The organism is Pusillimonas sp. NJUB218, assembly GCF_003788685.1.
Taxonomy (GTDB): domain Bacteria; phylum Pseudomonadota; class Gammaproteobacteria; order Burkholderiales; family Burkholderiaceae_B; genus Neopusillimonas.
Window position 1 is genome coordinate 115,344 of the sequence record NZ_NQMK01000007.1, and the last position, 91,528, is coordinate 206,871.

88 protein-coding genes, 1 tRNA gene and 1 rRNA gene (1 of these 90 running past the window's edge) are annotated in these 91,528 nt (G+C 57.4%); 40 read left to right on the forward strand and 50 right to left on the reverse strand.

Features of this window, described 5'->3' with window-relative positions; genetic code table 11:
• Nucleotides 1–482, forward strand: the 3' portion of a protein-coding gene (locus CHR62_RS10400) for an FAD-dependent monooxygenase (RefSeq protein WP_158609119.1). It extends 1,168 nt beyond the left edge of the window; the window shows 482 of its 1,650 coding nt (coding positions 1,169–1,650); its start codon lies beyond the left edge, outside the window; it ends in the stop codon at nucleotides 480–482.
• Nucleotides 483–592: 110 nt separating this feature from the next.
• On the opposite strand, the gene ilvD is transcribed toward CHR62_RS10400, so the two are convergent.
• Nucleotides 593–2,458 (reverse strand): dihydroxy-acid dehydratase, encoded by a 1,866-nt coding sequence (gene ilvD / locus CHR62_RS10405; protein ID WP_093969469.1) that lies wholly within the window; start codon nucleotides 2,456–2,458, stop codon nucleotides 593–595.
• 221 nt (nucleotides 2,459–2,679) lie between these two features.
• Between ilvD and CHR62_RS10410 the strand changes: the two genes are divergently transcribed.
• The 3 genes from CHR62_RS10410 to CHR62_RS10420 all read left to right on the forward strand — a co-directional run bounded on the left by CHR62_RS10410 (nucleotide 2,680) and on the right by CHR62_RS10420 (nucleotide 6,143).
• Nucleotides 2,680–3,717 carry a zinc-dependent alcohol dehydrogenase family protein gene (locus tag CHR62_RS10410; protein ID WP_123660946.1) on the forward strand — a complete coding sequence of 346 codons (1,038 nt, stop codon included), beginning with the start codon at nucleotides 2,680–2,682 and terminating at the stop codon, nucleotides 3,715–3,717.
• Between the two features lie 141 nt (nucleotides 3,718–3,858).
• On the forward strand, nucleotides 3,859–4,305 hold the full coding sequence (locus tag CHR62_RS10415; protein ID WP_123660889.1) for an OsmC family protein: 447 nt from the start codon (nucleotides 3,859–3,861) through the stop codon (nucleotides 4,303–4,305).
• 14 nt (nucleotides 4,306–4,319) lie between these two features.
• The gene (locus tag CHR62_RS10420) at nucleotides 4,320–6,143 is read left to right on the forward strand and encodes a hypothetical protein (RefSeq protein ID WP_123660890.1); all 1,824 of its coding nucleotides are present in this window, start codon (nucleotides 4,320–4,322) and stop codon (nucleotides 6,141–6,143) included.
• On the opposite strand, the gene CHR62_RS10425 is transcribed toward CHR62_RS10420, so the two are convergent.
• Nucleotides 6,103–7,191 (reverse strand): cupin domain-containing protein, encoded by a 1,089-nt coding sequence (locus tag CHR62_RS10425; RefSeq protein WP_199722927.1) that lies wholly within the window; start codon nucleotides 7,189–7,191, stop codon nucleotides 6,103–6,105. The genes CHR62_RS10420 and CHR62_RS10425 overlap by 41 nt on opposite strands.
• 199 nt (nucleotides 7,192–7,390) lie before the next feature.
• On the opposite strand from CHR62_RS10425, the gene CHR62_RS10430 reads away from it, so the two are divergent.
• Nucleotides 7,391–8,356: a cation diffusion facilitator family transporter gene (locus tag CHR62_RS10430; protein WP_123660891.1), complete on the forward strand. Its 966-nt coding sequence runs from the start codon at nucleotides 7,391–7,393 to the stop codon at nucleotides 8,354–8,356.
• Nucleotides 8,357–8,367: 11 nt separating this feature from the next.
• Here CHR62_RS10430 and catA read toward each other — a convergent pair whose 3' ends face one another.
• The 6 genes from catA to CHR62_RS10460 all read right to left on the reverse strand — a co-directional run bounded on the left by catA (nucleotide 8,368) and on the right by CHR62_RS10460 (nucleotide 12,988).
• On the reverse strand, nucleotides 8,368–9,279 hold the full coding sequence (gene catA, locus CHR62_RS10435; RefSeq protein ID WP_093969473.1) for a catechol 1,2-dioxygenase: 912 nt from the start codon (nucleotides 9,277–9,279) through the stop codon (nucleotides 8,368–8,370).
• Nucleotides 9,280–9,306: 27 nt separating this feature from the next.
• Nucleotides 9,307–9,597 (reverse strand): muconolactone Delta-isomerase, encoded by a 291-nt coding sequence (gene catC, locus CHR62_RS10440; protein WP_123660892.1) that lies wholly within the window; start codon nucleotides 9,595–9,597, stop codon nucleotides 9,307–9,309.
• A 21-nt stretch (nucleotides 9,598–9,618) separates the two neighbouring features.
• Nucleotides 9,619–10,740, reverse strand: a complete 1,122-nt coding sequence (locus tag CHR62_RS10445; RefSeq protein WP_123660893.1) for a muconate/chloromuconate family cycloisomerase — start codon at nucleotides 10,738–10,740, stop codon at nucleotides 9,619–9,621.
• 133 nt (nucleotides 10,741–10,873) lie between these two features.
• Complete coding sequence (locus CHR62_RS10450; protein WP_123660894.1) at nucleotides 10,874–11,764, reverse strand: LysR family transcriptional regulator; 891 nt, start codon at nucleotides 11,762–11,764, stop codon at nucleotides 10,874–10,876.
• 163 nt (nucleotides 11,765–11,927) lie between these two features.
• Nucleotides 11,928–12,004 (reverse strand) — tRNA-Pro (locus CHR62_RS10455).
• 18 nt (nucleotides 12,005–12,022) lie between these two features.
• On the reverse strand, nucleotides 12,023–12,988 hold the full coding sequence (locus CHR62_RS10460; protein ID WP_123660895.1) for a polyprenyl synthetase family protein: 966 nt from the start codon (nucleotides 12,986–12,988) through the stop codon (nucleotides 12,023–12,025).
• A 138-nt stretch (nucleotides 12,989–13,126) separates the two neighbouring features.
• On the opposite strand from CHR62_RS10460, the gene CHR62_RS10465 reads away from it, so the two are divergent.
• Both CHR62_RS10465 and CHR62_RS10470 read left to right on the forward strand, forming a co-directional pair.
• Nucleotides 13,127–13,993 carry an ATP-binding protein gene (locus CHR62_RS10465; RefSeq protein WP_093969585.1) on the forward strand — a complete coding sequence of 289 codons (867 nt, stop codon included), beginning with the start codon at nucleotides 13,127–13,129 and terminating at the stop codon, nucleotides 13,991–13,993.
• Nucleotides 13,986–14,951: a Nudix family hydrolase gene (locus tag CHR62_RS10470; RefSeq protein ID WP_123660896.1), complete on the forward strand. Its 966-nt coding sequence runs from the start codon at nucleotides 13,986–13,988 to the stop codon at nucleotides 14,949–14,951. Before CHR62_RS10465 ends, CHR62_RS10470 begins: the two co-directional genes overlap by 8 nt.
• Nucleotides 14,952–15,009: 58 nt before the next feature.
• On the opposite strand, the gene CHR62_RS10475 is transcribed toward CHR62_RS10470, so the two are convergent.
• The 7 genes from CHR62_RS10475 to CHR62_RS10505 form a co-directional block, all read right to left on the reverse strand.
• Nucleotides 15,010–16,455 carry an efflux transporter outer membrane subunit gene (locus tag CHR62_RS10475; RefSeq protein ID WP_093969479.1) on the reverse strand — a complete coding sequence of 482 codons (1,446 nt, stop codon included), beginning with the start codon at nucleotides 16,453–16,455 and terminating at the stop codon, nucleotides 15,010–15,012.
• 6 nt (nucleotides 16,456–16,461) lie between these two features.
• Nucleotides 16,462–19,563 carry an efflux RND transporter permease subunit gene (locus CHR62_RS10480; RefSeq protein WP_123660897.1) on the reverse strand — a complete coding sequence of 1,034 codons (3,102 nt, stop codon included), beginning with the start codon at nucleotides 19,561–19,563 and terminating at the stop codon, nucleotides 16,462–16,464.
• On the reverse strand, nucleotides 19,560–22,661 hold the full coding sequence (locus CHR62_RS10485; RefSeq protein ID WP_123660898.1) for a multidrug efflux RND transporter permease subunit: 3,102 nt from the start codon (nucleotides 22,659–22,661) through the stop codon (nucleotides 19,560–19,562). Before CHR62_RS10485 ends, CHR62_RS10480 begins: the two co-directional genes overlap by 4 nt.
• A gap of 8 nt (nucleotides 22,662–22,669) precedes the next feature.
• Nucleotides 22,670–23,896 carry an MdtA/MuxA family multidrug efflux RND transporter periplasmic adaptor subunit gene (locus CHR62_RS10490; RefSeq protein ID WP_123660899.1) on the reverse strand — a complete coding sequence of 409 codons (1,227 nt, stop codon included), beginning with the start codon at nucleotides 23,894–23,896 and terminating at the stop codon, nucleotides 22,670–22,672.
• Nucleotides 23,897–24,050: 154 nt separating this feature from the next.
• Complete coding sequence (zapD, locus tag CHR62_RS10495; protein WP_093969483.1) at nucleotides 24,051–24,803, reverse strand: cell division protein ZapD; 753 nt, start codon at nucleotides 24,801–24,803, stop codon at nucleotides 24,051–24,053.
• Between the two features lie 30 nt (nucleotides 24,804–24,833).
• Nucleotides 24,834–25,442, reverse strand: coding sequence for a dephospho-CoA kinase (coaE, locus tag CHR62_RS10500; RefSeq protein WP_093969484.1), 609 nt, complete (start codon nucleotides 25,440–25,442; stop codon nucleotides 24,834–24,836).
• Nucleotides 25,443–25,474: 32 nt separating this feature from the next.
• The gene (locus tag CHR62_RS10505) at nucleotides 25,475–26,257 is read right to left on the reverse strand and encodes an A24 family peptidase (protein WP_158609120.1); all 783 of its coding nucleotides are present in this window, start codon (nucleotides 26,255–26,257) and stop codon (nucleotides 25,475–25,477) included.
• Here CHR62_RS10505 and CHR62_RS10510 point away from each other — a divergent pair.
• Complete coding sequence (locus CHR62_RS10510; RefSeq protein WP_123660901.1) at nucleotides 26,256–26,903, forward strand: copper resistance protein NlpE N-terminal domain-containing protein; 648 nt, start codon at nucleotides 26,256–26,258, stop codon at nucleotides 26,901–26,903. The two genes, CHR62_RS10505 and CHR62_RS10510, sit on opposite strands and share 2 nt — an antisense overlap.
• Before the next feature lie 46 nt (nucleotides 26,904–26,949).
• Here CHR62_RS10510 and CHR62_RS10515 read toward each other — a convergent pair whose 3' ends face one another.
• From CHR62_RS10515 to CHR62_RS10530, 4 genes are all read right to left on the reverse strand, one after another.
• Nucleotides 26,950–27,186, reverse strand: a complete 237-nt coding sequence (locus tag CHR62_RS10515; RefSeq protein WP_093969487.1) for a response regulator transcription factor — start codon at nucleotides 27,184–27,186, stop codon at nucleotides 26,950–26,952.
• A gap of 144 nt (nucleotides 27,187–27,330) precedes the next feature.
• Nucleotides 27,331–28,176, reverse strand: a complete 846-nt coding sequence (gene panC / locus CHR62_RS10520) for a pantoate--beta-alanine ligase (RefSeq protein WP_123660902.1) — start codon at nucleotides 28,174–28,176, stop codon at nucleotides 27,331–27,333.
• A gap of 23 nt (nucleotides 28,177–28,199) precedes the next feature.
• Nucleotides 28,200–29,078, reverse strand: a complete 879-nt coding sequence (locus CHR62_RS10525; RefSeq protein ID WP_093969489.1) for a ScpA family protein — start codon at nucleotides 29,076–29,078, stop codon at nucleotides 28,200–28,202.
• A gap of 5 nt (nucleotides 29,079–29,083) precedes the next feature.
• Nucleotides 29,084–29,272 carry a DUF3460 family protein gene (locus tag CHR62_RS10530; protein WP_093969490.1) on the reverse strand — a complete coding sequence of 63 codons (189 nt, stop codon included), beginning with the start codon at nucleotides 29,270–29,272 and terminating at the stop codon, nucleotides 29,084–29,086.
• Between the two features lie 139 nt (nucleotides 29,273–29,411).
• On the opposite strand from CHR62_RS10530, the gene CHR62_RS10535 reads away from it, so the two are divergent.
• The gene (locus CHR62_RS10535) at nucleotides 29,412–30,785 is read left to right on the forward strand and encodes a DHA2 family efflux MFS transporter permease subunit (protein WP_370318058.1); all 1,374 of its coding nucleotides are present in this window, start codon (nucleotides 29,412–29,414) and stop codon (nucleotides 30,783–30,785) included.
• Between the two features lie 25 nt (nucleotides 30,786–30,810).
• Here CHR62_RS10535 and CHR62_RS10540 read toward each other — a convergent pair whose 3' ends face one another.
• A complete protein-coding gene (locus tag CHR62_RS10540) occupies nucleotides 30,811–31,653 on the reverse strand; it encodes a helix-turn-helix transcriptional regulator (protein ID WP_093969492.1) in 843 nt (280 codons plus the stop codon).
• Between the two features lie 3 nt (nucleotides 31,654–31,656).
• Nucleotides 31,657–35,436, reverse strand: coding sequence for a methionine synthase (metH, locus tag CHR62_RS10545; RefSeq protein ID WP_093969493.1), 3,780 nt, complete (start codon nucleotides 35,434–35,436; stop codon nucleotides 31,657–31,659).
• A 135-nt stretch (nucleotides 35,437–35,571) separates the two neighbouring features.
• Here metH and CHR62_RS10550 point away from each other — a divergent pair, with 135 nt between their 5' ends.
• From CHR62_RS10550 to CHR62_RS10565, 4 genes are all read left to right on the forward strand, one after another.
• Complete coding sequence (locus CHR62_RS10550) at nucleotides 35,572–36,375, forward strand: thiazole synthase (protein ID WP_123660948.1); 804 nt, start codon at nucleotides 35,572–35,574, stop codon at nucleotides 36,373–36,375.
• Nucleotides 36,372–37,181, forward strand: a complete 810-nt coding sequence (thiD, locus tag CHR62_RS10555) for a bifunctional hydroxymethylpyrimidine kinase/phosphomethylpyrimidine kinase (protein ID WP_123660903.1) — start codon at nucleotides 36,372–36,374, stop codon at nucleotides 37,179–37,181. Before CHR62_RS10550 ends, thiD begins: the two co-directional genes overlap by 4 nt.
• Nucleotides 37,182–37,251: 70 nt before the next feature.
• Nucleotides 37,252–37,932 carry a protein-L-isoaspartate O-methyltransferase gene (locus tag CHR62_RS10560; protein WP_123660904.1) on the forward strand — a complete coding sequence of 227 codons (681 nt, stop codon included), beginning with the start codon at nucleotides 37,252–37,254 and terminating at the stop codon, nucleotides 37,930–37,932.
• Nucleotides 37,933–39,270, forward strand: coding sequence for a TolC family outer membrane protein (locus CHR62_RS10565; RefSeq protein WP_123660905.1), 1,338 nt, complete (start codon nucleotides 37,933–37,935; stop codon nucleotides 39,268–39,270).
• A gap of 18 nt (nucleotides 39,271–39,288) precedes the next feature.
• Here CHR62_RS10565 and rfaE2 read toward each other — a convergent pair whose 3' ends face one another.
• From rfaE2 to ubiE, 6 genes are all read right to left on the reverse strand, one after another.
• Nucleotides 39,289–39,774, reverse strand: a complete 486-nt coding sequence (gene rfaE2 / locus CHR62_RS10570) for a D-glycero-beta-D-manno-heptose 1-phosphate adenylyltransferase (RefSeq protein WP_093969497.1) — start codon at nucleotides 39,772–39,774, stop codon at nucleotides 39,289–39,291.
• 16 nt (nucleotides 39,775–39,790) lie between these two features.
• Nucleotides 39,791–40,645: a ferritin gene (locus CHR62_RS10575; RefSeq protein ID WP_093969498.1), complete on the reverse strand. Its 855-nt coding sequence runs from the start codon at nucleotides 40,643–40,645 to the stop codon at nucleotides 39,791–39,793.
• Between the two features lie 120 nt (nucleotides 40,646–40,765).
• On the reverse strand, nucleotides 40,766–42,322 hold the full coding sequence (gene ubiB / locus CHR62_RS10580) for a ubiquinone biosynthesis regulatory protein kinase UbiB (protein WP_093969499.1): 1,557 nt from the start codon (nucleotides 42,320–42,322) through the stop codon (nucleotides 40,766–40,768).
• Nucleotides 42,322–42,957, reverse strand: coding sequence for an SCP2 domain-containing protein (locus CHR62_RS10585; protein ID WP_123660906.1), 636 nt, complete (start codon nucleotides 42,955–42,957; stop codon nucleotides 42,322–42,324). Before CHR62_RS10585 ends, ubiB begins: the two co-directional genes overlap by 1 nt.
• 166 nt (nucleotides 42,958–43,123) lie before the next feature.
• The gene (locus CHR62_RS10590) at nucleotides 43,124–44,092 is read right to left on the reverse strand and encodes a Tim44 domain-containing protein (protein ID WP_093969501.1); all 969 of its coding nucleotides are present in this window, start codon (nucleotides 44,090–44,092) and stop codon (nucleotides 43,124–43,126) included.
• Nucleotides 44,093–44,170: 78 nt separating this feature from the next.
• On the reverse strand, nucleotides 44,171–44,947 hold the full coding sequence (ubiE, locus tag CHR62_RS10595) for a bifunctional demethylmenaquinone methyltransferase/2-methoxy-6-polyprenyl-1,4-benzoquinol methylase UbiE (RefSeq protein WP_093969587.1): 777 nt from the start codon (nucleotides 44,945–44,947) through the stop codon (nucleotides 44,171–44,173).
• Between the two features lie 135 nt (nucleotides 44,948–45,082).
• On the opposite strand from ubiE, the gene phoB reads away from it, so the two are divergent.
• On the forward strand, nucleotides 45,083–45,802 hold the full coding sequence (gene phoB, locus CHR62_RS10600) for a phosphate regulon transcriptional regulator PhoB (RefSeq protein ID WP_093969502.1): 720 nt from the start codon (nucleotides 45,083–45,085) through the stop codon (nucleotides 45,800–45,802).
• 2 nt (nucleotides 45,803–45,804) lie between these two features.
• Nucleotides 45,805–47,109 (forward strand): phosphate regulon sensor histidine kinase PhoR, encoded by a 1,305-nt coding sequence (phoR, locus tag CHR62_RS10605; protein WP_123660907.1) that lies wholly within the window; start codon nucleotides 45,805–45,807, stop codon nucleotides 47,107–47,109.
• Between the two features lie 20 nt (nucleotides 47,110–47,129).
• Here the strand turns inward: phoR and CHR62_RS10610 are convergent, their stop codons facing one another.
• On the reverse strand, nucleotides 47,130–51,074 hold the full coding sequence (locus CHR62_RS10610) for an FAD/FMN-binding oxidoreductase (protein ID WP_123660908.1): 3,945 nt from the start codon (nucleotides 51,072–51,074) through the stop codon (nucleotides 47,130–47,132).
• A gap of 74 nt (nucleotides 51,075–51,148) precedes the next feature.
• Entirely contained in the window at nucleotides 51,149–51,628 is a 480-nt protein-coding gene (locus tag CHR62_RS10615) for a YqaA family protein (RefSeq protein WP_233574961.1), read from the reverse strand.
• 92 nt (nucleotides 51,629–51,720) lie between these two features.
• Here CHR62_RS10615 and ilvA point away from each other — a divergent pair, with 92 nt between their 5' ends.
• On the forward strand, nucleotides 51,721–53,229 hold the full coding sequence (gene ilvA, locus CHR62_RS10620) for a threonine ammonia-lyase, biosynthetic (RefSeq protein ID WP_123660910.1): 1,509 nt from the start codon (nucleotides 51,721–51,723) through the stop codon (nucleotides 53,227–53,229).
• A 99-nt stretch (nucleotides 53,230–53,328) separates the two neighbouring features.
• Here ilvA and CHR62_RS10625 read toward each other — a convergent pair whose 3' ends face one another.
• Nucleotides 53,329–53,865: an adenine phosphoribosyltransferase gene (locus CHR62_RS10625; protein ID WP_093969507.1), complete on the reverse strand. Its 537-nt coding sequence runs from the start codon at nucleotides 53,863–53,865 to the stop codon at nucleotides 53,329–53,331.
• 65 nt (nucleotides 53,866–53,930) lie between these two features.
• On the opposite strand from CHR62_RS10625, the gene CHR62_RS10630 reads away from it, so the two are divergent.
• The 10 genes from CHR62_RS10630 to CHR62_RS10675 all read left to right on the forward strand — a co-directional run bounded on the left by CHR62_RS10630 (nucleotide 53,931) and on the right by CHR62_RS10675 (nucleotide 61,522).
• Nucleotides 53,931–54,917: an SIS domain-containing protein gene (locus CHR62_RS10630; RefSeq protein WP_123660911.1), complete on the forward strand. Its 987-nt coding sequence runs from the start codon at nucleotides 53,931–53,933 to the stop codon at nucleotides 54,915–54,917.
• A gap of 3 nt (nucleotides 54,918–54,920) precedes the next feature.
• Entirely contained in the window at nucleotides 54,921–55,520 is a 600-nt protein-coding gene (locus tag CHR62_RS10635) for an HAD family hydrolase (protein ID WP_123660912.1), read from the forward strand.
• Nucleotides 55,520–56,149, forward strand: coding sequence for an LPS export ABC transporter periplasmic protein LptC (lptC, locus tag CHR62_RS10640; RefSeq protein WP_123660913.1), 630 nt, complete (start codon nucleotides 55,520–55,522; stop codon nucleotides 56,147–56,149). The genes CHR62_RS10635 and lptC overlap by 1 nt, the downstream gene beginning before the upstream one ends.
• On the forward strand, nucleotides 56,146–56,745 hold the full coding sequence (gene lptA / locus CHR62_RS10645) for a lipopolysaccharide transport periplasmic protein LptA (protein ID WP_123660914.1): 600 nt from the start codon (nucleotides 56,146–56,148) through the stop codon (nucleotides 56,743–56,745). The genes lptC and lptA overlap by 4 nt, the downstream gene beginning before the upstream one ends.
• 10 nt (nucleotides 56,746–56,755) lie before the next feature.
• Nucleotides 56,756–57,547 carry an LPS export ABC transporter ATP-binding protein gene (lptB, locus tag CHR62_RS10650; RefSeq protein WP_123660915.1) on the forward strand — a complete coding sequence of 264 codons (792 nt, stop codon included), beginning with the start codon at nucleotides 56,756–56,758 and terminating at the stop codon, nucleotides 57,545–57,547.
• A gap of 185 nt (nucleotides 57,548–57,732) precedes the next feature.
• Nucleotides 57,733–58,059: a ribosome hibernation-promoting factor, HPF/YfiA family gene (hpf, locus tag CHR62_RS10655; protein WP_093969513.1), complete on the forward strand. Its 327-nt coding sequence runs from the start codon at nucleotides 57,733–57,735 to the stop codon at nucleotides 58,057–58,059.
• 157 nt (nucleotides 58,060–58,216) lie between these two features.
• Complete coding sequence (locus CHR62_RS10660; protein WP_199722928.1) at nucleotides 58,217–58,672, forward strand: PTS sugar transporter subunit IIA; 456 nt, start codon at nucleotides 58,217–58,219, stop codon at nucleotides 58,670–58,672.
• Nucleotides 58,673–58,679: 7 nt separating this feature from the next.
• On the forward strand, nucleotides 58,680–59,615 hold the full coding sequence (gene hprK, locus CHR62_RS10665; protein WP_123660917.1) for an HPr(Ser) kinase/phosphatase: 936 nt from the start codon (nucleotides 58,680–58,682) through the stop codon (nucleotides 59,613–59,615).
• Complete coding sequence (rapZ, locus tag CHR62_RS10670; protein ID WP_123660918.1) at nucleotides 59,612–60,475, forward strand: RNase adapter RapZ; 864 nt, start codon at nucleotides 59,612–59,614, stop codon at nucleotides 60,473–60,475. The genes hprK and rapZ overlap by 4 nt, the downstream gene beginning before the upstream one ends.
• 6 nt (nucleotides 60,476–60,481) lie before the next feature.
• Complete coding sequence (locus CHR62_RS10675; RefSeq protein WP_123660919.1) at nucleotides 60,482–61,522, forward strand: septal ring lytic transglycosylase RlpA family protein; 1,041 nt, start codon at nucleotides 60,482–60,484, stop codon at nucleotides 61,520–61,522.
• Here CHR62_RS10675 and rsmI read toward each other — a convergent pair.
• The gene (rsmI, locus tag CHR62_RS10680; RefSeq protein WP_123660920.1) at nucleotides 61,519–62,448 is read right to left on the reverse strand and encodes a 16S rRNA (cytidine(1402)-2'-O)-methyltransferase; all 930 of its coding nucleotides are present in this window, start codon (nucleotides 62,446–62,448) and stop codon (nucleotides 61,519–61,521) included. The genes CHR62_RS10675 and rsmI overlap by 4 nt on opposite strands.
• Before the next feature lie 40 nt (nucleotides 62,449–62,488).
• Between rsmI and CHR62_RS10685 the strand changes: the two genes are divergently transcribed.
• The 6 genes from CHR62_RS10685 (at nucleotide 62,489) to CHR62_RS10710 (ending at nucleotide 66,518) form a co-directional block, all read left to right on the forward strand.
• Nucleotides 62,489–62,974: a YraN family protein gene (locus CHR62_RS10685; protein ID WP_123660921.1), complete on the forward strand. Its 486-nt coding sequence runs from the start codon at nucleotides 62,489–62,491 to the stop codon at nucleotides 62,972–62,974.
• An 81-nt stretch (nucleotides 62,975–63,055) separates the two neighbouring features.
• The gene (locus CHR62_RS10690; RefSeq protein WP_199722929.1) at nucleotides 63,056–63,649 is read left to right on the forward strand and encodes a phosphoheptose isomerase; all 594 of its coding nucleotides are present in this window, start codon (nucleotides 63,056–63,058) and stop codon (nucleotides 63,647–63,649) included.
• 5 nt (nucleotides 63,650–63,654) lie between these two features.
• A complete protein-coding gene (locus tag CHR62_RS10695; RefSeq protein ID WP_093969590.1) occupies nucleotides 63,655–64,362 on the forward strand; it encodes a BON domain-containing protein in 708 nt (235 codons plus the stop codon).
• Nucleotides 64,359–64,853: a TlpA disulfide reductase family protein gene (locus CHR62_RS10700; protein WP_093969519.1), complete on the forward strand. Its 495-nt coding sequence runs from the start codon at nucleotides 64,359–64,361 to the stop codon at nucleotides 64,851–64,853. Before CHR62_RS10695 ends, CHR62_RS10700 begins: the two co-directional genes overlap by 4 nt.
• A 27-nt stretch (nucleotides 64,854–64,880) precedes the next feature.
• A complete protein-coding gene (argB, locus tag CHR62_RS10705; protein ID WP_093969520.1) occupies nucleotides 64,881–65,783 on the forward strand; it encodes an acetylglutamate kinase in 903 nt (300 codons plus the stop codon).
• Nucleotides 65,784–65,786: 3 nt separating this feature from the next.
• Entirely contained in the window at nucleotides 65,787–66,518 is a 732-nt protein-coding gene (locus CHR62_RS10710; protein WP_123660922.1) for a pyrimidine 5'-nucleotidase, read from the forward strand.
• Nucleotides 66,519–66,579: 61 nt separating this feature from the next.
• On the opposite strand, the gene CHR62_RS10715 is transcribed toward CHR62_RS10710, so the two are convergent.
• Genes CHR62_RS10715 through gpmA form a run of 4 tightly spaced genes read right to left on the reverse strand, consistent with a single transcriptional unit; the run spans nucleotide 66,580 to nucleotide 71,106 of the window.
• Nucleotides 66,580–67,332, reverse strand: a complete 753-nt coding sequence (locus CHR62_RS10715) for a molybdopterin-synthase adenylyltransferase MoeB (protein WP_123660923.1) — start codon at nucleotides 67,330–67,332, stop codon at nucleotides 66,580–66,582.
• A complete protein-coding gene (locus CHR62_RS10720) occupies nucleotides 67,332–68,846 on the reverse strand; it encodes a S41 family peptidase (RefSeq protein WP_123660924.1) in 1,515 nt (504 codons plus the stop codon). Before CHR62_RS10720 ends, CHR62_RS10715 begins: the two co-directional genes overlap by 1 nt.
• A 23-nt stretch (nucleotides 68,847–68,869) precedes the next feature.
• Complete coding sequence (locus tag CHR62_RS10725; protein ID WP_123660925.1) at nucleotides 68,870–70,348, reverse strand: murein hydrolase activator EnvC; 1,479 nt, start codon at nucleotides 70,346–70,348, stop codon at nucleotides 68,870–68,872.
• Between the two features lie 5 nt (nucleotides 70,349–70,353).
• Complete coding sequence (gene gpmA / locus CHR62_RS10730) at nucleotides 70,354–71,106, reverse strand: 2,3-diphosphoglycerate-dependent phosphoglycerate mutase (RefSeq protein ID WP_093969525.1); 753 nt, start codon at nucleotides 71,104–71,106, stop codon at nucleotides 70,354–70,356.
• Between the two features lie 89 nt (nucleotides 71,107–71,195).
• Between gpmA and CHR62_RS10735 the strand changes: the two genes are divergently transcribed.
• From CHR62_RS10735 to CHR62_RS10750, 4 genes are read left to right on the forward strand one after another with little or no spacing between them, the layout of a single operon-like run.
• Nucleotides 71,196–71,609 carry a rhodanese-like domain-containing protein gene (locus CHR62_RS10735; protein WP_123660926.1) on the forward strand — a complete coding sequence of 138 codons (414 nt, stop codon included), beginning with the start codon at nucleotides 71,196–71,198 and terminating at the stop codon, nucleotides 71,607–71,609.
• A 29-nt stretch (nucleotides 71,610–71,638) separates the two neighbouring features.
• Entirely contained in the window at nucleotides 71,639–71,896 is a 258-nt protein-coding gene (gene grxC / locus CHR62_RS10740) for a glutaredoxin 3 (protein WP_093969527.1), read from the forward strand.
• Nucleotides 71,897–71,949: 53 nt separating this feature from the next.
• A complete protein-coding gene (gene secB / locus CHR62_RS10745) occupies nucleotides 71,950–72,453 on the forward strand; it encodes a protein-export chaperone SecB (protein WP_123660927.1) in 504 nt (167 codons plus the stop codon).
• A gap of 1 nt (nucleotide 72,454) precedes the next feature.
• Nucleotides 72,455–73,516, forward strand: a complete 1,062-nt coding sequence (locus CHR62_RS10750; RefSeq protein ID WP_123660928.1) for an NAD(P)H-dependent glycerol-3-phosphate dehydrogenase — start codon at nucleotides 72,455–72,457, stop codon at nucleotides 73,514–73,516.
• Here the strand turns inward: CHR62_RS10750 and CHR62_RS10755 are convergent.
• Nucleotides 73,513–73,983: a tRNA (cytidine(34)-2'-O)-methyltransferase gene (locus CHR62_RS10755; protein WP_123660929.1), complete on the reverse strand. Its 471-nt coding sequence runs from the start codon at nucleotides 73,981–73,983 to the stop codon at nucleotides 73,513–73,515. The two genes, CHR62_RS10750 and CHR62_RS10755, sit on opposite strands and share 4 nt — an antisense overlap.
• Before the next feature lie 2 nt (nucleotides 73,984–73,985).
• A complete protein-coding gene (locus CHR62_RS10760) occupies nucleotides 73,986–74,741 on the reverse strand; it encodes a ComF family protein (RefSeq protein WP_123660930.1) in 756 nt (251 codons plus the stop codon).
• A 74-nt stretch (nucleotides 74,742–74,815) separates the two neighbouring features.
• Here CHR62_RS10760 and CHR62_RS10765 point away from each other — a divergent pair, with 74 nt between their 5' ends.
• Nucleotides 74,816–75,724, forward strand: a complete 909-nt coding sequence (locus tag CHR62_RS10765) for a methyltransferase domain-containing protein (RefSeq protein ID WP_123660931.1) — start codon at nucleotides 74,816–74,818, stop codon at nucleotides 75,722–75,724.
• A 20-nt stretch (nucleotides 75,725–75,744) separates the two neighbouring features.
• On the opposite strand, the gene CHR62_RS10770 is transcribed toward CHR62_RS10765, so the two are convergent.
• Genes CHR62_RS10770 through rsmB form a run of 4 tightly spaced genes read right to left on the reverse strand, consistent with a single transcriptional unit; the run spans nucleotide 75,745 to nucleotide 80,786 of the window.
• Entirely contained in the window at nucleotides 75,745–76,455 is a 711-nt protein-coding gene (locus tag CHR62_RS10770; protein WP_123660932.1) for a response regulator, read from the reverse strand.
• Nucleotides 76,456–76,465: 10 nt separating this feature from the next.
• Nucleotides 76,466–78,805, reverse strand: coding sequence for an ATP-binding protein (locus CHR62_RS10775; RefSeq protein ID WP_123660950.1), 2,340 nt, complete (start codon nucleotides 78,803–78,805; stop codon nucleotides 76,466–76,468).
• On the reverse strand, nucleotides 78,802–79,389 hold the full coding sequence (locus tag CHR62_RS10780) for a DUF4390 domain-containing protein (protein ID WP_123660933.1): 588 nt from the start codon (nucleotides 79,387–79,389) through the stop codon (nucleotides 78,802–78,804). Before CHR62_RS10780 ends, CHR62_RS10775 begins: the two co-directional genes overlap by 4 nt.
• Complete coding sequence (rsmB, locus tag CHR62_RS10785; RefSeq protein ID WP_123660934.1) at nucleotides 79,386–80,786, reverse strand: 16S rRNA (cytosine(967)-C(5))-methyltransferase RsmB; 1,401 nt, start codon at nucleotides 80,784–80,786, stop codon at nucleotides 79,386–79,388. Before rsmB ends, CHR62_RS10780 begins: the two co-directional genes overlap by 4 nt.
• 134 nt (nucleotides 80,787–80,920) lie before the next feature.
• Between rsmB and rimO the strand changes: the two genes are divergently transcribed.
• Nucleotides 80,921–82,237 (forward strand): 30S ribosomal protein S12 methylthiotransferase RimO, encoded by a 1,317-nt coding sequence (gene rimO / locus CHR62_RS10790; protein WP_123660935.1) that lies wholly within the window; start codon nucleotides 80,921–80,923, stop codon nucleotides 82,235–82,237.
• Here the strand turns inward: rimO and fmt are convergent.
• Nucleotides 82,219–83,169: a methionyl-tRNA formyltransferase gene (gene fmt / locus CHR62_RS10795; protein ID WP_123660936.1), complete on the reverse strand. Its 951-nt coding sequence runs from the start codon at nucleotides 83,167–83,169 to the stop codon at nucleotides 82,219–82,221. The two genes, rimO and fmt, sit on opposite strands and share 19 nt — an antisense overlap.
• A 6-nt stretch (nucleotides 83,170–83,175) precedes the next feature.
• Entirely contained in the window at nucleotides 83,176–83,688 is a 513-nt protein-coding gene (def, locus tag CHR62_RS10800) for a peptide deformylase (protein WP_093969538.1), read from the reverse strand.
• 121 nt (nucleotides 83,689–83,809) lie between these two features.
• On the opposite strand from def, the gene dprA reads away from it, so the two are divergent.
• Nucleotides 83,810–84,988, forward strand: coding sequence for a DNA-processing protein DprA (dprA, locus tag CHR62_RS10805; protein WP_123660937.1), 1,179 nt, complete (start codon nucleotides 83,810–83,812; stop codon nucleotides 84,986–84,988).
• 28 nt (nucleotides 84,989–85,016) lie between these two features.
• On the forward strand, nucleotides 85,017–85,487 hold the full coding sequence (locus tag CHR62_RS10810) for a hypothetical protein (RefSeq protein WP_093969540.1): 471 nt from the start codon (nucleotides 85,017–85,019) through the stop codon (nucleotides 85,485–85,487).
• 33 nt (nucleotides 85,488–85,520) lie between these two features.
• Here the strand turns inward: CHR62_RS10810 and CHR62_RS10815 are convergent, their stop codons facing one another.
• The 7 genes from CHR62_RS10815 to rrf all read right to left on the reverse strand — a co-directional run bounded on the left by CHR62_RS10815 (nucleotide 85,521) and on the right by rrf (nucleotide 91,515).
• On the reverse strand, nucleotides 85,521–86,537 hold the full coding sequence (locus CHR62_RS10815) for an amino acid ABC transporter substrate-binding protein (protein ID WP_123660938.1): 1,017 nt from the start codon (nucleotides 86,535–86,537) through the stop codon (nucleotides 85,521–85,523).
• A gap of 20 nt (nucleotides 86,538–86,557) precedes the next feature.
• Nucleotides 86,558–87,259 (reverse strand): YggS family pyridoxal phosphate-dependent enzyme, encoded by a 702-nt coding sequence (locus tag CHR62_RS10820; protein ID WP_123660939.1) that lies wholly within the window; start codon nucleotides 87,257–87,259, stop codon nucleotides 86,558–86,560.
• Nucleotides 87,260–87,302: 43 nt separating this feature from the next.
• Entirely contained in the window at nucleotides 87,303–88,601 is a 1,299-nt protein-coding gene (locus tag CHR62_RS10825) for a sulfate adenylyltransferase subunit 1 (protein ID WP_123660940.1), read from the reverse strand.
• Nucleotides 88,601–89,509: a sulfate adenylyltransferase subunit CysD gene (gene cysD, locus CHR62_RS10830; protein WP_123660941.1), complete on the reverse strand. Its 909-nt coding sequence runs from the start codon at nucleotides 89,507–89,509 to the stop codon at nucleotides 88,601–88,603. Before cysD ends, CHR62_RS10825 begins: the two co-directional genes overlap by 1 nt.
• A complete protein-coding gene (locus CHR62_RS10835; RefSeq protein WP_233574962.1) occupies nucleotides 89,506–90,282 on the reverse strand; it encodes a phosphoadenylyl-sulfate reductase in 777 nt (258 codons plus the stop codon). Before CHR62_RS10835 ends, cysD begins: the two co-directional genes overlap by 4 nt.
• An 89-nt stretch (nucleotides 90,283–90,371) precedes the next feature.
• Nucleotides 90,372–91,310 carry a pseudouridine synthase gene (locus CHR62_RS10840; RefSeq protein WP_123660942.1) on the reverse strand — a complete coding sequence of 313 codons (939 nt, stop codon included), beginning with the start codon at nucleotides 91,308–91,310 and terminating at the stop codon, nucleotides 90,372–90,374.
• Nucleotides 91,311–91,402: 92 nt separating this feature from the next.
• Nucleotides 91,403–91,515, reverse strand: a 5S ribosomal RNA gene (gene rrf / locus CHR62_RS10845).
• Nucleotides 91,516–91,528 lie beyond the last annotated feature (13 nt).

Here is a 91,528-nt window from a genome sequence, read left to right on the forward strand (position 1 = left end):
AAATCGGATACTTATACCGCTCGGCCGCCATCGCTCCGCTAAAAGAAGACCACAATCTGGTTTACGAAGACCCGCGCACCGCCACAGGCCGCCCTGGCAGCCGGACGCCGCACTTGCGACTTAACCATAACGGCACACCGTGCGCCGTGCTTGACCTGGCCGCAAAAGACCACCTGTTGCTGTGCGGGGCTGCGGGCCGAAAGTGGGCCGAAGCGGCGGCAGGCGCGGCAAAAATCCTGGGGCTGCCGCTCGCCGTCCATGTCTTGAACGCCGAATCTCCTGCAAATACCGAATCCGTCAGGAACCCGACAGGCTCACTCCAAGACGTCGAGCACCAATTCGAGTCTCGCTATCAGGTCTCGAGCAGCGGCGCCGTGCTGATCCGCCCCGACGGCTTCATTGCATGGAAGGCGCCGTCAGACGAAAACGCACGGCCCGGATACATGGAAGACGTGCTGGCCTGCGCTTTAGGCAGAGGGTAACTGGCAGCGCCAAAAGTGCATTGCAAAAAATAAACCCCGCTGCAAAAAACAGAGGGGTATCAACAATCTGAAACGGGGCCGAAGCCCCGTTTTTTACACCACTTGCCGCTTTACTTGCGCGTCAGCTGGCTGATGTCGCGTACCGCACCGCGGTCGGCCGAGGTGGCCATTGCAGCGTAGGCCAGCAACGCCTGCGACACCACACGCTCGCGGCTTACCGGCTTCCAGGCCTTATCTCCACGCGCTTCCATAGCCGCGCGGCGCTGCTCGAGCTCGGCATCGGAAATCGCCAAATTGATGGTGCGATTCGGGATGTCGATTTCGATGGTGTCGCCATCATTGACCAAACCGATATTGCCGCCTTCGGCCGCTTCGGGTGATGCGTGACCGATAACCAGCCCCGACGACCCGCCGGAAAAACGGCCATCGGTAAGCAATGCCGACGACGCGCCCAGACCCTTGGATTTGAGGTAAGACGTGGGGTACAGCATTTCTTGCATGCCGGGGCCGCCTTTGGGGCCCTCGTAGCGAATAATGACAACGTCGCCTGCCTTGACTTGGTCTTCAAGAATGCCTGCAACGGCGTCTTCCTGGCTTTCGTAGACGCGGGCCTTGCCCGTGAACTTGAGGATGCTGTCATCAACGCCAGCAGTCTTGACAATACAACCGTTAGGCGCCAGGTTGCCGTACAACACCGCCAAGCCGCCATCTTGCGAATAGGCATGTGCCTTGTCACGAATACAGCCGCTCTCGCGATCGAGGTCGAGTGCGTCGTAGTAGCGATCTTGGCTGAACGCGACCTGAGTAGGAATACCGCCTGGCGATGCACGGAAGAACTCGAGCACTTCGGGGTTCACGTCGGGCGACTTGACGTCCCATTGTTTGATGGCATTACCCAGCGTGCCGCTATGTACGTTACCTACGTCAAGATTTAGCAGACCGGCGCGGGCCAGTTCGGCCAAAATACCAATAATGCCGCCGGCGCGATGCACGTCTTCGATGTGGTATTTGTCGGTTGCCGGCGCCACTTTAGACAAACAGGGGACACGACGCGAGATATGGTCGATGTCGGACATCGTGAAATTGACACCGGCCTCTTGGGCGGCGGCCAACAGGTGCAACACCGTATTGGTCGACCCGCCCATAGACACGTCGAGCGTCATGGCGTTTTCGAAGGCTTCGAAGGTGGCAATACTGCGCGGCAATACCGAAACGTCGTCTTGTTCGTAGTAACGCTTGCAGAGGTCGACCACCAGCTTGCCTGCGTTTTCGAACAGCGTTTTACGGCGCGCATGGGTAGCCACAATGGTGCCGTTACCGGGCAACGACAGACCCAGGGCTTCGGTCAGACAGTTCATGGAGTTGGCCGTGAACATGCCCGAACACGAACCACAAGTAGGGCACGCGCTACGTTCGATTTCGGCTACTTCGGCGTCGGACACTTTGTCGTCGGCCGCTTTGACCATGGCGTCTACCAGGTCAAGCTTCATGATGATTTTTTTGCTGGTGGGGTCGATCACCTTACCCGCTTCCATGGGGCCGCCCGACACAAAAACCACTGGAATATTCAGGCGCATCGCGGCCATGAGCATACCGGGGGTGATTTTGTCGCAATTGGAAATGCACACCATAGCGTCGGCACAATGGGCATTGACCATGTACTCGACTGAGTCGGCGATAAGTTCGCGCGAAGGCAGCGAATACAGCATGCCGCCGTGGCCCATGGCAATGCCGTCGTCGACCGCAATAGTGTTGAACTCTTTGGCCACGCCGCCGGCTGCCTCGATTTGGCGGGCAACCAGTTGCCCCATGTCTTTAAGGTGCACGTGACCGGGCACAAACTGGGTGAACGAGTTGACGACAGCAATAATGGGTTTTTCGAAGTCGCCGTCTTTCATGCCGGTGGCACGCCACAGCGCGCGGGCACCGGCCATGTTGCGGCCATGAGTCGAGGTACGGGAACGATATTGGGGCATGGAAATTCTCTGCAAATGTTGCGCTTGAATTCGTCAATGATACCAAGTATGAGGGGCTAGCGTTGATCAAAATCAAACTCTGCAAGGCCCTGATATGCCACGATGAACATATGTTCCAGGCGTGACCTGCAACAGCACTGGCCATAAGCCATACCGCCGTCGGCCCAACCACACCGCCGCTGGCATTACCCAAGGAGCCCGCAATGTCGTTACCCCAAAAGATGAATGCCATGGTTTACCACGGCCCCGGCCAAAAGGCCTGGGAGTCAGTCGACACCCCAAAGGTCCTGCACCCCACTGACGCCATCATCCGTGTAACCAAAACCACTATTTGCGGCACCGACCTGCATATTCTGAAAGGCGACGTGCCTGCGGTGACAGATGGCCGCATTCTGGGGCACGAAGGGGTAGGTGTTGTCGAGGCTGTCGGCGACGCCGTCAGCAACTTCAAACCCGGCGACCGGGTACTGATTTCGTGCATTACCTCTTGCGGCAAATGCGAATACTGCAAAAAGCAAATGTATTCACATTGCGAAGACGGCGGCTGGATTCTGGGCCATTTAATTAATGGCACACAAGCCGAATATGTACGCATCCCCCATGCCGACAACAGCCTGTATCCGATTCCGGCGGGGTCCGACGAAGAAGCCTTGGTCATGTTAAGCGACATTTTGCCCACTGGCTTTGAAATCGGCGTGCTGTATGGTGCTGTCAAGCCAGGTGACACCGTGGCCATTGTCGGGGCCGGCCCTGTAGGCATGGCGTCTTTGCTGACGGCGCAGTTCTATTCGCCCGCACGCCTGATTATGATCGACGTTGACGACGCCCGCCTTGAAATGGCCATGAAGTTCGGTGCCACCGAAGTCATCAACAGCACCAAAGCCGATGTTGCCGCGCATATCAAGGCGACGACCAAAGACGGCGTTGACGTGGCCATAGAAGCCGTGGGTATCCCGCAAACCTTCGACGTCTGCCAGAACATCATCCGCCCCGGGGGGCATTTGGCCAACGTCGGCGTACACGGCACCAGCGTCGACCTGCAAATCCAGAAGCTCTGGATCCAGAACGTAACCATCACCACCGGCCTGGTCAATACCAACACCACCCCCATGCTGCTCAAAAACGTAACATCAGGTCGCCTGCAAGCTGAGGGGTTAATTACGCATCGCTTTAAATTCAACGATTTCCCTCAGGCCTACGAGGTCTTCGGAAATGCCGCCAAAGAAAAAGCGATGAAAGTCATTATCAGCAGCGATTAAACCCGGCTCGTCGGCAAAATAATAGCAACGCAGGGCAGTAAACATGTATCTTGAATGGTGCTCAAATAGAGCGCCATTTTGTATTCAGACTCGAAAGCTAGCAGGTATGATTACCTGACTTTTTATTTTATCGAGACCGCCATGTCCGAAAACGCCATCTCCGTTCATCTACGTCAGCAAAAAGACTTCCAATTCGAAATTTCTTTTGGCGAGGGCATCCCCACCGTACTGGGCGACGAACCGGCACCCATCGGCGAAGGCAAAGGTCCCTCTCCCGCGCAATTTCTGGCGGCTGCCGTCGGCAACTGTTTGTCCGACTCCCTGTTTTTTGCGATTAAAAAGTACAAACAAGATCCGCAACCCATTCAGTGCAAAGTTACTGCCGAAATCGGCCGCAACGAACAAGGGCGCTTGCGCATCACGCACATGCAGGCCACGCTGACACTAGGTGTACCTGCCGCATCACTGCAACATATGGATCGCGTCCTGTCGTCTTTCGAGGCGTTCTGTACGGTCACGCAAAGTGTTGGCCAAGGCATCCCCATCACCATCGAAGTGTTCGACAGCGAAAACCAACGACTTAAATAAAGACGGGGTCGCGCGTGCGTGCCGGTTACCGTTTCGGGTTGTCTCAACACGACCAATCACTCACCCTGCAATTCAAGGCGTTGTCGCCGGCCCTGTCGCTCGAAACTCTCGATGCCCGACTGGCTGCTTTAATAGCGTTTCGGCCGGGCGCGCTTCCGCTTCGCCCCGAATGGGCACCAGACCAAACCCTGGCCATGGCGCTGTCAGCCCGCATTTTGCAAGTCGCCGCCGAGCTTCAACGCTCGGTACACTTGCCTGCGTTTGATGCCGGCAAAGTCTTGACGTGCGACCCTATGCCCGACCAGCCTGGGGGCTGGGTCATGACACTGGCGGTGCCGGCCATCGACTACTTTCCGCCCCCCATACTTCATCAACTGTACTCACGTGTGACGACGCTGGTACTGAACTTGGCGAACCCGGCCCACATCCCCGGCAACATTGAACAGCTCTCTAACGAAGTCGACACTGAAATCCGCCTGCCGGCCAGATCCGCAGTCCCGCTCAGCCAGTCCACGTATCATTTGCTGCGCACGGCTCAGGCAGCAGGGATGCCATGGCGACACACTGGCAATGGTATTTTTCAGATAGGTTGGGGCGAACGTCAGACGCGCGTTCGCAGCAGCCAGCTATGGGGCGATACGGCCTTGGGCTGCGAAACAGCCCAACACAAATACTGGGCGGCGCAATGGCTAAGCCAGGCAGGCCTACCCGCCGCCCAACACGGTGTCGCAAACACCGAAGCTCAGGCGTTTGAACTGGCCCGACAGTTGGGCAACAAAGTTGTCATCAAGCCGGTTGATCGAGATCGGGGCGAAGGCATTACCGTGTTGCCTCAGGGCGAAGAAGCCCTACGCCATGCCTTTCTGGCGGCACAAGAGTATTCGCCCCAGGTTCTGGTCGAAGCCTGGGCGCCCGGCGTGTGCCATCGCGTCCTGGTCGTCAAAGACAAAATGGTTTATGCCGTCAAGCGTTTACCCATTGCTGTCGAGGGCGATGGCGTCAACACAATTGCAGACTTGATACGCAGGGCAAACGAAAGGCGCCAGGGCCTGCCTGTATGGCAACGCAAGCCCCCTTTGCCCGACGACACGCAAACACAGGCCTGCTTACAGCTGTACGGTTTATCTTTAAACGATGTATTGCCGACCGGGCAATGGGCACCGCTACGCGATATTGAATCTACTGCCTGGGGCGGTATCGACCTCGAGATGACGGACCGCATTCATCCCGAGAACATTGTCTTAGCCATCCGTGCCGCCCAAGTGTTCGGGCTGACCGCGGCGGGGGTGGACATCATGAGCACCGACATCACACGCCCTTGGTACGAAAACGGCGCCATCATCAACGAGGTCAACGTAGCCCCCCTCTTGGGCGGCGGACCGGCGTCGTTGCGCACCCTACCGGCCCTTATCGCTCATTTGCTACCCAACGGCGCGCATATCCCCATTGACGTGTATTTAGGTGGCCCAGAAGCCCTGCAGGCCGCACAAGAACGGCACGCAACGCTTTGCCAAAGCGGGGTCAATGCGTTTTTGTGCACGCCAGACCAGACGTGGTCAAGCCATCAGAAACTGCTACCAACCCTGCATCAGAACCTGTTCGACAGATGTCTGATCCAACTGGGCAACCCTCACGCCGGTCATTTGGTCGTCGTCATCCAGAACACCGAGTTCCTGACGACCGGCCTGCCCTTCAATCGCTGCGCCACGTTTACTGTCGTCGACGCCCAGAAATGCCAAAGCGCCCAAACGGGCGCCCTGGCATCAGACGAAGAGGTCAGACAATTGCTGTCTTTATTTAGCCCACCTGCACGCGATCAAAGTTCAAGCGCTCCATAATGGGTGCGTCGGAGAAGTGGAATAAATCGAACTGCGTTTCGGCCTGCAACGACCACTGCACCCAAGACGGCACCACGAACAAATCGCCGACATCAAGTTTGTGTGTTTCGCCGTTAAGTACTACTGCGCCACGCCCTTCGAAAACCTGAAATACACTGGAACCGACTTCGCGGCGTGGCGCGCTTTGCGCACCCGCACGCAGGCGGTGAAACTGGGCGCGAATGGTTGGCATAACGTCGCCCCCGGTGGTGGGGTTAACGTAACGTACAGCGGCGTGACCCGGTTCGAACACGCCAGGATATCCCTCTTCTTCAAGGCGAAGCTGCTCGGCCAGAGCGCGATCGGTATGCTCCCAACGATAGGCCCCGATAGGCGAGCTGATGGTGGCCTGCAAGCCCGACAAGGGACGCAAACCTGGGTGACACCACAAACGTTCGCCACGCGAAAACTCGGGCGTGGTTTCGTCTGACAGTTTCTCTGGGCCGAATTCAAAAAAGCCGACGTCATTCTGGTACGAGAACGGGATGTCGAGGCCGTCGATCCAGGCCATCGGTTTGTCGGTAACGTTCTGGTGACCATGGAAATTCCAGCCCGGCGTCAGCAGGAAGTCGCCCCGGCTCATACGCACAGGGTCACCGCTGACGACTGTCCAGACGCCCTCACCTTCGACCACAAAACGGAACGCATTCTGTGCGTGACGGTGCTCGGGTGCCGTTTCTTTAGGGCCCAAATATTGAATGGCAGCCCATAGCGTGGGGCTGACATATGCGCGCCCACCCAAACCAGGGTTGGCCAAACCCAACGCACGACGCTCGCCGCCGCGCCCAACCGGTACCAGGTCGCCAGAGCGCTTGGCTGCTGGATACAACTTGGACCATTTCCACACATGAGGCACCGCCTGAGGTGCGGGGTGCTGCGGCATCAAGGAACCCGTTTGCGTCCAGAGCGGCATGATATGCAACGATTCGAAATCGGCATACAACTGACGCAATTCCGGGGTATCTTCTGGGGCCATGGCGTTGTGGCCGCCGGCGTTATCGGGTTTCATAGATCATTACCTCCTGGTCGATTGGGCAAAGGGTCAAGCCTTTGATTTTAACTGCCACGAACGTCAGGACGGTTATGCCAGGGCATCATGGGGCTTATACAGTGCATTCATATGCTGAATGTTGCCGCCCAACCCGTGGCCTGCACGGCATGCGTTAGATGTAATAGCGTAACGTGGGGTGGCTTGCCTAGAATAAGTCATGGACCACGACCATCATCACCACAACGACCACACCCATCACCATGGCAACAGCCACGGGCACCATCACGACGTCGCACCCGACCGTCTGGGCATCGCTTTTTTGCTCAATTTTTGCTTCACCATCATCGAGCTGATCGGCGGCTGGCTAACTCAAAGTACCGCCATCATGGCCGACGCCGTGCACGACCTGGGCGACAGCCTGGCATTAGGCAGTGCCTGGCTGCTGCAGCGACTGGGTAAACGCAGCAAGGCCACGCTCACGTTTACCTACGGGCTCAAGCGCGCGTCGCTATTCAGCGCCCTGCTCAATGCCATCATTCTTATCATCGCATCAATCTGGGTGCTTTCCGAAGCCATCCATCGTCTCCAGAACCCCATCATGCCAGTAACTGAAGGCATGTTTGCGCTGGCGCTTTTGGGGATTTCGGTCAACGGTTATGCCGCCTACAAACTGCACGGCGGCGAATCATTAAACGAAAAGGTCATGAATTGGCACCTGCTGGAAGACGTGCTGGGCTGGGTCGCCGTACTTATCGTGTCGGTAGTGCTGTATTTCTTTGACTGGCCCATACTCGACCCGCTACTGTCTATCGCGTTTACCCTGTTCATTTTAATAAACGTAGTGCGCATGCTATGGGCCACCGGGCGGCTGTTTTTTCAAGCGACGCCCAACCGGAAGTTACTGCACGATATACAAACCGCCCTACTTGCCCTGCCTCAAACGCAGGGCTTGCATCACCTGCATTTATGGTCGCTAGATGGCGAACACCACGTACTGACGGCACATGTCGTCGTGGGCAACGACCTGTCCATCGATGACTACCAGGTCGTCAAAACGCAATTACACGCCGCACTTGCGCAATTCCGGTTGGCCCACACCACCATCGAAATCGAACTCGACAATGAAAATTGCCGGGATGACGGACATCATCAAGATACCCGCCATCCCGGCGTCAACAGCTAAGCGGCGGTAAATCAGGCCGCGGCGCGAGCGCGCGTCACCTCGGTGCTGAACAGGCTGTCTGCCGATTTATGCAACGCAAAATTGAATTCAATGCGCGCAAACTCCCCTTCCAGACCGTATTTGCTGCCCTCGGCTGGGTCATTGACCATCACAACGGGCGGGACCAGACCTTCACGGGTAGCAAAGGCGAAGTCGTCCCACAGGTAGGGGTCGCCTTCAATATTGATTTGTGTGGTCAGCTTGCGGTGGCCATCGGCCGTCACAAAGAAATGGATGTGTGCCGGACGATTCCCGTGACGACCGACAGCCTTCAGAATTTTGTCGGTTGCCCCGTTGGGCGGCACGCTATAGCCAATGGGCAACACGCTCTGGAAACAGTAACGGCCGTTTTCATCAGTACGGATGCTACGACGCAAATTGAATGCGGGCTGCGATGGGTCAAAATAAGAGTAATTGCCCAAATGGTTGGCGTGCCATACCTCGACCAGTGCGTTGGCCAGCGGTGTCACGCCGTCTTCCGAGAACACCTGTCCATGCATGACCAGGGGCTCACCCACCTCGTCGTCGCCGCACATGCGGGCAAAGCCTTTAGACTCAGGCGCTCCGGCCACGTACAACGGGCCTTCGATCGTGCGCGGGGTAGCATTGGGTGACAAGCCTGCAGCGGCTTCTGCCTCGTCCATCCGGATATCCAGCAAGCGTTCAAAGCCCAGGCCGGCAGCGATCAGGCCAAACTCTTGCGCCCCTGCCCCCAGAAAATTAAGCGCCGTCCAGAACTCGCTGGGCGTCACGTCGAACTCGTCGATGGTATTGAACAGGTCGTGAACAATACGGTTCACAATGGCTTTAACGCGCTCGTCCGCCACGGCCCCTTCAGTGGCTTCAATTTGTTTGATCAGTGCTTCAACAGCTTGTTTACTCATCTTTATCTCCAGATAGACTTCTTGAATTTATCGGTCATCGTCGCGTATGGACGACGGATGGCGGCACAACGCCTCGACTTTGATTTCCATGAACTTGTATAGCGGCAAACCCAACAGAACATCGTGAAGTTCCTGGGCGTTTTCAACATCAAAAATACTGACGTTCGCGTACTGACCGGCCACACGCCAGATATGACGCCACTTACCAGCCTGCTGCAAAGCCTGCGAGTAGGCCTTTTCTTCGCGCTTGATATCGTCGATGAGCGCGGGGTCAGCATCCAGGGGGATATTGACCTGCATATCTACTTTAAAGAGCATGTCTGTTTACCTTGTTTAGTGTTAGGGCTTGCGGGCGTAAAACGCCAGCTTGTCGTCGTCCAGCGTCACGCCCAGCCCCGGGCCTGCCGGCAACTTAAGCGTGAAATCGCTGTAATCAAGCGGTTCGGTCAAAATGTCATCGGTCAACAACAAAGGGCCGAACATTTCGGTTCCCCACTCAAGGCGAGGCATGGTCGAGAACAAATGAGCGGCGGCAATCGTCGACACGGAGCCTTCGAGCATGGTGCCGCCGTAAAGCGAAATATCGGCGGCCTCGGCAATGGCCATCAGGTCGCGCGCCGGCTGAAGCCCACCAGCCTGCTCAATCTTTATGGCGAACACATTGGCGCAGTGCTTGCCCGCCAGCACAAAACCGTCCTGCGGCCCGCGTAACGACTCGTCGGCCATGATCGGCACCCGACCTAAAGCCGTGAGGCGAGCCATACCGTCCAGATTCTTGAAGTGAATCGGCTGCTCCACGAGTTCAACACCAAGATCTGCCAGCGGCTGCAAATAGCGCACCGCCTGGGTTTCACTCCAACCCTGATTCAGATCAACACGAAGACTGATGTCGTCACCCACGGCCTTGCGGATGCTTTCGATATAACTCAGGTCTTCTTTGGGTTCGCGGCGACCGATTTTCAGCTTGAAAATATTGTGGCGTCGCAGGTCAAGCATCTTTTGAGCTTCGGCCACATCAACCGCCGTCTCACCGCTGGCCAGTGTCCAGGCGACAGAAATAGCATCGTGAATACGGCCGCCGAATAAATCGGCAACCGACACGCCCAGACGCTTGGCACGCGCATCGTACAAAGCCGTCTCGATGGCCGAGCGTGCAAAATGATTGTCTTTGATGTTCTTGGCAATCAAGCGCCGCAGTGCCGCAATCTGATTGGCAGGCTGGCCAATAAGCAACGGTCGAAAATAGGTTTCGATATTGGTCTTAATGCTTTCGGGGCTTTCGCCCCCATAGTTCAGGCCCGCAATGGTTGTGGCCTCACCAATACCTTCAACATCATCTGAAGACATTATCCGCACGATAACCATCGACTGCGAACCCATGCTCGCAACCGACATCTTGTGCGGGCGGATAGTAGGGATATCAACAATCAAGCATTTGATATCTATGATAATTGGCGTCATTGAATACCTGTCTGACTCTAAATGCGTGTCGCAGTTTAGAGTGCTGGTATTAACGTCGTCCAATATCTTTTTAGGCCCAACCTATACCCTAAAGGTATTACAAAACAAAGACCATACCGCCTGTTCTTTGCAATTAGGGCGCTTCTTTGGCGGTTTGTTTTGCCAACGCAACTACCTCGCGCAAGATGGGAGACGCACTATCTTTCAGCCAGCTCATCACTATCGGTGAGGTAAATTCAGGCTCGTTCAGTGGAATGAAGACCACATCATCTCGTTGCATGCGCATCACTGTGCTGGGCACCAAGGTAACCCCCAATCCCGCCGCGACCAGGCCAATCGCCGTTTGCATTTCATTGGCTTCAAAAGCGACAGACACACGGTGGTCGCGCTGCTCGAACAAACCAATGACATGGTCGGCATAACTAGGGCGCGGCTTGGCCGGATACAACACGTAAGACAAGTCTGCAATATCATCCAGCGACGCATCCCGGCGCCCGGCCAGCGCATGTTGCGCAGGCACGGCCAGCACCAAGGGCTCTTGAAGCAAAGTCAGACCGTCAATATCCGGGGCATCCAGGGCAATACGGCCAAAGCCGATGTCAATCTGCCCGGCACGCAGCGCCTTTAACTGCTCAACCGTCGTCATTTCGCTCAAACCGATCTCGGCCTGTACGCCCGAGGCACGCATTTTGCGAAACAAGGTTGGACCGAAGCCATACATAATCGACGGCACAAACCCGATGCCAAACCATTTTTTGCCCGATTCCGCGATGCGACGCGTGGCCACCACAACGCCATCAAGACGCGCGGACAACTGCATGGTTTTGTCGAAGAAGAACTTGCCGGCGTCAGTCAGACGTATAGAGCGCCCAAGGCGCTCGAACAACTGAACGCCCAACTCTTCTTCAAGCTGACGGATCTGACGGCTGAGCGGCGGCTGGGCAATGTGCAGCCGCTGCGACGCCTTGGTAAAGCTAAGCTCTTGGGCCACGCACTGAAAATACCGGATCTGCCGCATTTCCATGGTTGTCTCCACCGGATTATTGATGTGTTTCTTTGATTGTAGCGGCGGGCACATGGCGTCGATCTGGCCACATAAGAAAGATGGCCGGGCGCGTAAAGCAAAAAACAAAAGCGCACGATCTTGTCGTGCGCTTCAGGTGCTGGCTTTTGGGGCGTGCCAATAATGGTCGGGGCGAGAGGATTCGAACCTCCGACTCCTACGTCCCGAACGTAGTACTCTACCAGGCTGAGCTACGCCCCGACTTGGACACGGCATTGATTAGCGGTCGCGATTAACCGCAAAACCGCAAAATTGTAGCAAAGATTCTGTGGCCTCGGACGCCGGGAATGCCTGCAATTGCTCACGGGCCTTTTCGGCTTCGGCAATGGCCACCTGACGCGTGTACTCAAGCGCATCGGTATCGTGAATAGCGCGCGCTACAGCTTCGAAATCGGCGTCTCCGGTCCGAATAGCTTCGCGAATCAATTCACGCTGCGCCGCCGTGCCGACCTCCATGGCACGGATCAGGGGCAGCGTAGGCTTGCCCTCGCGCAAGTCGTCGCCCACGTTTTTACCCAAGGCCTGCGCATCGCCCTCGTAATCGAGCACGTCGTCAATCAGTTGAAACGCCGTCCCGATATGTCGACCGTACGCGGCAGCGGCGGCCTCTTGGGTGGCCGAGGCCCCAGCTACGATGGCACCCACCTGAGTGGAGGCTTCGAACAGCTTGGCCGTTTTGTACTGCACCACCTGCAAATAGCGATCGAAGGAGACGTCGGGGTCGTGCACGTTGAGCAATTGCAGCACCTCGCCTTCGGCAATGATGGTGGTGGCCTGCGAAAACACCTGCATGACGCGCATGGAATCGGCTTCGACCATCATTTCGAAAGAGCGCGAATAAAGATAGTCGCCCACCAGCACGCTGGCGGCATTGCCAAACACGGCATTGGCCGTACTGCGGCCGCGCCGCATGTCTGACTCATCGACGACATCGTCGTGCAACAACGTAGAGGTATGAATGAACTCGACCACCGCAGCAAGCAAATGGTGCAAGGTGCCGTTGTAGCCCAGCGCCCGGGCAACCATAAGCAACATGGCGGGGCGCATACGCTTGCCGCCGGCTTGGATGATGTAATCGCCCACCGTGCGGATAAGCACCACCTCGGAATTAAGCCGCTCGCGGATGACCGCGTCGACCGATTTCATGTCGTTGGCAATGGGCGTAAACAGTTCAGCGATATTCAAGGTGGACTCGTGTTCAGCAGAATCTTGGGGGCAAAGGCCAGCCCCTGATTATACGTTCTGCACGGACCGACCCGCATGAGCCCGCAAAAAATTGGCGATAATGCGCCATGGTTCGCCAACGATTTCCGGAGAAAAACTGTGAGTGCTGTAGATTTGACCACGCTGATCACCCGGGCCGAGCGGGTACTGGCCCAGCTTGAAGCCTGGCTGCCCCCCGCCCCGCCCGCCATCAACTGGGACGCCCGCGCCTACCGCTGGCGACGCCAAGGCGCACAAGGCTGGCTCGAAGCCATCAAGCATGTCTCGCACATCCAGCCCGAAGACCTACAACACATCGAAGAACAAAAAGCCATTATCGAACGCAACACCCAGCATTTCCTGCAGGGCAAGCCGGCAAACAATGTGCTGATGACGGGTGCGCGCGGCACGGGCAAAAGCTCTTTGGTCAAAGCCATGCTGGCCGCCTATAGCGAACAGGGGCTACGGCTCATTGAAGTAGACAAGGCGCACTTGGGCGATCTGGGCGACATCGTCGATCTGGTCAGCGCACGACCCGAAAAATTCATTATCTTCTGCGACGACTTGTCGTTTGAAGAAGGTGAGGGTGGCTACAAAGCACTCAAATCGGTACTCGACGGGTCGATCAGCGCGTCCGGAGACAACGTCCTCATTTACGCCACGTCCAATCGCCGTCACCTGATGCCCGAGTACATGAGCGAAAACCTGACGGCCAAGCATCAGCCCGACGGCGAAGTTCACCCCGGCGAAACCGTCGAGGAAAAGATCTCTTTGTCTGAGCGATTCGGCATCTGGGTCTCGTTCCGGCCATTCCGCCAAGACGATTATCTGGACATTGTTTACTACTGGCTGAAAGAACTGGGTTGCCCACAAGCCGACATCGAAGCCTCACGCACCGAAGCGCTGCAATGGGCGCTGGGCCGCGGGTCACGCTCGGGTCGCGTGGCACGCCAATTTGCGCAAGACTGGGCGGCGCGACATGTCTAAGCCGTTTGTCGATGTCGCCGCGGGGCTAATCCTGAAGCCCGATGGTGCTTTATTGCTGGGCCAACGCCCCGAAGGCAAGCCTTGGTCGGGGTGGTGGGAGCTGCCTGGCGGCAAGATCGAGCCCGGCGAGACGGTGCTACAGGCGCTCGCACGCGAACTGAAAGAAGAACTGGATATTGAAGTCACCCAGGCCACACCCTGGGTCACCTACATCCACGAATACCCTAAAAATATTGTTCGACTGGCCTTTTGCAAAGTCACTGGCTGGGAGGGCTCGCCCCAAGGCATCGAAGGCCAGCAACTGGCCTGGGTCGACCCGCAAGGCCATATCGATGTGGGACCGCTATTGCCAGCCACCGAACCACCCTTGCGCTGGCTGCGGTTGCCGCAACAGTATCTGCTAACGTCCATCGGCAACCCCGAGAACCTCGACGGCTTTCTGGAAAGGCTTGAGCGCAGCCTGAAGACAGGCGTGGGTATGGTGCAGTTTCGTGAACCCGAGTGGGCAGCAAAATCCGCCCTGGCCTCATCGCTGGAGGCCGCGTTCCGCGCCGTGTTGGGAGTATGCCGCCGCTACAACGTGCCCTGCCTGGTTAACAGCGCGCACCCCGCCGACTGGTGGGCCGACGCCGACGGCGTGCAGGTGCGCAGCGCTGACGCAAAAACATTTACCCGGACATTACCTGCCGAAAAATGGGTTGGCGTGTCGGCGCACAGCACAGAAGAGCTTGCCCGTGCGCAACCGATTGGCGCCGACTTTGCCGTGCTGGGCCATGTGTTACCCACCACCTCGCACCCCGGGCAGCCCGCGTTGGGCTGGGAGGCATTCGAAACCATCGCGCAAACAGCCGGCGTACCCGTTTATGCGATTGGGGGGCAATCGCCGGAAACACTGCTCACGGCTCAACAGCACGGCGCCCACGGCATTGCGGCCATTCAGGGTTTGCTGACCACTTAACACCAGGCCAATAAAGCCTTCGCCCCCGATTTCAGGCTCGGACCTGTACGCTGCCCTTTTACCGCGCCGCCGTCTCGGGGGTGATAACTTCGATCGCTGTGTCTTGAGGCGTATCGACCTGCCAGCCCCCTCCCAATGCAGCCATCAGTTGCACACTGGCAATCAGGCGATCAGCCCCCAAAGAAATTGCCTCACGCTCGGCGCTAAGCGCCGAGGTTTCCACCTGCACTACGCTCAAATAATCGATCAGGCCCGCCTCATACTGGTTTCGCGTCAGGCGCAAAGACTCTCGCGCAGCGGCTAACGCACGGCCTTGCGACACCTGCTCGCGCCCTAATCCCGAAATGGCCACCAGATAATCCTCAACCTCCTGCAAGGCGGTCAATACGGTTTGACGATATGCAGCCACGTCCGCGTCGTACTGGGCACGTGCCTGATCGACCCGGGCACTGCGCGTGCCACCGTCGAACAACGTCATGGCCAAGGCCGGCCCCACCGACCAGAAGCTGAACGGTGCCGTCAGCCACTGCGCCCACTGCCCGCTTCTGAAACCACCTTGGGCAGACAGGGTCAAATCGGGGAACCAGGCCGACTGAGCGACCCCGATCTCGGCGTTGGCTGCAGCCACACGCCGCTCCGCCGCAGCCACGTCGGGACGGCGCTCGAGCAATTGCGAAGGCAAGCCCGCAGGCACGCTCGGCACATCGACCAGCACTCGCGCCTCTGCCAACTGAAACGCAGACGGCGCTTTGCCCAGCAGCACCGCCAAGGCGTGCTCTAACTGAGCGCGCTGGCGATCAAGCGCCAAGCGTTGCGTCAGGGCGTTTTCCAGTTGCACCTGCGCGGACGACACATCGAGCTGGGACGCAACGCCTGCATCGTAGCGATTGCGCGTCATTTGCAACGATCGCTCGTACGCGGTAATGGTCTGATCCAGCAAGCGGCGCTCGGCATCGTAGGCGCGAACCCGAAAGTACGTTTGAGCCAGCGTCGACTGCACGCTCAGACGTGTCCCAGCCAGCTCGGCCGATGACGCCTGAACCTGCGCGCGATCTGCTTCGACCGTGCGGCGAATACGCCCCCACAAGTCGGCCTCCCAGGTCACACTTCCGCCCAGGTTGTATTGTCGTGTGGCATCGGCCTGCCCGGTACGCGACCGCGTCACGCCGGCGTCGACACCCAGCACCGGAAAGAACAAGGCGCCGCTGGCACGCAGCAACGCCTGAGCCTGCCGATATTGAGCCTCAACCTGCGCAATAGTCTGGTTAGACACCAAGACGTCCTGCATCAGTTGATCGAGCACCGGATCGTTGAATAGCCGCCACCAGTCGGCCCGCAACGCCTCGTCGGCTGGCCGGACGGGCGTCCAGCCCTCCACCGCACGATACTGGACACCAACATCGACAGCAGGCCGTTGGTAATCGGGGCCCACCGCACAACCCGCCAACGTCAACGCAGACAGCGCCAACCCCAAACTTCGAAGACAACGTTCCGCTCTTGTCATACGGCACTACCCTTGATTATTTTGCCGCAAAGCGCGGCGATTCAGCGACCACCAGCGCAGCCGGTCAAGATATAAGTACACAACAGGCGTTGTATACAAGGTCAAAATCTGGCTCAGGATCAGGCCACCCACAATAGTGATACCCAGGGGTTGGCGCAGCTCTACACCTGCCCCGGTCGCAAACACAAGCGGTACCGCCCCAAACAACGCCGATAACGTCGTCATCATGATTGGCCGAAACCGGATCAAACATGCCTGATAGATAGCTTCACGCGGCGACAAACCTTGCTCGCGCTCGGCGTGCAGCGCAAAATCGACCATCATGATGGCATTCTTCTTGACGATGCCGATCAGGAGAAAAACGCCGATCAGCGCAATCAGCGAAAACTCCATGCCCACCATCATCAACGCCAGTAAGGCACCGATGCCGGCAGAGGGCAAAGTAGACAGGATCGTCAACGGGTGAATGTAGCTCTCGTAAAGCATGCCCAACACAATGTACATGGTGACAAGCGCAGCCAGAATCAGCCAGGGTTGCTGGGCAAGCGATTCCTGCAAGGCTTGGGCATTACCCTGAAACGACGCTTGAATTTCCTGGGTAGGCAAGCCTATGCGCGCAACCGCCGCTTCAATCGCCTGAGTGGCCTGATCAAGCGACACGCCGGGTGCCAGACTGAACGACACCGACTCTTCGGCAAACAATCCGGCATGGCGCACGCTAAGCGGGGCCGTGCCGATCTTGAAGGTTGTAAAGGCCGATAACGGAATTCGATTTCCGTCGGCGGTAACCACCTGAACTCGTTTCAACGACTCTGCATCTTCTGCGTATCTGGGATCAACCGCCATGACGACGCGGTACTGGTTAAGCGGTTCGTAAATCACTGACACCTGACGCTGGCTGAATGAATTGTTCAACGTACTGGCAATCAACGCCATATCCACGCCCAAACGGGTAGCCGCATCGCGATCAATCACTAACTCAACCCGACGGCCCTTGTCTTCAATATCGCTGTCAACGTCGACCAACTCGGGTAAGCCGGCCAGCGCACGCTGCACCTGCGGCAACCAGGTTTTCAGCAGATCAAGGTCACTACCCATCAACGAGTACTCGTAGGACGAGAGCCCCTGGCGCCCCCCAACGCGGATATCTTGTTGCGGCACCAGAAAAAGCCGCGCCCCGGGTTCTCGCATGAAACGCCCCCGAAGTCGGTTGACGACGTCGTTTGCACTCACATTGCGCTGGTCGACTGGCTTGAGTTGAATAAGCAAGAAGCTGGAGTTACTGCCACCACGACCGCCAGCAAACCCGGTCACGCTGTCAACCGCGGGATCTTTTAAAAGCTCGTTGCGAAATTTTTCGAGCTTGGGAAGCAACGACTGAAATGACGTACCCTGGTCGGTTCGGAAAAACCCCAACAGTTGGCCGGTATCTTGCTGCGGGAAGAAACCTTTGGGTACCACGGTGTACAAATAGACGTTAAGGCCCACCGTAGCCACAAGCACCAGCAACATCAATCGACTGTGGGCCAGCGCCCAGTCGAGCGATCGGCGATACCAGCGACCTGAAACGGCGCCGACACAGTCCAAAAATCGCCGGCCAGGCCCATCGGCGGGCTTTGACCCGGGTGCCGCCGGCTTAAGCAAACGCGCGCACATCATGGGCGTGAGAATCAGCGACAACAGCAATGACACCAGAATGGCCGCCGACAAGGTAATGGCAAATTCTCGGAACAAACGACCCACTACGCCCGACATCAGCAAGATAGGGATGAACACCGCTACCAGAGACAGGCTCATCGCGACTACCGTGAATCCGACCTCTTGCACGCCACGTATCGCGGCACGCACCGGGCTGTAACCCCGCTCGATATACCGCATAATATTTTCAAGCACCACAATGGCATCATCGACCACAAAACCGGTCGCTACGATCAGTGCCATCAGCGACATGGTGTTCAACGTAAAGCCAAACGCCCACATCAGGGTAAAGGTGGTCACCAACGACGCCGGCACCACAATACTGGGAATAAGCGCTGCCCGTGCATTACGCAAAAACAGCAATACCACCCACACCACCAATACGATGGCGATAATGAGCGTCAGACGCGCTTCGGCCAGCGACGCACGAATGCTGGGGGTACGGTCCTGGGCCACCGTCACATTGACCTGAGCCGGCACCATGCTTTGAAACGCCGGCATCAAATCATGAATTGCATCTACCGTCTCAATAATGTTGGCGTCGGGTTGCCGGCGAATAATCAACAACACAGCTTTGCTATCGTTGTAAAACCCAACGTTGAAAATTTCTTCCACACCATCTTCAACCGTAGCCACATCCTGAAGCCGAATCGGCGCACCATCACGCCAGGCCACAATCAGCGGCCTGTACTGCTCGGCGCGATCCATTTGCGGGCCCGTACCGATCTGCCAGTGGTAATCATCGTTTTCAATCACCCCGTTCGGGCGTACGACATTGGCATTGGCCAGGGCACTGCGCACCTCGTCAAGAGCTACGCCAGCCGCCACCAAAGCCTGTGGGTTCAAACTGATTTTGACGGCAGGCAACGAACTGCCGCCTACGCTGACCTCCCCCACGCCCGGCACCTGCGCCAATTTTTGGGCCAGCACCGTTGAAGCCAGATCGTAAAGCTGTCCCTGCGTATAGGTGTCTGACGTAAGCGCCAGAACCATAATGGGCGACGACGCGGGGTTGACCTTGTTATAGGTCGGGTTATCGCGCAGGCCCGAGGGCAACGAGCCACGCGCCGCATTGATGGCTGCTTGTACATCACGCGCCGCGCTGTTGATATCGCGATTCAGATCAAAGACCAGTGAAATTCGCGTCGAGCCTTCGGTGCTGCGCGAGGTCATTTCAGTCACGCCGGCAATCGAGCCCAAGGCCTGCTCGAGCGGCATGGCGACACTAGACGCCATGGTCTCGGGGCTGGCTCCCGCCATACGAGCGGTGACGGAAATCATGGGGTAATCGACCTGAGGCAATGGCGCCACCGGCAGCACCCGCAGTGCCAAAGCGCCGGCCAGCACCATCGCCAGACAAACCAGCGTTGTGCCCACAGGGCGGACAATAAAGGCCGCCAGCCACCTCATGCGGAATCTCCGGTTGCCGCGTTTTGTGCGGCACCACGCCAACGTCGTGCCAGGCGGTCAAACATCAAGTAAATGACCGGCGTCGTAAAGAGCGTGAGCAACTGGCTGCAAATCAAGCCGCCCACCATAACCAGCCCCAATGGCTGCCGCAGCTCGGAACCCGCACCCGTCGCCAACATCAGGGGAATTGCACTGAATAATGCCGCCAGCGTCGTCATGAGAATCGGACGAAAACGCAACAGAGCCGCCTCACGGATGGCCTCGACGGGTGAAAGGCCTCGCCCTCGCTCGGCCTCGAGCGCAAAGTCGATCATCATGATGGCGTTCTTTTTGACAATGCCAATCAACAAAATGATGCCGATCACCCCGATCATGTCGAGCGCCTTGCCGGTCAACAATAACGCCAGCAGCGCCCCAACCGTAGCCGACGGCAAGGTCGACAAAATAGTGATGGGATGAATATAGCTTTCATACAAGATGCCCAGCACGATGTACATGGCGACCACCGCGGCCAGCATCAACCAAAGCGTGCTGCTCAACGACGCCTCGAAAGCACGCGCAGCGCCCTGAAAGCGCAATTCGGTCGACGCAGGCACGCCGATACTCTGATAGGTACGCTCGATCGCGGCAACTGCATCCGACAGCGCCACACCCTCGGGCAAATTGAACGACACCGTCACCGCCGGAAACTGGTCAAGACGACCCACCGAAAGCAGGCTGTCGACCTGGCTGACCTTGACCAGCCCCGTTAGCGGCACCGTGCCCCCGGACGTGGTCTGCACATAGATATGATCAAGGGCAGAAGGATCCTGACGATACTGGGGGGCCACTTCCAACACAACGCGATACTGGGCGGACTGCGTAAAAATCGTCGAAATCTGACGCTGCCCGAACGCGTCGTAGAGCGCCTCGCTGATGGCCGATAACGTAACACCGACACGTGCGGCCGCATCGCGATCGACAGTTAGCGTGGTCTGCAAGCCACGGGTTTGCAAGTCGTCGGTAACATCTGCCAGTTCGGGCTGTTCAGCCAAAGCGTCCACAAACTTTGGCACCCAATCGTAAAGCACCGAGGGCTCGGGGTCTGACAATGACAGCTGATACTGGGTACGACTGACACGATCGTCGATGGTCAGGTCTTGAACCGGCTGCATAAACACCTCAAGCCCCGACACCGCTTTCAATTGCTCTTGTAAACGCTGAATAATGGCCTGAGCATTGTCGCTGCGCTCGGCCAAGGGGCGCAGGGCAATCTGCATGCGGCCAGTGTTAAGCGTCACGTTGGTACCGTCTACGCCAATAAACGAAGTCACCTGCTCCACATCCGGGTCTTCGACAATAATTCGCGCGGCCTCTTGCTGAAGACGCGACATCCCGCCAAAAGAAATAGATTGCTCACCCTGACTGATCGCTTGAATCAAACCCGTATCTTGTTGCGGGAAAAACCCCTTGGGCACCCACACATACAACAAGACTGTGACTAGCAAAGTACCCAGCGCGACCCACAGCGTGGTGCGCTGATGCGATAACACCCAAACCAGTCCGCGGTCATAACCCCTTATCAGGCCGTCGATCCATCGCCCAAGACGCTGCTGCAATGGCCCCAAATCGGCTTCAGACTCGGCGCGCAACAGGCGTGCACACATCATGGGCGTGAGGGTTAGCGAAATGACCAGCGACAGCAAAATAGCCACCGCCAACGTAATGGCAAACTCACTGAACAGGCGACCGATGACATCACTCATGAACAGCAGCGGAATCAAGACGGCCACCAACGACAGCGTCAACGACACCAGCGTAAATCCGATCTGCGCCGCCCCCTTCAGAGCCGCTTGAAGCGGCGACAAACCTTCTTCAAGATGACGCGCGATGTTCTCGATCATGACAATGGCATCGTCGACCACAAACCCGGTGGCAATGGTCAGGGCCATCAGGGTCAGATTATTAATACTGAAGCCCACCAAGTACATGATGGCAAACGTACCTACCAACGACAGCGGCACCACGACGCTGGGTATAAAAGTGGCCGTCCAGGTGCGCAAAAAGACGAATGTCACCAACACCACCAGCGTGATCGCCAGCACCATCTCGGTCTGCACATGGCGCACTGCTTCGCGAATGGTCTGGGTACGGTCTGAAGCCACGGCAACATCTACACCTGCCGGCAACCCCTGGCGCAATTCGGGCAATAACGCCTTGACCCGATCTACGACCTGAATCACGTTAGCGCCGGGCTGACGCTGGATATTGAGCAAAATGGCCGGTGTTGTGCCTACCCAGGCCGCCTGTCGGATATTCTCGGCATCACGCACCACTTGCGCCACATCACCCAGTCGCAATGCCCCCTGGTTTTCATACGCCAGAATAAGGGCCTCATAATCTTCCGGAGACCGCAACTGATCGTTTGCATTAATGGTTGTCGAACGCTCGGGGCCATCAAGATTGCCCTTGGGCTGATTCACGTTGGCCGACACAATGGCACTACGCACCGATGACAAGGTCAGACTATGCGACGACAAGGCCTGCGGGTCGACCTGCACCCGTACCGCCGGCCGTTGCCCGCCCGCAATACTAACCAGCCCTACCCCCGAAATTTGCGATAATTTTTGGGCAACACGCAAATCGATCAGGTCGCGCACCTGGTACAAGGGCAGCGTGGGCGAAGTAATGGCCAGACTAATCACGGCCGTGTCTGCCGGATTCACCTTGTTGTATACCGGCGGTGCGGGCAGATCGTTAGGCAGCAAATTTGACGCCGCATTAATGGCCGCCTGCACCTCTTGTTCGGCAACATCCAGCGGCACATCAAGGCCAAACTGCAACGTAATTTGCGATGCCCCGCCGGAACTCGTCGAGGACATTTGGGTTAGCCCCGACATCTGTCCGAACTGCCGCTCGAGCGGCGACGTGACCAACGCAGTCATGACGTCGGGGCTGGCCCCCGGATACAAGGTTGACACTTGAATGGTCGGGTAATCAACCTCTGGCAAGGCCGAAACCGGCAACATGCGGTAGGCCAGGATACCGGCAATCAACAAGGCAACCATGGCCAGTGTTGTGGCCACCGGGCGCAAAATAAATTGGCGTGACAGGTTCACGGCAGCCCTCAGGGTTCAATAACTTGAACACGCGTCCCGTTTCGCAAACGGTCAACGCCATCGGTAACCACCCGCTGGCCGGCCGTCACCCCTTCAACCACGGCAACCCGTCGCCCCTCTATCGTGCCCGTCACAATGGGCTGTACCGTTACGGTATTGTCGTCGGCCACCAAATACACAAATGCGCCGGCTGACCCTTGCTGCACCGCCTGGGTCGGAACAATAACGGCGTCCGGCTGTGTACTCACACGCAAACGCACATTGACAAACTGGTTCGGAAACAGCGTTTCGTCCTGATTTTCGAATGTTGCTTTAAGCCTTACCGTGCCGGTTGCGATATCAATCTGGTTATCTATTGAAGACAATTCGCCCGTGGCCAACAGGCGACGTTCCGCGCTATCAAACAAATCGACCACCAAAGGCTGACCTTGATTGAAACGTTCGAGCACCGCAGGCAACTGAGCCTGGGGCAACGAAAACACCACCGAAATGGGCTGGGTTTGGGTGATAACCACCAAACCCTCGGTGCTGCCGGCCGAAATGAGATTACCCTGATCAATTACTCGCAGGCCCAACCGGCCACTGATCGGGGCCGTAATTTGCGTGAAGTCAAGCTGCAAGCGCGCGCTATCGACATTAGCCTGATCGGTTTTTTGAGCGCCCAAGTACTGCTGAACGAGCGCCTGCTGAGCTTCCAGTTGCTGACGCGCCAGCGAGTTCTGCCGAAACAGCTGCTCATAGCGCTTCAAGTCTTGGCGGGCATTGTTCAGCTGCGCCAGGTTTTGAGCCTGCTGCCCAAGCGCCTGATCAAGCTGTACCTGATATGGACGTGGGTCGATTTGCGCCAACAGGTCGCCGGCCTTTACTTTCTGACCATCGGTGAAGAATATTTTTTGCAGTTCGCCATCGACCCGGCTGCGCACCGTCACAGTATTGAACGCAGTCACCGTACCCAAAGCCGTGAATATGTTCTGTATTGGCCCTTGCTCGACAGTGGCCACCTTGACAGGCACCGCCATTGCCGCCATACCCGGCGGCCCGCCCGGGCGCCCACCGGCAGCCTGAGCGGGCCGCGAACCGACGGGCTGGCCCGGCGATTGGTTTGCGCCTTCGGAGCCCGGAGGCTGACCCGAACCACTCCACAAAAAATAGCCAAGCCCCAATGCGCCCAGTACCACCAGCGCCAGGAGCCCCTTGCGTAACCCATATCGATTTCTTGCTTGCGATTCGGACATGCACCGTCCCCGATTTTTATTGGAGTGAGAATGCTTGCAATTTTCGCCGATAAAAACGAAAACGCGCGACCCGACTGCCGCGTTCTGAAATCGAACGCAACAATTACGTGACAAAAGCTAGGGGAAACTCACGCGCCGGATGGCGACGCGGCGACTAGAAATTACAACGAGACAGTCGGAAGGGAACGCGTTGCGTGACAGAAATGGGCTTGAGCTCATTATCTTGCATTGAGAAACGCACCCAGATAACGTATTTGTTTGCACTCATTTCGGGGAAGACACCCAAAGCCGGGTCAACCCAAACGCGCAGCAGCTGAAACGTTTTGCCTGTCAGCATTTCTTGATACGCCCCTTGCGGCGCCTCGAGCTCGACCGGATTACCTGATTCGCGCAACAGACGCAAAATAAGCGCCAGACCGTTGTAAAGCGGCATGAAAGGATCGACCCATTGCTGCAGGTCGCTCATGCGGACCTGAGTCGGCTTAATTTGCCAGGCGTAATACGAGGGGATGTCGGCAGGCGAAGACCCGCCGGGCACTGTCAAACGGCCACGCAAGCTAGCCAACCATTCGTTGTCGCGCAAAACCTGGCCAATACGCCCTTGCGCGGCAAGTTCAGCACTTGCACGCTCGATGTCGGCCAGCATTTTGTCGACAGTTTCGACATCGACCCCGGGGTGCTGGCGCAAACCGCCCAACGCCGCCCGCTGCCGTTCAAGGTCTTGCAAGACCGAGCCACGCAAGTCGGTGCGTTCGCAAACCTCGAGGAGGTCGAACAAGGTGCTCATGGCCACTTGATGATGGTTGACGTCTTCCTGATTGGCGAAAAAAAACAAACGCCCGAACAAATGCTCGACCCTAAGCAAGGATCGAACGCGTTCGTTACAGGGATATTCGTACAAAATCACTGGACCAGCTACCTTATTGCTTTGTGTATTCTATGAATGAGCACCCAGTACACACCACTTTTCGTGCAACTGCCGTGCGCGGTGCTGCAATTGTTGCGGCGTGGTTTGGCCATCGTTAAGGACGACATCGTGGGCAACGGCCAAACGCGCCTCTCGGGTGGCTTGTGCCAACATAATACGCCTAATGGCCTCAGGCGTCAGCCCGCTACGCGCCTGAACCCGAGCGATCTGGGTTTCCGGGTCGCAATCAACCACGCAAACCCGGTCTACGCGACTAACCCAACGCTTCGACTCGACCAGCAGCGGCACAACGAAGACAAGATAACACCCCGAAGCCACCTCGGCCTGCGCTTGTGTAACTTGGGCTATCAACGGGTGAATAATCGCTTCCAGACGACCTCGTGCCTCGGCATCCTGAAACACAAGCTCACGCATTGCCGCACGATCGAGCGCCGCATCGGGGGTTAACACCCCGCTACCAAAAGCTGCGCGTATGGGTTCGATAGCCTGGCCGCCAGGCGCGGTAAGCTGGTGGGCAATGACATCGGTATCGATCACGGCAGCGCCCCACGCCTGAAACAAGTCAGCCACCCGAGTTTTGCCCGAGCCGATTCCACCGGTGAGTCCGATTTTAAGCATTTGATTGGCCTGTTTAAGTCACAGACCGCATTTTAGGGCGAGACCACCCATAAAAAAACCGCCCCGGCAGCTGACAGGCAAGGCCCGAACGGGAAAACGCCTGTAAACCCTGGCCGGCGGCTGAGGGCAAGCGCGGTAAACACACCCATCGAGCAAGCCAGCAACAACACCCAGGGCAAAGCCGCTAACCCAACCCAGGCCCCCAGTGCAGCAGCAAACTTGAAGTCGCCGCCGCCCATACCTTCTCGCCCCCTGAGCCAACGGTACAGCCAGAAGATTAAAAACAAAAAGACATAGCCCGCCATGGCTCCGCCCAAGGCCTGCACAACCCCAACGCCATAGCCCAGCCACGACCAAACCAAGCCCGCCCACATCAACGGTAACGTCAGTTCGTCGGGCAAAAAGCCGGTGTACCAGTCGGTAAGTGCCAACACCCCCAGTACAAACAAAACAAGAACAAACACAAGCAGACCCGCCGGGCCATCAGACGCGCCCCGCGGGCTGACCGCCAGACCAAGCCCGACCAGCACCCCGAAAAACGCCCAGGGTACAGCGCACGGCCAACGCCATCGCACAGACAATTCGACCGAGTCGGCGAGCGCAAATGCCAGCACAACCCGGCGCGTGTACCGCAAACCTACGCCGTACACCACAAGGCCCACCAGCAGGCCGCCTGCCACATACGACAGCCATAACCCACCCGGCAAGCCGGCAAGATGCGCTAACCCTTCGAACTCGCTGCCCAGGGGATTACCGGCGTGCAGATAGTTGCGTAGAATAAGCGTTGAATCGAATTCTTGATGGAACATCAGCATGCCCGCCCTGAAGAAGCCCACTTTCCGTTTCGGCCTTTTAGCCGTCATTAGCGCCGTTGCCCTTGCCGGTTGCGCCAAGCAGCAATCCCCCGGTTACTACGAAACAGGACCCGAGTCGACACTGTCTGATGCGCAGTCGCAGGCCCAGGGGCGCAATGGCCAACGAGCGCCGTCGCAACTGCAGCTAGGCTTTGGCGACACTGCCGAAAAACCTACCGCGCAGCCAACCGAAAGCGCGCCGCGCGCTGCTGCGGTCAGCATCCGCCCCTTGCTTGAGCCAAAAACCTTTTTAGGCACAACACCTTGCCTACCCGAAGGTCAAGACTGCCCTGCTACGCGCATTACCCTAACCATGGCCCCCGACGGCGAGTGGCGCGCACGCACCGTGCAACTGGGCACAACCAACCCGGTAACTACCTTCGAGCAAGGCTGTTGGGTTGTTGTAGGCACCGCCCCTTGGCGTGTCTTACTCGAAACCGACACCAAAGCCACCAAAGCACGGCTTACCTTTCAAACCGACAACATCTTGCGTATAGATGCCATCAACGACCACCGCCCAACACTCGATTACCACCTGACGCGTCAGGCCGAAGTTGACGGCATCACCGAAATGAACGCCCGCCCCAAGCTGAACTGCCGACCCTGAACGTTCTGAGCATGCAGGCCTAAGGGGCGGCGCACGCCCTTGGGGGCTAATGCGGCTGGGATTCGTGCAACGACATCATGACCTGCCCAGCCAGCTCAACGGCGTTGCGTACTTTCAGCTTCTGAAAAATACGTGCACGGTGGGCTTCTATGGTGCGTTGCGACACCCCCAGCTCTGAAGCAATCACTTTATTGGCCGTACCCCTGACGACATATTGCATGACATCGCGTTCGCGCGGGGTAAGTACAGCCATAGCCTGGTCTTTGGTGTAGGTAAATGCCATATCCGGATGTCTCCTGTGTTGTTATGTCAGCCGATTGTTCCACGTAAAAGAACAGTTGTCTGCTGACAGATCTGACAGGGTAAAAACCGAGGCCCCGAAAAACGGGGCCTCGAATGACATCGGGAAACACACCAAACAAGCGGGTTAAAACACCTCGAGATTGTCGATCAGGCGCGTTGCCCCCAACTTGGCTGCTGACAACACGACTAACGGCTCTCGCGCCTTGATTTCTTCAGCCGATGGGGTGCCCAGATCACGCTGACGGCGCAGTGTGAGGTAATCAACGTCCCAGCCTCGAGTCGTCAACCGGCTTATAGCCGCCTGCGTCAGCTCGGCCGAATCGGTTGCGCCGGCCTGCAACTGATCTTGAATGGCACTCAGACAAGCGTAAAGCTGCGGCGCTTCGGCCCGCTCTTCCGGCGACAGGTAACGATTGCGTGAAGACAATGCCAGGCCATCGGCATCACGCACTGTCTCGTGCGCCAGAATTTTTACGGGTAACTGAAACTGGCGGCACATATGACGAACCACCATAAGCTGCTGGTAATCTTTTTTGCCAAAAACGGCTACACGGGGCTGCACACACGAAAAAAGCTTGAGGACAACAGTACTGACGCCCGTAAAAAAGCCGGGCCTGAACTCGCCTTCGAGGATACCGCCCAGATCGGGGGGAGGCAGAATTTGATAGCTCTGAGGCTCGGGGTACATCTCTTTTTCGTGCGGCGCAAATAACACGTACACGTCGCGTTCGCGCTCGAGCTTTTCGATGTCGGCCTGAAGCGTACGCGGATAACGATCGAAGTCTTCGTTGGGTCCGAATTGAAGCCGATTGACAAAAATACTGGCGACAACAGGATCACCATGCTGACGTGCCAGCTTCATGAGCGACAGGTGGCCCTGATGCAAATTGCCCATAGTGGGCACAAACGACACGCGCAACTGCCCGCGCAGCTGGTCACGCAACTCTTCAATGGTATGAACGACTTTCAAATAGGTCTCCGTATGCGGGCGTATTAATCGACTGCGCGAATATACGCCAAACGCACGTAAATTGGGGCATAGGGCTCGGCCTGCGTAATTTCGAGCAGTGACTCTCGTGCAAGCTCGAGCATGGCCAGAAAATGCACGACAATCACCGGCACGCCCTGCCCGCTACGAACCGCCTCGTCAAACAGCTGAGTAAACTCGAGGAAGCGAACATCGGACAAACGGCGCAAAATTTTAGTCATGTGTTCTCGCACCGACAACTGTTCGCGCGTGATTTTATGATGCGCATTCAGGCTGGCGCGTTTCATGATGTCGGCCCAGGCCTGGCGCAGATCTTCAGGCGAAACATCAGGCAGCATGCGCTCGACCTGAATGTCCATGAAAGCACGCGCACGCTGAAAATCACGGCCCAACACCGGCAGCGCATTCAGTTTTTGCGCGGCAAGTTTCATTTGCTCGTATTCAAGCAAACGGCGCACGAGCTCAGCACGTGGGTCGTCGACCTCTTCACCGGTATCAGTTTTTTTAACCGGCAGCAACATCCGTGACTTGATCTCGATCAGCAACGCAGCCATTAGCAAGTACTCGCCTGCCAATTCGAGGTTATGCGAACGGATCTGCTCGACGTAAGACAAATACTGCTGCGTCACCTCGGCCATGGGGATGTCGAGGACATTAAAATTTTGCTTACGAATCAGGTAAAGCAGCAGATCGAGCGGCCCCTGAAACGTTTCGAGGAACACCTCGAGGGCGTCAGGCGGAATATAAAGGTCTTGCGGCAGCGCAAACAATGGCTCGCCATAAAGTCGCGCCAACGCCACGTGGTCGACAACGTCGGGCGTACTGTCGACACTAGGATCAACCAGCGCAGACAGATCGGGAGATGTTGCGCCCGGACCAGCCATCAGACTTATTTGGTCTGGTAAACGTAAGCCGACTGCACCACACGCCCAGCCTTGAACTGCTCTTGAAGCTCTGGGTCGATATGTTTGTCCCACAGGCGGGCGCGCCCCTCACGCTGACGCTGCTCGGTATCGGGGTGGGTTTGTTTGAACTGCTTGATGAACTGAGTAATTTCAGATTCGTAATTTTTGGCCATGACCTGGGCTCGCTAAAATAACAGACACGCAAAATTGCCTTCAACCCGCAAGTTTACTTCAGCCGGGTAAAGTTAGAATCTAGCCATGAGCAGCACACCATCTCCGCACCTATCAAATCGCGAACGCACGGCGATACGCATGATCCCGTTCATAGTCGGGTGCGCCTTGTTCATGCAAATGCTCGACGCCACCGTCGTGGCCACCGCCATTCCGGCCATGGCGGCAGCGCTTCAAACCACGCCGGTCAAAATGAACGTGGCCATCACCAGCTACTTACTGGCACTGGCTGTGTTTGTGCCCATCAGCGGATGGGCTGCCGAACGCTTCGGCGCCCGCAAAGTGTTCATTGTGGCCATCTTGCTGTTTTCTGCGGCGTCAGTGGCCTGCGCCCTGTCGCAAAGCCTGCCGCAATTGGTCGTCGCCCGGTTGTTTCAGGGGCTGGCCGGCGCCATGATGGTACCCGTCGGCAGGATCATCATGTTGCAACGCACGCCGAAAGAAGATCTGCTCAAGGCCATGTCATTCTTGGCCATGCCCGCGCTTTTAGGCCCGATCATCGGGCCGCCGTTAGGCGGCTTTCTGGTCACATATGCCTCGTGGCACTGGATCTTCCTGATCAATGTCCCTGTCGGCGCACTGGGCATTTATCTCATTCTTAAATATATCCGCCCCGACCTGCCAGCCCACACTCGCCCTCTGGACTGGTTAGGCTTTGCGCTTAGCGGTATTGCACTGGCCACGCTGGTATGGGGGTTTGAATCCATCGGAAACACCGACGCGACGCGCACGCACACCCTGGGGCTGCTCGCCACGGGCACGATCTGCGGCTTGTTTTACGTGTGGCATGCCCGCCATCACCCGCATCCTATCCTTGACCTTAGCCTGCTGCGTATCCCGTCGTTCGCCATTTCGGTACTGGGTGGAAACCTGTGCCGGTTCACGGTGGGTGCCACCCCGTTTTTGCTGGCTATTTTGCTGCAAGTCGCCTTCGACATGTCGGCCTTTGCCGCCGGTCTCATTTCATTTACAGGGGCCGCCGGCGCCTTGCTCATGAAGTTCATCGCAACGCGCGTCATAGAAACTTTTGGGTACAAAAACGTGCTGACCATCAACGCGTTGATTTCCGGCGCCTTCACCGCGGCATGCGCTCTATTCGAGGCCACAACGCCTTTTTGGATCATGGTGACCATTCTGGCCGTGGGTGGCGTATTTAGGTCGCTGCAATTTACGGCGGTGAACACTCTCACCTACGCACAGCTTACGTCGGCACAAATGAGCAAAGCCAGCACATTTGCGGCCATGGCTCAACAGTTAGGGATCAGCCTGGGGGTGGGTTGTGCCGCGCTGATCATGAATGTCAGCATGAACGCCCGAGGCGCCACAACGCTAGCACAAGACGACGTGGCCTGGGCATTTGCGGCCATCGGCGCAATGACTGCGCTGTCGTTCTTTTCGTTTATACGTCTGCCCGCCAATGCCGCAGAACAGCTTCACCAGAAGAAAAGACCATAAGCGGCAAGAAATAACGGTAAGCGCTTTACCGGCCGCCTGGCGTGGGCTCGTCTTCCAACAGCATTACCAGTTTGCAATCGGGGCGGACCGCCAAATTGAACGTCACCTGGCGATAAAACACCTTGCCCAGGTCAGGATGATGAAAGCCGCGCCGCCCGCCCTCGCGCTCCACCACGGTTTGCCGCGTCCACCAGTGTGCAAACGTTGGGCTTGCCTCTAGCAAGGCGTCTATCAGGCGGCTAATCTGCGGCGCTTCTGTATGCGCCACGGTGTCAGCCCGAAACTCGGCCACAACCCGTCGCGCCCGCGTTTCCCAATCAACGACCAAATCGAGCGCTGCCGGGTCAAGAAAGATGTAGCGCAACAGATTGGGAGAGGCCTCGCCGCCAGGCCAACCACCAAAGAGCCGTTCAAGCGGCACATTGCGAGCCAACACATTCCAGGCCCTGTCGATAATATAAGCGGGCACAACAATGCTATCGACGCACGCTTGCAAGCCCTCCGGCAACTCTTCAGGGGTCTCTTTACCGTGATCGGGGTCGGCACACTCGGCCAGCTCGAACAAATAATGGCGCTCAGCCCGCGTCATGTGCAATACATCGGCCAAACGCGCCCATACCTGAGCCGACACCGAAACATCGCGCCCCTGTTCGATCCAGGTATACCAAGTAATGCTGATACCCGCCAGCTGCGCTACTTCTTCGCGACGTAACCCCGGCGTGCGTCGACGGATGCCCGCCGGCAACCCTACGCTTGAGGGCGTTACCCGGGCGCGAACACTGCGCAGGAATTCGCCCAACGCACGGCGCCGGGCTTGTCCGGGTGGATGATCGGACGCCGCTGCCGAAGACCGGGATTCGGCGTCCATGATTTACTTCAACCCAAGAATACTGGACAAGGTGCGACGCACATCGTCCTCCGGGCGACCACTACGCTGAACATAGTCAGCCAACTGATCGGCGCCAATATTGCCTACGTTGAAGTACTGTGACTGCGGGTGACTGAAGTAAAAGCCCGACACGCTGGAGGCCGGATACATGGCATAACTGTCGGTCAGCTGCATCTGAATGTCGTCAGCATCGAGCACACGGAACATCTCTTTTTTGACGATATGTTCGGGACAAGCGGGGTAGCCAGGCGCAGGACGAATTCCCTGATACTTCTCGGCAATCATGGCCTCGTTATCAAGGGCTTCGGCAGGTACATAACCCCATAAATCGGTGCGAACCCGGGCGTGCAGGCACTCGGCAAAAGCCTCGGCGAAACGGTCGGCCAAAGCCTTAAGCATAATGACCGAATAGTCATCATTTTGCCTTTCGAATTCGGCTTCCCATTTTTCGATGCCCAGCCCTCCGGTGACTGCAAACATACCGATGTAATCAGCTACTCCAGACGATTTGGGTGCGATGAAGTCAGCCAGGCATTTGTTGTCGACACCTTCGCGCTTGACGCCTTGCTGGCGTACATTGCGCCAGGTAAACAACACCTCGCTGCGGCTTTCGTCGGTGTAAATTTCGATATCGTCATCGTTGACCGTATTGGCCGGGTAAAAAGCCACGACGCCATTGGCCGTCAGCCAACGGCCGTCGATAATTTTACGCAGCATGGCCTGCCCTTCGGCAAAGACCTTCTGGGCCTGCTCGCCCACCACTTTGTCTTGCAAAATGCCCGGGTACTGCCCAAACAAGCTCCAGGTCTGGAAGAACGGTGTCCAGTCGATGTAACGGGCCAGCTCGGCCAAATCGTAATTTTTGAACGTGCGCCGGCCAATAAATTTGGGGCGTGGCGGCGTATACGCTGCCCAGTCGATCACCGGCTTGTTGGCCCTGGCCTGCTCAATGCTGACCATTGGCGTCTCTTTGCGGTTGGCATGACGCTCGCGAACTTGGTCGTACTCTTTGGCCAGGTCATCAAGATAGACTTGGCTTTGATCCGACATCAGGTTGGTGGCGACGCCTACCGACCGACTGGCATCAGGCACATAAATAACCGGCCCGCTGTAATTGGGCGCAATTTTTACGGCCGTGTGCACCCGACTAGTGGTGGCCCCGCCCACCAGCAAAGGCATTTTGCGGCTACGGAAGTAGTCGTCACGCTCCATTTCAGAAGCCACATAGGCCATTTCTTCAAGACTGGGTGTAATCAAGCCCGACAGGCCGACCATGTCAGCATTCTCTTCTTTGGCTTTAGCCAGAATTTCAGCGCAAGGCACCATCACGCCCATGTTCACAACTTCGAAGTTGTTGCACTGGAGCACGACTGTCACGATGTTTTTGCCGATATCGTGGACATCGCCCTTGACCGTGGCCATGACAATTTTGCCCTTGGCTCGCACATCGCCGCCGGCGGCCGCAATCTGGCGCTTTTCTTCTTCAATGAAAGGCACGAGGTGCGCTACGGCCTGCTTCATGACTCGGGCGGATTTAACCACCTGCGGCAAGAACATTTTCCCCGCACCGAACAGGTCGCCCACCACATTCATGCCGTCCATCAAAGGCCCTTCGATGACCTGAATGGGTCGACCGCCTTGATCGGCAATTTTCTGGCGGACCTCTTCGGTGTCTTCAACGATGAACGTTGTAATACCGTGCACCAGCGCATGAGCAAGCCTTTGCTCAACCGGGTTCTGACGCCACGTCAGGTCTTCTTCTTTTTTGGTACCCGAGCCTTTAACAGTCTCGGCATATTCGACCAGACGTTCGGTCGGCGTACGGGTGTCGGCCTCATCAACCTTGCCCAGCGGCGTCTGGCGGTCGAGCACGACGTCCTCGATCAGGTCGAGCAAACGCTTGTCGATATCTTGATAAACACCAAGCTGCCCGGCATTGACGATCCCCATCGTCATGCCCTCTTGGATGGCGTAATACAGGAAAACGGTATGGATGGCTTCACGAACCGCCTCGTTGCCCCGGAAAGAGAAGCTGACGTTGGACACGCCACCCGACACACGCGCGTGAGGCAAATTCTGGGTAATCCAACGCGTACCTTCGATAAAGTCGACCGCGTAGTGGTTATGCTCTTCGATGCCGGTGGCAATAGCAAAAACGTTGGGGTCAAAAATAATGTCTTCGGGCGGGAAACCGACCTCTTCGACCAGCAATTTATACGCCAGTCCGCAAATATCGATACGGCGCTGGAGTGTGTCGGCCTGACCTTTTTCGTCGAAAGCCATGACGACCGCCGCTGCACCATACTTGCGGCACAGACGGGCATGCGCCAAGAAGGCCTCAACGCCTTCTTTCATGGAAATGGAGTTAACCACCGCCTTGCCCTGCACACACTTCAGGCCAGCCTCGATGACTTCCCATTTCGAGCTGTCGATCATGATGGGCACGCGTGAGATATCGGGCTCGGACGCCACCATATTCAGGAACCGGCTCATGCACGAGACCGAGTCGAGCATGGCTTCGTCCATGTTGATATCGATGATTTGCGCACCGTTCTCGACCTGCTGGCGTGCTACAGCCAGCGCTTCGTCGTACTTTTCTTCGCGAATCAGCCGCAAGAACATTTTGCTGCCGGTCACGTTGGTGCGCTCGCCCACGTTGATGAAAAGCGAGTTTTCGTCGAAATTTAGCGCTTCGAGGCCGGACAACCGCGTCTTAACGGGTATTTCGGGCACCTGCCGAATGGGCAGGTCTTTAACGCGCTCGGCGATGGCGCGAACGTGCTCAGGCGTCGTCCCACAACAACCGCCCACCATGTTGACCAAGCCTGCCGTTGCGAACTCACGCAACAACGACGAGGTGTCTTCGGGGGTTTCATCGAATCCGGTCTCGGCCATGGGGTTGGGCAAGCCGGCATTGGGGTAAACGCAAACGTAGGTGTCGCAAATCTTCGACAGTTCGGCCACGTAGGGGCGCATGAGCGCCGCACCCAACGCACAGTTCAAGCCAATGGTGACCGGACGGGCGTGACGGACGGAGTTCCAGAAGGCCTCGACGGTTTGGCCGGACAAAATACGACCGGATGCATCGGTCACGGTGCCCGAAATCATGACGGGCAAGCGCACGCCGCGCGCCTCGAACACGCTTTCAACGGCAAAAATTGCCGCTTTGGCATTGAGCGTGTCGAAAATAGTTTCGATCAGGACGATGTCAATCCCGCCGTCGAGGAGACCCTCGAGCTGTTCGGTGTAGGCCACACGCAGCTCGTCAAATGTGACATTGCGCGCCGCCGGGTCGTTGACATCGGGCGAAATCGAGGCGGTTTTAGGCTGAGGCCCCAAGGCGCCAGCCACAAAACGGGGCTTGTCGGGCGTGCTGAATTCGTCGCAGGCTTGACGTGCCAGCCGCGCCGACTCAAGATTCAGCTCGTAAGCCAGGCCGGGCAAGCCATAGTCGCCCTGCGCAACTGACGTGGCGCCAAAAGTATTGGTCTCAATGACATCAGAACCCGCCTCAAGGTATTGGCGATGAATATCAAGAATGATGTCGGGCCGCACCAGTGACAACAGTTCGTTATTACCCTTGACGTCGCTGGGATGATCGGCAAAGCGCTCGCCCCGGAAGTCTTGTTCCGACAGCTTGTATCGCTGGATCATTGTCCCCATGGCGCCATCGAGGACCAGAATGCGGGACGCGAGCAAACGAACGAACTCGGCACCATGAGTGTAAGACGACAAAGGGTAGGGCAGCTTGGGATAGGACACGCGTCAAGACCTGTTGAAAAAAAAGACAATTTTGTCCCTTATTGTAGCTTCATGACCCGCGACCCACAGCACGAAAGCAGCGCTGACTCTACAATAAGGCCATTCGAAGGCACTCAGAATCCGCATAAATCAACCATGAACTCCAACGACCTTTTCACCCTGGCTGGTAAAACCTACGCATCCCGTTTGCTGGTTGGCACCGGCAAATACAAAGATTTCCAAGAAACCCGCGAGGCCATCGACGCCAGCGGCGCCGACATTGTCACTGTGGCCATCCGTCGCACCAATATTGGCCAAAACGCCAACGAACCGAACCTGCTCGACTTCCTGCCGCCCTCGCGCTTTACCATTTTGCCCAATACGGCCGGCTGCTTTACTGCCGACGATGCCGTGCGCACCCTGCGACTGGCGCGCGAGCTGCTCGACGGGCATGCACTTGTCAAACTCGAAGTGTTAGGCAGCGCCGACAATCTCTTCCCTAATATGCCCGAAACGCTGAAAGCGGCAAAAACACTGGTCGACGACGGCTTTGACGTCATGGTTTACTGCACCGACGACCCTATTCAGTGTCGTATGCTTGAAGACATCGGCTGTGTCGCCATCATGCCACTGGCATCGCTGATTGGGTCGGGCATGGGCATTCTTAACCCCTGGAATCTGCGCCTGATCATCGACCAGGCCAGCGTCCCCGTGCTGGTAGATGCCGGTGTGGGCACCGCCTCCGACGCTGCAATTGCCATGGAACTGGGCTGCGATGGGGTCTTGATGAATACCGCCATCGCCGGGGCACAAAACCCCGTCCTCATGGCCAGCGCCATGAAAAAAGCCGTCGAAGCCGGCCGCGAGGCTTTCCTGGCCGGCCGCATGCCGCGCAAGTTTTATGCGGCCAGCCCAAGCTCGCCCACCAAAGGTTTAATTCAGTCCAAAACCAAGTCATGACCCCGAATACGCTAACCATCGCAGGCGTCGACCCCTCGGGCGGTGCCGGTATCCTTGCCGACATCAAGGCCATGAGCGCACTGGGCGCCTATGGCACAGCGGTCGTCGCCGCGCTTACCGCGCAAAACACTCAAGGGGTTACCGGCATTGCACCGGTACCGCCCGACTTTGTCGCACTACAAATCGACACCTTGTTCAGCGACGTCAGAATTGATGCCGTAAAAATCGGCATGCTGGGCCAGCAACCGGTAACACGCACCGTGGCCGAACGACTTGCGCACTGGAAGCCCGCGCACATTGTGCTTGACCCGGTCATGATCGCAAAAAGTGGCGATACCCTGCTCGAAAAGCCGGCCATCGCCGAGCTGAGGGAGAGCTTGCTGCCCCTGGCAACAGTCATGACACCTAATTTACCCGAAGCTGGGGTATTGCTCGGGACCAGCGCGGTCGAAAATCTTAAAGAAATGCGTCGCATGGCCGAACGCCTTCGCCGACTCATGAACGACAACGGCCACCGATGGGTATTCCTTAAGGGGGGCCACCTCCCCGGCAACGACACCATCGACGTGCTTTACGATGGCGATAAGCTCATCGAGCTACCGGGTCAGCGCATTGCCACGCGCAACACTCACGGCACCGGCTGCACGCTGTCTGCTGCATTGGCCGCCCTACTGCCACAAACCGACAGTTTCCCCGAAGCTGCGCAGCGTGCGAAAGACTACCTGGTGTCGGCCCTCTTGCGTGCAGACGACCTTGCCGTTGGCCATGGCCACGGTCCGGTTCATCATTTCCACCAATGGTGGTAACGCGCCCCAGACGCCGCCAACGCCCACGAATGGGTACAATACCTTCACCTTTATTTTTGCATCGAATGTTATGAACGCCACCGGTCTCTCCGACATCGAACAAGCCCGTTTCAATATGGTCGAACAACAAATTCGGCCCTGGAACGTCTTCGACAAAAAAGTGCTCCAGGCCCTTTTCGACGTCCCTCGCGAGCGCTTTGTGCCGCAGGGCATGCAGGCCATGGCGTTCTCCGATGTCGAGCTGCCGCTCATCATCAATGCCATCGATTCGCACGAAACCATGCTGACCCCAAAAGTCGAGGCCCGGCTGGCGCAAGATCTCTTGCTCGAACCCACTGACTGTGTCCTCGAAATCGGTACAGGCTCGGGCTACCAGGCCGCATTGCTGGGGCGCCTGGCTCAGCAGGTCACTACCGTCGAAATCGACAGCCGTATCGCCGCCTTTGCTGCCGATCACCTGCAGCGCGAGCACGTCAACAACGTCAACGTCGAAGTGGGTGATGGCCATGCCGGCTGGGGAACCGCCGAATACGACGCGATCTTACTGACTGGCTCGGTGCCCATCATTCCCGATGCGCTCAAGTACCAACTTTGCGTAGGCGGCCGTATGGTGGTTGTCGTAGGCAATCAGCCCGTCATGACGGCCTACCGCATTACACGTACCAGCGCCGCCAGCTTCGAGACACAGTCGCTGTTCGATACGGTCATCAAGCCGCTGCGTGGCACGGCGCAACCTCAGTTCAAATTCTGAATGCGCGGGCGTCGGTGGCATCTCGTTGCAAGCGCCACACTGGCGCTGTGGGCCGGTTCGGCATCGGCCCAAACACAGAACCTGCTCGACATCTGGAGCAAAGCGCTTGAACGCGACCCGGTATTCGCGTCGGCCAAAGCCAACCGCAACGCCATCCTCGAGAAAGTCCCTCAGGCACGCGCCCAACTGCTGCCATTTTTAACTGGCAGCACAGGTGCCGAACTCGACGATGTACGCCGCACAAATTTCGATCGCGACCGCACCGAAAAAAGAGGCACCTGGGCCGTCACCCTAACGCAGCCTATCATCGACATCGCTGCCTGGGAGCAACTCAAGCAATCGCAGCTTGAAGCCGAATCGGCCGACCTGGCCGTGCAACAAGCCTGGCAAGACCTGTTATTGCGCGTTGCCCAGGCCTATTTCGGGGTACTGGCCGCGCAAGACACTCTGGTCACACTCGATGCGCAGAAGCGGGCCATTACCAATCAACTTGAAGCTGCAAAAAAAGGGTTTGAACTAGGCAGCGCCACCATCGCCGACACCTACGAGGCGCAAGCCCGACTCGACCTGATCAACGCCAGCGAAATCGAAGCCCGAAACACGCTGCAGGTCAGTCAAGACCAGCTTCAAAAAATTATCAACGAACGGCCACAAGATTTGGCCGGGTTGTCAGGCAATATCAGCCTGCCACCGCCACAACCCGCACGCATTACCGACTGGACATCGCAAGCCGGGCAAGCCAGCCTGGAAGTTGCACGGGCGTTGCTGTCTACCCGCATTGCCGAAAAACAAATCAACATTGCGAAAAGCGGTCATTACCCAACACTCGACTTTTACGCACAATCGGGCAGCACCTCCGATCGCGGCATCTATGGCCCGCAAGCGGGCCCACGGTCAGTCGACAGTACGGTAGGGGTTCAATTGTCTATCCCTATTTTTGCGGGTGGGGGCATTTCTTCGCGTGTACGCGAACAAACATCAGTGCTGCAACGCACCCGCTACGACCTCGAATCCACTCGTCGCCAGGCGGTACAACTCACACAACAGTATTTTTCGGGTGTCGTATCAGGTCTGGCTCAGGTCAACGCACTGCAAGCCGCCGAGAAATCAAGCAAAGCCTCGCTCGATGCCAACCAGACCGGCTACGAGGTGGGCGTGCGCGTCAATATCGACGTCTTGAATGCGCAGCAACAACTGTACGAAACTCAACGGGCCCTGGCCAATGCGCGGTACAACACACTGCTTAACGGGCTACGCCTGAAAGCCGTTGCCGGCACCCTGACCGAAGACGACCTGCGCGGTGTCAACGCCCTACTGGCAAGCCAGAATAATAAATAAGCCGCCGGCGGCAGCCGGCTATGATTGCCTGACTTTTTTCAGCAACGATGTCGTCGAGCGATTAAACCGAAACGGGATGGCTACGGCATCGCCCCCCCACTGCCTGACCGCAGCGGTTTCGGGCAGCGCCTCCATGTTGTAATCGCCCCCTTTTACAATCAGGTCAGGCTTTAAAGCTTCGATCAGCGCCTGCGGCGTATCTTCGTCAAAAACGGTCACAGCACTCACACACTCGAGGGCAGCCAGCAGGGCCAGGCGATCGTCTTGTGTATTGATGGGCCGGTCGTCGCCCTTGCCCAGCCGTTTGACCGAGGCATCGGTATTAACAGCAACAATAAGGCTGGCGCCAAGTTGCGCAGCCTCGTCAAGATAGCTGACATGCCCACGGTGCAAAATATCGAACACCCCATTAGTGAACACCAAGGGCCGCGGAAAGCGCCCCTCGCTCACCGCAGCCTCGCACTCAGCGCGCGACAGGATTTTTTTTTCGAAACGAACGCCCATAACGCAGCTGCCGGCCTTAAACAGCTGGCGACGTTTCGCGCGTAAGGCTCTTTCGGTACCGATTGAGGTCTTGTACGGTTTTGAAGCTGCTGTCGAGCAGCAGCGACAGGTTGTGCAAAATACGTGAGCTGACCTTGCCTTCCCAGTCTTTATCGAAATGGATTTGCTGATCAAGCCAATTTTCAAGCCAACCGGGCGAAGGCAGCTTGGATTGCACGGTGTCGTCGGGGAACATGTTTTTATTGACGTGCAAATTGGTAGGATGAAGTGCCTGCGGCGTACGATGCGCCGAGGCCATGAGCACGCCAATTTTAGAAAACGCCATACGGGCCTGCTGACCGATAAGGTCGCCGCGCTGGGCCAACGCACGCTTCATGTAGCGCAAATAGGCGCCCGCATGACGAGCTTCATCGTGCGCGATGGTTTGATAAATCGCCTTGATAACGGGCTCGGTGTGCCATTCGGCAGCCCGACGGTACCAGTGATTAAGGCGAATCTCGCCACAAAAATGCAGCATCAGGGTTTCGAGCGCTGGTGCCGGGTCGAACTCGAAGCGCACCTTGTGCAACTCTTCTTCGGTAGGCACCAGTTCGGGACGGAAACGACGCAAGTACTCGATCAAAACCAGGGAATGTTTTTGCTCTTCGAAAAACCAGACTGACATGAAAGCCGAAAAGTCGCTGTCGTCTTGATTGTCTCGAAGAAACATTTCAGTTGCCGGCAACGCCGCCCACTCGGTGATGGCATTCATCTTGATCGTGTAGGCCTGCTCATCGGAGAGTTTGCTGCCATCAAAATCATCCCATGGAATATCAGTCGCCATATTCCAGCGTACTGCCTCCATTGATTTGAACAATTCAGGGTAAAGCATATTAAATCTCTCTTTAAACGACACTTGACGAACAAAAAACCGCATAAACAATAAACATACTACGCGAAGAACATCGCAATAATATGTCAGCGGCCTGACGGACTAACAAGAACACAAATTTCAGCGACCGGCTATGACCCAGATCGCGACACCAATCGCAACTGCAACAACGGCTGCAAACACCATGACCAAACGGTTATTAAACTCTTGTGCCTTGCGCAAACGGTGCAGCTCTTGCTGCATGCCTGGCAAGGCATCGGGACGCGACAAACTGGCGTGCACCAAGCGCGGCAACTGGGGGAGCATCTGCGCCCATTGCCCGGCTTCCTGGTCAAGGCGCTTCTTCAAGCCCTTAAGACCTATCCGCTCATGCATCCAATTTTCTAGATACGGCTTGGCAGTTTTCCATAAATCCAGGTCTGGATCGAGGTCGCGCCCCATACCTTCGACATTAAGTAGCGTTTTTTGCAACAACACCAGTTGAGGCTGAATCTCTACATTAAAACGACGCGACGTCTGAAACAAGCGCAACAGCACCTGCCCCAATGATATTTGCGCCAAAGGCCGATCGAAATAGGGCTCGCACACCGCGCGCACAGCGCCTTCAAGGGCCTCTTCGCGCGTAGAGGGCGGCACCCACCCAGATTCGATATGAAGCTGAGCCACCCGGCGGTAATCTCGGCGGAAAAAAGCCAGAAAATTCTGTGCCAGGTAATTTTTGTCATGTTCGGACAACGACCCCACAATGCCGAAGTCCAGAGCGATATAGCGCCCCAAAGTTTCGGGCGCATCGGACACGTAAATATTACCCGGATGCATGTCGGCATGGAAGAACCCATCGGTAAAGACCTGGGTAAAGAAAATTTCGACCCCCGTGCGCGCAAGGTCTTTAATATTGACACCCGCGTCTTGCAGACGTTCAATCTGGCTTACCGGTATGCCCCGCATGCGCTCCATGGTGAACACTGTGGTCGTGGTGTATTCCCATATTACCTCGGGCACCATCAGCAAATTTTGCCGACCGGTTTCTGGGCCAAAGTTCCGGCGCAACTGACTGCAATTTGCAGCCTCGCGCACCAAGTCAAGCTCGTCGTGCAGGTAAATATCAAACTCGGCCACAACCTCGCGCGGCTTCAGGCGACGGCTGTCGGGCACCAACTTTTCAATGACGCCGGCCAGAATACGCATCAGGGCCAGATCTTTTTCAATGATCGACAGCATGCCGGGCCGCAGCACCTTGACGGCTACATCACGCCCGTCGTGCAAGATTGCAAAGTGCACTTGCGCTATAGACGCCGACGCCACCGGATCTTTGTCGAAATGGCGAAACAGCGTCGAGGGCGGCGCCCCCAAGGCGGCCTCGACACACTGGGCGGCCTTGTCAGACGGAAACGGGGGTACACGGTCTTGCAACTTGGCCAGTTCAAGGGCCAGGTCGGGCGGAATCAGGTCGCGACGCGTTGACAACACTTGCCCGAACTTTACAAATATGGGTCCTAAAGACTCAAGCGCTAACCGCAACCTGACACCGCGATCGTCGCGTGGCGGGCGACCAAAACGAACAATACGCAGCAACGAATACGCCACGGGATGCTTAATGCTGGACAGCACCAGTTCGTCGAGCCGATAACGCAAGGCAATAAATACAATGCCGATCAATCGGAAAAACGTCAGCATCAGCGCCCCCTGCCCGATGCGTTGTGCCGCTCTAGCTGCTCCACACGGCGATCTAATTGATCAAGCTGTTGCAGCAACTGAGCCGTGCGTTCTTGATGAACCGGCAGATGGGCTTTCGCCATAAGTGTTGGGGACTCTTCGGTAAGATATTCGGCGACATTGCCTGCTAAGCGTTGGCCGGCCGCCGCAAAGCTGCGCGAAACGGCACGGGCTCCCGCCATAATACGTGTTGCCGGAATATCACCGACCACGCGCGCCAGGTCATCTTCGACATCCCATCGCAAGTGACGCGCCAGATCAGCCACCACATTGGCCAGCCCGGCATCGCCTTGGATATGCAAGGCATCAACAATTTGCTCTGGGTCTTGATGACGAATAACGTCGAACAAACGACCGGTTTGCTTCTCGGGCAATGTCAGGGTGACATCGGGCACGACGGCAGCATCGGCCGATTGCAATGTGCCTTGACTGCCAATCACCAGCGACACTTCGGCACGCCCAATAATAAACCTGACGGTTTTACCGGCATGACGTGATAACCGTTCGGCCGCCCAGGGCTCGCGGCGTAGCAGCCGGTTCAAGGCGCTAATACCTGCCGAGGCAACAAAAGGTGGCGGTGGAAAAAAAGGCAGCATGAATCACCACGCGCGGGCCGCGCGCACTATGACAGGAAAAATGACAGGCCCAAGTTTAACGGTTTTAGCCGCACAACGGTCTACAGACAAAGGGCCGGTGGCCGCACACAAGTGCGACACCGGCCCAAACCACGCCTAGGGGGGAAGGCGCGGACTCACGGGGACTTTAATTTCCCTCGACAGGAATTTGCTGAATACCAGCCAACAACCAGCCCTGACCATCAGCCTTGTACAGATTCCAGACCTCTTCGAAGCGGAAGGCTTCTGCACCGGGCGCTTCGCGCAGCATGCCCGAGTATCGAACACTGGCCAGATGACCACCGCTGACGGTTTCAATGCCTAAAAGCTCGGCGGTAAGCAACACGATTTCGGTGTGCTCGGCCTTGCCGCCTCGGGCTTCTATTTGAGGCTTGATTTCGGCGATCAGATCGTCGGTGACGTAGTCGGACAACTGAGATACGTCGCCGCTGTCCCAGATGCGCTGAATTTGCGCAAACTGCTTCTTGGCGTTGGCCAGGAAAGCAGCCGTGTCGAAGTCGCCGGGGATGAACCAAGACTCATCAACAGGCGAGGGAGCCGGGGCGGCGTCGGCGGCAACTGATGTACCAGAAGTAGCGGCCGATTGTGCGGGGGCACCCGAAGCAGGTTGCCAGACCTCGGCACTACGCTGCATGCCGCCAGCACCCGCCGCCTGAGTTGCCGTGCGTGCCGCGCCACCGCGCAGACGACGAACAATAAACAGTACGGCGAAGACCAGCAGCCCGATAAGCAAGAGGCTGGACATCATTTCGAGGAAGGCACCAGACAGGCCCATGTGCGACAACAGGGCAGCAATACCCAGACCTGCGGCTATACCTGCGATGGGCCCCAGAAAGCGGGACATGCCGGTTTTGGCCGCTGTGCCGGCGGCGGCAGCGCCTGCCGCGGGCGCGGCCGACGTCGCGCTGCGCTGCGTTGTGGTTGCCGCAGGCGGGGTTGTCGCCTGGCGCTGCTGGGTAACATTACTGGACTGACGGCCAAAACTTGAGCCACCGCCCATGCGGCGCGCTTCGGCGTCGAAAGAGACAGCCACCATACCGACAGTGGAAACTGCCAGTAGTGCTACAGCCAGAAAACGGGAGATGCGTCGAGACATGTGTTGGCTCCGAACCAAAAAAGGCAAAAAACTTGTGAATACACAAGAATCTTACTGGAACCTGAATAATATCTCAAGTTAACCCAAATTGACACCTTCGTGCAGTGCGACGAGGCCTGCCGTAAGGTTGAAATAACGCACGCGATCAAGGCCTGCCTCTTTCATCATGGCGGCCAGGGTGTCCTGATCGGGATGCATGCGAATAGATTCGGCCAAATAACGATAACTTTCTTCGTCGCCCGCTACCTTCTTGCCCAGCCACGGCAAGATATTAAAGGAATACCAGTCGTAAACCGGGGCCAGAGGTTTGGCCACATGCGAAAATTCGAGCACCAGCAATTTGCCACCCGGCTTGAGCACACGTCGCATTTCGGACAAGGCAATGTCTTTGTGCGTCATGTTGCGCAGCCCAAAAGCAACACTGACACGATCAAAGTAGTGGTCGGGGAACGGCAACTTTTCGGCATCGCAAACAGCCGTGGGCACCACGAGACCTTTGTCGATCAGGCGATCACGGCCCACCCGCAACATGGAGTCATTGATATCGGTAAGCCATACCTGCCCACTGGGCCCTGCCTTGCGCGCAAACGCCTTGGCCAGGTCGCCAGTGCCGCCCGCAATATCAAGTACTTTCATGCCAGGGCGAACATCAGCGCGCGCAATGGTAAACGCCTTCCAGGCGCGATGCAGGCCTGCCGACATCAGATCATTCATCAGGTCGTAGCGCTGCGCCACCGAATGAAAAACCTCGGCTACCTTGGCGGCTTTTTCGGCCTCGGCAACGGTTTTATACCCAAAATGTGTGGTTGGCCCGGCGTTTGGTTCGCCCTGCCCCGAAGAGGATGTATTTTGCATAGCGCGTATGGTATCCCAAGTATGGCGGGTTTGCGGCTGTCGAACCGCGCCTGACCCGAACATGACAGTTTTCACAAACCTGAAACATTCAAGCCATAATATTGAAGCTTCTTCGGTTATTTTATCCTGCACACCATGAGCACAACCATACTGGTCATTGAAGACGAACCCGCGATCCAGGAGCTGATTTCAGTCAACCTGTCATTTGCAGGACACAAAGTACTGCGGGCCTTCGACGCCGAACAGGCGCAAACCCTGATCCGCGCCGAACTTCCCGACCTAATCCTGCTTGACTGGATGCTGCCCGGCGCATCGGGCATTACGCTGGCAAAGAAACTGCGCGCCGACGAGCGTACCCGCCAAGTGCCCGTCATTATGCTGACAGCCAAGGGTGCCGAAAGCGACAAGATAGAAGGCCTTGAGGCCGGCGCCGATGACTACATCACCAAACCGTTTTCGCCCAAAGAGCTCATGGCGCGCATCAAGGCCGTACTGCGCCGCCGCGCGCCGCAGCTCACCGACGACCTCATTCAAATTGGCACGTTAAAACTCGACCCGGCCACGCACCGCGTGACAGGCAACGGGCTGTCACTGACAGTCGGCCCCACCGAGTTCCGTCTGCTGCACTTTTTCATGACCCACACCGAACGTGTGTTTTCGCGCGCACAGCTGCTCGACCAGGTGTGGGGCGACCACGTTTTTGTCGAAGAGCGCACAGTAGACGTACATATCCGGCGCCTGCGCAAAGCGCTTGAGCCCAGCGCGCACGAAAATCACATTGAAACCGTACGCGGTGCAGGGTACCGCTTTGCCGTGCAACTGCCGCAAGCGCCGAACAAACCAGCCGGCACCTGATCATGCCCAAGACCCTCGCCTATATTGCCCTCTGGATGATGCTTGCCATGGCGGTAGGCTACTGGACAACGCCCACCGCGGGGTGGGTCTTGCTGACAGCCGGGCTATCGCTCATGGTTCTGGCCAGCGGACGGCAATTAACGCAAATTCGTAAATGGGTCACCGACTTCTCGGCGTCGCCCCCCGCCTCTGTCGGCCCCTGGGACGAAATCATTGCCCCGATATATCGCGAAATTCGCCGAAATAGCGCGCATATCAAAGAGCTTGACCAGCACATCGACAACATTATGCTGGCGGCGGAGGCCTTGCCCGACGGCGCCATTACCCTTGATGCAGACATGATGGTGACGTGGTGCAATAAAACCGCGTGCGCTCACACTGGGCTGGATCTTCAAAAAGACCGCAACTACAGTATTTTCAATATCTTGCGATCGCCCGAATTCAACAAGTACGCGCGGCAATCTACGTGGCCCGAACCCATGCTGCTGCATCACACGGCACACGATCACGTCGAACGAGCCTTACAGCTGCAGCTTACTCGTTATGGCGCCGACCAATACCTGGTTGTCACACGCGACGTCACGCAAGTAGAAAAACTCGAAACCACGCGCAAAGACTTTGTGGCCAATGTGTCCCACGAACTGCGCACCCCGTTGACCGTTCTGTCCGGGTTTCTGGAAACGCTGCACGATATCCCGCGCGAAGAAATTTCAGACGAGCAACGCAAACACTATCTTGACCTGATGATGCAACAGGCCAGCCGCATGCAAGCCATTGTGGCCGACTTGCTGACGCTATCTACACTGGAGTCGTCGCCCACCCAGGCCGGCGAACCGGTTCATATGAAAGAAGTGATCGACCGGGCGCTGGAACAAGCCAAATTGCTGTCGGCCGGACAGCATGTGTTTGTAGAAAACATTGCCGACGACCTGTATATAAAAGGCATTGAAACCGAGCTGGCGTCGGCAGTCAGCAACCTGCTGACCAATGCCATCAGATACACGCCCAAAGACGGCACCATTACCACCAGTTGGTACCTGACCGAATCGGGGCTGGCTTGCTACTCGGTGCAAGACACGGGCATAGGCATTGCGGCGCAAGATATCCCGCGCCTGACCGAACGTTTTTACCGCGTGGACCGCGGGCGCTCACGCGCTACCGGCGGCACCGGCCTTGGCCTGGCCATCACAAAGCATGTCGCCATGCGCCACAACGCCGAATTGCACATACAAAGCCGTATCGGCGCAGGCAGCATATTTTCGCTGGAATTTCCGGCGTCACGCGTGATGACGCCGCCCAGCCCATAAGCCCGGAGCGCGGTAACCTTTTAAACCAGCACCCGCTCGATTCCGCCTGCGTTAGCCGTCTTCACGTAGTCTTCCATCCATGACTCGCCCAATACATGGCGCGCCATCTCAACAACGATGTAGTCTGCCTGCATGCCAGTATCGCCCTCGTACCGCGACAAGCCCTGCAAACATGACGGGCACGAGGTCAGGATCTTGACCTGGCCATCGTAACCATCGGCCCGAACCTGAGCGGTGTTCTTGACCAGTTCTTCTTGCTTGCGGAAACGTACTTGCGTTGAGACGTCGGGACGGCTGACGGCTAACGTACCCGATTCGCCACAGCAGCGGTCTGTTTTGACGGCGCTGTCGCCCACCAGCGCCTTGACCGTTTTCATGGGGTCTTGCAGCTTCATGGGGGTATGGCAAGGGTCGTGATACATGTAGCGGCTACCCGTCACGCCATCAAGTTTCATACCTTTTTCAAGCAGATACTCGTGGATGTCGATGAGACGGCAACCCGGGAAAATTTTCTCAAACTCGTAACCGGCCAACTGGTCGTAACAGGTACCGCAACTGACCACGACGGTTTTGATGTCGAGGTAGTTTAGGGTGTTTGCCACCCGATGGAACAACACCCGGTTATCGGTGATGATTTTTTCGGCCTTGTCGGTCATGCCATTGCCACGTTGCGGGTAGCCACAGCACAAATAGCCCGGCGGCAATACCGTTTGCACCCCGGCATGCCACAACATGGCCTGCGTCGCTAACCCAACCTGGGAGAACAACCGCTCAGACCCGCAACCTGGGAAATAAAAGACAGCCTCGGTGTCGGCCGTAGTTGAAGACGGGTTACGAATAATGGGCACGTAATTGGCGTCTTCGATGTCGAGCAATTTGCGCGCTGTTTGCTTGGGCAAGCCTCCCGGCATTTTTTTATTGATGAAATGCACGACCTGTTCGCGGATAGGTGCCTTACCAATGGTGGCTGGGGGCTGCTCGACCTGCTTGCGCGCAGGCGCCGCCAACAGGTCATGGGCGAACCTTTGCGCCTTGTAGCCCAGGTCGACCATCGCCGTGCGCGTGGCCTTGATGACACGCGGATCTTTCGCATTAAGAAAGAACATCGCGGCCGTCGTACCGGGATTGAAAGACTTTTTACCCATGCGGCGCAACAAGGCGCGCATTTCCATGGAGACATCGCCAAAGTCGATATCGACCGGACAGGGGTTGTAGCACTTGTGGCACACCGTGCAGTGATCGGCCACATCTTCAAATTCGGACCAGTGATGCAAACTGATGCCACGTCGCGTTTGCTCTTCGTACAAGAAGGCTTCGATCAGTAAAGACGTTGCCAGAATTTTATTGCGCGGCGAATACAGCAAGTTGGCGCGCGGAACATGTGTTGAGCAAACAGGCTTGCACTTGCCGCAACGCAGGCAATCTTTGATGGCAGTGGAAATAGCGCCAATTTCGCTTTGCTGCATGATGAGCGACTCGTGCCCCAGCAGGTTGAAGCTGGGCGTCCAGGCATGACGCAAATCGGCCCCAGGCATGAGCTTGCCGGCGTTAAACCGACCCTGTGGGTCGATACGACGCTTGTAGTCCTGGAAAGGCTGCAGCTCTTCTTGAGTCAAAAACTCGAACTTGGTCAGACCAATGCCGTGCTCACCTGAAATCACGCCATCGAGGTCGCGAGCGATTTGCATAATACGGGCCACGGCCTCGTTGGCCTCGCCCAGCATCTCGTAGTTGTCTGAGTTGACAGGGATATTGGTGTGCACGTTGCCATCGCCAGCGTGCATGTGCAACGCTACAAAAACCCGGCCTTTAAGCACTCGGTCGTGGATGGCCTGAATTTCGGCCAGAACTGCCGCACAAGCGGCACCCGCAAAATAGCGCTCCATCAGGGCACGGACTTCGGTCTTCCAGGAAATACGAATGGTGTGGTCCTGGATCACGTCGAAAACACGCACACCCGGCTGCTGCGCAACGCGCTCGGTCAGCCCTTGTACAGCATCGGCCATACCGATGGACGGCAGCACTGCAAGTGCCTGATCCAACGGCATATCGAGATTTTCAAGAAGCCATGTCCAGCGGTTACGGACATCGCGCAGGGTATCGAGCGCGTCTTGCGTGCGATCGTGAAGGATTTCGGCACGGGTTTGCTCGGCATCATCGGCGTCTTCAGATTTGCCTACCGGCAAATCGCCGCTACCCAAAAAGACTTCAAGCGCATCGAGCAAACGCAACTTGTTGCGGGTCGACAGCTCGATGTTGATCCGTTCGATGGCGTCGGTGTATTCGCCCATACGGTTCAACGGAATCACAACGTCTTCGTTGATTTTAAATGCGTTGGTATGCCGCGCAATGGCGGCGGTACGTGCGCGATCGAGCCAGAACTTTTTGCGGGCTTCGGCACTTACGGCGACAAACCCTTCGCCATGACGGGTATTGGACAAGCGCACGACTTCGCTGGTGGCCAGCGCAACAGCGTCGGCATCATCGCCAACAATATCGCCAATGAGCACCATTTTGGGCAGCCCGCCGCGTTTGCTTTTTGTGGCGTAACCCACCGCACGCAAATAACGTTCGTCGAGGTGTTCGAGCCCAGCCAGAATGGCGCCTTTTTCGCGCCCGGTGCTATCGAGATAATCTTTAATTTCGACAATCGACGGGATCGCATCGCGCGCCTGCCCAAAAAACTCGAGACAGACCGTTCGGGTATGCGCCGGCATGCGGTGCAATACCCATCGCGCCGACGTGATCAAGCCATCGCAGCCTTCTTTCTGGATACCCGGCAAGCCAGCCAGGAATTTATCGGTCACGTCTTTACCCAAACCGGCTTTGCGGAACCGACGCCCCTCGATGACCAGTGTTTCGGTGCGAAGCAAACGCTCGCCCGGTGCGGCGCTGCCGTCAAACCACTTGACCTCGAATGTCGCCTCGGCAACATCGTGAATTTTGCCCATATTGTGGCCAATACGGGTCACCTCGAGCCAGTTGCCATCGGGGTCGACCATACGCCACCACGCAAGATTGTCGAGGGCAGTACCCCACAGCACAGCTTTCTTGCCGCCAGCATTCATGGCTACGTTGCCGCCAACACACGAAGCTTCGGCCGAGGTAGGATCGACGGCGAACACAAAGCCTGCAGCTTCGGCCGCCTCGGTAACCCGCTTTGTCACAACCCCTGCGCCCGACCACACGGTAGCCACAGGTTGATCGACGCCGGGCAGCGTTGTGGTTTCAACCGCCCCTAATTGGTCGAGCTTTTCGGTGTTAATGACGACTGAGCGCCAGGTAAGCGGAATTGCACCACCGGTATAACCAGTACCACCGCCTCGCGGAATTATGGTGAGCTCGAGCTCGATACAGGCGCGCACCAAGGCGGCCATTTCGCGCTCGGAGTCGGGGGTCAGGACAACAAAGGGATACTCGACACGCCAATCGGTAGCGTCGGTGACGTGCGATACGCGCGACAAACCGTCGAACTTGATGTTGTCTTTAGCCGTAACCTTGGCCAAACGGCGCTGTACTTTTTTACGCAATTCGCGGGTTTGCTCGAACTCGTATTCGAACGCACTGACCGCGCCGCGCGCCGCTTGCAGCAGCAAAACAACTTTGTTGTCGCGGTCCGGATCACTGGGGTCGCGACGTCGATCAATTTCGGACAGACGGTGTTGCAGGGCCTCGATCAGTATGGCCAGGCGCTTCGGGTTTTCGAGAAGATCGTCTTGAAGGTAAGGGTTGCGGCGCACTACCCAGATATCACCCAGCACCTCGAAGAGCATGCGGGCCGAACGACCGGTACGCCGTTCGGTACGCAGATCGGACAGCCAGTGCCAGGCTTCCTCACCCAACAACCGGGACACAATCTCGCGATCGGAGAACGATGTGTAGTTGTAAGGGATTTCACGCAAACGCGGCACGTCTGGCGAAGGCGATTTAGAGGCAAGCAACTGACTGGCTAGAGGGGCGTTCATGAAGTCGCATTCAAAAGGATGACATGGTTAACCCTCAGTTTACTTCATCAGTCAAGCCGGCGACGAGATCATCACTACCCAAAAAACCATGAAACCGAGAGGGCTAAAACCATATAACGCAAGCACTTGCCCACAGCAATGTAAAAAACCGATGTCCAGAAGGGCAGTTTCAACCAGCCTGCCACGGCGCATAGCGGGTCACCGATAACAGGCAACCACGACAACAAAAGCACCGGGGCGCCCCACCGGTGCGTCCAAGCTTGGGCCCTCATCGTCCAAGGGCCGGCCTGTGACGGGTCGGCATAGTGCTCGTACACAGCTTCCGCCCCCCTGCCCATGCCATAGGTAATCACGCCCCCCAGCGTATTGCCCAGCGTTGCCACGGCAACCGCCGCCCACAACATATCGGGGGCAACGTTCAAATACGCCAGTAAAACGGCCTCTGACCCCATGGGTAACAGCGTCGCCGAAACCAGGCTGGCCAGAAAAATGGCCGTCAACCCGGCCTGCGGCAGCGCCAGGGTCCGAAAAAGCCCGTCAAACAAGTCCATCATCGCAATTTCCATGGCGTGCAGTGTAGCGTCAAGCCGCCATTTCGCTGTGGTAATCTAGTTCTTTACGTGCACCCTTTGCGCCCCAACCCATCATGTCCACCGACTACCTCAAACGCATCCTTACCTCAAAAGTCTACGACGTCGCCATCGAATCCCCGCTCGAATTTGCACCGCAAATTTCTGCACGTACCAACAACAACTTTTATCTCAAGCGCGAAGACACACAAGCCGTCTTCAGCTTCAAGCTGCGTGGCGCCTATAACAAAATGGCCAACCTCAGCCAGGCCGAACTCAAGCGCGGGGTCATTGCCGCTTCAGCCGGCAACCACGCCCAGGGCGTTGCGCTGTCAGCACGCAAGCTGGGCTGCCGGGCGGTCATCGTCATGCCCACCACTACGCCAAAGGTCAAGGTCAACGCCGTGCAAGCCTTGGGCGGCGAGACGGTTTTGGTCGGCAACAGTTATTCCGACGCCTACCTGCACGCCAAAGAGCTCGAGAAAAAAGAAAAACTCACATTCGTGCACCCTTTTGATGACCCCGACGTCATTGCCGGGCAGGGCACCATTGGCATGGAAATCCTGCGCCAGCACCCCGGCCCGATCGATGCCGTTTTCGCTGCTATCGGCGGAGGCGGGCTGATCGCCGGCGTTGCCAGCTACATCAAGCAACTGCGCCCCGACATCAAAATCATCGGGGTACAAACCGAAGACTCCAACGCCATGATCCGCAGCGTCAAGGCGGGCCGCCGCATCGAACTGAACGACGTGGGTCTGTTTTCCGACGGTACGGCTGTTAAACAAGTCGGTCTCGAAACATTCCGGCTCACCCGCGAATACGTCGACGACTTCATTACGGTCGATACCGACGCCATCTGCGGTGCCATCAAAGACGTTTTCCAAGACACACGCAGCGTGCTTGAACCCTCGGGCGCACTAGCCATTGCCGGCGCCAAACGCTATGCCGCGCTACACAAGCTAAAAAATAAAAATCTGGTGGCCATTGCCAGCGGCGCCAACATGAACTTCGACCGGCTACGCTTTGTAGCCGACCGGGCCGATGTGGGCGAAGCCCGCGAAGCGCTGTTTGCGCTCACCATCCCCGAACAGCGCGGCAGCTTTCTTAAACTGTGCGAAACCATCGGCTCACGCAGTGTCACCGAGTTCAACTACCGTATTTCCGACGCGTCTAGTGCACACGTATTTGTCGGCGTGCAAATTAGCGCCGCCACCGAGCCCGAGAAAATCGCCGCCACGCTACGCAAAAAAGGCTTCGAAACCCTCGATCTGACGCACAACGAAATGGCCAAGACGCACTTGCGTTTCATGGTGGGGGGCCGCTCGTCGCTGGCCGAACACGAAATGCTGTTCCGCTTCGAGTTCCCCGAGCGGCCAGGCGCCCTGATGAAGTTTTTAAGCGCCATGAGCCCCGACTGGAACATCAGCTTGTTCCACTATCGCAATCAAGGCGACGACTATGGCCGTATTTTGGTTGGCCTGCAGGTCCCTCCATCCGACAAAAAAGACTTCAAGGCCTTTTTAGACGGCTTGGGATACCCCTACTGGAACGAAACCGAAAACCCGGCGTACCGGCTATTTCTGTAAGCCGCTCATCACGCCGTCAGGCACATGCGGTCGTATGGCCAAAAAAATTGCCGGCCCTTGTTTGGGTCGGCAATTTTTTATACTAAACCGCTAAAGCGCTTAGAAGCTGCAAACGGTATAAATAGGCAAGCCAGTTTCTTTAAGGATGTCAGACCCGCCCAGTTCGGGCAAATCGATAATTGCAGCAGCCTCGACCACATTGGCCCCCAAACGCTGCAACAGTTTAGCCGCCGCTACCATGGTGCCGCCGGTGGCAATCAGGTCGTCGATCAACAAAACCCGCTGACCCGGCTTTACCGCATCGGTGTGCATTTCGACCGTCGCGTTTCCGTATTCAAGGGTGTACTCTTCAGCCAGCGTTTGGTAGGGCAACTTGCCCTTTTTGCGCACCGGCACGAAACCCAGGTTAAGTTCGTACGCCAGCACCGACCCCAAAATAAAACCACGGGCATCGACCCCGGCCACTAAATCGAGCCGCTGACGCATATAGCGATAAACGAACAAGTCGACCAGAACACGGAACGAGCGGGGATCTTGTAATATCGGGGTAATGTCTCGAAACGTTACACCCGGGCTTGGCCAGTCTGGGACGCTGCGGATGGCATTGCGAATGTACTCTGCTGGGTCGGTATGCATTTAAATTGCCGTAAGACATAAAGTTGGACTTAGGGTTAACTATAACCTTAATTTAAAATGACAAGATGACATCATCACCGCTTTCCACCACCGAAACGCTGGCATCGGCGCGCCGTACGCTGCATACCGAAATCAGTGCGCTTCAAGCGCTCAACGACCGTCTCGACGCGTCGTTTCACACGGCCGTACAAAAAATACTGTCGTGCCAGGGCAAAGTGGTTGTGACGGGTATCGGAAAGTCGGGTCATATCGGTCGCAAAATCGCGGCCACCCTGGCGTCTACCGGCACACCCGCTTTTTTCATGCATGGCGTCGAAGCCATACATGGTGACTTGGGCATGCTCACGGCACAAGATGTCGTTATGGCCATCTCGTATTCGGGTGCCGCCCAGGAACTCATGACCGTCCTGTCGGTCTGTAAACGTATGGCCGTCCCCATCATCGCCATCACAGGCCACCCCGGCTCCGAGCTTGCCGCCAATGCCGACATCCACCTTAACGTGCATGTCGACCACGAAGCGTGCCCGCTTAACCTGGCCCCCACCGCAAGCACAACAGCCACCATGGCGCTGGGCGACGCCATTGCCGTTGCCTGCCTCGAGGCCCGTGGTTTTCAGGCCGAAGACTTCGCCTTGTCGCACCCCGGCGGCGCGCTAGGGCGCAGGCTGCTTACCCATGTCCGCGATGTCATGCGTTCGGGCGAGGCCCTACCCATCGTGCACGAAGCCACGCCAATGCCCGAAGCGCTACAAGAAATGTCGCGCAAAGGCATGGGCATGACGATCGTCATCAACGAGGCACGCGCCCCTGTAGGCATTTTCACCGATGGCGACTTGCGACGCCTGATCAGTCGCGAAGGCGATATCCGACACCTCCGCGTTGCCGACGGCATGTCGCGCAACCCCAAATACGTATCGGCCAACGCGCTGGCCGTCGAAGCCGCCACACTGATGGACACCAACCATCTGACTCAGGTCGTCGTCGTCGACGAGCATGGCTTGCTTATCGGCGCCCTGCACATGCACGACCTAATGGCCGCAAAGGTAATTTAATTCATGAAACCCATTTCAATCCCCCACCCTGCCGAAGCCCTTATCCTGGCCAAAGTCAACAGCGCCGTCATCGACCGCGCCCGAGAAGTCCGCTTGATGGCCTTCGACATCGACGGCATCCTGACTGATGGCGGCCTGTGGTACGGTGAAAACGGCGAACTGGTCAAACGCTTCAACTCGCTCGACGGTTACGGTTTACGCATGCTGCGCGAAAGCGGCATTGCCGTCTCTTTTATTACCGGGCGCAAAGGCCCCATCGTCGCCCGCCGCGCCGCCGAACTAGGCATCGAAATGGTGCAGCAAGGCGTGCGCGATAAGGTCCAGGGGTTAACAAGCATGGCTCAAGAACTGGGCTGCACCCTTGACCAGGTCGGCTTCATGGGCGACGACATTATGGACCTGGCCGCACTCCAGCGCGTTGGGTTCTCTGCCAGCGTCCCCAATGCGCCAGCGTATATTTTTCAAGCAGTGCATTGGGTCTCGTCGGTCAATGGCGGGCACGGTGCGGCGCGCGAATGCTGCGACCTCATTCTTGCCGCGCAAGGTCGGCTTAGCACGTTCCTGCAGCCCAACACCGTCATTTTGGGCGACGTCACTCAATAATGAAAGAACGTCTCCCTTCTCTCGTCGCGCTTTTACTGCTCGTTTCACTGGTTTTTTTAAGCTGGTGGGCGGCCGATTACACCTTGCGCTCTGTTCTGCTCGACGAACCTCGCCGCCTTACACACGAACCCGACGCATGGTCGCAAAAATTTGTCATGATTCGCACCAACGAAGCCGGAGTTGCCATCAACCGCCTCGAGGGCGACTACATGGTGCACTACCCTGACGACGACTCGTACGAAATCGATGTAGCACGAGCCGTCGGACAGCGCGTGGGTTCACCGGTAACGGTTGCCACCGGCAACAAGGCCATCATGGACAAGGACGATAGCCGTATAACCCTCTCGGGCGATGCCAAATTACATCGCGTCCCCTACGACGACCGACCGGCCCTCGATGTCACCAGCGAACAGCTTATTTTGCTGCCCGACGAAGATGTTGCGTACACCAACCTGCCCGCTTTGGTGGTCAACGGGAAGTCGCGCATTAACGGAAAAGGCATGCGCTACGACAACGACTCTCGTACACTTGAGGTTTTCTCCGCCAGCGACGTAAAAATTTCCGGCGAAGAATCCCGTAAACGCTCCGATAGCCAGAACAGCAACGGGCCTGACACGCAAACACCATGACTTCAAATCGCCCCACTACTCTTACGTCTTTACTGGCCTGTACCTTGCTATGCCTGGGCTTTACAGCCAATGCCCAGCAGGCTCAGGGCAATGCCCCCGCCGAAGAGCCCGACACACTCATTTTGTCTGACACGCTCAACTACGACGATGCCAAAAAAGAAAGCACCTTCACCGGCAACGTCGTCATGACGCGCGGTCAAATGACACTTAACTCCGACGTCCTCGTCATGCGCGAAGATGCCGAAGGCTTCCAGTACGGTACCGCTACGGCCGACAAGGGCAAGCTGGTGTTCATTCGCCAAGAAACCCCCGAAAAATTCGAGGTTGTCGAAGCCCGCGGTCTTCGCGCCGAATACGATGGCAAAACTGAAACCATCGAAATGATCGGACAGTCCATCGTGACCAAATTTGTTTGCGGCAAAGCTTTCGACACCATCAGCGGCGAACGGGTCAAGTACAACCAATCGACTAGCGTTTATCAGGCATTTGGCGGCCCCAACTCGGCCGCACGCGGTGGGCGTGTGCGCTCGCTGGCCACACCCGGCGCCAAGGCAGAAGCCGCTGCAGCTGCTTGCCAGCAAAAGTCCAAACCTTAAGGCAGTACGCATGGCTTCTACAGCACCACATCGCGCGCCGCTGCGCGCGGCCAGCGATCAACCAGGTAGCCTGACAGCTACCGGCTTGAAAAAAACCTACGGCAAACGCACTGTTGTACAAGACGTCTCGCTATCGGTCGACAGTGGCGAGGTCGTCGGGCTACTTGGCCCCAACGGCGCTGGCAAAACCACCAGTTTCTACATGATCGTGGGTATTGTCCCCACCGACTCGGGCCGCATCGAAATTGACGGCGTCCCTATTACGGCCATGCCCATGCACAAACGGGCACGGCTGGGTCTGTCATACCTGCCGCAAGACGCCTCGGTGTTTCGTCGGCTCACGGTCGAACAAAACATTCAGGCCGTCCTCGAGCTACAAGCCGACGAGGCGGGTCAGCCTCTGACCCGGAATGAAATCAACAGTCGCCTGGAATCATTGCTCGACGAACTGCAAATCCAACACATTCGCAGCAATACCGCCATCTCGCTTTCGGGCGGCGAACGCCGACGCGTCGAAATTGCACGAGCACTGGCAACCCACCCCCGCTTCATCCTGCTCGACGAACCCTTCGCGGGCGTCGACCCCATCGCGGTCATCGAAATCCAGCGCATTGTGCACTTTCTCAAGTCACGCAACATCGGTGTGCTTATTACCGACCACAACGTACGCGAAACGCTGGGCATTTGCGACCGCGCCTACATCATCAGCGAAGGCAAAGTGCTGACCAACGGCCACCCCGACGAAATCATCGACAACGAGGCTGTTCGTCAGGTTTATCTAGGCAAAAATTTCCGGATGTAAGTTCGACCCGGCCAAACCCCGGGTCACAACACGCGGTTTATTTGATTTTCGACAAACCCTGTGTTTACCCCACTTGCTTTCGCCGCCGCAGGCGATACACTGAAAACGTTGACACTACCAAGGAGGCCCCTAAGTATCCGTAAACGGCGCCATGCGCCAAGTGTTGTTTTTAATAGGAGCTCAACATGAACCTGAGTATTACCGGTCGTCACCTCGAAGTAACCCCTGCCATCGATGAATACGTCAAAACGAAACTGGCACGGGTTTCCCGACATTTTGATCACGTTATCGACACCCAGGTTATGCTCTCTGTAGAGCGTCTGAAGCATACGGCCGAGGTCACCATGCGCTTGCGCGGCAAAGACTTGCACTGCGAAGCCTCCAACGAAAACCTCTACGCCGCCATCGATCTGCTGGCAGACAAAATCGACCGTCAGGTCATCAAATATAAAGATAAAGTTCAAGACCACACCCACGATCCGCTAAAACGGCAGGAAATCCCCGCCGAATAGCATCATCCGGCCCGCCAGTTGCCCCGGCGCTAATGGCGCAACGGTGATGCAAATCTGCAGGCCCATGAGTCAGCCCCAATCACTTAAAAGTGTTGGGGCTTTCGTACATTAGGGCCCGCACTTTCTGTAAACTCATTACCCTCATATAATGTTCACTATGAACTTAATGTCGCGTATTTTGCCTCTGCAGAACATCGTGCTTGACCTCGAAGCCACCAGCAAGAAACGTGCCTTCGAACAAGCCGCCCTGCTGTTTGAAAACCACCACGGCATCGCACGTACGGCCGTTTTCCAAAGCCTTATCGGGCGCGAACGGCTTGGGTCTACGGCGCTAGGCCACCTTATTGCCGTGCCGCACGGCCGCATCAAGGGCCTCAAAGAACCCGTAGCCGCGTTTTACCGGCTGGCCGAACCGGTACGCTTCGACCCGAACGACGGTCGCCAGGCCAGCATGCTGTTTTTCTTGCTAGTCCCCGAGGCCGCCACACAAATTCACCTCGACCTACTCGCTGAAATCGCCCGGCTTGCCGCCGACGAAACACTGCGGCAAAAACTGGCTTCCGCCACCGATCCGGCCGAGATTCACCAGTTACTGACTGCCAGTTCTTCGTAACGCCGCCATGCTGACCGTTCAAGAACTCGTAAGCGACAACACCGAAAAAATTGCCTTTACCTGGGTCGCGGGGCTCAGTGCAGCGCACCGAGTTCTTCCCGACATCGGTATGGCCGGGGCCGACTTGGTCGGCCACCTAAACCTTATTCACCCCTCACGCATTCAGGTTTTCGGCAAAGCCGAACTGCTTTATTACACCCGCTTCGAACCCAAGCGCCGCCTGCATCACCTCGAAGACCTGGTGGCTGGCGGAGTACCGGCCATTCTCATGGCCGAAAGTCTCGAAGCCCCCGAAGACCTGCGCGACTTCTGCAATGCCCAGCAGGTGCCCCTGCTTTCCACGCCCATCGAAGCGGCCAAGCTCATCGACCTGTTGCGTATTTATCTGGGCAAGCGGCTAGCGCCTAAAACCATCGTCCACGGCGTCTTCATGGACGTCCTCGGGCTCGGGGTCTTGATTACGGGCGAATCTGGCCTGGGCAAAAGCGAGCTGGCACTCGAACTGATTTCTCGAGGTCATGGCCTGGTAGCCGACGATGCCGTCGAGTTCTCGCGCACCGCACCTGGCATTATCGAAGGTCATTGCCCGCCCCTGCTACAAAACCTCCTCGAAGTTCGCGGCTTGGGGCTGCTCGATATCCGCACTATTTTTGGTGAAACATCAGTACGACGCAAAATGAGGCTCAAGCTGATTGTGCAGCTCATGCGCTCTAACGCCGACGCCTTCGAGCGCCTGCCCGTACAAGACCTGACCCAAGACATCCTCGAAACGCCCATTCGCCGCGTCATGCTGCAGGTGGCGGCAGGCCGCAATCTTGCCGTGTTGGTCGAAGCAGCGGTACGCAACACCATTTTGTCACTGCGCGGCATCGACACCATGGGCGACTTCATCGAACGGCAGGCGCTGGCCATCATGGAAAGCAGCCGCCCCGAGTCACCATGAAAATCGTACTCATCACAGGCATTTCAGGCTCAGGCAAATCGGTCGCTCTACGGCTACTCGAAGACTCCGGCTATATCTGCGTCGACAATCTGCCCGTCAAGTTCCTGCACGAATTCATTGCCACGGTTCGCGAAGAAAACCTCGATCGCGTCGCCGTTGCGATCGATATCCGCTCGCCAGGCGAGTTGGCCGGGTTGCCCGACATCATCACCGGCTTGCGCGCACAAGGCACCGAACTCAAAGTTATTTTCCTCGACGCCAGCGACCATGCGCTCATGCAGCGCTATTCCGAATCCCGGCGACGACACCCGCTTACCGATCGCCTGCAAAGCAAGGGCGATTCGCCCTCTTTGCTCGAGTGCATACACACCGAGCGCGAGCTGCTTGCGCCCCTGCGTGACCAAGAGCACGTCATCGACACATCCGACCTGACCCCGGGACAACTACGCGCCTGGATGCGCGACCTCATCCAGGCGGGTCGTGCCGAAGTCGTCCTCACCTTTGCGTCGTTTGCCTACAAGCGCGGGGTACCAGGCGACGCCGACCTGGTCTTCGATGTTCGTTGCCTGCCCAACCCCCACTACGACCGCGAACTCAGGCCCCTGACGGGACGCGACGAGCCGGTCGCAGCCTGGCTCTCTCAGTTCGGTAGTGTCGAAACCATGATCGAAGATATCAGCGGCTTCATCCGACGCTGGCTGCCCCTTTATTTACAAGACACCCGCAATTACCTGACAATAGCCATTGGTTGTACCGGCGGGCAGCACCGCTCGGTGTATGTCGTCGAGCAGCTCGCGCGTCGGTTCGCCGACCACGCCCCACTGCTGGTCAGACACCGTAACTTGCCTGTTCGCCCGTAAATTGCCATGGCCTTTTACCGCTTGCGCTATTTCTGCCTGATCGTACTCCTGGCCATTTTGGCCGGGTGTTCATCGTCGGGCAAGCGCTCGGGTGGCTACTATCAAAACGACGGCCCTGGCGGCTCACCGCCGGCCAATATCGAAGCCATCCCCGACGCCATACCGCGCATCGAAGCCTACGCACCTGCTAATTTGCGCCCTTACTCGGTCTTTGGCCGACGGTATGTGCCCATCAGTGGCAACGCCCCCTACCGCGAAGAAGGTATCGCGTCCTGGTACGGACGTCAGTTTCATGGCAATAAAACTGCCAATGGCGAGACCTACGATATGTACGCCATGACCGCGGCGCACCCAACGCTGCCTATTCCCAGCTATGCCCGTGTTACCCGACCTACCACCGGGCGCTCGATCATCGTGCGCATCAACGACCGCGGCCCGTTTCATCCCGGCCGCATCATCGACCTTTCGTATGTAGCGGCTGCAAAACTGGGGCTGATTGGCCCAGGTAGCGGCAAAGTCGTCGTCGAAGCCATCACACAAACCGACATTAGTCGCGGAACCTGGAAAACACCCGGGCAAAATACAGTTGCTGTTGCCTCCCAAAACGCCCAGGACATGGCCGCCCCCCCGGCACAAACCTTTACGGCCGACGAGCCCGCAATGACGCCCCTGATGCCCGATGCCCTATCGGCCATTGCCCTGACAGACAGCAATGGGGTGACATCGCCCGACGATGCCGGCAACGCTCCCACGTCGCCGAACAGCACCTTTGCGGCACCGTCCGAGCAGGCGCAAATTGCGCCACCTGCAAGCAGCGGCTTTTATCTTCAGTTTGGCGCATTTGGCAACGCTGAAAATGCCCAGGCGCTGGCTCAAAAGTTAAATATTCAAATTGCGGGGGTCGAGTCACAAACCGTACACGTTGCCCAGGGCGGCGAGCTGTTTCGCGTTCAACTGGGGCCATACACTGACCGCACCCAGGCCGTCAATGCTGCCGTACGGGTCTACGATGCCGTAGGCGCCCAGCCCACTATCGCACTTCGCTAACCTTTTTGCTGTCGCTCAAGCGCCAGCTTGTAAAGCACATCACGCGGCATCCCGCTGACTTTTGCCGCAATTTTTGCGGCATCGCGCACACTCACAGACTCAAGCAAGGCATCCAGCAGCGTATCGGTGGCCGGATCAAGCAGCGTGGCGTCTGACACCGGCGGCGCATGCACAATCAAGACAAATTCGCCTTGTTCATGGTGACTATCACTATCGACCCAAGCTTGAGCCTGGGACAACAACAATGTATGCACTTGCTCAAAACGCTTGGTCAATTCGCGCGCAATGGTCAGTTGCCGGTCGGGCCCACAGACTTCCAGCAAATCAGCCAACGCCGCACGTAACCGATGCGGCGACTCGAACATGACTACCGGCGCGGGCGTCCTGCACCACGCTTGCAACCACTTACGCCGGGCGACCGGCCGGGACGGTGTAAAGCCGGCAAAGACAAACGCCGGATTTTCGTCGGACGTAGCCCCACTGGCCATCAACGCAGCAATAACCGCACTGGCACCTGGAATAGGCACCACCCGATACCCGGCTTCGCGCACCGCACGCACCACGCGGGCACCTGGGTCGCTAACGCCAGGCGCGCCCGCATCGGACACCAGCGCCACACGTTGTCCCTGTCCCAACCGTTCGACAATAGACTGCGCCGCCTGAGCCTCGTTATGACGGTGCGCGGCCAACAAAGGGGTTTGAACCCCCCAGGCATCCAATAGCTGACGACTCGCACGCGTATCTTCGGCGGCAACAACATCGCAAAGCGTTAAAGCATGCAAGGCCCGCAACGACAAATCTGCCAAATTACCGATAGGTGTCGCCACGACATATACGGTCGACGCGGGCCAGTCTTGCCCCACCACACGATCAGTGAGACGTTTCCATGACCCCTCAAGGGCGCCTACATCGAAATTTTCAAGCATACTCAACCCGTTAAAACCTTCATAAGGTGGCCCGCCATACATGCCCGACCACGACGACCTGACGTTCGAACTTGCGCGTATTGCGCAAGGCAAGGCCATCAGACGTCGGCGTGCGAAGCCGCGCGGCGCGCCGACACCTCAACCCGAAACGACCCTGGGGTCGCCAACACAACGTATCGGCTTCGAAGCAGAGCACCGCGCCTGCGAGTTTCTGACGCAGCGCGGCCTACAGGTCGTCGACAAGAACCTGCGCTGCAAAGCCGGGGAAATCGACATCGTTGCCATAGACCCGGACCAGAGCCTGCTGATATTTGTGGAGGTTAAATTACGCACCGGCCAAGGCTTTGGAGGCCCAGCTGCCAGTGTAAACCGTGACAAGCAAGACAAACTACGCCGCGCGGCTTTGTTTTTTTTGCCTCGTCTGGCGCGTACCTGCTTTGGCGGCAACGAACCGGCCTGCCGCTTCGATGTCATTACCGTCGATCAAGCCGGGCTGACCTGGATTCGCAATGCCTTTGACACCTGACAATACGCTACTCGGGCCTTGTGCCAAAAAACGTTACATTACCTGACCTCGATTTACAACGCTCATGAGATAATACCGGGCATGGATATGACCTCTCGCATGTCGTCCCACTTCGACGACGCCATCGATACCTTCAAGGCCAGCGCACAGGCTTTGGCCGAGCCCCTTGCGGCATCTGTCGACGTTTTATTTGCGGCACTGGCCAACAACAATAAAATTCTTGCTTGCGGCAACGGCGGCTCTGCCGCCGACGCTCAACACTTCATCGCCGAACTTGTCGGGCGTTTCGAGCGCGACCGCCTGCCGTTGGCGGGTATTGCACTGAATACCGATACGTCCATTCTTACCGCTGTTGGCAACGACTACGGCTACGATCACATCTTCGAGCGCCAGGTTACCGCACTGGGTCAACCCGGCGACATCCTGGTCGCCATCAGCACCAGCGGGAACTCACCCAACGTATTGCGGTCTATCGAAGCAGCCCACGATCGCGAAATGATGGTGATCGCCCTGTCGGGCAAAGGCGGCGGCAAAATGAACGACGTCCTGCTCGACTCCGACATCCACCTATGCGTGCCGCACGATCGCACCATGCGCATTCAAGAAGTCCACATTATCTTGTTGCATGCGTTGTGCGATGGTATCGATGCACTGCTCCTCGGAGACGCCCTGTAATGATCATGTCCATGCCAACCCTGCTCAAAAAAGGTTTCCTTGCCCCCCTGCTTGCGCTGACCACGCTCTTGTCTGGTTGCGGCGTCATGCTGGTAGGCGGTGCGGCAACCACCGCAATGGTGGCCGCCGATCGTCGCACCGCCGGCGAGCAGGTCGAAGACCAGGCCATCGAAATGAAAATCGGCGCAGAAATGCGACGCCTGTTCGGCGACCGTGCACGCGTCATCAGCGTGTCTTATGCCGGTCGCGTCTTGCTGGTGGGCGACGTCCCCAATGCGCAAGACAAAGCCCAGGCCGAAACCGCCGCAGCAGGTGTAGAAAACGTCAAAGAAGTCATTAACCGCATACGCATCGGCGACATTACACCGCTCAGCGTGCGCACCAACGACACCTGGATCAGCACCAAAGTCAGAACCGCCCTGATCGAAGCCAAAGAAGTACCGGCACGCACCATTGTGGTCACCACCGAACGCGGCATTGTCTACCTGCAAGGCAAGGTCACTGAAACCGAGGGCGTCTTGGCTGCCAAGGTCGCCTCCAATGTTTCGGGGGTCAATGAAGTCGTCAAGCTGTTCACCATTGTGTCCCGCGAAAGCCTAGTGTCGCCGACAGCGCCTGTTTCCGACGCCTCGCGCAGCACGGCGGCTCAGCCCGCCAGCGCCACACCGGCTAGCAGCAGCGGCCCCGATACCCAAACAATGCCTGTCCAATGAGCAAACTTAAAATCTTTATTGTGGCGGCGGTAGCCGCCGTCGGCCTGCTGGCCTGGCAACTGTCCTCGCCCGCACGCACCGCCCCCCAGGTGTCGTTCACCAACCTGCAGGGTAAAACCTTTACTACCGAAGACCTCCGCGACAAAGTCGTCATGGTCAAGTTCTGGGCTACCAGCTGCGTGACTTGTATCCAGCAAATGCCCGACACTGCGGCCACCTACACCGCGCTGGCCGACCAAGGCTACGACGTCATTGCCGTCGCCATGGACTACGACCCCATCGATTATGTACGTAATTACGCCGAAACCCGCGAGCTTCCGTTTAATGTGGTGCACGATGCCGACGGCAAAATTGCCGCCGCCTTTGGCAACGTCCAGCTCACGCCAACGGCATTCCTTATCGATAAAGACGGCAACATCGTCAAGCGTTATCTTGGCAACTACAATAAAGAAGAATTCGTCAAAACCGTTCAGCGCGCGCTGGCCGGTTAAGTTTGCAAACTCTCTGCTTCTGCGCCCATGACCACACCCTCGTCCGACCCCACCACCTACACCTCCGAGATCAAGGCAGCCGTTCTTTCCGAAGCACTGCCTTATATCCGTCGCTTTCACGGTAAAACCGTCGTCGTCAAGTACGGCGGCAATGCCATGACCGAAGAGGCGCTTCAACGCAGCTTCGCGCACGATGTCGTGTTGCTGAAACTGGTGGGTTTAAACCCGGTTGTCGTGCATGGCGGCGGCCCGCAAATCAACGAAGCGCTCAAACGCGTCGGGAAAGAAGGCGAATTTATTCAAGGGATGCGCGTCACCGATGCCGAAACCATGGAAGTTGTCGAATGGGTCCTAGGAGGCCAGGTCCAGCAAGACATCGTCATGATGATCAACGAAGCTGGCGGCAAGGCGGTAGGCCTGACCGGCAAAGACGGCTGCCTTATTCAGGCCACCAAAAAACTGGTACCTAATAAAGAGCGCCCTGGTGAAATGATCGACATCGGTTTCGTCGGCGACATTTCCCGCATCGAACCGGCCGTCGTAAAAGCGTTGCAAGACGATCAGTTCATTCCTGTTATTTCGTCAATTGGCTACGGCGAAGACGGGCGCGCCTACAACATCAACGCCGACCTGGTCGCTGGCAAAATGGCCGAAGTTCTGGGCGCCGAAAAGTTGGTCATGCTCACCAACACACCTGGCGTTCTCGACAAGCAAGGCAAATTGCTGCGCAGCCTCTCGGCTCGAACCATCGACGAACTCTTCGAAGACGGCACCATTTCAGGCGGCATGCTGCCTAAAATTTCTTCGGCACTCGACGCCGCACGTAACGGAGTCAATTCGGTTCACGTCGTCGACGGTCGGGTTCCGCACTGTCTGTTACTCGAAATCCTGACCGACCGCGGCGTCGGCACCATGATCAGCGCCCACTAGCGCATGCGGTCTATTCATACCCGTTTACCCACACAACGGGCACGACGGGCGTATGCACAGCATGCGCCCGTTTGGTTATTCGACCTCGACAACACGCTGCACGACAGCTCCCGCGCCATTTTCGAGGTGATCGACGGCAAAATGACAGACGCCGTTGCACAATGCCTTGACATCGATATTGACCTGGCAAACGAGCTTAGGGCGCGCTACTGGAAACGCTACGGCGCGACCGTCATTGGGCTGGTAAAGCACCATGGCGTAAACGCCCGCGAATTTCTGCGCATCAGCCACGATTTCGATGCCGAGCCGCTAGTGCATTCCGAGCCCGGCCTGGCGCGCAAGTTTTCGCGCTTGCCTGGCAGAAAGGTATTGCTGACCAACGCGCCTCACGACTATGCCCGGTCGGTGCTTAAAACGTTGGGCCTGCTGCCGTACTTCGATATGATCTGGTCGATCGACCATATGAAGCTGCAGGGCCATATTCGCCCTAAACCTTCACGCGCCCTGATGCGACAAGTCGTGGCGCGGCTGGGCACTCGCCCCGATCAGGTCATTTTGGTTGAAGACACCCTGAAAAATTTGAAAACAGCACGCCAGATGGGTTTACGTACCGTGCACATTTTTCACCCAGGGACGCCGTTTTCGGCCATGCACAGCGGGCGTAACAGCTACGTTAACCTGCGTATCAGCACCCTCGGCACATTACTGACCGCCAAACGGCCATTACGACGGTAACACCAAGGCCGTACCCGCCAGACCGCTGCCAAAGCCAAGGCAGCCACCCAAAACCTGGCCCCTAGCGGGACGACGCGCAGACCGGGCAACCCGGGTCTTGCCGATACTTAATTTGATGCCACTGCATGGTCAAGGCATCGAGGCACTGCAACCGCCCTACTAACGGCTCGCCTATACCGGCAATGACCTTAATGGCCTCTGCCGCCTGCATGCTGCCCACAATCCCCACCAACGGCCCTAGCACACCAGTCGTCGCGCAATTCAGCTCGTCTACCTCGTCGCCTTCAGGAAACAGGCAGTGGTAGCAGGGCGCATCGGGACGACGGAGGTCGAACACACTGACTTGCCCCGAAAAGCGTATGGCTGCGCCTGAAACCAAAGGCTTACGGTGCGCTACGCACGCCCTATTGACGGCGTGACGCGTGGCAAAGTTGTCGCAGCAATCCAGTACAACGTCAACGTCGGCAATGGCCTGTGAAAGCGCCGCATCGTCAAGCCGTTCGACGCGTGGCACCACGGTGACAAAAGGGTTGATTGCATTCAGCGTCTGACGTCCCGATTCGGCCTTGGGGACATCGAGCCGGGCGGTATCGTGCATGATCTGGCGTTGCAAGTTCCCAATATCAACGACATCGTCGTCGGCCAGAACAATATGCCCCACACCGGCGGCAGCCAAATACATCGCCGCCGGCGACCCTAAGCCACCGGCCCCCACAATAAGTACTCGTGCGGCCAGCAGCTTTTCTTGCCCCTCGATGCCCAGCTCGTCGAGCAAGATATGACGCGCATACCGCAGAAGCTGCGCGTCATCCATCAGTCAACCTTAATCATGCCTTCGGGAGTGAAGCGGTAACGCTCGACACCCGACGTATTGGCGCCATCAGAGGCACGCGCAGGGACTTCAACCGTTTTTACGGCACCGCTGTCATTTTTTTTTTCGGCCCCGGCGTCAGCCTTGGCAACGATTTCATTCTTCTTGATCTGCTTACCTTCAAGCAAATTAATGGCTTGCTGCAGCTGGAAATCGTCTTTACCGCCAAATTCGAACATCTTGACATCGGGCGGCGCCATGTCTTGCTCATCTTCCTGGGGCGTTACGACCTCGGGGGCCGACGAACCATTGGCCAGATGATGCTGAAGATCGGCTTCGCGAGGAATGCGGAACAAGTTGCCCTGCGGCGTATCGTCGACAACAACGTCGGGCTCGACGCCTGTTGCCTGGATAGACCGCCCGCTTGGGGTGTAATACAGAGCCGTTGTCAGTTTGATGCCGGAGTCTTCGGTAAGCGGCAACACGCTTTGTACCGAACCCTTGCCAAACGAACGGTTGCCCAGCACCTTGGCGCGCTTGTGATCTTGCAACGCGCCGGCGACGATCTCGGAGGCCGAGGCCGAACCAACGTTGATCAACACCACCATGGGTACTGTTTTGGCCCACTCGGGGAAGACAACATCGCTGTTAGACACGCCACCGAAGCTGCGCACGTAGTTAACTGGCTTGGCGTGGTATTCGCGGTTCGACGACGGAATACGGCCTTTGGTTGACACCACCAGGACATCAGGCTTGAGGAAAGCCGACGACACGCCAATGGCGGCATCGAGCAGACCACCTGGGTCGTTACGCAAATCGAGGACCAACCCTTTAGGCGCCTTGCCGCCCCCGAGCTCACGCAACTGGCGAGCCAGGTCGGACACGGTGCGTTCTTGGAACTGGGCAATACGTACATAACCGATATCGTCAGGCAACATTTTGCTGCGCACGCTACGTACCTTGATCATGTCGCGGATGATTTTTACCATCAGGGGCTTGTCTTGACCTGCTCGCTGGATAGTAAGCACGATGGGCGTTTGAGGCTCGCCGCGCATGAGTTTGATGGCTTCGCTAAGGGTCATGCCCTTGGTGGGCTTGCCATCAATGTGCGTGATCAAGTCGCCCGACAAAATGCCGGCACGGGCGGCCGGAGTGTCTTCAATGGGCGCGATGACTTTAGGCATGCCGTCTTCGCTGCCGATTTCGATACCCAACCCACCAAACCCACCCTGCGTTATAGCTTCCATTTCTTTGAAAGCTTCAGGGTCGAGATAAGCCGAATGCGGATCAAGGTCGTTGAACAGACCTTTGATGGCCTCATTCATGAGCTTTTGATCGGTTAAGGGTTCGACGTAACTGGCCTTGATGGCAGAAAACACATTGGCGAACTGCTGCAGCTCGCGCAACGGCAAAGGCTCGCCGCGCTGCGCAACTGCAGAAATACCCAGGCTGAGCAGCACACCGCCGACCGCGCCCATCATGACCAGACCAAAACGACCAAACTTGCGAGTGCTCATGCACATTCCTGTATGTAAACGAATTAACGCCCCAACCAAAGTTGCGGGTTGACGGGCTTGCCGTTATGCCGAATCTCGAAGTATAGACCGGACTCGACCTGCCCACCGGTTGCCCCAACCGTGGCAATGGCATCGGACACCTTCACGGTATCACCCACCTGCCGCAGCAAGCTTTGATTGTAAGCATAGACAGAGAGATAGCCCTGCCCGTGATCGACAATAAGTAGGTTACCAAAACCATTGAACCAACCGGCATAAGCCACTCTGCCGGGCGCGACCGGACGAACACGGGTGCCTTCGCGCGCACGAAGAACAATCCCCCGCCAGACCCCGCCGTCCGGGCGCTCCATGCCAAATCGGCCCTGGATTTCGCCCTTCACCGGCAGAGGCAGGTTTTTACTAAGACCCTTCAAAACCGCAACAGGTTCCGCAGATTCCGGTTCAGTCGGCCTACTATCCTCCTCGTCGGCAGCAGCGGGGGCCATACGCTCGGCCGGACGGCGGGCGACCTGCGGCGGCGGTGCCGTTTCCTGGGCGTTTGCCGGTTCGGCATCGTCATTACCTATGGCATCGACAGTGACCACATCGGTTTCAGGGGCGACACGAACCTGCTCAAGCGCCTTGGCCTGACGTTCGGCCTCGGCTGCTTTGGCACGCTGTTCGGCGGCAAGCCGTTCACGCTCGGCTTTTGCTTTGGCCTCTGCGGCTTTGCGCGCGGCCTCTTCAGCCGCACGCTTTTCACGCGCTATACGCTCGGCCTCGCGCTGACGGGCGATTTCGACCTGCAGACCATCGACCAGAGACTCGAGACGGGTTTCGTTACGCGCCAGGGTTTTGGCTTGCTGTCGCTGCGTTTGAAGCTCGGAATCGATCCGGGCCAGCACCTTCAGGCGCTCGGCCTTCTGCGCTTCAAGCTCAACTTTCTTCTGACTGGTTTCTGTCGTGAGCTCGGCCAGTTCGGCCTGGCGGGCAACCTGGTTGGTTTGAAGACGCGACAGACGCTTGACACTGGCATCGAGCGCGCGCACCGAGTCGGCCTGGGCTTGCGACACATAACCCAAATAGCCCAGTTCGCGCCCGATCTCTTGCGGGTTGTCACCGGACAGCAACGCAGCCCAGGGCGACAAACCGCCGGCATACTGGGCCCGCAACTGATCGGCTAGCTCTGCTTGATGGCGCTCGACATCGGCTTTGCCCTTGGCAATTTGCGTTTCAAGCGTCGCCAACTGCGCACGCACGGCCTTGTCTTGGCGCTCAAGCTCGTCGAGACGCCGGTTGATGCCCGAGATGGCAGACTCGGACTCGCGCAAGGCAAACGCGGCATCGTCGCGTGAAGACGTTTGCTTGTCGATGTCTTTTTGCAGCTCGGCAATGCGTTCGCGCAATTCGGTTTGCTGACGGCGTGCCTCGGCCTGCCGGGCCTCGAGGGCCTGGGAGGATTGATTGCCCGACGCAACACCCGCCCACAGGACCAACATTGCGCAACCGAGCACACGCCGCATGACGCTTATTCCTTTTTGGCTTTACCCTGGGCTGCAACCGCAGCCATGGCCGCTTCGATTTCGGCGGCGTCACCCAGATAATAATGACGAATGGGCTTGAGGTCGTCGTCAAGCTCGTACACCAGAGGCTGGCCGGTAGGAATATTCAGCGACACGATATCGTCATCGGAAATGCCGTCGAGGTGCTTGATCAGCGCCCGCAGGCTGTTGCCGTGCGCCGCGACCAATACGCTGCGGCCAGAACGCAAGGCCGGTGCTATCGAGTCGTTCCAGAAAGGCACCACGCGCGTAACGGTGTCTTGCAGACATTCGGTTGCCGGGAGCTGGTCGGCAGGGATTTTGGCGTAACGCTTGTCAAAACGCGGGTGGCGCGGATCATCGAGCTCGAGCGGATTAGGCGCGATAGCGTAAGCGCGGCGCCACACCAGTACTTGCTCTTCGCCATACTTGGCGGCCGTTTCCGCCTTGTTAAGGCCTTGCAAAGCACCATAATGGCGCTCGTTCAGGCGCCAGCTCAGGCCCACCGGCGTGTGCATAGCATCCATGGCGTCAAGGGCGATCCAAAGGGTACGAATGGCCCGCTTGAGCACCGACGAAAAAGCGATGTCGAACTCAAAGCCTTCGTTCTTGAGCAGTTCACCGGCTTTGCGAGCCTGTTCGCGACCGGTTTCGGTCAGGTCGACGTCGGTCCAGCCGGTAAAGCGGTTTTCGAGGTTCCATTGGCTTTCGCCGTGGCGCATGAGTACGAGTTTATGCATGACAAAAAAGACCTAAAAGTTGAATTATCGCGTCCATTTTATAATCCCTGTAAACCTTGACCATTTCAAGCATCAACCTGGGACACATCGTGGATTTCATTCTTAGTGAGAACAACCTTTACATTTTACTGATTGCCGTCGTTTCCGGCCTAATGTTGTTGTGGCCGACGCTCATGCGCGGCAGCCGCGCATCCAGCGTGAGCGTATCCGAGGCCGTCCAATTGGCCAACCAGAAACAAGGCATCTTCATCGATGTACGCCCGCACGAACGTTTCAAGACCGGCAGCATCGCTCAGGCGCGCAATATCCCATTAGCCGACATCGACGCCAAAATGTCCAGCCTGCCCAAAGACAAACCACTTATCGTGTTTTGTGATCAGGGCCGCATTTCAGGTTCGGCGGCCAGCAAATTGCGCAAAAGCGGTTTCGCCGAGGTCGTCAGCCTTGAGGGCGGCCTGAACAAATGGACAGAAGCCGGCATGCCTACGTCGGCAAAACATTAAACCCAATCGCATCACCCAAAGGAACACACATGGCCGTCGTTACGATGTATAGCACCGCCGTCTGCCCGTTCTGCGTGCGCGCAGAAATGCTGCTGAAACAGCGCGGGGTCACCGAAATCCAGAAAATCCGTATTGACACCGACCCGGCGCAACGCGAAGCCATGATGGCGCGCACCAATCGCCGTACCGTACCGCAAATCTTTATCGACGACACGCATGTCGGCGGATACGATGACCTGGCTGCGCTAGACAGGGCCGGCGGTCTGATGCCCTTACTGAGCAAATAATTCGTAAACTGCGGCATGGCAATAGTGCCATGCCCAAACTCATAGGAAGACAAATGGCCGAACAGGACCAAGCCGCTCAAGGCAATAACAACCCCGACCCCAGCTTCAATCTGCAGCGCACCTACGTTAAAGACCTGTCGCTCGAAATGCCCAACGCGCCCCAGATTTTTCTGGAACAGGAAGGCCCGAGCGTCGAAGTCACCATTAATGTCGGCGGCCAGCAACTGGCAGAAAGCATCTACGAATCGACCGTAACAGTGACCGTCACGACCAAAATCCAGGACAAAACCCTGTACCTGATCGAAGCGACGCAAGCCGGTATTTTCGAAGCAGCCAACATCCCTGCCGAACAACTCGACCCGCTGTTGGGCATTGTCTGCCCCACCATGCTTTACCCGTACTTGCGTGCCACTGTTGCCGACGCCATCACGCGTACAACCCTGCCCGCATTGCACCTGGCCGAAGTCAACTTCCAGGCACTCTACGAGCAACGTCTGGCACAAATAGCCGAGCAACAATCGGACATCCAACTGCCGCCCGGCGCAACGCGTCAGTAACATGCCTCAGTCTGCATCAGCGCCGTTGCGCGTCAGTGTTCTAGGTGCCGGCAGTTGGGGCACAGCACTTGCAGCACTGGCCTGCGCCAATGCCCAGGTGATGATTTGGGCGCGTGACGCGGCGCTGGCAGAGGCCATCAACACAACACACCAAAACGCCAGGTACTTGCCCGGCATCACACTGCCTTCGGCGCTTCTTGCCACCAGCAACCTGTCTCAAGCCGTTACGCATGCGTGTGCGGGCCAGGGCGCTCCTGGGCTCATTATTCTCGGCGTGCCGGTTGCAGGCCTCGAAAGTACCTGCAATGCCCTCGCCAACGAACTGACCAAGCTAAACCACCCTGCAGTTTCGGTGGTCTGGACGTGCAAAGGTTTCGAGCAAACCTCGGCGCAATTACCGCACGCCATTGCCCAAAAAGCACTGGCCCCCATCCCAGGCGTCGGGCTGGGTGTCGTGTCGGGGCCATCGTTTGCCAAAGAGGTTGCTCAAGGCTTGCCCGTTGCGCTGACCGTTGCCAGTCATCATCCTCAAGTCATCGAAGCCACCACGCAAGCACTGCATGGCAGCAATGCCCGCATTTACAACAGCACCGACGTCATTGGCGTAGAAGTGGGCGGCGCCATGAAAAACGTGATGGCCATCGCTTGCGGCATTTCAGACGGCCTGACGCTGGGCACCAATGCCCGCGCAGCACTTATTACCCGTGGTCTGGCCGAGATGCAACGGCTGGGTGTTGCCCTGGGCGGGTCTGCCGACACCTTCGCCGGCCTCACCGGCCTGGGCGACCTCGTCCTTACCGCCACCGGCCCGCTCTCGCGTAACCGGCAAGTGGGCCTGGCCATTGGCGAAGGCCAAACCCTAGACGCCATTTTGGCCAACGGCATGACAGCCGAAGGCGTGCGATGCGCGCGCGCTGCGCTGGCCCTGGGTAACCAGCTGGGCATCGACCTGCCCATTACCCAAGCGGTATGCGATGTCTTGTTCAACGGGCTATCGGCACGACAGGCGGTCTCCGACCTGCTATCGCGCGAAGCCAAGCCCGAAACGCCCAAGCAAGCCTAAACGCTGCCTTCGTACCCCTGCTGCCGCCAGGCTTCATACACCGTCACGGCCACCGCATTCGACAAGTTCAAGCTGCGCTGGCCGGCACGCATCGGCAAGCGCAAACGTTGCTCGGGCCCAAACAGTGCCAACTGGTCGGGCGACAATCCGGCCGTCTCACAACCAAAAACAAAAACGTCATTGGGCTGGAAAACAAACACCCCCAGCCGGGATGACCCCTTGGTCGTCAGCGCAAACCGACGCATCGGATCGCCGCCGATGGCGGCCAGCGCGCCCGGCAAATCGTCGTGCACACGGACATCCGCCCACTCATGGTAGTCGAGCCCGGCCCGGCGCAAACGTTTGTCATCAAGCTCGAACCCCAAGGGCCGAACCAGATGTAAAGCCGCGCCAGTATTGGCGGCCAGCCGAATGACGTTGCCGGTATTTGGTGGAATTTCAGGTGAAACCAGAACAATATGGAACATGTTTATCTTGATAAGGCGTCGTTAAGTCGCTCGCGTACAGGAGTACGCGCCAGTACTACCCCTGTCACCGCCGTCGCACCCGCCGCCAGCAACACCCTGGATACGGCATTCAAGGTACTGCCGGTCGTCATGACATCGTCGATGACGGCAAAACGATGGCCCGCGACCTTCGACGAGCATCCAAAAAGCTCTGCTGTACCAGCCAGGCGCTGCTGACGATTCAGGAATTTTTGCGGCCCGGTCTCGTGATGCCGGTACAACCAATGGTGCTTACAACCCAGACCTAATCGGCGCGCGAGTTGCGCAGCCAGCTCGGCAGCAGGATTAAACCCGCGACGCCGCAAAGAAGCTTTGGTCGCAGGGACAGGAACCAGGATTGTATCGTCGGGCAGGACATAGCGCGTGTCGTGCATGCGATCGGCCATGAGCGTGGCCAATGTTTTTGCCAATACAAACCGCCGCTGCTGCTTGAACTGCAGCAGCAGCAAATTGGCGGGGAATGTGTAGTCGACCGCCGCAAATACCTGACCAAACACGGGCACAAGCGCAGCGCAATCGTGACAACACCCTCGCGCATCGAGCCGCAAGCAGCACCGAGGACAGCGCCTTCCCGACGTTGTCATGCTGCGGCAAGCCTCGCCTGCACAAATGTTGCACAACAGCCCGCCTCGCACCGTAGAACGGCACAAGACGCACTCACCCGGCAGCCACCGGGTCACGCCGTCCAACCATTCGCGCAGCCGCAGACTATAGGCCATAATAGCCAGTGAAAATCAACATATCGCCATCTGACCATGGCGTCGGCCACGTGCCAAGCGCCGCATACACAAATATGTCATCACACCCCTCGTTGCCCATTCAGGCCGACCACGTCGTCAAACAGTTCGCTCGTCGTGCGCCGCTAGACAACGCCCAATTTCTTTACGGTGAAGTCGCTCAGCGTATGCTGCAACGGCTCAGTTATATCCGTGTCATGCCCGAAACCCTGGTCGATGCGGGCTGTGGCGCCGGGCACGCCATCGAACCGCTACGCGCGCGCTATCCTACCGTCAATTACATAGGGGTCGACAACTGCGCCGCACTGCTCGACGTGGCACGCGAACGCCACGCCGGCAAGCGTGGGCTCTGGAATCGTCTGCGCAACAAGCCCACGCCCAATACCGACTTCACATGCGCCGACCTGGCCGACACCACCCTGCCGCCCGAGTCGGCGGGGCTAGTCTGGTCAAATATGGCATTGCATTGGCACCCCCGCCCGCACGACGTCCTTCTAGAATGGCGACGCGTGCTGAAACCCGAAGGGGTCGTGATGTTTTCTTGTCTGGGGCCGGGCACGTTTAAAGAGTTGCGTTCGGCACTGCAGGCTGCGGGGCTGCAAACAGCGACACCTGCTTTTGTCGATATGCACGATTTTGGCGATTTGCTTATCGAATCGGGGTTCAGCGACCCAGTAATGGACCAGGAAACCCTGACACTTACCTACCGTAGCGCCGAAAAATTACTTGAAGACCTGGCGAGTTTGGGCGGCAACCCGGCCCAAAACCGCCGCAGCGGACTGGTAGGTCGCGAATGGCGCGCTCGCCTGCTGGACGCACTCGAAAAACAGCGTGCCATGGACGGCACTATTCATTTAAGCCTTGAAATAGCTTACGGCCATGCCTGGCGAGCGCTTACTTACAGCACGGCACCCGGCGAAGCCCGCATTTCGGTCAGCGCCATTACACGACGACCGAAACCCTAAGGGCCGCGCTTAATCGCAGCCTAGCGCGACTCTTGGCGACGGCGCGATGCGTCGATACCCAGCTGTTTAAGCTTCCGGTACAAGTGCGTGCGCTCCAGGCCGGTGCGCTCGGAGACCCGCGTCATGCTGTGATTTTCTCGTGCCAGGTGGTATTCAAAATAAATACGTTCGAATTCGTCGCGCGCATCGCGTAACGGCTGATCGAGCGGGATATTACTAAGCTGCAGGGCATGTGGCTCGAGCGCTACCGAGGCTTCGACAGCGGCAGCAACTGCTGGCGTTGCGGCCGACGACTGCATGACCGGAGCCGCTGCCATAGCTGCGTTTGCCGGAGCTGCCGCTGACGCCGGCGCACCACGGCTGACCACTGGGCGCGCCAACGCCGCCGCAATGGTTTTCAGCAACTTTTGCAACGTAATGGGCTTTTCGAGAAAATCGACCGCACCAATCCGCGTGGCCTCGACCGCCGTGTCGACCGTGGCATGGCCACTCATCATGATGACAGGCATATCGAGCAGGCCTTGTGACCCCCATTCGCGCAGCAAACTGACACCGTCGGTATCCGGCATCCAGATATCGAGCAGCACCAGGTCAGGGCGCGCGCGCTGACGGGCTGCTCGCGCTTGAGCGGCGTTTTCAGCCAACTCAACGGTATGCCCTTCGTCGTAAAGGATTTCAGACAACAACTCTCGAATGCCGATTTCGTCGTCTACCACCAGTATTCTGGCCATAAAGCATCACCTATATTTTTTTCGCATTATCGTACCCTCGCCCGGCTTCGTCCAGCGCAGCGGCAGAATTTAGCAGCCGCGTGAACAAAATAGACACCCGGGCACCCCCTTCGCGACGGTTCGAGACATCAATGCGACCGCCGTGCTCTTCGATAATTTTCTTGACGATCGCCAACCCAAGGCCGGTTCCTGCCGATTTTGTGGTGACATAGGGCTCGAAGACCCGGGTCAGCACCTGCGGCTCGAACCCCGGCCCGCTGTCGGAAACCGTCAGCCGGACCGCCTGAATTTCCGGACCCTCGTCGTTAATACGCGAGAACGTCAGTTTGGTCTGCACATAGATTTTAGCCTCTGTCGCGCCGGCCAACGAAACCGCATCTCGCGCATTGGCCAGAAGGTTATGAATCACCTGGCGCAACTGGGTTGGATCGCCCTCGATATGAGGCAGGTCGACCTGCAGGTCGGCCTCGATCCGCAAGCCTGTCGGCTCGTCGCGCACGACAGCACCGGAAGGGTCCCAACCGTATAACGTCATAATTTCAGACACTAGCACATTCAGGTCAAGTGACTGCATCTGGGCCGGCGGCGTGCGGGCGTACTCACGAAAGTCATCGACCATTTTCTTGAGTGACGCTACCTGATTGACAATGGTATTGGTTGAGCGCATCAACATGGCCGCGTCGGTTTCATCCAAGCGCGACGCCAGCTTCATGGCCAGGCGTTCGGCCGACAGCTGAATGGGCGTCAACGGATTCTTGATTTCGTGAGCCAGACGCCGCGCCACTTCGCCCCAAGCAACGGTGCGGTTGGCCGAAATGACCTCACTGATGTCGTCAAAAACGACCAAATACCCATTCGCCCGGCCATCAACCGTCAGATGGGTGCCGCGCGCCAGCAAGGTCACAACATTTTTCTTGGCTTCGTTATCGCTGGCCGCCTCACGCTCTAGCTCAAACTGCTGCTGCCAATAAGCGCGCTCTGACTCAACTGCGGCATGAGCCGCAAACGCATGGCGGATCAGTTGAGACAACGTAAATGCGCCATCGACTGTTTCAAGCGGGCGGCCTTTAACCGAACGCAAATCGACACGCAAGATGGATTGGGCACCCTGGTTGAACATACTGACCCGGAAGCCTTCATCAAAAACCAGCACCCCCGAAGACAAGTTGCTCAGTACTGACTCGAGATAAACATTGGTTCGCTCGAGCTGTTGCCGGTTGCGTTCGACCATCTGCCGAGCCTCGTCGAGTTGACGCGTCATGGCATTGAACGAACGTGTCAGTTGGCCAACCTCGTCCTTTTCGGGAGGCTCGGGTAGGGGCCGATAATCGCCAACACCCACGGCTTGCGTACCTGCTGCCAGCGTTAATAGCGGACGAACAAGACGACGAGAAACACCCAGGGCCACCACTACCGACGCGAACACCGCCAGAATCAATGCCAATGTCAGCGTTATCCCGTAAAGCTTACGCAGTCCCTGACGAGAGAGCGCCAGCTCCTGGTAGTCTCGAAAGCCTTGCTCGACCTGGCTGGCGTTGCGCGCAATCTGCTCGGCCACCGGCTGAATGACCTGCAACCAGCGCACTTCGGGCGTCACGCCCAATGCCGTCGTAGACCGGTCGAGTCGCTGAATAGGGACCACGACCCGCAAGAACAAACCCGTATGCAGATCCCCTTCGGGGCGTAGTCCTTGTCCGACGTCGTCGGCCTCGGCCGCCGCATAACCGCGCGATACCCGCAACTGATTCATGACGTGCTGCGGCGGCATGTCGGGTATAAGCTTGCCATAATCGGCCGTTGAGAAGGCCACAGTGCGGCCGCTCCCAGAAAAAACCATAGCTTCGGCGACACTGCCCTCTTCACGCAGGCGCGAGATCAATACCCCCATGTCCGCATCGGGTTTGTCGCCCAGTTGCTCGGCCATAGACTTGGCGCGAACGTTCAGGTCGGCCAGTTGAAGGTCAAGCACGGCACGCCCCAGACTCAAACCGGACTCAAGTGCACTGTCGACGCGCACGTTGAACCACGACTCGATGGAGCGCGACATGAACTGAACCGAGAGCACATAAATCAGGGCGCCGGGCAATACCCCGATCAGCGCAAACGACAACGCGAAACGAGCCGTTAAACGCGCTCCGAACTGTCGACGACGAATCTGGCGTACCAAGCGCACGGCCAGCACCACAACCCAGAACACCAGGGTGACCGCGAACACCGCATTCAGGCCTAACAGTGTGTCGTAGTGCTGGGCAAACCGCGAGGCATTACCTGTTGACCAAACCAGCAGGCTCAGCAACGCCAGCGCGCTGATCACCGCAATGACCAGCGTCAGCCGAATCGCCCATTTCAGGACGGGTCGGGTGTTTGCGGAGAAATTGAAAATAAGAAATCTTTCCATGGGGTCACAATTGACCAGACGCTGCTGTTGAAAGAATCGATGCGAAACGGGCGCGGCAGGCGAGAAGTATCGAGACGAAGACGAAGGCGGCCGCTATATTCTTTGCCCGTTTCGAAGGCGTCGGCCGGCGCGACCGCCCAACCCCGAATGTGTTTGACGTACGCCAACGCGTCTTCGAAGGTGGCCTCGGGCAAGGTCAGATCGCCAGCCCCAACCCGCCATTGGCGGGTCAGCACGTTATAAGACAACCGAAAAGTCTGTTGCTCGTTGGCCAGTACTTTATCAAACCACCACCAACGGTCAGCCACGATCTCCAGATCGGCCGTGAAATACAAGGGCATGCCTTTTTCAGCCGCCTGACGCAGCTCGGGATCAACATAAATGTCGACGTCTGCGTCAATGTATAGCTGACCATTGCGCACAACCGGCTCGACACTGACGATCTGATCGGCGTGCGCAAGCGACCAGCCCGTTTGTATTACAACAAACAGACCAACAACACACCAGACAGAAAACAGGCGCCGAAAAAAGGTCATGACGCATTATTGTTGTCGACAGCGGCCTGCTTTGCAAACAAGGCAAAAAAGAAACCATCGTGCGCCGCCGCCTGACCGTCGACCGGCAAAGGCAACAATTGGCCCGGGGCATCCAGACGCACGGCATCGGGGTACTGTTCGAGTATCCACTGCGCCTGAGACTCGCCTTCCTGAGGAAACACGGAACAGGTCACATACAAAAACCGCCCGCCCGGCTTCAGGGTCTTCCACAACGCCTTCACGATTTTTCGCTGCAGGGCGGCCGTACGAGCGATGTCGGCTTCGCGGCGCAACCACAAGATATCTGGGTGACGCCTAACGACCCCTGACGCCGTACACGGCACGTCGGCCAAAATAGCATCGAAGGGCTGACCATCCCACCAAGTGTCGAGTCGTGACGCATCGGCGGCCGTCAGCTTGACATGGCTCGAGGCCAACCCCAGCCGCTCCAGGTTCTGCCCTACACGGGCCAACCTTGAAGCATCAGCATCAAGCGCGACCAGATCAAGGTCTGCCAACTCGAGCAAATGCGCGGTTTTACCGCCTGGTGCTGCACACGCATCAAGCACACGCATACCCGACTGAACGCCCAGCAACGGCGCTGCCAATTGGGCAGCGGCATCTTGCACCGACCACCACCCTTGGGCAAAGCCCGGAATATCTTGTACAGGTCGTGGATGTTCGAGCACCACCGCTGCGTCGGCGCCCTGCGCAATCCCTTCGAGTTGGACCGCATGTGCATTGATACCTGCCGCGCCCAAATCGGCCAGAAATTGCGTGACTGTCCGCTTTCGCGTATTGACGCGCAGCGTCATCGGCGGAGGAAGCTGTGCGGCTGAGAGCACCGCCTTCCAGTGATCAGGATAAGCTTGGCGCAGTCGTCGAACCCACCAGTTGGGGTGGTTCCATCGAGCTTCGGGGTTGCCGCGGGCGCGCGTTAAAATGGCCTCGCGCTCACGCGTGAAGCGACGTAAAACACCATTGACCAGCGCCTTGAAGCTTTGCATGCGCCGATGTCCAGCCACGGCGCTTACAGCCTGATCTACCACCGTGTGCACGGCATAAACCGGCCAATCAGGGCGTACCGGCTTGCCTTCGCGGGTCAACTGCTCGGCAACCATGGCGGTATCAAGCAAACACAACGACACCTGCAGCACTGCATCGAGCAATGGCACCGGCGGCGTTTTGGCAACTAGCATGTGCTTGACCTCAAGGGCTTGGCCCAAATGGCGCATGACATGAAAGCTGACCGCTTGCGTCGCCCCCTTCAGGGTTGGCGGAGTTTGCGCCAGCACATCGGATAGCGACCGCCCTTCGTGCACCGCCGTCAGGCATTGCGCACTGGCCAGAATAATGTCGGAAAGCGCATGGCGGGAAGGGGTTGTCGCGTCGGTCACGTTGTCAAATAGTCGTAAAAATTCATTCCACGGGAATGTAGCATTAATTTAGCCGCACGCCGTCGCTGTGCGCGACGGCACAACGCAGTAAAATTCTTTTTTCTTTCAAGCCTTAAGGCTCAAGAGGTTAACGCATGAGTTCCCCAAAAGTTGGTTTTGTCAGTCTGGGATGCCCCAAAGCGCTGGTCGACTCCGAACGTATTCTGACCCAGTTGCGCACCGAGGGTTATGCCATTACACCCGACTACGACAACGCCGACGTTGTGGTCGTTAATACCTGTGGCTTTATCGACAGCGCCAAAGCCGAATCCCTCGACGCCATTGGCGAAGCCATTGCCGAAAACGGCCGGGTGATTGTGACCGGTTGCATGGGGGTCGACGAGTCGGTCATCCGCAATGTACACCCCTCTGTTCTGGCGGTTACCGGCCCCCAACAATACGAACAGGTGGTACGCGCCGTTCACGAAGCCGCCCCGCCAAACCTGCAGCACGACCCCTACACCGATCTGGTCCCGCCCCAAGGGGTCAAGCTTACCCCCCGGCACTACGCGTATCTGAAGATATCGGAAGGCTGTAACCACCGCTGCAGCTTCTGTATTATTCCGTCGCTGCGCGGCGACCTGGTCAGCCGCCCCATCGGCGACGTCATGAGCGAGGCCGAACGGCTGGTCAACGCCGGGGTGAAAGAGCTGCTGGTTATTTCGCAAGATACCAGCGCCTACGGGGCCGACATCAAGTTCCGTAGTGGCTTCTGGAATGGCCGCCCCATCAAAACACACATGACGCAGCTGTCCGAGGCACTGTCAGAGTTCGGGGTCTGGACCCGACTTCACTATGTCTACCCCTATCCCCATGTCGATCAGGTGATCCCATTAATGGCCGAAGGCAAAATCCTGCCTTATCTCGACATCCCGTTCCAGCATGCCAGCCCTCGCGTCCTCAAACTCATGAAACGCCCGGCATTCGAAGACAAAACCCTGGCACGCATCAAACAGTGGCGCGAAACCTGCCCCGACCTGACACTACGCTCGACATTCATTGTGGGTTTCCCCGGCGAAACCGACGACGATTTCGAGTACCTGCTCGATTGGATGTCCGAGGCACAACTTGATCGCGTCGGTTGCTTTCAGTACTCGCCCGTCGACGGCGCAAAAGCCAACGAGCTGCCCGATCCAGTTCCCGACGAGGTCAAACAAGAACGTTGGGAACGCTTTATGGCTCACCAGCAAGCCATTTCGGCGGCGCGCCTGGCCCAAAAGGTCGGCCGGGAAATCGACGTGCTGATTGACGAGATTGACGAAGATGGCCCTATTGGCCGATCGAGCGCCGATGCGCCCGAAATTGATGGCAATGTCTTTGTAACGACCGACCGCCCCCTGAAGCCGGGCGACCTTGTACGAGTGAAAGTCACCGACTCTGACGAATACGACCTCTACGGCGAAACGATCTGAGGCGAACCCCGCAAGAAAGCGCCGATATCCTGGCGCTTTCCGCCCGGCTTTTGCACCTGCAAAATGCGCAATACGCCATCGCTAGTGGCCACATCAAGACCTGCCTCGGAAGCGGCCACGATGGCGCCAGGTTCTAGTGCCTTTGCGGCCGGCACGGCTTGAGCGGCCCAAACCTTAATAGGCGCCTCCCAACCCGGGAGCTGCAAGGTTGCCCCCGGAACAGGGTCGAATGCTCGTACACGACGCGCCAAAACGACGGCAGGTTGCGCCAGATCTAGTGCGGCCTCGGCCTTGTTAAGTTTGGCGGCATAACACACACCCGCCTCGGGCTGCGGCACCGGTGCCAGTGACTGTTGCGACAGCGCGTGCAAAGCCTCGACAATACATTGACCACCCAATTCGGCCAAGGCATCGTGCAGTTGTGCTGCCGTGTGTGTTGCGCTAATGGGTATGGACTTCACCAGCAGCATATCGCCGGTATCCAGGCCTTCGTCCATTTGCATGATGGTAATGCCGGTTTCGGCGTCACCTGCCTCGATGGCCCGCTGAATTGGGGCTGCGCCGCGCCAACGCGGCAACAAGCTGGCGTGGATATTCAAGCAACCCGCCGAGGGCAGGGTCAAGGTCCAAAGCGGCAAAATCAGCCCATAAGCCGCAACCACCATGACATCGGGCCGGGCCTCGATCAGGGCCGCCTTGGCCGCCTGGGCATCTTCCGGATACTTGCCGTCGAGCCGAAGGCTACGCGGTTGCTGAACAGGAATACCAGCCTGCAATGCCGCCTGCTTGACCGGGCTTGGTGTGAGCTTTAGCCCCCGGCCCGAAGGGCGATCGGGCTGTGTCAGCACCAAGGGTACCTCGTGCCCGGCAGCAAGAATGGCATCAAGAGCGATGCGGGCGAATTCGGGGGTGCCGGCAAAAACAACACGCATTGCCGGTTATACCTTATCGAGTTCGCGTTCTTGCTTGCGCAATTTGGTTTTGATGCGGTTCAGTTTCAGCGACGAGAGGTATTCGACGAAAACCTTACCTTCCAGATGGTCGAGCTCGTGTTGCACACAAACCGCCAGCAGGCCGTCGGCATCGAACTCGTAGGTCTCGCCCTTTTCGTTCAGGGCACGCACTCGGATATGTGCCGCGCGTTCGACCCGGTCGTAAATACCCGGCACAGAGAGACACCCCTCTTCGTAAACCTGGCGCTCGTCGCTTTTTTCGATGATTTCGGGGTTAATGAGAACCCGCAAATCGTTACCTTCTTCAGAGACGTCGATGACAACGACGCGCTCGTGAACGTCGACCTGTGTTGCGGCAAGCCCCACTCCGGGCGCGTCATACATGGTTTCGGCCATGTCGCGTACCAACTGGCGGATACGATCGTCGACCGTCTCGACCGGTTTGGCCACCTTGTGCAGGCGCGGATCTGGATAACGAAGGATGGGAAGCAAAGCCATGGCGTAATCAGTTTAAAAGGTGGTCTTCCATTATACCAACCGCCTTCCGGTCACGGCCGGCAGATGTTTATGTCGCGCACCATTTCACGCCGCCTGTAACTCTGTGGCAAACTGCTGCGCTATGCCTGCATCTCTTGATCACGACGAATTGGCTGCCTGGGTGCGCCTGACGCTTGAGCCCGGTCTGGGGCCCGCACAGGCCCGCCATCTGCTGGCGGCCATCGGGCTGCCGCAAGCTATTTTTACGCAATCTGTGGCGCAACTCATGAAGTTTCTGCCTCAAAATCTGGCCCTGCAGCTTGCGCAAGCCCCATCAGCAGACATTGCCCAGGCCATTGCGCAAACGCAGCGCTGGCTCGAACACCCCAGCCACCATCTGTTAACGCTAGCCGACCCCGACTACCCCGCCAGTTTGCTCGAAATCCACGACCCGCCGCTGGTGCTGTACGTCAATGGGCAGCTTAGCACCCTAAACCGCCCCAGCATTGCGATTGTGGGCGCACGCAGCGCCACCCCCGGCGGCCTTGAAAACGCCAGCGCATTTGCCCGCCATCTGGCCGAACGCGGCTGGTGTGTTGTCAGTGGCCTGGCATCGGGCATCGACACGGCCGCCCACCAGGGGGCTCTGGACGCCGGCCCAAACGGCGGCGGCACGTTAGCCGTCATGGGAACAGGCATCGATATCATCTACCCTGCACGCAACCGCGACCTGGCCCACAAAATCGTCGAATACGGTACGTTGATCTCTGAGTTTCCCATGGGTCAACGCGCCATGCCTTACCAGTTTCCAAGACGCAACCGGATTGTCGCGGGCTTGAGCCGGGGGGTGCTGGTGGTAGAAGCCGCCGTGCAAAGCGGCTCGCTGATTACGGCGCGCCAGGCCGGCGACATGGGCCGCGAAATATTCGCCATTCCCGGCTCCATTCACTCACCGTTGTCCAAAGGCTGTCATCAACTCATCAGGCAAGGGGCAAAGCTGGTGGAGTCAGGACAAGATATTCTGGAAGAAATTTCGGGTGTTTTGCCGGGCCTGGGTAAGCCTTTACACGTTGTCGGTGCATTGCCCAAAACACGCGGCGCTTTGCAGGCATCGGGCGCTGCCGGTCATGACACACCCGACCCCATATTGCACGCCATGGGCTTTGACCCCATTGATGTCGATACACTCTTGCAGCGTACCGGGTTAGACATTGCCCTGCTGAATAGCCGCTTAACCCTGCTTGAACTTGATAGCCGGGTAGCCCGACTGCCCGACGGCCGCCTGCAAAGAGTCGCAGGCACAACAGGCCCCACCCATTAACTTTTTAACGCGAACCACTGAATACTCTATGCTGCGCAGCCAACGTCCCTCTGCTGAAGAACACGCCGAACTCATGCAAAAGCTGGGTCCGCTACCCATCGAAGGAGCGTCATGGCCTCGTTGGATAAAAATCGCGGCATGGATCATGCTTGGCCTCATCGCCTTCCAGTTTATTATCACCGCCACCGGGCCCAATGGGCAGAACGTCAATCCATACGTGGCCGCCAGTCTGGTCGCTTGCTACGTGGCGCTGATTGTTGTGGCGCGCTACATGACCACATCGGTCACCCGCATTACGGCCGAAGGCATCCAGCAAAGCTGGCTTAGCCAACGCCTGATCACTTGGGATGACATCCAGTTCACCAAATTTATCCCGCTGATTTCCTCAAAAAAACTGATTTGCTTTGTCAGCAAGGGGCGGCCGGTAGTTTTCCAGGGCGGCACGCGCGAGCTGCAAACCGCTTTTGCACAAATCTCGTTGGTTTACCGCCGGCGTTAAAGCGGCTTGGTGCCGTTTTGGATCCGGGCGCGACTACCGTATAGGCAAGGGGTACATCAACCCGCCCTTGTTCCACAATGCATTCAGCCCTCGATCAATTTTCAGGGGGCTACCCTGCCCGACATTGCGCTCAAAGCTTTCGGCGTAATTGCCCACCTGTTTGATGATTTGATAAGCCCAGCGCGCATCAAGCCCGAGATTTTTACCGGCATTACCCGAAACCCCAAGAAGCCGCTGTACGGCAGGCGTTGACTGCTGAGCATGAGCGTCTACATTGCTTGAATCAACGCCCAGCTCTTCGGCCAGAAGCATAGCCGTCAGCGACCATTTCACAATATTCAGCCAGGCATCGTCCCCTTGCCGGACAAACGGCCCCAACGGTTCTTTAGAAATGAGTTCGGGCAAAACGATGTAATCGTCGGGGTTACCTAAACGTGAAGCCCGAATGGCGGCCAACCCCGACGCATCGGTTGAGAACACATCGCAACGACCCGCCGCAAAGGCACCGACGGCTTCATTAAACTGCTCAATAACCACCGGCTTATAACGAATATTATTGGCACGCGCCCAATCGGCCAGTGTGTTTTCATTAGATGTCCCTGTTTGCAGGCAGATAGTCGCGCCATCGAGCTCTTTAGCGCTTTTTACACCCAGCGACTTTAAAATCAGGAAGCCCTGACCATCATAAAAATTGATGCCGGCATGAATCACCCCCAGTGCTGTGTCGCGCTGTTGCGTTACCGAGGTGTTGCGAGCCAGCACATCAATTTCGCCCGACTGCAGTGCCGTAAAACGCTGCTGGGAGTTAAGCGGTACTGCTTTGTATTTCTCGGCGTCGCCCAATACAGCTGCTGCGACTGCGCGACACAAGTCTATGTCGAGGCCTCGCCAATGCCCTTTGTCGTCAGGGGCGGAAAACCCCGCAAAGCCAGTGGTAACCCCGCACTGCAAGTAACCCCGTTGCTTGACGACATCAAGCGTCTGCGCCTGTACTGCAGCACTGGCTAAACCCAACCCTAAACCGGCCAGCCAACATTTCCAGAATTTCATACTGTTTTTCCTGTGTGGATTCAATGCTGTGCATAGTCGCGCACGCCAAAAAGGGCCGACCCGATACGGATATCAGTCGCACCCTCTTCAATGGCCCACTCGAAATCGCCCGTCATACCCATCGACAATCGCTTCACGTCATGATGCCCAATCGCCTGTGCCTCGTCACGCAATTGGCGCAAGCGGCGAAAGCACCCACGTACGGCGTGCTCGTCGTCAGAATTGATGGCCAACGTCATTAGCCCTTTGACCCGAAGCGTGGGGAAGCCCTTAAGGGCATCAAGAAAGTCGGGCAGGTCGACGGGCTCGAGCCCGAACTTGGACGGTTCCGGCGAGGTTTTAACCTGGACCAGCACGTCGATACTGCGCCCTTCGTCTTGCAGCCGACGATGCAACACTTCGGCTAAAGCCAGACGATCTAGCGATTGAACTTCGTGTACCCAACGCGCCGCGTCTTTTGCCTTGTTAGTTTGCAAATGGCCTATAAGCACCCAACGCAGATCAAGGTCGGACAATTGCGGCAGCTTGTCGCGAAGCTCTTGCAAACGGCTTTCGCCAAAAGCGTTCAAACCCAGCGCGGCAGCTTCACGAACAGCATTGGCATCGAACGTTTTGCTGACCGCCAACAAATGAACGTCGGCAACGTCCCGACCGACGCGCTCACAGGCCTGGGCCATGCGCAGGCGAATCGCATCGAGCCGCTGCTTCATTGAATCAGACATATCGAAACCCGGTGACATCAGAGGGTTTCGATTGTAGTGCAAGCTATTGGATCATCCCGGCTGCGGCAGTTTGATGGGTGGCAGCATCGATGAGGATGAAAGCCCCCGTACCCGGCAAATCACGATATCGGTCTAGCACTAGCGCATCTCGAGCCGTCAACGTCACTTTGCCAATATCATTCATCTGCAGGGCATGCTGCTCGACTTGGGCCTGGCCAAGGGTATGAATATCACGCCGCGAATGAACGGCCTTCAACTTGACTTGCGTCAGACGCGTCCCGAGTTTGAGCCAGTAGGTACGCGCCTGACTGAGCGGCTGCTGATCGAGCCAGCACAGCTCGGCATCAAACGTCTTGTCGACATGCACCGGGTGCTGCCCCGTCACAAAGACATCGCCCCGCGATACGTCGATGTCCTGATCCAATTCGACCACAACGCTGTCACCCGCCACGGCATGCTCCACGGGCTCCCCGCCGCGGTACAGTCGGGAAATATGAGCCGTAGCCCCCGATGGCAATACCTTGACCTGTGTGCCAACGGACAATTGGCCGCTGGACACCTGCCCGGCATAGCCCCGAAAATCGTTGATCGAGCTGCCCCCATGACGAATCACCCATTGCACGTAAAGTCGAGTCGCGCTATCGGCGACAGGCGCGTCAAGCGGCAATTGCTCAAGCAAGCTCAACAACGGTGGCCCGTCGTACCACGGGGTAAATGCCGACGCTTTGACGACGTTATCACCCTTTAATGCCGACACCGGCAGGATATGAAATTTGGCGATGCCTAATTGGGTGGCAAGTGCGGCATATGAGTCTCGAATGCGCTCAAAGACCGCCTGATCCCAACCCGTCAGATCCATTTTATTGACAGCAACAACGATATGCTTGATACCCAGCAACGCTGCCAACGCGCTGTGGCGCTTGGTTTGCACCAACAACTCACCATCTTGAACACGAGTGGCGTCAATCAGGATAATAGCGGCCTGCGCGGTTGAGGCACCGGTAACCATATTGCGTGTGTACTGCTCGTGACCAGGCGCATCAGCAACAATAAATTTTCGTGCTGGCGTTGCAAAGTAACGGTAGGCCACATCAATCGTAATCCCCTGCTCACGCTCGGCCTCAAGGCCATCTGTCAGCAAAGACAGATCCAACTCATTGGCCTCGGTTCGTTTGTACTTTGACCGCGCAATGGCATCCAGCTGGTCGGCAAATACGCCCTTGCTATCAAACAGCAAGCGCCCAATCAGGGTCGACTTGCCGTCATCTACAGAGCCTGCCGTAATGAAGCGCAGCACACTGGTCTCGGTTTGCGTAAAAGGTTGTTCAACCAATGCATTCATCAGAAATACCCCTGTTTCTTTCTTTGTTCCATCGACGCCTCAGACGTTTGATCGTCCATACGAGTTGCGCCGCGTTCGGTGATCGTCGTCAATGCCGTCTCGGCAATAATCGCTTCGGGTGTGGCCGCGTCTGACGCCACCGGGCAAGTGCACGAAATATCGCCCACCGTACGAAAGCGCACACGCACTGTTTCCGGCGTCTCGCCGTCGCGAGGCGGCGTGAGCGGGGTTAAGGGCACCAGCAAACCATTGCGCTTGATGACACTGCGATCATGCGCGTAATAAATGGGCGGCAATGCGAGCTTTTCACGCGCGATGTATTGCCAGACATCCAATTCCGTCCAGTTCGAGATGGGGAACACCCGCATGTTTTCCCCTTTGGCAACTCGGGTGTTGTACAAATTCCAGAGCTCTGGACGCTGTGCTTTAGGATCCCATTGACCAAAGGCATCCCTGAACGAGAACACCCGCTCTTTTGCACGGGCTTTCTCTTCGTCTCGGCGAGCCCCACCGATGCAAGCATCAAAGCCGAATTCCTCGATGGCCTCAAGCAATGTGGTCGCCTGAGCAGCATTGCGCGAATCGGTCTCCGATCGCAAGACGACGCTCCCGCGGCGGATTGATTCTTCGACAGAGCGGACAATCAAGGTTTCGCCAAGTTCTGCAGCGCGCTGGTCCCGAAACTGGATGACTTCGTCAAAATTATGACCTGTGTCGATATGCATGAGAGGGAAAGGAAACTTGCCGGGCCGAAATGCCTTCTCGGCCAAACGCAACAAGACCACAGAGTCTTTCCCGCCCGAGAACAGCAACACCGGCCGCTCACACTCGGCCGCCACCTCGCGCATGATGAAGATGGCTTCTGATTCAAGCCAGTCAAGATGGGTACGATCTGCGGGGTGACTCATAAAACTTCCTTTTTGCTAATGCTTGTGCTTGTCGCAACGTAATTCAAATTGTGTTCGTGCAGGCCGCATTCTTTCGAATCGCTGTTCTCCCACCACCAACGCCCAGCCCTGACATCCTCTCCTGGCTTAATGGCTCTTGTACAAGGCTCGCAGCCAATCGATGGATAGCCTTGATCGTGCAATGCGTTGTACGGAATATTCAAGGCGCGAATAACCGTCCAGATCGCGTCGTCAGACCAGGCGGCAACCGGGTTGTACTTTTCAAGCCCAAACGTCGTGTCATGCTCTTGCTCAGGCAGTTGCGTCCGAGTAATCGACTGATCACGTGTCTGGCCGGTGAGCCAGGCCGAACGACCTTTCAACATGGCCTTTAATGGGTCAACCTTACGCAAGTTGCAGCAAGCCTTACGCAAGGCCACTGACTCGTAAAACGGAAACAAGCCATGCGTTGCCGTAAACTCCTGCACGGCATGAGCCTCCGGGCGGCAAACGGTAATGTGGATATTCAAACGGCGACGCGTCTCGTCAAGCAACGCCAGTGTCTCTTTATGTAGACGGCCCGTATCAAGGGTAAATATTTGTATGGGCAGCGCGGACTGTGCGATGACGTAGGTCAGCACCATGTCGGACGGCGCCAACGAGGTTGCAAACACGGCATCAGGGTGACGCTCGGCAATCAGCGCAAGGCTGGCCTGAAGCTCGCGCCACTGCGCCTGCAGCTCTGTGGGTATGGCCGCATGGGCCAAGGGAAGCGATTCGATCGTCGTCGACACAAAAAACACCTGTTGGGTAAGAACAGGGTTAGTGTGCCCGCGTGTGGCATCGAACGGAACTACGAAATCGTTAAGTGCATATAACCAGGCTAGCTGGCCATTGCCAGCACCCTGTTGCTGGAGAACGTGCGTGTCTTGCCTGTGTACGGGTCGCAGAAAGATACTTCTCGGGCAAGCAGCTGTAATGGCCTGGAGAAATCATCAAACATCGATGAGGGCTGCAATTCGGGATAGAACAGGTCATTACAAATAGGAATGCCCAAACTACTCATATGAACACGCAACTGGTGTTTGCGGCCCGTGTGCGGCGTCAGCCGATATAGCCCATAGGTGTCCACTGGCCGAATCAATTCGATAAGCGTGCTGCTGTTGGGTAAGCCCTCGACTTCCTGCATGGTGAAGTGCGTCGATTTGGCGTCTAGCCGTGTCTCACGACGTAGCGGCAACGTTAACAAGGGGTCCAGCGGAGCGACGGCCTCATACACTTTTGTGACGTCACGGCTTTGAAACAAGCTTTGGTAGGCGCCACGGCAGGAGGGGTCGATAGTAAACATCATCACACCCGCGGTTTCACGGTCAAGCCGGTGTACTGGACTAAGGTCAGGCAAGCCCAACTGTTGACGCAGTCGGGTCAGGGCGGTTTCTTTTAAATATCGACCACCGGGAATGCTTGCCAGAAAATGAGGCTTATCTATGACAAGGAGTTGAGCGTCTCGATACAAAATATCGATCTCAAAAGGCACTTGGGGCTCGTCAGGGACTTCGCGGTAGTACCAGAGCCACTGATGTGGCGCGTAAGGCGTCTGGGGCGTGATGGGTACCCCTTCGGCGTCGACGATTTCGCCACGCACAAGACGTTCGTGAATGACGGAGGCTGCGGTAAACCTGAAACGCTGGACAAGGAAGTCGAAAATGGTAGCCCAATCGCCCTGAGGCAGATGCACCCGGCTGGGCGCAATACCGTCGCGCACCGGCAACGGTGCGACCACACTAACCACAGAGCGAGATCCGGCTCGATTCAACGACATAGTGGCATATTACTGGGGAATCGCGTTTCGCGAATGTAGCGCACAAAGAAAAACGCCCCGCAAAGTTATTTGCGGGGCGTTTTAGAATAAAAGCCTGACGATGACCTACTTTCACAGACGTTAATCAACTATCATCGGCGCAGAGGTGTTTCACGGTCCTGTTCGGGATGGGAAGGGGTGGGACCACCTCGCTATGGTCGTCAAGCGTAACTTGTTGC

Excerpts from the sequence above, each read along its gene's own strand:
- ilvD (WP_093969469.1), bottom strand. The coding sequence starts at position 2,458 with ATGCCCCAATATCGTTCCCGTACCTCGACTCATGGCCGCAACATGGCC.
- CHR62_RS10410 (WP_123660946.1), top strand. The coding sequence starts at position 2,680 with ATGAATGCCATGGTTTACCACGGCCCCGGCCAAAAGGCCTGGGAGTCA.
- CHR62_RS10415 (WP_123660889.1), top strand. The coding sequence starts at position 3,859 with ATGTCCGAAAACGCCATCTCCGTTCATCTACGTCAGCAAAAAGACTTC.
- CHR62_RS10425 (WP_199722927.1), bottom strand. The coding sequence starts at position 7,191 with ATGAAACCCGATAACGCCGGCGGCCACAACGCCATGGCCCCAGAAGAT.
- CHR62_RS10430 (WP_123660891.1), top strand. The coding sequence starts at position 7,391 with ATGGACCACGACCATCATCACCACAACGACCACACCCATCACCATGGC.
- catA (WP_093969473.1), bottom strand. The coding sequence starts at position 9,279 with ATGAGTAAACAAGCTGTTGAAGCACTGATCAAACAAATTGAAGCCACT.
- catC (WP_123660892.1), bottom strand. The coding sequence starts at position 9,597 with ATGCTCTTTAAAGTAGATATGCAGGTCAATATCCCCCTGGATGCTGAC.
- CHR62_RS10445 (WP_123660893.1), bottom strand. The coding sequence starts at position 10,740 with ATGACGCCAATTATCATAGATATCAAATGCTTGATTGTTGATATCCCT.
- CHR62_RS10450 (WP_123660894.1), bottom strand. The coding sequence starts at position 11,764 with ATGGAAATGCGGCAGATCCGGTATTTTCAGTGCGTGGCCCAAGAGCTT.
- CHR62_RS10470 (WP_123660896.1), top strand. The coding sequence starts at position 13,986 with ATGTCTAAGCCGTTTGTCGATGTCGCCGCGGGGCTAATCCTGAAGCCC.
- CHR62_RS10475 (WP_093969479.1), bottom strand. The coding sequence starts at position 16,455 with ATGACAAGAGCGGAACGTTGTCTTCGAAGTTTGGGGTTGGCGCTGTCT.
- CHR62_RS10480 (WP_123660897.1), bottom strand. The coding sequence starts at position 19,563 with ATGAGGTGGCTGGCGGCCTTTATTGTCCGCCCTGTGGGCACAACGCTG.
- CHR62_RS10490 (WP_123660899.1), bottom strand. The coding sequence starts at position 23,896 with ATGTCCGAATCGCAAGCAAGAAATCGATATGGGTTACGCAAGGGGCTC.
- coaE (WP_093969484.1), bottom strand. The coding sequence starts at position 25,442 with ATGCTTAAAATCGGACTCACCGGTGGAATCGGCTCGGGCAAAACTCGG.
- CHR62_RS10510 (WP_123660901.1), top strand. The coding sequence starts at position 26,256 with ATGCCCGCCCTGAAGAAGCCCACTTTCCGTTTCGGCCTTTTAGCCGTC.
- CHR62_RS10505 (WP_158609120.1), bottom strand. The coding sequence starts at position 26,257 with ATGCTGATGTTCCATCAAGAATTCGATTCAACGCTTATTCTACGCAAC.
- CHR62_RS10515 (WP_093969487.1), bottom strand. The coding sequence starts at position 27,186 with ATGGCATTTACCTACACCAAAGACCAGGCTATGGCTGTACTTACCCCG.
- CHR62_RS10525 (WP_093969489.1), bottom strand. The coding sequence starts at position 29,078 with ATGGCTGGTCCGGGCGCAACATCTCCCGATCTGTCTGCGCTGGTTGAT.
- CHR62_RS10530 (WP_093969490.1), bottom strand. The coding sequence starts at position 29,272 with ATGGCCAAAAATTACGAATCTGAAATTACTCAGTTCATCAAGCAGTTC.
- CHR62_RS10535 (WP_370318058.1), top strand. The coding sequence starts at position 29,412 with ATGATCCCGTTCATAGTCGGGTGCGCCTTGTTCATGCAAATGCTCGAC.
- CHR62_RS10540 (WP_093969492.1), bottom strand. The coding sequence starts at position 31,653 with ATGGACGCCGAATCCCGGTCTTCGGCAGCGGCGTCCGATCATCCACCC.
- CHR62_RS10550 (WP_123660948.1), top strand. The coding sequence starts at position 35,572 with ATGAACTCCAACGACCTTTTCACCCTGGCTGGTAAAACCTACGCATCC.
- thiD (WP_123660903.1), top strand. The coding sequence starts at position 36,372 with ATGACCCCGAATACGCTAACCATCGCAGGCGTCGACCCCTCGGGCGGT.
- CHR62_RS10560 (WP_123660904.1), top strand. The coding sequence starts at position 37,252 with ATGAACGCCACCGGTCTCTCCGACATCGAACAAGCCCGTTTCAATATG.
- CHR62_RS10565 (WP_123660905.1), top strand. The coding sequence starts at position 37,933 with ATGCGCGGGCGTCGGTGGCATCTCGTTGCAAGCGCCACACTGGCGCTG.
- rfaE2 (WP_093969497.1), bottom strand. The coding sequence starts at position 39,774 with ATGGGCGTTCGTTTCGAAAAAAAAATCCTGTCGCGCGCTGAGTGCGAG.
- CHR62_RS10575 (WP_093969498.1), bottom strand. The coding sequence starts at position 40,645 with ATGCTTTACCCTGAATTGTTCAAATCAATGGAGGCAGTACGCTGGAAT.
- ubiB (WP_093969499.1), bottom strand. The coding sequence starts at position 42,322 with ATGCTGACGTTTTTCCGATTGATCGGCATTGTATTTATTGCCTTGCGT.
- CHR62_RS10585 (WP_123660906.1), bottom strand. The coding sequence starts at position 42,957 with ATGCTGCCTTTTTTTCCACCGCCACCTTTTGTTGCCTCGGCAGGTATT.
- CHR62_RS10590 (WP_093969501.1), bottom strand. The coding sequence starts at position 44,092 with ATGTCTCGACGCATCTCCCGTTTTCTGGCTGTAGCACTACTGGCAGTT.
- ubiE (WP_093969587.1), bottom strand. The coding sequence starts at position 44,947 with ATGCAAAATACATCCTCTTCGGGGCAGGGCGAACCAAACGCCGGGCCA.
- phoB (WP_093969502.1), top strand. The coding sequence starts at position 45,083 with ATGAGCACAACCATACTGGTCATTGAAGACGAACCCGCGATCCAGGAG.
- phoR (WP_123660907.1), top strand. The coding sequence starts at position 45,805 with ATGCCCAAGACCCTCGCCTATATTGCCCTCTGGATGATGCTTGCCATG.
- CHR62_RS10610 (WP_123660908.1), bottom strand. The coding sequence starts at position 51,074 with ATGAACGCCCCTCTAGCCAGTCAGTTGCTTGCCTCTAAATCGCCTTCG.
- CHR62_RS10615 (WP_233574961.1), bottom strand. The coding sequence starts at position 51,628 with ATGATGGACTTGTTTGACGGGCTTTTTCGGACCCTGGCGCTGCCGCAG.
- ilvA (WP_123660910.1), top strand. The coding sequence starts at position 51,721 with ATGTCCACCGACTACCTCAAACGCATCCTTACCTCAAAAGTCTACGAC.
- CHR62_RS10625 (WP_093969507.1), bottom strand. The coding sequence starts at position 53,865 with ATGCATACCGACCCAGCAGAGTACATTCGCAATGCCATCCGCAGCGTC.
- CHR62_RS10630 (WP_123660911.1), top strand. The coding sequence starts at position 53,931 with ATGACATCATCACCGCTTTCCACCACCGAAACGCTGGCATCGGCGCGC.
- CHR62_RS10635 (WP_123660912.1), top strand. The coding sequence starts at position 54,921 with ATGAAACCCATTTCAATCCCCCACCCTGCCGAAGCCCTTATCCTGGCC.
- lptC (WP_123660913.1), top strand. The coding sequence starts at position 55,520 with ATGAAAGAACGTCTCCCTTCTCTCGTCGCGCTTTTACTGCTCGTTTCA.
- lptA (WP_123660914.1), top strand. The coding sequence starts at position 56,146 with ATGACTTCAAATCGCCCCACTACTCTTACGTCTTTACTGGCCTGTACC.
- lptB (WP_123660915.1), top strand. The coding sequence starts at position 56,756 with ATGGCTTCTACAGCACCACATCGCGCGCCGCTGCGCGCGGCCAGCGAT.
- hpf (WP_093969513.1), top strand. The coding sequence starts at position 57,733 with ATGAACCTGAGTATTACCGGTCGTCACCTCGAAGTAACCCCTGCCATC.
- CHR62_RS10660 (WP_199722928.1), top strand. The coding sequence starts at position 58,217 with ATGAACTTAATGTCGCGTATTTTGCCTCTGCAGAACATCGTGCTTGAC.
- hprK (WP_123660917.1), top strand. The coding sequence starts at position 58,680 with ATGCTGACCGTTCAAGAACTCGTAAGCGACAACACCGAAAAAATTGCC.
- rapZ (WP_123660918.1), top strand. The coding sequence starts at position 59,612 with ATGAAAATCGTACTCATCACAGGCATTTCAGGCTCAGGCAAATCGGTC.
- CHR62_RS10675 (WP_123660919.1), top strand. The coding sequence starts at position 60,482 with ATGGCCTTTTACCGCTTGCGCTATTTCTGCCTGATCGTACTCCTGGCC.
- rsmI (WP_123660920.1), bottom strand. The coding sequence starts at position 62,448 with ATGCTTGAAAATTTCGATGTAGGCGCCCTTGAGGGGTCATGGAAACGT.
- CHR62_RS10685 (WP_123660921.1), top strand. The coding sequence starts at position 62,489 with ATGCCCGACCACGACGACCTGACGTTCGAACTTGCGCGTATTGCGCAA.
- CHR62_RS10690 (WP_199722929.1), top strand. The coding sequence starts at position 63,056 with ATGGATATGACCTCTCGCATGTCGTCCCACTTCGACGACGCCATCGAT.
- CHR62_RS10695 (WP_093969590.1), top strand. The coding sequence starts at position 63,655 with ATGTCCATGCCAACCCTGCTCAAAAAAGGTTTCCTTGCCCCCCTGCTT.
- CHR62_RS10700 (WP_093969519.1), top strand. The coding sequence starts at position 64,359 with ATGAGCAAACTTAAAATCTTTATTGTGGCGGCGGTAGCCGCCGTCGGC.
- argB (WP_093969520.1), top strand. The coding sequence starts at position 64,881 with ATGACCACACCCTCGTCCGACCCCACCACCTACACCTCCGAGATCAAG.
- CHR62_RS10710 (WP_123660922.1), top strand. The coding sequence starts at position 65,787 with ATGCGGTCTATTCATACCCGTTTACCCACACAACGGGCACGACGGGCG.
- CHR62_RS10715 (WP_123660923.1), bottom strand. The coding sequence starts at position 67,332 with ATGGATGACGCGCAGCTTCTGCGGTATGCGCGTCATATCTTGCTCGAC.
- CHR62_RS10720 (WP_123660924.1), bottom strand. The coding sequence starts at position 68,846 with ATGAGCACTCGCAAGTTTGGTCGTTTTGGTCTGGTCATGATGGGCGCG.
- CHR62_RS10725 (WP_123660925.1), bottom strand. The coding sequence starts at position 70,348 with ATGCGGCGTGTGCTCGGTTGCGCAATGTTGGTCCTGTGGGCGGGTGTT.
- gpmA (WP_093969525.1), bottom strand. The coding sequence starts at position 71,106 with ATGCATAAACTCGTACTCATGCGCCACGGCGAAAGCCAATGGAACCTC.
- grxC (WP_093969527.1), top strand. The coding sequence starts at position 71,639 with ATGGCCGTCGTTACGATGTATAGCACCGCCGTCTGCCCGTTCTGCGTG.
- secB (WP_123660927.1), top strand. The coding sequence starts at position 71,950 with ATGGCCGAACAGGACCAAGCCGCTCAAGGCAATAACAACCCCGACCCC.
- CHR62_RS10750 (WP_123660928.1), top strand. The coding sequence starts at position 72,455 with ATGCCTCAGTCTGCATCAGCGCCGTTGCGCGTCAGTGTTCTAGGTGCC.
- CHR62_RS10755 (WP_123660929.1), bottom strand. The coding sequence starts at position 73,983 with ATGTTCCATATTGTTCTGGTTTCACCTGAAATTCCACCAAATACCGGC.
- CHR62_RS10760 (WP_123660930.1), bottom strand. The coding sequence starts at position 74,741 with ATGGCCTATAGTCTGCGGCTGCGCGAATGGTTGGACGGCGTGACCCGG.
- CHR62_RS10765 (WP_123660931.1), top strand. The coding sequence starts at position 74,816 with ATGTCATCACACCCCTCGTTGCCCATTCAGGCCGACCACGTCGTCAAA.
- CHR62_RS10770 (WP_123660932.1), bottom strand. The coding sequence starts at position 76,455 with ATGGCCAGAATACTGGTGGTAGACGACGAAATCGGCATTCGAGAGTTG.
- CHR62_RS10780 (WP_123660933.1), bottom strand. The coding sequence starts at position 79,389 with ATGACCTTTTTTCGGCGCCTGTTTTCTGTCTGGTGTGTTGTTGGTCTG.
- rimO (WP_123660935.1), top strand. The coding sequence starts at position 80,921 with ATGAGTTCCCCAAAAGTTGGTTTTGTCAGTCTGGGATGCCCCAAAGCG.
- fmt (WP_123660936.1), bottom strand. The coding sequence starts at position 83,169 with ATGCGTGTTGTTTTTGCCGGCACCCCCGAATTCGCCCGCATCGCTCTT.
- def (WP_093969538.1), bottom strand. The coding sequence starts at position 83,688 with ATGGCTTTGCTTCCCATCCTTCGTTATCCAGATCCGCGCCTGCACAAG.
- dprA (WP_123660937.1), top strand. The coding sequence starts at position 83,810 with ATGCCTGCATCTCTTGATCACGACGAATTGGCTGCCTGGGTGCGCCTG.
- CHR62_RS10810 (WP_093969540.1), top strand. The coding sequence starts at position 85,017 with ATGCTGCGCAGCCAACGTCCCTCTGCTGAAGAACACGCCGAACTCATG.
- CHR62_RS10815 (WP_123660938.1), bottom strand. The coding sequence starts at position 86,537 with ATGAAATTCTGGAAATGTTGGCTGGCCGGTTTAGGGTTGGGTTTAGCC.
- CHR62_RS10820 (WP_123660939.1), bottom strand. The coding sequence starts at position 87,259 with ATGTCTGATTCAATGAAGCAGCGGCTCGATGCGATTCGCCTGCGCATG.
- CHR62_RS10825 (WP_123660940.1), bottom strand. The coding sequence starts at position 88,601 with ATGAATGCATTGGTTGAACAACCTTTTACGCAAACCGAGACCAGTGTG.
- cysD (WP_123660941.1), bottom strand. The coding sequence starts at position 89,509 with ATGAGTCACCCCGCAGATCGTACCCATCTTGACTGGCTTGAATCAGAA.
- CHR62_RS10840 (WP_123660942.1), bottom strand. The coding sequence starts at position 91,310 with ATGTCGTTGAATCGAGCCGGATCTCGCTCTGTGGTTAGTGTGGTCGCA.